Source organism: Brevundimonas sp., from assembly GCF_013912065.1.
In the GTDB taxonomy this organism is placed as follows: Bacteria; Pseudomonadota; Alphaproteobacteria; order Caulobacterales; family Caulobacteraceae; genus Brevundimonas.
In genome coordinates, this window is the sequence record NZ_JACESA010000013.1 from 1 (window position 1) to 96,209 (window position 96,209).

Below are 96,209 nucleotides of genomic sequence, written 5' to 3' on the forward strand. Positions count from 1 at the left end.
CGCCGTCGCGGATGGAGGGGTCGATCCGCATCCCCGCCCCCTCGCCCCTGGCCCGCAGCGCGGCCGGCGGGACTTCTTTGGGTCGGTTCCAGCGCGGCGACCTGATCCACCGCCTGCTGGAACGCCTGCCCGAGATCGTCCCCGCCGACCGCCCCGACGCCGCCCGCCGTCTGCTGGCGCGCGAGACCGATCTGGACGAGACCCAGCGCGTCGAAATGGTCGCCGCCGCCTTCTCGGTCCTGGACGACGCCCGCTTCGCCCCCGTCTTCGGCCCCGGCTCTCGCGCCGAGGTGGCCCTGACCGGGTCCGCCGCCGAACTGCCCTCCGGCGTGGCGATCAACGGCCGTATCGACCGGCTGGTGGTGACGCCCGACCGGGTCCTGGTCGTCGATTACAAGACCAACCGCCCCGCCCCCGACGCGGTCGAGGCGGTCGATCCCGCCTATGTGCTGCAGGCCGCCGTCTATGTCGCCGTGCTGAAACGCCTCTACCCTGACCGCCCGGTCGAGGCCGCCCTGGTCTGGACCGACGGGCCTAAGCTGATGCCCATCCCGGAGACGATGCTGGAGGCGGCGCTGAACGCCTGACGCCCGTCACCCTCGGGTCGAGCCCCAGGGTGACGGAGGGTGGGAAGGAGGAGTTGAATTGCCCGCGATTCGCTCCCACATCTCCACCCGAACCCGGATGAACCGGACAACCCCATTCGCGCTCGCCCCGACGCGGCGCCCAAGGAGCCATTCATGGCGACTGTGAAAGTCACGGACGAAAGCTTCGACGCCGATGTCCTCAAGGCGTCCACCCCTGTGCTGGTGGATTTCTGGGCCGAATGGTGCGGTCCCTGCAAACAGATCGGCCCGGCGCTGGAACAGATCGCCGACGAACTGGGCGGTCAGGTCACCGTGGCCAAGATCAATATTGACGACAGCCCGATGACCCCGTCCAAACTGGGCGTGAAGGGCATCCCGACCCTGATGCTGTTCAAGGACGGCCAGATGACCTCGATGAAGGTCGGCGCCATGCCCAAGGGCAAGATCGTCGAATGGCTGGCCGAGGCCGGCGTCAAGGCCGACGCCTGATCCTTCCGCCACCTTGAAGATCGAACGCCCGCCGGTTCCGACCGGCGGGCGTTTTCGTTTTCGCCTTACGGCCGGACCGTATCGATCTCCACGAGCACCACGTCATAAGTCTTCATCGGGACGTTCAATCGCCCGCGCCCGTCGGCGCCGACGGTGACGGACCGGACCTTCGGCGTGTCGCGCGTCAGGTCGTTCAGTCGCTGCAGCTGGGCGGCGTCCAGTTCGGTCGGCGCCCCCATCTCCAGATAGGCGGTATAGGCGTCGTTCGAGCGGAAACCGACCCGGCGGACCGTGGCCTGATGCACGCCCGGCGTCAGGTTCTCGACGACGATGTCCAGCGGCGCCGCCGTCGATGGTTCCCGGATCTGGCGGAAGAAGGGCCGGTTGCTGACCGGCTGATCCGGCAGTTCATAGCGCCAGGCCAGGACCTGAACCCTATCCTCCTTCAGCGCGGCGATGCTCTGGGCGTCGCCGGTCTCCAGCTCGCGGTCGCCCAGGCTGTTCAGATATTTGTAGGCGAAGAAGGTCGGCTTTCGCACGCCCTGCGGCGTCATCAGGCCGAAGCCGCCGTCGAACGGCTTGGTCTGCGGCCCCGGCTCCTCGAACAGGTCGCTGAAGGCCCAATAGCTCATGCCTTGAACCAGCCCCTCGCTCTCGCGCAGCTTGGTCAGGATGTAGGAGGCCCCGAAATAGTCGTCGTGGATCGGATCGCGCGGATTATAGCTGGTGCTCCATTCGGTGAAGAACAGCGGCAGCCCCGGCCGCGACGAGGCCTCGATCTCGGCCCGCACCTTGCGCACGTCGGAGACCACGGCGTCCGGCGCCCGCGACAGCTTGTTGTCCCCCTCGCCCTTCTCGTCCAGGAAGCCGCCCTCGACCCCATAGGTATGGGTGGCGATGAAATCGACCGGCAGGTCGTGCTGGTCGGCATAGGCCAGGAACTCAGGCACCCAGGCCGCGCCGGCTGTGGCCGGGCCGCCGACCCGCAGCGCTGGATCCACCGCCTTGATGGCCCGCGCCGTGCGGCCGTAATAGTCGAAATAGGCCGCCTGATCCGCCCGCTCCCAGAAGCCGTCCAGGTTCGGCTCGTTCCAGAATTCGAAATACCAGGACCGGACCTCCTCGGCGCCGTAGCGGTCGACCAGATGGCGCACGAAGGCGTCGATCAGGCCGGTCCATTTCTCCGGCTGCGGATGGGAGGTATTGCCCTTCCAGTAGAAGATGGTCTGGTCCGAGGTCTTCATCGCATCCGGCGTGAAGCCCAGTTCGATGAAGGGTTTGATCCCCATGCCCAGCAGCCGGTCGTACAGCTGGTCGATCCGCGTCCAGTCATAGACTGGCCGCCCGTCCACCTCGCGATAGACGCCCATGTCGTCGTGGAAGATGTCGTGGAAGCGGATGTAGCGGAACCCCAGTTCGTCACGCACCGTCTCCAACTGCGCCAGGGCGTCCTCGCGCCCCGTCGTGCCCGGATAGTCGCCGCCGACCGACAGATCGGCCATCCGGTCGCGCGGTCGTCCCGCCGCGGCGGCGTCGATCACCAGGGTCCGGGCGGCCGAAACTTCCGTCTCGCTTGCCTGCGCCCAGACCGGGCTCGCCGAGGTCGCGAGCAGCGCCCCCGTCAACGCCAGCCCCGTCCATCCCGTTCGCATCAGTCCACGCATCGCTTCCACCCATGATATTGTTTTCAGCATTGGTAGCGCTAACACCAATGAAGGGCAATCCGTAGAAGGCGGGCGCGATACCGGCGGGGCGCGGCGACCTGCGATGTGCTATGGTGTCGAGATGAGCCAAGACGACGACGCCACCGCCCCCTCCGTCTCGCCCGACGAGACGGAAGATACGCCTACGGACGAAACCCCGGTCCAACGCGCCCTGCGTCTGAAGAAGGCCGCGCTCGACGCCCGGCCCAAGGCTCCGCGCGGCGGCCGGTTCCAGCGCGAACAGAACGCCCGCATCGCCGCCGGCAAGTCCCGCCCTTGGATGAGCAAGTAGGACCCGTCAGTCCGGCCAGGTCTCGCGACTGGCGCCCAGCACCTCGCCGGCCAGATACAGCGAGCCGCAGATCGCCACCCGCCCGGCGCCGAGCCGCAGCGCCAGGTCCAGCGCCTCGCCCACCGAACCGGCCGGGGTCGCCGCCAGTCCATGCCCGCGCGCCACGGCCGCCAGGGCCGCCGGCTCGGCCGCCGCGCCCTCGAAACCGACGGTGAAGACCGTAGCCCCCGTGTCCTTCAGCGCAGCGAAGAAGCCGCCCGCGTCCTTGTTCGCCAGTATGCCGCAGATCAGGGCCAGCGGACGCGGCGCCCGCGCCTGACGATCTCCCAGAAAGGCGGCCAGCGCTCGCCCGGCATGGGGATTATGCCCCCCGTCCAGCCAAAGCTCCGCCTCCGCCGCCCGCGCCGCCTCGCCATAGGGACCGGCCGCGATCCGCTGCAGCCGCGCGGGCCAGCGTACAGCCTTCAGCCCCTCGGCGATGGCGGCCTCGGGCAGGTCCAGCTCCAGCGCGGCGGCGACCGCGACGCCGGCGTTGTCGATCTGATGCGCGCCCGCCAGCCCCGGCGCCGGCAGATCCAGGAACCGTTCCTGGTTCTGGAACACCATCCCGCCCCGCTCGGCCCAGGCGTCGAAATCCACCCCCATGACCGTCAGGGGCGCATGCATCGCCTGGGCGGCGCGTTCGATGGCGGCCATGGCGGTCTCCTGCTGGCGCGCGATCACGCCGGGCGCCCCGGGCTTCAGCACGCCGGCCTTCTCGCCCGCGATCCCCGCCAGGTTCGTGCCCAGAAACTCGGCATGGTCGTAGTCGATGGGCGCGATCACGCTCAGCAGCGGCCGTTCGATCACATTGGTCGCGTCCAGCACCCCACCCAGCCCGACCTCGATCACGGCCAGGTCGGCGAGCGTCTCGGCCATGGCCAGAAAGGCGGCGGCGGTCGTGCTTTCGAACACGGTGGCCTCGCTGCCCGTCTGAGACATGGCGGCCTCGATCCGGTCGAGGATCGCGTTCAGATGATCGTCCTCGATCAGCCTGCCCGCCAGCCGTATCCGCTCGTTGAACCGCACCAGATGGGGCGAGGTATAGGCATGGACCCTCAGACCCGCCGCCTCGGCGATCGCCCGGATCATGGCGACGGTCGATCCCTTGCCGTTGGTGCCGGCGACATGGACCACCGGCGGCAGCCTGTGTTGCGGATCGCCGAGCGCGGCGCACAGGGCCTTCATCCGGTCCAGCGACAGATCGATCCGCTGCGGATGTCGGGCGCGCAGCCTCTCGGAAATCGGGTCCAAGGCCGTCAGGCCGCCTGACGGGTTCCGCCCATCAGCATGGACAGGATCTGGCCCAGGACGCGCGGCAGATCGGCGCGCACCACGACGCGGTCGACCATGCCCTTTTCCTGCAGATATTCGGCGCGCTGGAAGCCCGGCGGCAGTTTCTCGCGGATGGTGGCCTCGATCACGCGCGGACCGGCGAAGCCGATCAGGGCCCCCGGCTCCGCCAGATGCACATCGCCCAGCATGGCGTAGGAGGCGGTCACGCCCCCCGTCGTCGGGTCGGTCAGGACCACGGCATAGGGCAGTTTGGCGTTCTTCAGCTCTTCGATGGCCAGGGTGGTGCGCGCCATCTGCATCAGCGACAGGGCCCCTTCCTGCATCCGCGCGCCACCGGCGGCGGTGAAACAGATCATCGGGACCTTGCGGGCCACGGCCTCGCGCGCCGCCTTGATGAAGGCCTCACCCGCCGCCATGCCCAGCGACCCGCCCATGAAGGTGAAGTCCTGGACGATCACCACGGCCTCCTGGCCGCCGACGACGCCATAGCCGATGGCCATGGTGTCCTTGCGCCCCGCCGCCTTGCGCGCCGCGTTCAGGCGGTCCTTGTACGGCTTGCCGTCGGAAAATTTCAGCGGGTCTTCCGGCACGTCGGGCGTGTCGACGGCCTCGTATTCGCCGTCGTCGAAGGTGGCCTTCAGCCGCGTCGGGGCGTCGATCCGCATATGGCGGCCCGAGGGCGTCACCCACAGCGAGGCTTCCAGGTCCGAGCGATACAGCATCTCGCCCGTATCGGGGTCCTTGACCCACAGATTGTCGGGGGTGTCGCGGCGCGAAACGATCTTGCGGACGCCGGGCGCGAAACGGCTCAGCCAGCCGCTGCGCTTTTCCTGGGGTTGGGGTTTGTTCTTGTCGACCATGGCGGGCTCTTAGACGGTTTCCGCTGGGGAAGCACTACTGACGACCGATCGAACCGCGTCTCCCAGGGCCTTGACCCTGGCCAGAACACGCGGCGCGGCCGGTTCGTTCGCCTCCAGGGCGGCGGCGACCTCGTCCACCAGGGCGGACCCCACCACGACGGCGTCGGCCACCCGCGCGATCTCGGCGGCGCGTTCCGGCGTCTTGACCCCGAACCCGACCGCGACCGGCAGGCCCGAGGCCTTGCGCACCCGCTCCACCGCCGGCGCCACCGCCTCGGCGTTCGCCTCCTTGACGCCGGTCACGCCGGCCACGGCGACATAATAGACGAAGCCAGATGTCCCCTGGACCACGATCTTCAGCCGGTCGTCGTCCGAGGTCGGGGTCGCCAGCCGGATCAGCGAGATCGAGACCTTGTCCAGCGCCTCGATCAGCGGCCCGGCCTCTTCGGGCGGACAATCGACCACGATCAGACCATCGACGCCGCAGTCGGCGGCATAGGCGGCGAAGGCGTCATAGCCCAGGCTCTCGATCGGGTTCAGATAGCCCATCAGGATGATCGGGGTGGCGTCGTCGCCCCGACGGAATTCGCGCGCCAGATCCATGGTGGACCGCAGGCCGAAGCCGGCCTTAAGACCCCGGATCGCCGCCCGCTGGATCGGCGGCCCCTCGGCCATCGGATCGCTGAAGGGGAAGCCCAGTTCGATGATGTCGGCCCCGGCGTCCGGCAGTCCCTTCAGGATCGCCAACGCCTCGTCCCGCGACGGATCGCCCCCCATCACATAGGGGATGAAGGCCGCGCGGCCCTCGGCCTTCAGCGCGGCGAAACGGGCGTCGATACGGGCGGTGGTCATTGCGGCGTGGTCTCGGCAGGCGGCGTTTCGGGCGTCGGCGTTGTCACAGTCGCGCAGACGTCGCCGGGGATGGTGGTCAGGGCGAAATAGCCGGGCGTCTGGTCCGTGACCGCCTGGGTCTCGTCATAGAAGGCCAGCATCTGCAGCCCGTCGCAGCCGCCGCCGTCCCGCCGGCGCACGAAGACCACCAGATTGTCGCGACCGTCCGCCGACAGCCAGCCCATTTCGCCCAGCCGCGCCATATAGGCTTCGCCCAGGGCGTTCATCGTATTGACCGGCGCGGTGACGCAGAAGGCGATCCGGGCCAGTTCGGGCTTGCCGCCGCAGTCGGGCGCCCGGGCGGCGCCGGGCAGGATCAGTTGCTGGGCGGCCTCGGCCGCCTGGTCCTGCTGGGCCAGGGCGCGAACCGGCGTGACCGGCGTCGGCGCCGCCAGGACGGCCGACAGGGCGACGAGGGCTGCGATCACAGCTCCACTCCCAGATGTTTGGCGACCTGGAAGATGTCCTTGTCGCCCCGGCCCGACATCAGCAGGACGATGTCCCCGCCCTTGCCCACTTCGCGCGCCACTTCGCCGGTCCGCGCCAGGGCGTGGGCCGGCTCCAGCGCCGGGATGATGCCTTCCAGCTTCGAGCACAGCTGGAAGGCCTCCAGCGCCTCATTGTCGGTCGCCGAGCGATATTCGGCCCGGCCGATGTCATGCAGCCAGGCGTGTTCCGGACCGATGCCCGGATAATCCAGACCGGCCGAGATCGAATGGCCCTCGACGATGTTGCCGTCGTCGTCCTGCAGCAGATAGGTCCGGTTGCCGTGCAGCACGCCCGACCGCCCGCCCTTCAGCGACGCCGCGTGATCGGGCGTATCCAGGCCGTGGCCCGCCGCCTCGACCCCGATCAGGCGCACGGGCTCGTCGTCGATGAAGGGGTGGAAGGCGCCGATGGCGTTCGACCCGCCGCCGATACAGGCCACCACCGCCTGGGGCAGATGGCCGATCTGGGCCATCGACTGGGTCTTGATCTCCTTGCCGATCACCGACTGGAAGTCGCGGACCATGGCCGGATAGGGGTGCGGACCCGCCGCCGTGCCGATGATGTAATAGGTGTCCGACACATTGGTGACCCAGTCGCGCATGGCCTCGTTCATCGCGTCCTTCAGGGTCGCGGCGCCGGCCGTGACCGAGAAGACCTCCGAACCCAGCAACCGCATGCGGAACACGTTCGGCTGCTGCCGCTCGACGTCCACCGCCCCCATATAGACGGTGCATGGCAGGCCGAACCGCGCCGAGACGGTGGCCGAGGCCACGCCGTGCTGACCGGCGCCGGTCTCGGCGATGATCCGCGTCTTGCCCATGCGCCGGGCCAGCAGGATCTGGCCCATGCAATTATTGATCTTGTGCGCGCCGGTGTGATTCAGGTCCTCGCGCTTCAGCCAGATCCGGGCCCCGCCGAAATGTTCGGTCAGGCGTTCGGCGAAATACAGCGGGCTCTCGCGCCCCACATAATGGGTCAGGAAACCGTCCAGCTCAGCCTGGAAGCTCGGGTCCGCCTTGGCCGCCTTGTAGGCCGCATCCAGCTCGTGGATCAGCGGCATCAGGGTCTCGGCGACGAACTGCCCGCCGTAAGGTCCGAACCGCCCCTGCGCGTCCGGCCAGGCGTAGGTGTTCGACAACGGCTGACCAGGGATCGGGGCTTGGATGGGAGTTTGAGCGTTCACGAGTCCAACTTTCACGCGGGGTGGCGTCGTAATTACGACCGGCGCGCGTTTTGGATGAAGGCCGCGATCCGGTCGGCGTCCTTAACACCCGGCGCGCTTTCGACGCCAGAGGAGACGTCCAACATCGGCGCCCCGGTGATCCGCAACGCCTCGGCCACATTGTCGGGGTTCAGCCCCCCTGCCAGGAACCAGGGATGGCGAAACGCCCGGTCGGCCAGCAGGGTCCAGTCGAAACTATGCCCCACTCCGCCCGGCAGGACCGAACCCTCCGGCGGCTTGGCGTCGAACATCAGGTGATCGGCGTGATAATCCCATTCGTCGGCCGCGAAGAAGTCGTCGCCATGCCGGATGGGCAGGGCCTTGATCACCCCGGCGCCTGTCCGAGCCCGCACGCCTTCCGCCCGCGCGGGCGTCTCCGATCCGTGCAACTGGATGAAGTCCGGCTTCAGCGTCCGCGCGATCTCGTCCAGCAACGCGTCGTCCGGATCGACCGTCACCGCCACGATCTTCGCCCGCCCCCGCGCCCGCGTGAACAGGGCGGCGGCCGCCTCAGGCGCCAGATGACGCGGGCTCTTGGGAAACACCACCGCCCCCACGAAATCCGCACCGCCGTCCAGGGCGGCGTCCAGCGTGTCGGGGGTGGTCAGGCCGCAGATCTTGATGGCTGTCATGGCACGATCACAGTCAGTCCGATGTCGGTCGCAACCTTGGCCATATCCTCGTCAAGGGTCGCCAGGCTGCAGCCATGCCTCGCCGCCAGCGCGAGATGAAGCCCATCGGGCGCGCGCAGCCTCACGTCATTCCGGACCAGACGCCGGGCTTCCCACATATCGCCGTCCAGAACCGAAAGCACGACCCTTCCCCTTACCCATTGATCGAGTTGCAGTTCGAACTCGCGTCGATCTCTATCCGGCAGATTGCGCATCCGCGTCTTCACCGCCAAGGCGGTGGAAAATTCTGTCAGGGTCCAACTGCTGATGACGAAATCATCGACACCCTCAATCCAGGCCGACGCCCGCTCGGTGTGCTTGTCGGTATGAAACAGAGGGATCAGGACGCTGGTGTCCAGATAGACGGTCAAATCTCTTCGTCCCGTATCTTGCGGACCAATGTGACCGAATCCATCGCCGCCTCGGACTTGATCCGCACGCGTTTCAGCCACTCCATGTCGATCGGCCCCGACGTTGGAACGACGTCCTGCGCCGGCTCCAGCCGCGCGATCGGCACCCCGCGTCGAGTGATAGTTACGGCCTCCCCCGCCAGCATGCGATCCAGCAGCTTGGGCAGGTTGTTCTTGGCCTCGGCGACGGAGTAGCTGGACATGGCCATCAAGATAGCCATCTGAGCGCTATCTGTCTATCAGGACCGGTACAGGTCCCCGTCCGGGTCCGTCTCGCCCCGCACCGCCCGGCCGATGATCTGCGAGGCGATGACCGAATAGGTGATGCCGTTGCCGCCGAAACCCATGACGGCGTGGACATGGTCCATCCCCTCAACCGGCCCGATCTGCGGCAGGCCGGTCGGGCTTTCGCCGAAGGCCCCGGCCCAGGCGTAATCGACCTCGAACTCGATCTCGGGCAGCAGGCGGCGCAGCTTCTGCGCAATCGTTTCGCACTTGCGCTTCAGCTTCGCCTTGTCCGCGTGGGCGGTCGGCGAGGCCTCGTCCTCTCCCCCGACGATCAGCCGCCCGTCCCCGCCCATGCGGAAATAGAGGTACGGATCGGAGCCTTCCCAAACCAGCATGTCGCGCAGCCAGGCCGGGCAACGTTGCCGGGGTTTGGACGCCATGGCCCAGCTGGAGATCACCTTGGCGCCCGGCGTCGACACGCCGCGAGGAAACTCGTAGCCGCAGCAAAAGACCACCTGCTTCGCCCGCACCGCATGGCCGGCGTCGGTCAGCAGGGTCACCCCTTCCGGGTCGCTGATCGCCTCCAGAACCTCGACCGGGGAATAGACGCGCGTGTGGTTTTCCCCCGCCCGCCGCAGCAGGCCGGCCGCCAGCCGGGCGGGATCCGCGCTGGCCGAACCGTCCGAAATCAGGGCCCCGGTGCGATCCATGCCAAAGGCGTCGCGCAGTTCGGCCGGGCCGAGATAGCGGCTCCCCAACCCAATCTCCGCCCGCGCCTCGGCCTCGGCCTCCAGCGCGCGATGGCCGTACTCGTCGCCGGCCAGATAGAGCGACTGTTTGGCCTTCAGCCCGCAACGGATGCCTTCCTTGACCACGATCCGCTTCAGATCGTCCACCGCCGCGCGGGAACGCAGATAGGCGCGCCGCGCCTTGTCCGCCCCGATCCGGCCGCCCAGGGCCGTCAGGGTCAGGTCGATCTCCCACTGCAGCATGGCGGTCGAGGCCAGGGTCGATCCCATCAAAGGCGGCCGACGATCCAGCACGGCCACCGAATGATCGCGCGCCAGTTCATGGGCCATGAAGGCGCCGCTGATCCCGGCGCCCACCACAGCGACATCGACGGCGATCGCCTTGGTCAGCGCCTGTGTCTTGACCCCCAGGCCGGGACTGTCCGCCCACAGCGACCGCCCTGTCCTCAGATCCCGTTTTATGGTCGCGCCGATCATTATAGCTCCGCTCCAGCGTAGCCATAGATCGTCAGCTGCCGGTCGGTTCCGAGAAGATCGTCGCGATCTCGTCCGGGCTGAGCAGCCGCCACTGCCCCGGCGCCAGATCGGCCGGCAGGACCAGCCCCCCCATCCGCTCGCGATGCAGGGTCTCGACGTGGTTGCCGACGGCGGCGAACATGCGCCGCACCTGATGATAGCGGCCCTCCGTCACCGTCAGCAGGGCCTCGGTCGGCGACACCACCTCCAGAATGGCCGGCGCCAGCGGCTTGTCCTCGCCCTCCAGCACCAGTTCGCCCGAGGCGAACAACGCCCCCTCCGTCCCCGCCAGCGGCCGCGCCAGCCCGGCGCGATAGACCTTGGCCACATGGCGTTTGGGACTGATCACCCGATGCAGCAGGTCGCCGTCGTCGGTCAGCAGCAGCAGGCCCGTGGTCTGCTTGTCCAGTCGCCCGATGGTCGAGATGGCCGGATCGCGCGACCGCCACCGTCCCGGCAGGATGTCATAGACCAGCGCCCCTTCTTCCTTGTGCGAACAGGTCATGCCCAGCGGCTTGTTCAGCACGATGACCAGGCCCTGGACCGGGTCCAAGGGTTCGCCGTCGATCTCCATCCGCGTCGGCAGGTCCGGCGTCACCGGAATCCGCTTCGACACGTCCGTCAGATCGGCTCCGTCCAGCACGATCCCGCCCGCCTTGGCCATCCGCGCCATCTCGGCCCGCGAGCCGTAACCCATCGAACCCAGCAGGCGATCGACGCGAGAGGTGGGGGTCTTCACTTCACCGCCTCGAACAGCTTGTACCCGCCCGCATCCGCGACCAGCCGCACCCGATTGAACGCCGCATTCAGTTCGGCCTCATACGGCAGGTGCCGGTTCGCCACGATCCAGGCGACTCCGCCCTTCTTCAGCAGTTCGGCGGCTTTCCGAATGAAGGCCTGCCCCAGCCGACGATCCTCGGCCCCGCCGTCATGGAAGGGCGGATTGCTGACGACGAAGTTCAGTTCGGCGTCTGAGGTCAGCGTCCGCACATCGCCCCATTCGACGGTCGCGCGCGGGTCCTCTACATTCTTCCGCGCCGCCTCGACCGCCCGGCGATCCAGGTCGATCAGCCGCAGCGACGTCACCGCCGCCGACCGCAGGGCCACCGTCGCCAGAGCCCCATAGCCGCAGCCCAGATCCGCGCCTGCCCCCTTCAGCGCCGGCATATGCTGGGCCAGCAGGGCCGAGCCCGGATCAATCCGGTCCCAGGCGAAAATCCCCGGCTGCGACCAGGCCTCCAGCCCCGGCACAATCCGGGGCGCGCCGTCGGCGACGGCCTCGTCGATCCCGGTCAGGGTCTGCGGCTTGATGACGATGCAGCGGCGATGGTGCGCCTTGGCCGTCTCCCCGACTTCGACGCCGAAGCCCGTCAGCTCCTTCTTCAGCCGCGACCCGCCCTTGTCCTTCAGGGCCATGACGTCCAGTCGCCCCCCGACCTTCAACGCCTTCAGCGCCAGGGCCAGAGTGTAGCGCCGCTCCAGCACGCCGGGCGGGGCATAGATCATGATGTCGTCGACCGACCCCTCGGGCACGGTCTCCAGCGCGGTGGATCCGGGGATCAGGGGCGAGGTCTGGATCGCGGCGCCCGGTCCAGTGCTTGGCGGATCGAAGACGACCGGCGGTCGGCCGTAAAGAAGCGTGGTCATGCCCGCCCCTTAGAGGCTAGGGACGAAAATCGCCAGCCGGAGGGCGTTCCGCACGCCTCCCCATCCCCATGCACCGTCATCCTAGGCCTTGCGCCTGGGATGACGGCGAGATATCGGCCGCGCCGCCTCAGAACAAACGAACCTCAGAACCCCGCCTGCAGCAGCGCCAACCCGACGACCCCGACCACGATCCGCCACCAGGCGAATGGGCCGAACCCGTGCTTGGACACGAAATCCAGCAGGAACCGCACCACCACCAGGGCCGTCAGGAAGGCCACGACGAAGCCGACGACGATCAGGCCGACATCGCTGAAATCCAGCGTCTTGTGGTTCTTCAGCAGGTCATAGGCGACCGCCGCCCCCATGGTGGGCAGGGCCAGGAAGAAGCTGAACTCGGCCGCCGACCGCTTGTCGGTCTTCAGCAGCAGGCCGCCGGCGATGGTCGCGCCGGACCGCGACACGCCGGGGATCATGGCCAGGCACTGGAACAGGCCGATCAGGAAATAGATCCGCATCGGATAGGCGTTGGCGTCCAGCCATTGCGGCCGCTTGTCCATCCGGTCCAGCGCCAGCAGAATGACCCCGCCGACGATCAGGGCGACGCACACCACCTGCGGCGTCTCGAACAGCACGTCCTTGATGAAGCCATAGGCCAGGAAGCCGATCACCACGGCCGGCGCAAACGCAACCAGCAGGCCGATCAGGAACCGCCGCGCCTCCGGATCGAAGGGCCAGCGCGTCGCCAGGGTCCACAGCCGCTTGAAATAGACGCTGACGATGGCCAGCAGAGCGCCCAGCTGGATGACGATCTCGAACGTCTTGCCCGAGCTCTGGAAGCCCATGAAATGCCCCAGCAGGAGCATATGCCCGGTGGAGGACACCGGAATGAACTCGGTCAGTCCTTCGACCAGACCAAGAATGATCGCCGCGAGCCAGTCAGACATGTGATCCCCGTGGAGCCGGTGGTGTCAGTGGGAGCCCGGCTCCGGACCCACATAGCGCAATCTGGCCCGGATAGGCGAGCCGTCCGTCGCCTGATCCACCGCATGGGCCAGAAGACCGACCAGGCGTCCCAGGATCAGCAGGTCCCCCGCGCCGGTCGGGCCCAGGTCCAGCCGCCGCGCCGTCAGGGCCAGGGCCAGGGCGAAGGCGGGGGGCTGGCCCCCGATCGTCTCGCCCTCGGTCCAGACCGATTTCAGATCGGCCGCCAGGTCCGCCGCCTCCAGCAGGGCCGGCGCCCGCGGATCGACCCGCCCGAACTCCGTATCGCCCGAAAAGCCGGGCGCGCAGCCCCTCAGCCCGATCCAGCGCCGCGCCGCGCCAGAGGGGTCGCGGCGCGCCTCGCCTACATAGGCGGCCGCCTCCTCCATCTCGGCCAGGGGCCGTCCCGTCAGGGTGGTCACGCCCGCCATCACGGCCCCGGCGAGGGGCGCCCCCCCGCAGGCCGCCGCCCGCGTCGCCAGCACCGCGTCGTCCAGCACCGCATCTGCGCCGAGCACCATGGCCCGGCGGATCAGATGGCTGTCGCGTTCGGCCGACTTGAACCCGCGCGCCAGCCTCTGGTGCAGATAGAGGCGCGGCCCTGGTCCCGAGACGCTGTCCACCACCTCGCTCAGCACCGAGGCGGCCTCGTGTTTCAGGCTGGCGGGATCATGCGCCCGCAGCGAACGATCCTCTATGGCGCGCCGCCCCAGCACGGCCAGGATCCGCCTCTGGGTCGATCCGCCCACGATAGGATCGATCCGGGGTTTCAGCCCCGCGAATGGATCGGCCTCACGCGCGTCCCACAGGGTGCGGGCCGTCGCCTCGACCGTGGCGGCTTCGGCCAACTGCACGGCGTCCAGACCGCGATAGAACAACCGTCCGTCGGCGATCAGCGCCACCGAGGACTGGATATCGGCCTCTCCCCGTGCGGCCGCCCCGACGATGGGCGCGCGCACCTCGGCGCCCTCGGCGGCGGCCGGGTCCACGTCGCCGCACAGTCGGGCCACGTCGGACACGGCGTAGAGACTGCGTCGCGGGTCGGTCGGATCGGGCCTCGCCGCGATCCGACCTCGGCTGACATAGGCGTACAAGGTCTGGGCCTTGACCCCCAGCCGGGTCAGGGCCTCGCTTCTCGCGATCCACCGTTCGTCAGCGCTCATGTCGTCCCCACGACCGATGCCCATCATAATGAACCCCAACAGACATAGCGCTGCTTTGTGTCCTTAACCCTAACGTTCCCACCAATCTATTCGGGGCGGTCGAATTAGGGAGACGCGGTTGGAATTCCTCCCCGATTGCGCGACAAGGGGCCTGAATGACGCCGTCGCCCGCACCCACGCCGCCCGCACCGCCGCCGATCGAGGACGCCAACCTCGCCACCCGGCGGATCACCCGCCTGTCGGTCGGGGTGGCCCTGGTGCTGATCACGTTGAAGGCCTTCGCCCTGGGCGCGTCCGGCTCGGTCTCGATCCTGGCCACCCTGACGGATTCTGTGCTGGATCTGGTCGCCTCGCTGGCGACCTTCTACGCCGTGCGCTGGGCCGCCGCGCCGCCGGACGAGGATCATCGCTACGGCCACGGCAAGGGCGAGGCCTTGGCCGCCCTGGTCCAGGCCGGTCTGGTCTTCGCCTCCGCCGTCTTCATCGGCTGGGAGGGCGTCCAGCGCATCTTCGACCCCCGCCCCGTCACCGCCGGCGCCTGGGCCGTGGGGGTGGTGATCGCCTCCATCGCCATCACCGCCTGGCTGGTATGGATGCAGACCCGCGCCCTGAAGAAGACCGGCTCCCTCGCCGTCGCCGGCGACCGCGCCCACTACGCCGCCGATTTGGCCGCCAATCTGGTGGTGTTGATCGGGGTCGTCTCGGGGGCCTTCCTCGGCGCGCCGGGCCTGGACGCCGCCGCCGGACTGGTGGTCGCCGTCTGGCTGTTCTGGGGCGCGATCGGCATGCTGAAGGCCGCCGCCGATCATCTGCTGGACCAGGCGGCGCCCGAGGCGGACCGCGCCGCCATCGCCCAGGCCGTCCTGTCCGACCCCCGCGTCTCGGGCGTCCACCAGCTTCGCACCCGCATGGCGGGCCCGAGCATGATGGTCCAGATGCACATCGACCTGGACCCCGACCTGACCCTGGACGCCGCCCACGCCATCGTCGTCGAGGCCGAAAACCGGATCCTCAGCCATTATCCGACCGCCGACATCCTGATCCACGCCGACCCGCGCGGTCGCGCCCCCCGCGTCTCGCCGCCCGCCGACACGCCGACGCCGGACGCGCCCTCTCCGCCCTCGACTCCGTCCGAGATCGACGCGACGCCGCGTCCGGCTTCCGGCTCCGCGACCCCGCGCAAAGGCCCCTGGTCCTGATCCGGTAAATGGACATTAACGGGTGCCCGCGCATTAAGCGGTGATGTCCGGTTCCTGCGTCCTGTTCCACTTCCCCTTCCAGCCGGCTTCGCGCGCGGCCCGTCTGGGGCTGGGCGAGGCGCGGATCGAATGGACCGATACGCCGGTTCGTCCGTGGGAGGACGACTGCCCCGTCAACGCCCTCAATCCCTCGGGCCTGCCGCCGGTGATCCAGACCACGGACCGGGGCCGACCCCTGACCCTGTGCGAACTGCCCGCCGTCCTGGGCTGGATCGAGGATCAGCAGAAAGCGCCCCTGCTGTTGCCCGCCGACCCGGCCGAACGGGCCGAGGCGCGCCGCCTGACCGGCTGGTTCGAACGCCGCTTCACCGACGAGGTCGACGCCGTCCTGCTGCACGAGCGGATGGAGAAACCCCTGCTCAAGCTGGGCCCGCCCGAGGCCCGCGCCCTGCGCCACGGCCGCGACGCTCTGAAATCCCACCTCGCCATGCTCGAGGATCTGGTCGTCGCCCGCGACTGGCTGGCCGGCCGCCGTCTCAGCCAGGCCGACCTGATCGCCGCCGCCCACCTGTCGGTCCTCGACTATTTCGGCGAAATCCAGTGGGCCAACTGGCCGGCGCTGAAGACCTGGTACTCCAAGCTCAAGTCCCGCCCCTGCTTCCGCCCCCTGCTTGCCGACCGCTTCGTCGGCGTGCCGCCGTCGGCCTGGTACGCGGATCTGGATTTCTAGCGGCCGCTCAAGCCCCCGCCGCCAGCTCCGCCATCAGCGCCGCGACCAGTTCCCCCGCCGGAAGCGCCCGCGCGAGCGGCGCGCCCTGGCCTGCCCACTGGGCGCCGTAGCCGGTTTCCCCGGTCGTCTTCGCCGCCGCGTTCAGCGCCTTTCCGGCGTCATAGGCGATCGGATAGGCGGGCGCGGCGGCCTCGCGCCCCCTCCCCCATTCGGTGAACCGATTACGCAGGCCCCGCGCCGGTCGGCCCGAGATCGCCCGCGTCATCGTCGTGTAATTCGCCGCCTCGCTCATCAGGGCTGCGCGATAGGCGGCGTCTGCAATACTCTCGGGACAGGCGATGAAGGCTGTGCCCAGCTGGGCGGCGACGGCGCCCAGGTCCAGGGCGGCCCGCACGCCCGCACCGTCCATGATCCCGCCCGCCGCGATGATCGGAAGGCCGGCCTCGCGCACCAGCAGTCGCGTCAGGGCGAAGGTTCCCAGCCGGCTGTCGTCCCCGTCGGGATCGAAGATCCCGCGATGGCCGCCCGCCTCCCAGCCCTGGGCCACGACCGCATCCATGCCCACGTCCCGGCAGGCCAGGGCCTCGTCCAGACTGGTCGCGGTCGCGATCAGAACGCAGCCGGCCTGTTTCAGCGCCCGCACCTTGGCCGCGTCGGGAAGGCCGAAATGGAAACTGACCACCGATGGCGCATCCGAGATCAGGGTGGCCAGCATGGCGTCATCGTCGGCGAAGCTCTGGTAGATGGTCCGCAGGGTTTCCGGCGGCCGGGCGCCGAACGCCTCGAACCTCGGCGCCAGCGCGGCGAGCCAGGCCGCCTCGACCGCCGCGTCGGGACGCGGCGCGGCATGGACGAACAGATTGACGTTGAAGGCCCGGCCCGTCAGCGCCCGCGTCTCGGCGATCATCCGGGCCGCGCCAGCCGCATCCGTCGCGCCCACCGCGATCGACCCCAGCGCTCCGGCGTTGGAAACCTCGGCCGCCATCAGGGGTGTCGACACCCCCGCCATCGGCGCCTGGATGATGGGCTTATCGACGCCGAGCCGTTCGAGGAAGGTCATCCGTGTGAGTTAGGGTCGACGGTCGAAGGCGGCAACCGCCCGCGGTCAGGCCGCGGCCTGCTCCGCCTTCCTCACGGCGCTCGCCCGCACCTTTTCGCTTTCGGACTTCAGCTGGCCGCAAGCGGCCAGGATGTCGCGGCCGCGGGGGGTGCGGATGGGCGAGGCGTAGCCGGCCTTGTTCAGAATGGCGGCGAACCGCTCGATGGTCTTCCAGTCCGAGCATTCGTATTCGACGCCCGGCCAGGGGTTGAACGGGATCAGGTTGATCTTGGCCGGAATGCCCTCGATCAGCTTCAGCAGGGCCCGCGCCTCTTCGGGGCTGTCGTTGACGCCCTTCAGCATGACGTATTCGAATGTCACCCGGCGCGCGTTGGACAGGCCCGGATAGGCGCGGATGCCCGCCATCAGCTGGTCCAGCGGATATTTCTTGTTCAGCGGCACCAGGACGTCGCGCAGGGCGTCGTTGGTGGCGTGCAGGCTGATGGCCAGCATGGCCGCCGTGCGTGTGCCCAGGGCGTCCAGCTGCGGCACGACGCCCGAGGTCGAGACAGTAATCCGGCGCCGCGAAAGGGCGATGCCCTCATTGTCCGAGATGATGTCGATCGCGTCGGCGACGTGGTCCAGATTATAGAGCGGCTCGCCCATGCCCATGAAGACGATGTTGGACAGGCGGCGATCTTCCTTCGGCGACGGCCATTCCTCCAGGTCGTCGCGGGCAACCTGGACCTGGGCCACGATCTCGGCGGCGGTCAGGTTCCTGACCAGCTTCTGGGTGCCGGTGTGGCAGAAGGTGCAGTTCAGGGTGCAGCCGACCTGGCTGGACACGCAAAGCGCCCCGGCCCGGCCCACGTCGGGGATGTAGACGGTCTCGATCTCGATGCCCGGCGCCGTGCGGATCAGCCATTTGCGCGTGCCGTCCTTCGACACCTGACGTTCGACGATCTCGGGCCGGGCCAGGGTGAAATGCTCGGCCAGCTTGACCTGCATGTCCTTGGCCACATTGCTCATGGCCGAAAACTCGGTGACGCCGTAGTGGTGGATCCAGCCCCACACTTGGCTGGCGCGCATCTTGGCCTTTTCGGGCGGGCAGACGTCGGCGTCGATCAGGGCCTGGCGCAGGCCCGCGCGCGTCAGACCGGACAGGTTGACGGGAGCCTTGGCGGCGGTGCTGGAGACACGAGAAAGGTCGAGCGTGATGCTCAAGGCGGCGATCCTGCTTGGGGTTTAGCCGGCCTATATAGCACGAACCCCGGCAATTGCATGACCGGGTGGGTCCGGAACGATCAGAGACCCACGTCCCAGACGCCCGCGTCGCGCATCCGGCTCAGTTTCGCCTCCTCGGCCCGACCGCCCATGTCATGCGCCATGGCGCGGACGGCGGTGGAGACGGTGGTCTTGTGCAGGCCCGGAACCAGAGCGTGGATGAAAGCCGCGCCGGCCAGTCTCAGCAGGCTGAAACCAAAGGCGGCCGATGCGGCCATGTGCTGGAGATAGGTCTCCTCGACATCGCGCGGATGGTCGAGGAACAGGCGATCGAAAGCCGTCGAGTTGCGGCGCGCGCGGTCGATCGTCGTCTGGCTCATACGGGGTCCCCAAAACCGTCAAGGCTGCGATGGTCACGCGGGAGCCGCCGGGACGCAAGCCCTCTTTCACGTCGCCGCCCATATCGCGGCCCCATCGTCACGCGCCCCAACTCGGGCTAGGGTCGCGATCTGATCAAGGAAATACCCGATGCCGCTCCGCTCACAGGCCGTCTCCTCTGCGGCCGTCGCCCTGGCCCTGCTGGTCTGTTCCGGCCCGGCCCTGGCCCAGCCGGCCCTGCTGCAGCCGGCCCTGATGCAGGTCGGCCCGAGCGCCCTGCCCTATGACGCCCGGCGCGGCGTCTTCACCTTCGCGCCTGGGCTCGAGGCCTCCCTGCCCGCCGTGGTCCAGGTCACGACCCTGGGCCAGTCGAGCGGGCCCAGTTCCGACGCCGACGATCCCAAACCCTATGCCTCGGGCTCCGGCGTCATCGTCGACGCGGCCCAGGGCATTCTCATCACCAACAACCACGTGGTCGAGAACGGACGGAAATTCACCGTCGACCTGACCGACGGCCGCCTGTTCGACGCGGTCCTGGTCGGGGCGGACAAGGCCACCGACATCGCCGTGCTGCGGATCGTGCCCGACGGCCGGCCGCTGAACCTGAAACAGGTCCAGACGGTCGATTCCGACACCCTGCGCACCGGCGACCTGGCTTTCGCGGTGGGATACCCGCTGGGCCTGGACCAGACCCTGACCATGGGCGTCGTCTCGGGCCTGAACCGCTCGGGCCTGGGCGATGCGGTCGAGGACTATATCCAGACCGACGCGGCGGTGAACTCGGGCAACTCCGGCGGGCCGCTGCTGGACAGCCGCGGTCGGCTGATCGGCATCAACACCTCAATCCTGTCGGGCGGGATGGGCGGCGGCAACGACGGCATCGCCTTCGCCGTGCCGACGCGGATCATGCTGTATGTCGCCGACCAGCTGCGGACTCACGGCGAGGTCAAGCGCGGCGAGACCGGCGCCATCTTCGCCTCGCTGACCGCCGAGCGCGCCCGCCAGATGCGGCTGGGCATCGTGCGCGGCGCCATCGTCGCCGACGTGGCCCCCGGATCGCCGGCCGAACGGGCCGGCCTGCGAGACGAGGACGTCGTCACCCGGATCCAGGGCCGGCCGGTGGTCAACGCCGGCTCGGTCAACGCCACGGTGGGGATCGCCGCGCCGGGCTCGACCTTGAGCGTCGTCTATCTGCGCGGCGGACACGAGGCGACCGCCGCCCTGTCGGTCGAGACCCCGGTCGACAGCCCGATTCACATCGGCGTGGATCGGGTCCTGGCCTATGGGGCGACCCTGCGCGATCTGGACGGCGAGGTTCAGGTCGCCGCGGTCGAGGGCGGGACGCCGGCGGCCCAGGGCGAACTGGTCGCCGGGGATCTCATCACGGCGGTGGACGGCCTGCCGGTCGCCGACGCCCGCGCGGCGGCGGAGGCCCTGCGTGGCGCGACGGGCGCGGTCGCGATCGAGGCGACCCGGAATGGAGAGACGGTGACGATGAGCCTGGATATTCCGCCGACGGCCTGAAACCTGCCTGAGGCTGAAAGGCCTCGGGTCGGGCGTCGACCGTGACGCATCCGACCCGAGCCAGGCTCCAGACAGCGAAACACCCGCCTTGCCTGGGAGGGGGAGGGGATCGGCAAGGCGGGCGCTCGCTTGGAGGAAGCATCGGCCGCCGGAGCCCTTTGTGGAAACATCCAGGGGGGCTGGGGGGCTGTTCAGGATCCGGACGCTTCCGAACTCCGACGAGCCGATGATCGATATTTCGCCGTCCAAACAGGCGGGCGAAGGACCGAAACGAGGCCATTTGGTGTCGCATGAATTTTCTTTGGCCGCCCCGTGCCGCAGGGCGTCGACGTCGCCTCGGCGCCCCCTCTGGCGTCTCGCGCGCGGACGACTAAGTTCAAAGCCATGAGCACGACCCCGCACGAGGCCCAGCCCCAGCCCCAACCCCTGCCCCTGGTCGGCCCGGTCTTCTTCGACCGGCGCGAACTGGACCTGATTCTGCGGGTCTACGGCCGCATGGTCGCCCAGGGGGAATGGCGCGACTACGCCGTGGTCGGCCACAAGGACTTCGCCGAGTTCGCCGTCTTCCGCCGCTCCGGCGACGCCCCCGCCTACCGGATCGAAAAACGCCCCGCCCTCCAGGCCCGACAGGGCCAGTGGGCCGTCATCGGCGAAGGCGGCCAGATCCTGAAGCGCGGCCGCGATCTGGTCGCCGCTCTGCGGGTGTTCGACTCCCGGAAATTTCAGGTGATCGACTGACCTCAAAAAGAAAGGGCCCCGCCAGGGGCCCTTTCCAGATCCGTCTTTTGACCGACCTCAGTTCCGGTTGCCGCCCATGAAGGCGAGCAGGAATTGGAACAGGTTCACGAAGTTGATGAACAGGCTCAGGGCGCCGAAGCCGGTGGCCACGCCCATCGCGTTCTGGTCGCCGCCCAGGGCGTAGTAGGTCATCTTCAGGCGCTGGGTGTCATAGGCGATCAGGCCCGCGAAGATCAGCACGCCCAGACCCGAGATGATCAGATAGAAGGTCCCGGATTGCATGAACATGTTGACGATCGAGGCGATGATCAGGCCGATCACGCCGAAGATCAGGAAGGTGCCCATGCCGCTCAGGTCCTTCTTGGTGGTGTAACCCACCAGGCTCAGACCGCCGAAGGCCGCCGCCGTGACCAGGAAGGTCGAGGCCAGCGAGGCGCCGGTGTAGCGCAGGAACAGGATGCCCAGGCCGGCGCCGATCGAGGCGACCACCGCCCAGTACAGCAGGTTCACGCCCTTGGCCGTCGGGTTCTTCATGAAGAACATCGAGCCGAACAGCAGCACCAGCGGCGAGAACTGGACGATCATGCCCAGCATGGTCAGGCCGACGCGGCCCTCGGCCGTGACGCCGAACAGCAGTTGCTGAACCGCCGGCACATTGCCGGTCACATAGGCCAGGGCGGCGGCGACCACGAGACCCAGGGCCAGCTTGTTATAGACGCCCAGCATGAAGCCGCGCAGGCCGGCGTCGACCGACATGTCGGCGGTCTGGGGCAGCGGACGGGCGTAGCCGTTGTTGAAATCGCTCATGGCGACGAACTTTCTCCGATTGGCCGAAGAGACTTCTCCGGTCACAGGCTCTGAATATCGGGAGCCTTGGCCCCCACTGCAAGGAAAACCGGACTTGGACGGGCCTGTTCCGGCCGCTACCTTCGGTCGCATGTTGCGCCTGTTCACCGCCCTGACCCTGCCGCCGGATGTCGGCGAGACACTGAAACGGCGCCAGTCGGGCCTGCCCGGGGCGCGCTGGCGGCCGCTGGACGCCCTGCATGTCACCCTGGCCTTCTACGGCGAGACTGACGAACGCCGTGCCGACGACCTGGCGTCCGAACTGGCCCGCGTCGCCGGCGGCCCGTTCAAGATCGTGCTGAAAGGCGTCGGGGCCTTCGGCGACGACCACCGCAGCCACACCCTCTGGGCCGGGGTGGAGACGCCGAACGAACGGCTGTCGGTTCTGGCCGGGCGGTGCCGCAAGGCGGGCGAGCGCGCGGGGATCGCGATGGAGGCGCGCGACTATCGCCCCCATGCGACCCTGGCCTATCTGAAGCCACAGACCAATCCCGACCGGATCGGCGCCTGGATGGCGGGTCACAATCTGCTGCATTCGCCGCCGATCCGCATCGACCGGTTCGGTCTCTATTCCAGCGTCCTGACGGGCGACGGCAGCCAATATGCGCTGGAGCGGGAGTATCTGCTGTGACCGAGATCCGCATCGAGACCGCACGACTGATCCTGCGCCCGCCCACGCTGGAGGACTTCCCGCGCTGGTCCGAGTTCCAGGCCGACGTCGAGACGACCCGCTTCATCGGCGGAGCCAAGACCCCGGCCGAGAGCTGGCGCATCCTGGCGACCGTCGTCGGCGCCTGGACCCTGACGGGCGAGAGCTTCTTCTCGGTGCTGGAGAAGACGACCGGGCGCTGGGTCGGGCGGATCGGCCCCTGGCGGCCGCACGGCTGGCCCGGCCCTGAGGTCGGCTGGTCGCTCCATCCCGACGCCACGGGCCAGGGCTATGCGCTGGAGGCCGCCGTCGCCAGTCTGGATTACGCCTTCGACGTCCTGGGCTGGGACGAAGTGATCCACACCATAGAACCCGAGAACACCGCCTCGATCCGTCTGGCCGAACGGCTGGGATCGCGGCATCGCGGACCGGGCCAACTGCCCCCGCCCTTCGCCCAGATGCCCGTGCATCTATGGGGCCAGACGCGGGCGGACTGGGCCGCCAATCGCCGGGCCCTGGCCGGCTGAAGGCAACCGAACCCCGGCTTGCGTCGTATCCTCTTCAAAGACAGAGAGGAAACGCCCGATGATCCGCGCCGCCCTGATCGCCGCCGCCGTATTGTCCCTGCCCCTGGCGCCCGCCGCCGCCGCCCAGTCGCGGTCGGTCGATCTGGACCGGTTCGACGGCCGCTGGTTCGAGATCGAGCGCAGCCATAACGACGTGCAGAAGGACTGCAGCCGGGCCCAGATCGACTTCACCCCCCAGGACCGGGCCGACCGCTACCGCCTGACCGTCACCTGCACCCGCCGCGCCGACGGCCGCAACGAAGTGCTGCGCGCCAACGCCCGCATCGCCGACACCGCGACCAACGCCAAATTCCGCTTCACCCTGCCGGGCCTGCTCAGCTTCGGGGGCCTGGCGGGTCAGAACTATTGGGTCTGGGACCATGATCCCGCCTACGAATGGGCGATCCTGGCCCTGCCGAACAAGTCCGACTGGTGGATCTGGCATCGCGACCAGACCCCTTCGCCGGCCGAGCGCACGCGCCTTCTGGCCCGCGCCCGCGCCCTTGGTCTGGATATGAGCCGGGTCGTCAGCACCGGACAATAGACCGCGCGGGCGCGTTGAATCGCGCGCAGCCAGGCCGTGCAAAGCCGCTTGGCAAAATAAACGAACACCGGTAGCTCAAGAGTCACTTCAACGCGGAGCGATCATCGTGACCGACTGCTGTGCTCAAAACGCCCTTTCCCCAAATCCCCCCTCGTTGTCGCGCCGGGGGGTGTTCGGCCTGATCGCCCTGGGCGGGGGCGTCAGCCTCCTGTCCACCCTGGCGCCCGGCATAGCCAGGGCGCGCGGCCATACCGACATCCTGCTGCTGACCTGCATGGACTATCGTCTGACCGACGACACCATCTCCTACATGGAGGGACGAGGCTTGCACGACAAATATGATCACGTCGTTCTGGCCGGCGCTTCCCTGGGCGCCCTGACCGACCAATTCCCCAGCTGGGGCGAGACCTTCTGGAGCCATCTGGACGTCGCCATCAACCTCCACTCCATTCACAAGGTCATGGTGATCGATCACCGCGACTGCGGCGCCTACAAGGTCATTCTGGGCGCGGACGCCGTCGATACGCCCGAGAAGGAACTGGCGATCCACACCCAGGAGCTTCACGCCCTGCGCGACGCGATCAAACGGCGTCACGATCATCTCGAGGTCGAACTGGCCCTGATGGCTCTGGACGGCAAGGTCGAGGACATCGCCTGAGACGACGCGCGTCCTTGCCCACGATCCGTCCAATTCACCGAGTCCTTTCCAGGCGTGCTGAAACCCACGCCTGGGAATGATGGACGACAGGCGCTTGCAGCCGGAACGTAGGCGGAACATAAAGACGGCATGGCCGCCGCCGCCCTCCATCTCGAACTCGTCTTCAGCCGGCCGGAGACCACCCTCTCCGTCACGCGCGGGGCGGCGCGGCTGATGCTGGACATGGGCTATGCGCCGCTGCTGGAGGTCTGCCTGCCCAATGGGCGGCGCGCCGACGTCATGGCCCTGGGCCCAAAGGGCGATATCATCATCTGCGAGGTCAAGTCGGGGATCGATGACTATCGCGTCGACCGCAAATGGGGGGAATACGGCCCCTATTGCGACGCCTTCTATTTCGCCGTGGCGCCGGAGTTTCCTCAGGACATCCTGCCGGACGAGCCGGGTCTGATCGTCGCCGACGGGTTCGGCGGGGCGGTGGTGCGCGAGGCGACGACCACGCCCTTGGCGCCCGCCCGGCGAAAAGCCCTGACCTTGGCCTTCGCCCGGCTGGGGGCGATGCGGACCATGCGGGACTGACGGGGCGAACCCTCCTAATTCTGAAGACAAATGTCTGTCAATTCAGCAGCTTGAATTTTATCAGGCCCGTCGAACCCCCGTTCTCTTGGGCGCCCTTATAATGCCGGCTCGGTCTTTGACATCGCCAGCCACAAGGGACGCCAGGACGCCTCATCCAATTGCACTCTATTGGACAGTGCAAGTTGAGATGGAAATTTTCTTCAGCAAAAACAATAACTGATTGCCGAAATTAGACTCAATTAGACTGTTTTTCGAGAGTCCAATTTCGTCGGCCGTCCAAGCTCAGAGACGGCGGAAGACGGCGGTGGCGAAGCCTTCGGCGACGCAGCGGACCTCGACCTCGACCAGGGTCTCGATGACCACGCCCCTGGATCCGGTCGAATGGATGATCCGCCCGGCGTCGATCATCAGGGCCGAATGGCCGGTCCAGTCGCGATCGCCGCCCGAGGCCAGCCAGACGACGATGTCGCCCCGCTTCAGCCCATCCGCCGAAACCGCGCGGCCCAGTTCGGCCTGGGCGTCCGAACGCCGGGGACCGGGCAGACCGCAGGCCAGCAGGGCCTGCTGCACCAGACCCGAACAGTCGGTCGAGATCGACGACCGGGCGCCCGGTTCATGCGGCCGACCCAGCAGGCGCTCGGCCACGGCGACCGGATCGCGCTCGAAATCCCCGACCGGCTGCAGATCGGCTTCACCAAGCTCCCCGGCCAGGCCTTCGGCCGTATCCACGACCAGGGCGTTCAAAGGCAGGACGGCGTCGACGGCGGCCACGCGCCGCGTGGCCAGGGGCGCCCCGGCCGACAGGCTGTCCAGCACCACCCAGCCGACCACCCCGTCGCGACGCGCCCGGCCCCATACCCGGCCGTTCGCCCGGTCCAGGACATCGAAGGCCTCGCCGTGCAGCAGTTGGTCGATCCGCGCGTCGCCGTCCGAGACGATGTCGGCGACGGCCACGCGGCAATGCATGGGCTCGGTCTTCCGATAGGCCGAGGCATGCACCAGCCCTTCCAGCGCCTGTTCGGCGAGGTCGGGTCGGGCGAGGCGGTCGCCGGGCGGAAGAAGATCGAGGACGTCGGACAAACGTGGGCTCGCGTTATTGAGCCGCCAGTCTTATCCCCCGAAGCCGAATCGGCCGTTAATAGGCGTCGTTTTTGTGAATAATTTCAGAGATAGCGGGTCTTTAGGCATTGGAAACAAGCCCTTAGCGCCTGCGCCTCGCCGCCTTCGGGGAAGCCTGGCCGGGCGCGAGGGTTCCAGGCGAAGATGTCCATATGGGCCCAAGCGCCGGTCGTGGGGGCGAACTTCTGAAGGAACAGGGCGGCGGTGACGGACCCCGCCTGGGCCCAGGCCGAAGAGTCGTTCTTCATGTCGGCGATCTCGGTGTCCAGCGCCGACCGATAGCCTGCCCACAGCGGCATCCGCCACAGGGGATCGCCCACCGCCGCCGAGGCCGCCAGCAACTGGGCCGCCAGCATCTCGTCGTCGGTATAGAGGGGCGGCAGGTCCGGTCCCAGGGCGACACGGGCCGCGCCGGTCAGGGTGGCGAAGTCCAGCGTCAGATCCGGTTCGTGCTCGCCGGCCCGCGTCAGGGCGTCGGCCAGGATCAGCCGGCCCTCCGCGTCGGTGTTGCCGATCTCTATGGTCAGGCCCTTGCGGCTGTTCAGGACGTCGCCGGGGCGGAAGGCGTCGGCCGAGACCGCATTCTCCACCGCCGCCACGATCACCACCAGCCGCACCGGCAGGTCGGCCTGCATGACCAGCCGTCCCAGAGCCAGGGCGTGGGCCGATCCGCCCATGTCCTTCTTCATGTTGCGCATGCCGGCGGCGGGCTTCAGGTCCAGGCCGCCGGTGTCGAACACCACCCCCTTGCCGACCAGGGCCACCAGCGGCAGGTCAGTCCGGTCCAGCTTCCAGCCGATCTCGATCAGGCGCGGCGCCCGGTGCGGGGCGGCGGCGCGGCCGACGGCGTGGACGGCCGGATAGTTTTCTTCCAGCAGGGCGTCGCCCTCGATCACGGTGATCGCGGCGCCGGCGCTCTGGGCGATCTCGCGGGCGATGGTCTCGATCTGCAGCGGCCCCATGTCGGCGGCGGGGGTGTCGACCATCTCGCGCGCCAGGGCGCAGGCGGCGACGATGCGCGAGGTCTCCTCCAGATCCAGCCCCTCGGGCGCGACCAGCCTGACCGGCGTCCGGTCCGGCCGGGCCTTGTAGCGGTCGAAGACATAGGCCCCCAGCAGGAAGGCCAGGGCCGCCGTATGGGCCGCGGTCCTCGCCGCTTCGGGCTCGGCCTCCAGCCGATACAGACCGCCGGGCAGGCGGGCCGACAGGCCCCGCGCCGACATCGGATCGAACACGGGGCCTGTCCCGACGACGACTTGGCCGATCCCGTCGTCCTGCGGCGCGATCAGCAGCTGACCGGGCTTGGCCTCGAAGCCGTGGATCGCGGCCCAGCGGCGCGCGGCCCCGTCCAGCCCGTCCAGCGTCCCCGCAAACCGGATCGGCACGGCGCCCGCCCCTTCTTCGGCGGCGACCAGCAGGGGATGGATTGCGGACATGACGAGCCTTCTTAACCAACAGTTGACGCGAACCGGCCAGTCTGGGGGCGACCGAGGACCGTCAGGACCCCACCCATGTCGCCCATGCCCGCCCTTCTCGCAACCGCCGCCCTGCTGGGCCTGTCGGCCGCCCCGGCGCTCGCGGCCGATCCGGCGCCCACCCGCGCCGCCCAAGTCCGGGCGCCGGCCCCGGCCGAAACCCGCGCCGCCTATGAGCGGATGGACGCCCTGTCGCGCTCGGTCTTCTGGGCTTCGGAACAGGAGGTCAATCCCGCCGATCCCGTCGCCGGGGTCAAGCTGGCCCAGGCCCTGCGCGAACTGGGTCGCTACGACCAGGCGGCCGAGGCGGTCCAGGCGACCCTCACCGTCCAGCCCGACAATCTCGACGCCCTGCTGGAGCTGGGCCGCGCCCATATCGCGCGCGGCCAGGCCTTCTATGGCGTCGCCCCGCTGGAGAAGGCGCGCGATCAGGCGCCGCGCGACTGGCGGGCTTATTCGCTGCTGGGCGTGGCCTACGAGCAGGTCCGCCGCTTCGACGACGCCCGCGCCGCCTGGAACCAGGCCCTGGTCCTGTCGCCCGACAATCCCGACGTCCTGACCAATGCGGCCATGGCCGCCATGACCCAGGGCGACGCCCCGGCCGCCGAGACCCTGTTGCGCCGCGCCGCCGCCCAGCCCGCCGCCTCGGGCAAGGTGCGCCAGAACCTGGCCATGGTGCTGGGGCTGCAGGGCAAGATGGGCGAGGCCGAACAGATCCTGCGCCGCGAACTGCCGCCGGAGCTGGCCGAACGGAACCTGCGCTGGCTTCAGGCCCGCAACGCCGCCGGCGCGTCGGCTTCGACCGACACCGCCCGCACCTGGAGTTCGCTACAGGGCGGATGATGAAGACGGCGAAGGCTTTGCGTCGCGGCCGCCCGCGTGCTGGATAGGGCCATGACCGCCTCCCCCCGCGCGCCCTCCAAGACCTATCAGGCCTTCCTGTTCGACATGGACGGGACCCTGATCACATCCACCGCCGCCGCCGAGCGCGTCTGGACCCGCTGGGCCCAGCGTCACGGCCTGGACGTCGCGACCTTCGTCCCCACCGTCCACGGCGTCCGCGCCGCCGACACCATCCGTCGCCAGAACCTGTCAGGGATCGATCTGGCGGCCGAGGTGGCCTGGGTCGAGCGCGGCGAGATCGAGGATGTGGACGGGGTCGTCCCCATCGCCGGCGCCATCGACTTCGTCCGCCGCCTGCCGCCCGATCGCTGGGCCGTCGTCACCTCGGCCACCGTCCCCCTGGCCCGCGCCCGTCTCGCCGCCGCCGGCGTGACCCCGCCCACCGTCATGATCACCGCCGAACAGGTCGAAAAGGGCAAGCCCGATCCGGCCGGCTACCTGCTGGCGGCCCAAACCCTGGGCTTCGCCGCCGCCGACTGTCTGGTGTTCGAGGACGCCGAGGCCGGGATCAAGGCCGGAGAGGCGGCCGGCGCCGACGTCGTGGTGATCACCGCCGCCCAGACCCACCGTCTGGACACGCCCCACCCGGAACTGACCGACTATGCCGACGCCCGGCTGGAGGTGACGGCGGACGGACAGCTGGTCTTCGCCGTCTAGATCGCCTTGATCGCCCCGCCGTCCAGCCGGATCAGCGAGCCGGTGACATAGGCCGCCAGCGGACTGGCCAGGAAGGCGGCGACTGCGCCGAATTCCTCGGGCGCGCCGAGCCGGCCCACGGGGATGGATTTGACGGACTCGGCCCGCGCCGCCTCGGGCGTCACGCCGGTCCGTTCGGCCGTGGCCCGGTCCAGCCGTTCGATGCGCGGCGTGTCGATCCGGCCCGGCAACAGGGTGTTGACCGTCACACCGTCCGGCCCGACCTCGTTGGCCAGGGTCTTGGCCCAGGCCGCGATCGAGGCCCGCAAGGTGTTGGAGACTCCCAGGGCCGCCGACGGTTCGACCACCGTCATCGAGGCGACGTTCAGTATCCGCCCCCAACCCGCCTCCCGCATGGCCGGCAGCACCCGGTCGGTCAGGCGAAACACCGACAGGACCATGGACTCGAAATGATCGCGCCAGATCGCGGGGTCCAGACCGGACACGCCCGACGGCGGCGGCCCGCCGGTGTTGTTCAGCAATATCTCTATCGAACCGCCCAACAGGGTCTCGGCCCGATCGACGGCCTCCAGCAGGGCCGCGTGATCCGCCAGGTCCGCCGCCGCCACGACGGCCCGTCCCGGCCCCGCGGCGTTCAGCGCGTCAGCCGCGGCCTGGAGCCTGGCCGCGTCCCGAGACAGCAGGGCCACATGGGCGCCCTCGGCCACCAGCGCCGCCGCCACGGCGCGGCCCAGGCCGGACGAACCGCCGCAGACCAGGGCGCGTCGGCCTTCGAGTTTCAAGTCCATAGGGGGCTCCGTGCGTCAGATGGGACGATGAAGCCGATATCGGGCGTCGGCCGCGCCGGCGCAACGCGGCGTTAACTCCGTTCCTCTAATCTTGACGTCAGGTGGCCTTCCACCGACGTCCGGAAAGGCCATGGAGGTTCGGCCATGTCGACCAAAATGACCTCGAGCGTGCGTCGCCATAGCGACCATTTCGAGCCTCAGGACACCGATCCGCACGAGCAGCGGCGCCTGCGCGGCCAGCTGGAACAGATCGACTACGCCGCCTATGTCGCCAACAAGGAGGTGATCGGCCACACCCTGACGGGGCTGGACGCCGCTTCCCTGCAGAAACTGGCGGTCCTGACCGCCGGCGCCCGCGCCAAATGGGGCGCCGAGGCCCTGCGCCTAGCCCACTCCGGCTCGCCCGTCACCGCCGACCAGGTCGCCCGCCTGACCGCCGCCCGCGCCGCCTTCGACGAACTCGCCGAAGTCTACGAAGCCCTGCGCCGCATGGTCGAGCGCGGCTATGTGATGTTGAAATAGGATTTCGAGAGCCGCCTGGTGGAGCCGAGGGGAGTCGAACCCCTGACCTCGTCATTGCGAACGACGCGCTCTACCAACTGAGCTACGGCCCCGTTTCCAATGCTGGATCGGGCCTCCAGGCGAGCGCGGGACATAGAAGGCGGGCGGGCTTGGTGTCAACGGGCTTGTGCGCGCAATCGAAGCAGGGGCGCGGAGATCATTGTGAGATGGTCGCGTCGCAGCTAGAAGCCGAAGTTCGCGACTTCGAGGAGAGTAATATATGGGCACCGCCCTGGTCTGGCTTGTGAACGCCGTCATCGGCCTGATGGTCTGGTTCATCATCATCCAGGCGATCCTGAGCTGGCTGTTCGCCTTCGACGTCATCAACCACCGCAACCGCTTCGTCAGCCAGATCGCCGACTTCCTGGACCGGATCACCGCGCCGATCCTCGAGCCGTTCCGTCGCATCATTCCCCCGCTGGGCGGCATCGACATCTCGCCGATCATCGTGCTGCTGCTGCTGCAGTTCGTCCGCATCCTGTTCAACGCCTCGGCCGCCCCGGTCCTGGTCGGCATGCTGGGCTGATGTGACACGGCGGTCAGGATTCTGACATCAAGGGGCGATTCCGCCCTTGCGCCGATCCGCTGTGTTCCTAAAGGTGCCGGCCCCGACCATTTTCGACCACGGTTCATGAGCACGATCACCACAGTCGCCGTCCTGGGCGCCGGACAGATGGGCGCAGGCATCGCCCATGCGGTGGCCCTGGGCGGCTATTCGGTCCGGCTGTATGACGTCACCGTCGGCCGCCTGCCGCTGGCCCAGGGCGAAATCGCCGCCAGCCTGTCGCGTCAGGCCGGGCGCGGACTGGTGGATCAGGCCGACGCCGACGCGGCCCTGGCCCGGATCACCACCACCGACCAGATCGCCGAGGCCGTAACCGGCGCCGATCTGGTTATCGAGGCCGCGCTGGAGGACGAGGCGGTCAAGAAGGCCGTCTACGCCCAGGTCGCCCCCTATCTGGGGCCGCGGACCCTGCTGGCCTCCAACACCTCCTCCATTTCGATCACCCGCCTGGCCTCGGCCTCGGACCGGCCGGACCGGTTCATCGGCCTGCATTTCATGAAGCCGGCCCCGGTGATGAAACTGGTCGAGATCGTGCGCGGCATCGCCACCTCGGCCGAGACCCATTCGGCGGCGGTCGTCTTCGCCGAAAGCCTGGGCAAGACCACCACCGACGCCGAGGACTTCCCCGCCTTCATCGTCAACCGGATCCTGGTGCCGATGATGAACGAGGCGATCTTCGCCCTGTACGAGGGGGTCGGAAACGTCGCCTCGATCGACAAGGCGCTGCGTCTGGGCGCCAATCATCCGATGGGGCCGCTGGAGCTGGCGGACTTCATGGGGCTGGACGTGGTCCTGGCCATCATGAACGTGCTGTACGACGGCCTGGCCGACAGCAAATACCGCCCCTGCCCCCTGCTGGTGAAATATGTCGAGGCCGGGTGGCTGGGCCGCAAGAGCGGGCGCGGCTTCTACGACTATTCCGGCGACGTTCCGGCGCCGACGCGATGAACCGGTTCGAAACCTATGCCGACCTGCCCGGTCAGGCGACCATCCATTCGAGGCCCGCGCCCCTGTATCCGATCCTGGCCACGTTGGCCGGGGCGGCCTGGCCGCCGCTGCTGCTGACCCTGCCGCTGTGGCCGCCCAATCCGATCGGGCCGGGGCGGGAGACGGACTGGCGGCTGATGGTGCTGCTGATCGGCCTGGTCGTCGTGCCACTGGCCCTGTGGCGGGTCATCGAGGAGCGTCGCCGCAGCGGACGGCCGGGATCGCGCCTGGGCGTGGTGTGGCGGTTCATGCTGTTCGGCGGTCTGGCCGCGGCGGCCGTGCAGGTCGTCAGGGTCCTGGCGATGGCGATCTTCGGCTGGTTCGAGGCGGGCGACGTCATGCAGGCCCTGGGCGCGACCGAGACCACCCTTCTGATCTTCGGCGTCGGCGGCCTGCCCATCGCCATGATCGTCGGCGTCAGCTACGCCCTGTGGGCCGGCCTATGCGCGGCCTTCATCGCCTTCGAGGCCAAGCCCGCGGTCAAGGATCGCCTGGGACTGATGCCGAAACCCTGATCCTGGGCCGGAACTTCGAGCCGGGGAGAGCCGGATGTCGATCGAGGATACGCGCACGACGAACCGCCTGGCGCCGATCGAGGCGGGGGCCCGCATTCCGACGCTGGACGTCATGCGGGGCCTGGCCGTGCTGGGGATATTGGCGGTCAATGTCGTCTCTTTCGGCCTGCCCTTCATCGTCTATGGCGACGCGGACCTGAGCCCGTTTCCCGTGACCGGCGCCAACGCCGTGGCCCGCTGGACGGTGGACGTCTTCTTCCACCAGAAGTTCATCACCCTGTTCTCGATGCTGTTCGGCGCCTCGATCTTCCTGGTCGGGGGCGAGCGCGAGGATGAGGCGCGAGGGCGGCTGTTGCGCCGGCGCCTTTTCTGGCTGGCGGTCATCGCCCTGATCCACGGTCTGGGCTTCTGGTACGGCGACGTCCTGCTGCTCTACGCCTGGTCCGGCCTGTTCGTGATGCTGATGCGGTCGATGCCGGCCGGCGCCCTGATCGGGATCGGCCTGGGAGTCACGCTGCTGTTGGGGGCGATGCAGGCCGGGACGGCCTGGCTGATGGTCGCCGGTCCGCCGGAGGTGGTGGAGGCGATGAACGAGGGCCAGCCCCAGCATACGATGGAGGCGGTCAAGGCCGCCATCGCCGCCTATCGCAGCGGCTGGGCCGGCGCCATGGGCCAGAACCTGACGTCCTGGGCCTTCCTGCAGGGCGCCAGCCTGAGCATGTTCGTCTTCTCGACCGTCGCCCTGATGATGACCGGGATGGGGCTGTTCAAGTCGGGCTTCCTCAGCGGACGGGCGCCGACCTGGGTCTATCTGGTCCTGATCGGCCTGGGCGGGACCGTGCTGGCCCTGTTGGGCGTTCTGGAATGGTCCGAAGCGACGGCGGCGCGCGGCGCCCATCCCACGCGGGGCCTGGCGGAGGCGGTCGCCTCCTTCCCGATCCTCGTCACCCTGGCCTATGTCAGCCTGATCGTTCTGGTCGTGAGCCGAGGCCCGGCCTGGCTGGTCTCGCCCCTGCGTCCGGTGGGCCAGATGGCCTTCACCAACTATCTGACCCAGACCCTGATCATGACCACCGTCTTCTACATGCCTTGGGGACCGCGCCTGTTCGGACAGGTCGATTATGTCGGCATGTGGGGCCTGGTCTTGGGCGTCTGGGCTTTGCAGCTGATCTGGTCGCCGCTGTGGCTGTCGCGGTTCAGCATGGGGCCGCTGGAGTGGGTCTGGCGCTGTCTGAGCTACGGCCGATGGGTGCCGATCAGAAAAGCCGCGTAAAGGCCGCTTTTATCGCAGGCGCGAAGGGATTAACTGGAGACCATGGCCGCCCCGGATACTCCCGCCGAAACCTTCAAGCGCGCGCTGGGTCACGCCGCCCGCGCCCTGGCCGAACAGTCCGAGCTGGAAGTGGTCTTCGGTTCGGATGGTCCCAAACTGGTCGGCGGCGTCCTGACCCTGCCGCATCCGCCGCGCGATCCGTCGGGGCCCGAGAGCGCTTCGCTGCGGGGCCAGGCCGACCGGCTGGCCCTGCGCCTGGCCAATCACGACACGGCGGTCAACGCGCGCATGCGGCCCGCCGACAGCAAGGCGGCCGAGGTGTTCGACGCGGTCGAACAGGCGCGGGTCGAGGCCGTGGGCTCCGAGTACCTGGCGGGCGTGCGCGACAATCTGGGCGCGGCCCTGCTCACCCGTCTGGAAAAGACGGGCGCCCTGCGGATCGCTGAGGCCGAGCGGGTGCCGGTGTCGGAGGCCGTGGCCCTGTTGGTGCGCGAGCGGCTGACCGGCCGACCGTCGCCCGACGGCGCCAAGACCATGCTGGACCTGGTCCGCGCTGGTATCGAGACCCGGGCCGGGCTGAAGCTGGACGCCTTGGCGGCGGTGGCGGGCGACCAGACGGCTTTCGCCGAAAAGATGCGCGACGTCCTGCGCGCCCTCGATCTCGATCCGGGCGACGGACGCGGCGAGGACTCGTCCGAGGATCCGGGCGACGAAGAGCCCGATCCCCAGGAGCCCGAGGCCAAGGACCAACCCGACGAGGATGAAGACGAGGAGGGCGGCGAGGGCTCCCAGTCGATGGAGGGCGACGCCGACGATCAGTCTTCCGAGGAGGAACGAGAGAGCCGCCCCGAAGGCGCGCCCGCCGATCCCGACGGCGACGGGGCCGAGGACGGGCCCGAACTGAACGAGGGCCAGCAGCCCAATCGCCAGCAGACCGCCGACGACGGCCGGGCGACCGACTTCTACCGCGTCTTCACCACCGCCTATGACGAGGTGGTCGACGCCGCCGACCTGTGCGACCCGATGGAGCTGGAGCGGCTGCGCAATCTGCTGGACCAGCAACTGACCATCCTGTCCAGCGTGGTGTCGCGTCTGGCCAACAAGCTGCAGCGCCGCCTGCTGGCCCAGCAGAACCGATCCTGGATGTTCGATCTGGAAGAGGGGATGCTGGACACGGCCCGCCTGACCCGGATCGTCACCGACCCCACGGCGCCCCTGTCGTTCAAGGCCGAGAGCGAAAGCCCGTTCCGCGACACGGTCGTCACCCTGCTGCTGGACAATTCCGGCTCGATGCGGGGGCGGCCGATCATGGTGGCGGCGGTCTGCGCCGACATCCTGGCGCGGACCCTGGAACGGTGCGGCGTCAAGGTCGAGATCCTGGGCTTCACCACCCGCGCCTGGAAGGGTGGCCAGAGCCGCGAGGCCTGGATCACGGCCGGCAAACCCGCCAACCCCGGCCGTCTGAACGACCTGCGCCACATCATCTACAAGGCCGCCGACGCCCCATGGCGCCGGGCCAAGAAGAACCTGGGCCTGATGATGCGCGAGGGCCTGCTGAAGGAAAACATCGACGGCGAGGCGCTGCAGTGGGCGCACAACCGGCTGCTGGCCCGGACCGAGCAACGCCGCATCCTGATGGTCATCTCGGACGGTTCGCCTGTCGACGACTCCACCCAGTCGGCCAACGCCGCCCTCTATCTGGACAAGCATCTGCGTCAGGTGATCGCCGAGATCGAGGATCGGTCGCCGGTCGAGCTTCTGGCCATCGGAATCGGCCACGACGTGACCCGCTGGTACCGCAAGGCCCTGACCATCGTCGATGTCGAACAGCTTGCCGGGGCCATGACCGAGAAACTGGCGGAGCTGTTCGAGGCCGAAAGCGCCGCCGTTCCGGCCCGCCGGGTGCGAAAGAAGCTGGCGGCATGAGCCGGTTACGCCGTCTCGCCGCCGCCTGGGTCGCCCTGTCCCTGACGGCCTGCGCCGCCACCCTGGGTCCGCCCCAACCCGACCTGGCCGCCGCCGCCGGCTGGACCTTTGCTCCGGCCGAACTGAAGCCGGTCGGCCTGGGCCTGCCGGGCGCGGTGCTGGCCCCCGGCGTTCGCTTCGCCGGCGGGGTGGAGATCGTAGCAGGCCTGGGATCGCCGCTGCACGGCCTGTCGGACCTTAAGCTGACCGGCGACGGCGGGTTCGTCGCCGTATCTGACGGCGGTGACCTGGTGCGTGGGGCGCTGCGGCTCGATCCCCAGGGGCGGCTGGTCGGCGTCGATCGCCTGACCACCCGTCGACTGACGCTGGAGAACGGCCGACCGATCACCGACAAGTTCGACGGCGACGCCGAGGGCCTGGCCCTGACCCGTTCGGGCGACCTGCTGATCAGTTTCGAGCGCCGCCACCGCATCTGGAACTATGGCCCCTTGTCGGCCCCGCGCGCGCCGACGCCCGTGGCCATGCCGGACGCGGCCTTTGCCGACAACGAAGGCATGGAGGGGCTGGCCGCCGCCCTGCCCCGCCAAGGCGGGGGCTGGCGCGTCCTTGGAGAAGGCGGCGGCGTCTGGGACTGCACGCCCGCCCGCTGCCAGGTCGTCGTCCCGCCGCCGGCCCAAGCGCCCAGGGACGCCGACTATCGCAGCACGGGCCTGGATCGCGACCCCTCGGGCGAGGGCTGGTTCATGGTCGAGCGCCGCTACAGTCCGCCGTTCGACATGCGCGGCCGCGTGCGTCGGCTGGCGCCGGACGGAACGCCCGGACCGGTCCTGATCGAACTGAAGCTGCCCGGCACGACCGACAATTTCGAAGGCGTCGCGGCCGAACGGCGCGGACAGACGACGCGGCTGTATCTGCTGTCCGACGACAACGCCAACCCGGCCCAGCGCACCCTGCTGCTGGCGTTCGACCTCGACTAGATCAGGCCGCGCCCGCCCACTGAGCCGTTTCCGGCTCGCCCTCGACCGCCAACAGGCATTTGACGAAGGCGTCGCGCCAGACGCCGACGTCGGTGTCGCGCACCACCTGCATCAGGGCCTCCCATTTGCGGATTCGCTCGGACAGGGGCATGGTCAGGGCTTTCTGGATGGCGTCCGACAGCTCCTCGCGGCTGTAGGGATTGACCAGCAGGGCCTCGCCCATCTGTTCGGCGGCGCCGGCGAAGCGCGATAGGATCAGGACGCCCGGATCGTCCGGGTTCTGGGCGCAGACATATTCCTTCGCCACCAGGTTCATGCCGTCGCGCAAAGGCGTCACCAGACCGACCTTGGCCGCCCGATAGATGCCGGCCAGTTGATCGCGCCGATAGGTGCGGTTCAGGTAGCGGATCGGCTGCCAGTCCATGTCGGCGAAGGCGCCGTTGACCCGGCCGGCCAACGAATCCAGCCGCGCGCGCAGATCCTGGTAGGAATCGACGTCGTCGCGCGAGATCGGCGTCACCTGCAGCAGGAAGACCTCGCCCCGCATCGAGGGGTTGTCGTGCAGGAACTGCTCATAGCCCAGCAGCCGCTCTTCCAGCCCCTTGGAATAGTCGAGCCGGTCCACGCCCACGATCATGGCGCGGAAGGCCGCCGAGGCCGCCATCCGGTCATAGGTCCGGGCCCCCAGGGTCGAGTTGCGCGCCGCCAGGAAGCCGTCGACGTCGATGCCGATGGGGAAGACGCCGGTCTGGACCCGGCGACCGAAACATTCGAGCCCGCCGTGGCCGAACAGCTCGCCCTGCGCCTCGCTGACCACATAGTCGGTGAACAGGTCGCACCATTCCCGCGTGTGGAAACCGATCAGGTCGAAGTCGAACATGGATTCCACCAGCCGCCGGTGATGCGGCAGGGTGACCAGTAGCTGGCGCGCCGGCCAGGGGGTGTGCAGGAAGAAGCCGATCCGGTTGCGTATGCCCAGGCGGCGCAGGTCCCGCGCCATCGGGATCATGTGATAATCGTGGATCCAGATGATGTCCTCCGGCTGGATCACCGGAGCCAGGACCTCGGCGAAACGGCGGTTCACCCGTTCATAGCCCTCGCCGTACGACCGTTCGTACTGGGCCAGGTCGATCCGGTGGTGGAACAGGGGCCAAAGGGTCTTGTTGGCGTAGCCGTTGTAATATTCGTCGACGTCCTGGGGCTCCAGATCGACCAGGCCGACGGTGACGCCGGCGCGGTCCTCGACCTTCATCTCGCCGGTGAACTCCTCGACCGTCTCGCCGGACCAGCCGAACCACAGGCCGTCGTATTTTCTCAACGCGGCGGACAGGGCCATGGCCAGACCGCCGGCCGAGCCCGCGGCGGGGTCCGTCGGGGCGGAAACCCGGTTGGATACGACGATTAGACGACTCATGACTTCACTTCGGCGGCGATCCCAGCCCCGGGATCAGACAGGCGTTCGACGCATCAACGCACGTCGGTCCAGGAACGGCTCAACATCACGGCGCAATTGATGATGCCGACCAGGGAATAGGTCTGGGGGTAGTTGCCCCACAGCTCGCCATCCTCGACCGAAATGTCCTCGCTCAGCAACCCCGCATGGGTGCGCCGGGCCAGCATCTCCTCGAAAATGGCCCGCGCCTCCTCGACCCGGCCGTTCTGATGCAGGGCCTCGATGAACCAGAAGGTGCAGAAGTTGAAGGCCGTTTCCGGCTCTCCGAAGTCGTCCGGCTCGACATAGCGGAACAGGAAGGGACCCTTCTTCAGGTCGCGTTCGATGGCGTCGAAGGTCGCCACCTGGCGAGGATCGTGAGCGTCGAGGAAGCCCAGGTCGGTCAGTTGCAGCAGGGAGGCGTCCAGTTCGCGCCCGCCGAAACTGGCGGCGAACCGGCCCTCGTCCGGCAGGAAGGTCTCGGCCTCGATCCGCTCGCGGATCAGGGTCGCCCGATCGCGCCAGACGTCGACGCGCGCCGTCAGGCCAAGATGTTCGGCCGCCTTGGCCAGACGATCGCAGGCCGCCCAGCACATGACCGAGGAATAGGTGTGGACGCGGGCGATGGTGCGGAACTCCCACAGGCCCGCATCGGTCTGGTCATGCATGGCGAAGGCCCGCTCGCCGACCCGCTCCAGCGCATAGAAGTCGTCCACCGTGCCGGGACGCAGCAGCCGCTGGTCGTAGAAGGCCTGGACCAGCGGCAGAACGATCTGTCCGTAGACATCGTGTTGCAGATGCTCGTGCGCCTGATTGCCGATTCGCACCGGCTTCATGCCGCGATAGCCCTCGACCGTATCGACGATGCTCTCGCCAATGCCGGGCTCCAGGCCGACGCCATAGACCGGCTGGACATGGCCCCCGGCCGAATCATCGACCAGGTTGCGCAGATAGACGAGATAGTTCTCAAGGATATCGACCGCCCCCAGCCGGTTCAGCGCCCGCACCGTATAATAGGCGTCGCGGATCCAGCAGTAGCGATAGTCCCAGTTGCGCCCGCTCTCCTTGAACTCGGGCACCGAGGTGGTCATGGCGGCGACGATGGCCCCCGTCTCCTCATAGGCGCAGAGCTTCAGGGTTATGGCGGCGCGGATCACCGCCTCCTGATAGTCCAGCGGCAGATAGAGTTTGCGCACCCAGTCCTGCCAATAGGCGACGGTGCGATCCAGCGCCGCCTGAACGCCCGGGCCGACGTCCTGGTCATAGCCTTCGTCGGGCCCGAAGAAGAAGGCGTGCTGACGTTCCAGCCGGAACACCCGTTCTTCCAGAACATGCGAAACCGGGCAGTCGGTCGTCAGGCGGAAGGTCACATCCGGACACTGGAAGCGGATATGGTTCGAGCCCGAGGTATGGGGGGCCGGTTTCGCGCCCCAGTCGGCGGACGGACGAAGCCGGATGCGGATGCGCGGCGTCCCCTCGAGCGGGCGCACGATCCGCCCGAAGGCCAGAGGCCGATAGGTGCGTGAATGTTTCGGATGGCGGGGGGCGAAGTCGATCACCTCCACCGTCGCTCCGTCCTCGGCCGTCAGGACGGTGCGCAGCACGGGGGTGTTGCGGACATAGGCCTGGCTGACGTGTTTCAGCCCCTCCAGCTCCACGGCCCAGAAGCCGTGTTCCGGATCCTCGCCGTCCATCAGGGCCGAGAAGACCGGGTCGCCGTCCACGCGCGGGGCGCAGGCCCAGACGAATCGGCCCTGGCGGTCGATCAGGGCGCTGATGGCGCAATTGCCGATGGGAAACAGATCGAGATTGGGCTTCATCGGTTCAGGCCTCCGCCACGGCTTCGAGCCAGGTCAGGACGGCGTCGACATCGTCCAGCCGATAGCGGGCGGCGGTCTCGCGTTCCGGCCCGACCAGAACGCCGTAGCCGCCCAGCGCGGCCGCGGCTTCGAAACCGTGCTCGTCGGTCAGGTCGTCGCCCAGCATCACCGGGACGGCGCCTTTGAACGGTTCGTCCTGCATGAAGGCGGTCACGGCCGTGCCCTTGTCGGCGCCGGGCGTCTTGAGCTCCAGCACCATATGACCGGGCTGCAGGCTCAGGCCCGTTTCAGCCTGAATACGCTGCGCCAGCTGCTCGGCGGCGGACGCCTGATCCGGCGCCTGGCGATAGTGCAGACCGGCGGAGACGCCCTTGTCCTCGACGATCGTGCCCGGCCGTTCGGCGGCGAAAGCGTGGAAGGCGGCCAGGGCCTCGGCCACGCCGGCGTCCGGTTCGCCGCGCTCGATCGAACCGTCCTTCAGCCGACGCTCCAGGCCGTGAACGCCGGAGGCGGACGTCAGGGCGCGACCGGAAATTCGATCGATCTCGACGATGGTCCGACCACTGATGATGGCCACCCGCCCTTCCAGCCGCGCCTCGACGGCCTTCAGCGCGGCCGTGCGGCGGGCGACCGGGACGACCGCATCCGGGGTCGGCGCCATCGGGGCCAGAACCCCGTCCATATCGAGAAACAACGCGACGCCCTCGGCGAGGACAGGCGGCGTAGGCAACAGCAGCGCGGCGGCTCCGGCGTGAGACGGCATATGAGTCCAAACTCTTTTTGACTTCCCCAGCGTCGTTTAACGCACCAGTGCGGCAAAGGTTGACCCGAAAGCGACAAAGTCGTCTGAAAGGTCGTGTTGCGTGCGGCCTTGGGATGGGGCAGATCGCGCGCCTCGAACCAAGGAGAGCCCGGAAGCGGGCCTGTCAGACCATGACCGAGATCGTCCATTCGTCCTCAGAAGACATCGCCGTGATGACCGACCGCGCCCGCGAGGTCATGCGGCTGAATATCGAGGCGCTGGAGGCGTTGGAGCGGACGATCGACGTTTCCCTGGCCCGCGCGGTCGATGTGATCATGAGCCGCCCCGGCTATGTGATCGTCACCGGCATGGGCAAGTCGGGCCATATCGGCGGCAAGATCGCCGCGACCCTGGCCTCGACCGGGACCAACGCCTTCTTCGTCCATCCGGCCGAGATGAGCCACGGCGACCTGGGCATGCTGCGGCCCGACGTGACCGTGCTGGCCATTTCCAACTCGGGCGAGAGCCGCGAACTTCGCGATCCCCTGATCTATTGCCAGCGCAACGGCATCCCGGTCATCGCCATCACCCAGCGTCCCGCCAGCTTCCTGGGCCGCAACGCCGCCGTGTGTCTGACCATGCCCAGCGTGGCCGAGGCCTGTCCCAATGGCCTGGCCCCCACGACCTCGACCCTGATGACCCTGGCCCTGGGCGACGCCCTGGCCATGGTGCTGATGGACCGACGCGAGTTCAGCGCCCTGGATTTCGGCCTGCACCATCCCGGCGGCGCCCTGGGCATGAGCCTGCAGAGCGTGCGCGAATGGATGGGGGACAATGCCGCGGCCCCGGCCAGCGTTCCGCTGAACGCCACCTTCAGCGAAGTGGTCTCGGCTATCACCGAGGGTCGCAAGGGCGCGGTCGCGGTCTTGAGGGCGGACGGCGCCCTGGCCGGGATCGTCACCGACGGCGACCTTCGCCGCGCCTTCCAGCGCGACATCACCAATTTGACGGCGGCCGACATCATGGGCCCCAATCCGATCACCGTCGAACCCGACGCCCGGATGAGCGACGTCGTGGATCTTCTGACGGCCAACAAGATCGCCAATCTGTTCGTGGTCGAAGAGGGACGCCCGACCGCCATCGTCCATATCGCCGAACTGATGCAGGCCGGCTACGTCGCCTGAGCACCCGGTCATGCGTATCCTCTATGACGCCAGCCGGCTGATGAGCCGGGCCGACCGCTCCGCCCCGACGGGGGTCGATCGGGTCTGTCTGGCCTATGCCGAATGGCTGCTGTCGCGCCCCGACGTCGTCACCATACCGGTGCGGGGCCGCAAGAACCGGCTGGTCGCGGTCGAGACCGACTGGTTCCGCCGGTTCGTCGCCGACCTGCGGGCGCGGTGGAACGGCGCGGGCGAGGCGCCGGGCGATCCGGCGCATGAGGCGCGGCTGCTGGCCGCCCTGGCCTCCGCGATCCGTCCCGCCGATTCCGTGATCAGCCCGCCCCCCGCCCCCGCAGGGGAAAAGTCCGTCGACAAGGGCCGGGTGATGAAGCAGTTCTTCCGCTCGCGTCATGTCGCCGCCCTGCCCGACGCCGACCTCTATCTGAACGTGGGCCACACCACCCTGCACGATCCGACGGCCCTGCGGGACCTGGAGGCGGCGGGGATCGAGCGGGTCGTCCTGATCCACGACCTGATCCCGGTCACCCACCCGGAATTCTGCCGACCCGGCGACGGCGACAAACATCACGCTCGCGTCGCCAACACCCTGCGTCACGCCAGTCGGGTCATCGTCAACTCCACCTATACCGGCGACGAGCTGCGCGCCTTCGCGTCACGAGAGGGCCTGCCCCAGCCTCCGGTCCATATCGCCCATCTGGGTCTGGAGCCCGCCTTCGTCGCCGGAGCGGCCTTGGAGGCGACGCGTCCCTATTTCGTCCATGTGGGCACCATCGAGGCGCGCAAGAATCTGGCGCTTCTGCTGACCTTGTGGCGACGACTGGAAGAGCGTCTGGGCGACCGGACGCCCTCGCTGGTCCTGGTGGGCCGCTATGGCTGGGAGAACGAGGCGGTGCTGGACCATCTGCAACGGTCGCCGAACCTGCGCGGCGTGGTGCATCAGGCGTCCAATCTGTCCGACGCCCTGCTGGCCCGGTTGATGCGGGGCGCGCGAGCGGTTCTGGCCCCTTCTTCGGTGGAAGGCTTCGATCTGCCGGCGGTTGAGGCCGTCGCCATGGGGGTTTCGCTGATCGCCTCGGACATTCCGCCGCATCGCGAACTGACTCCGGACGCGGAGCTGATCGATCCGCTCGACGGTCTGGGCTGGCTGGCGGCGATCGAGCGCGCCACATCAACCCCGCCAGCGCCGGCCGCGCCTCGGAACCCGCCGGTCTGGTCCACGCATTTCGACATCGTCGCGGAGGCGATCGGCCTGAGGTCGGTCTCGCCTCTGGCGGGCGCTTCCAAAGACTTGTAATCAAGCCGCGAACAAGGGCCGACCTGCTTCATGACTCGCACCATCCTGCCCCTCGCCATCGTCGCCATCCTGGGCGGCTGCTCAACCCTGCCGCGCGACGGACCTTCCGGCGCATCGGTCGATGCGGGCGCGACCACGGCTGAAGCCCTGGGCAGCTATGCGCTGGTGCCCCTGACCTATGAGGTGACCGAGCGGATGAAGGCGGTGCCGCCTCAGTTCTTCGGCACGCTCGCCGCCGCCTCCAGCGAACAGCCCGCCGACATCATCGGCGAGGGCGACACCCTGGCCGTCTCGATCTTCGATCCTTCGGGCGCCCTGTTCGGCGGCACGCTGGGCGGCTCGGCCGCCGCCCGCACCCCGACACTGTCGGGCGGTTCCCAATCCCTGCCCGGCGTTACCGTGGACCGCAGCGGCTCGGTCGCCGTGCCCTTCGCCGGCCAGGTCCGCGTTTCCGGCCTGACCGCGCCCCAGGCGGCGGCGGCGATCCGCCGCGCCCTGGCCGGCAAGGTCGCCAATCCTCAGGTTCTGGTCACGATCGCCGACAACGCCTCGAACACGGTCAATGTCTTCGGCGACGTCCGTCAGCCGGGCCGAGCGCCTCTTGGCGTAAACAGCGACCGTATCCTTGACGTCATCGCGGCGGCGGGCGGCTCGGCGCGCGAAACCGACGATCTGACCATCAGCATCCAGCGCGGCGGCCGGACCTATACGGCCCCGATGACCGCCGTGACGACCGAGTTCGGCGAGAACGTCCGCCTGCAACGCGGCGACGTGATCAACGTCCAGTACAAGCCCCGCCGCTTCTCGACCTTCGGCGCCCTGAACGCGGTCGCCCAGGTGGACATGCCTGCCGGGCCGATGACCCTGACCGGCGCCATGTCCAAGGTCGGCGGACTGAACACCAATACCGCCAACGCCCGGCGCGTGATGGTCTTCCGCTTCGAACGGCCCGAGGTCGCCCAGGCTCTGGGGATCGCCCAGCCTGCAACGCCGAAGGGGGTGCCGGTGGTCTATCAGCTGGACTTCAACGAGGCCGCCAACGTCTTCGCCGCCACCAACATGCAGATCATGCCGGAAGACGTGATCTATGTGCCGCTGGCCGGCGCGGCCGAGGCGCGGAAATTCTTCGAGTTCGTCCAGACCGTGACTCGCGTCGTCTACGACGTGTCGGTGACCAGCGCCATCAACGTCGACTGACGACGGTGGAGCGCTGGCGCGCCCTGCTGTCGCGTCTGGTCGGACGCGCCAGCGCCCGATCCGGGCACGCCGAGAGCGACACAGGGGCGGCGACGCCGTTTGACCGTCCGCCGGATGTCGATATCGCCGAGCCCGGTCCGCTCGATCGGGCGCTCGCCGAAATCGAGGCGGGGGCGCTTGAGGTCTACGCCAAGGCCGGGCTTCCGACGGAGGCGGGCCATTACCGAAAACCGCCGGACGCGGACCAATGGAGTTTCATCTCCGACCGGATCACGCCCGAGGCGCGCTTCGCCCTCGCGCTGGAGCATCCCGTGGAGAGGGGCTGGCGGTTCGCGCGGCTTCAGGATCTGGGCGCGCGCTCGGATCGTCCCGACCTGCGCGCGGCCTCGCGATTGCTGAACGACATCGCCGCGCTCCGCGCCGCCCGGCGCGGGGTCATGACCGAGGATCATCTGTTGGCGGCGATGGAACTGGGCGGCGCCTGGCGCGCGCTGAGGGATTCGAAGGCGGTCAAGGCGTCGCGCCTCACCTTGACGCCGCCTTCGCCCCCCATCCCACCGGCGGCGACGTCCAAAAAGCCCCGTGCGAAACGCGACAAGACGAACGCGCCACGCTAGGAACACCCCTCCCCGGAACGCCAGAGCTTCTCATGACCGACGCCCCCCAGCACCCGCCCGAGACACCTCCGGTCGGGCGCATCATCGCCATGCCGGCGGACACCAATCCAGAGGGCGACATCTTCGGCGGCTGGCTGCTGGCCCAGATGGACGTGGCCGGCGCGACCCCGGCCTTCGAACTGGCCCAGGGACGGTGCGCCACCGTGGCCCTGGACGGCATGGTCTTCCACCAGCCGGTCGCCGTCGGCGACGAGGTCAGCATCTACGCCGAAGTCATCGGCACCGGCCGCACCTCGATCCGCGTCCATGTCGAAGCCTGGAAGCGCGCGCGGGGCCAGCCGCTGACCACCTCGGTCCGCGTGACCCAGGGGGTCTTCACCTATGTGGCCATCGACCAGAACCGCAAGCCGCGCCCACTGCCCGGCAAGGCCTGACCGACCCGTTCAAGTCCGAGTGCGACGGTGGGAAATCTTGACCTTCCGGCGGGGCGCGACTACGTCCCGCCCATGGCCCTACGTCGCATCCTCACAATCGATATCCCCGCCGACCTGGCGATCCTGAAACAGGTCTCCAAGCCTGTCGCGGCCGTGGACGACGCCGTCCGCACCCTGATGGACGACATGCTGGAGACCATGTACGCCGCGCCGGGCATCGGCCTGGCCGCCGTGCAGGTCGGGGCGCTGGACCGCGTCATCGTCATGGACCTGGGCGATCGCGACGGCACGGTCTGCGAAACCGAGGAAGAAGACACCCCCGAGGCCGCCGAGGCGCGCAAGAACCCGCGCTTCTTCGCCAACCCCGAAATCCTGTGGACCTCGGACGAGCTCTACACCTACGAAGAGGGCTGCCTGTCGATCCCCGAGTATTTCGACAAGGTGGAACGCCCGGCCCGCGTCCGCATTCGCTATCTTAACCGTGACGGTCAGTCGGTGGAGGAAGAGGCCGAAGGCCTCTACGCCGTCTGCATCCAGCACGAGATGGACCACCTTAACGGCGTGCTCTTCATCGACCATCTGTCGCGGCTGAAGCGGGATCGCGCCGTGACCAAGGTCAAGAAGGCCGCCCGCGACAGGATCGCCGCCTGATGACCCAACGCTCCACCCGCCTGCCCCGCCGGGGCCAGTCCCTGGTCATCGACACCAACGGCCGTCGTCGCCTGACCCGCAGCCAGAAGATCGGCGTCGCCGGGGTCGCGACCCTGGCCGGCGTCGCCCTGCTGGGCGTGGTGGCGGGCCTGTTGCTGGACCGGCTGCTCGATTTCGACGACGCCCTGGACGCCGGCGGCGAATGGGACGAGGGCGGCGGCGTCTTCACCCGCTGGCAGTAACGGCCGCAAGCCTCTAAAGGCGTGCCCATGCGCCTTGCCTTCATGGGAACTCCCGACTTCGCCGTACCGTCCCTGGCCGAGCTGATCGCCTCGGGCCACGAGATCGTCGCCGTCTATTCGCAGCCGCCGCGCCCCAGGGGCCGGGGCCAGAAGCTGACGCCGTCGCCGGTTCACGCCTTCGCCGAGACCATGGGCCTGCCCGTCTTCACGCCCGACAGCATGAAGGCGCCGGACGCCGTCGCCGCCTTCCAGAGCCTGGATCTCGACGCCGCCTGCGTCGTCGCCTACGGCCAGATCCTGAAAGCCGAAGTGCTGGCGGCGCCCCGGCTGGGCTGTCTGAACCTGCACGGCTCGCTGCTGCCCCGCTGGCGGGGCGCGGCGCCGATCCAGCGCGCCATCATGGCCGGCGACGCCCAGACCGGGGTCCAGATCATGCAGATGAGCCTGGGGCTGGACGAAGGCCCCGTCCTGCTGGGCGAACTGATGGACATCCGCCCCGACGACACGGCGGCCAGCCTGTCCGAACGCATGGCCCATGTCGGCGCCGGCCTGTGGCCCCGCGCGCTGGCGGCCATCGAGCGCGGCGGCGTGACGCCTACCGAACAGGTGGGCGAACCGACCTATGCGAAGAAGATCAGCCCCGCCGAGGCGCGCATCGACTGGACCCGTCCGGCGGCCGAGGTGGACGCCCATATTCGCGGCCTGTCCCCCTTCCCCGGCGCCTGGTTCGAAGCCCCTTCAGACGCCGGCCCGGTGCGGATCAAGGCCCTGCTGTCGGCCCTCGCCGACGGGTCGGGCGCACCCGGCCAGACCCTGGACGACGCCCTGACCGTGGCCTGCGGAACCGGCGCCGTGCGCCTGATCCGCGTCCAACGCGAAGGCAGGGCGGCGCAGTCGGCCGAGGAGATGCTGCGCGGCTTTCCCCTGCCGGCCGGGACCGTCCTAGGCTGATGCCGCGCTACAAGCTGACCCTCGAATACGACGGCACGGCCTACAACGGCTTCCAGGCCCAGGAGGACCAGCCGACGGTCCAGGGCGCGGTCGAGGCCGCCATCCTGGCCTTCTCGGGCGAGCCGATCCGCATCGCCGCCGCCGGCCGCACCGACACCGGCGTCCATGCGACGGCCCAGGTGATCCATGTCGATCTGGAGCGGGACTGGCCGGTCGAGACGGTGCTGAACGCCCTCAACGCCCATCTGGTGAAACAAGACGTCTGCGTCCTGGCGGCCGAATACGCGCCCGATCCCGACTGGCATGCGCGCTTCTCCGCCACTGGCCGGGGCTATCTGTACCGGATCCTGAACCGCCGCCCCCAGCCGGTGCTGGAGCGAGACCGGGTCTGGCACGTCAAGAAGACCCTGGACGCCGAGGCCATGCATCACGCGGCCCAGGTTCTGGTCGGCCATCACGACTTCACCACCTTCCGCGACGTCGGCTGCCAGTCCAAGTCGCCGGTCAAGACCCTGGACGTGGCCCGCGTCAGCCGGCTGGGCGAGGAGGTGCATCTGGTCTTCCAGGCGCGCAGCTTCCTGCACCGTCAGGTCCGGTCGATGGCCGGCACCCTGGTCGAGGTGGGTCTGGGCCGCTGGACCGCCCATGACGTCAAGGCGGCGCTGGAGGCGAAGGACCGCGCCCGGTGCGGCCCCGTCGCCCCCTCGGTGGGGCTCTATCTCAGCGGCGTGCGCTACGACTGAACCCGCCTGCGGTCCGGTCAGCCGCGCTGCTGAACCAGGACCTCGGCGATCTGGACCGCATTCAGGGCCGCGCCCTTCCGCAGATTGTCGTTGGAGACGAACAGGGCCAGGCCGTGCTCGACCGTCGGATCGGGGCGCACCCGGCCGACGAAGACGGGATCCTGGCCCGCCGCCTGCAGCGGGTTCGGCACGGCGGTGACGACCACGCCCGGCGCCCGGCCCAGGATCTCCAGCGCCTGGGCTGCGGACAGAGCCCGTTCGAACTCGACATTGATCGACAGGGAGTGACCGGTGAAGACCGGCACCCGCACGCAGGTGCCCGACACCGGCAGGCCGGGGATTTCCAGGATCTTGCGGCTCTCGTCGCGCAGCTTCAGCTCCTCGTCGGTATAGCCGTCCTCGCCCAGCGTATAGTTCAGGGCCACGACATTGGCGGCGATCGGCACGACCCACTTTTCCGGCGCGCCGAAGTCCACCGCCGCCCCGTCGCGGGCCAGGGCCGCACCCTGCCCCACGGCCGCGCGCGACTGCTCCTCCAGCACGCGAATGCCCTCGACGCCGCCGCCCGAAACGGCCTGATAGGTCGAGACGGTCAGTCGCTTCAGCCCCGCCGCGTCGTGCAGGGGCTTCAGCACCGGCATGGCGGCCATGGTTGTGCAGTTGGGGTTGGCGATGATCCCCTTGGGCAGGTGGGCCAGGGCGTGGGGGTTCACCTCGGCGACCACCAGCGGCACCTGCGGATCGCTGCGCCAGGCGGACGAGTTGTCGATCACCACCGCCCCGGCGGCCGCCACCTTGGGTGCCAGGGCCTTGGACGTATCCCCGCCGGCCGAGAAGAAGACGATGTCCAGACCGGCGTAGTCCGCCGTCGCCGCATCCTCGACCACGATCTCGGTCTCGCCGAAGCGGATCGTCTTGCCCGCCGACCGGGCCGAGGCGAACAGGCGCAGCGAGGCCAGCGGGAAGTTCCGCTCGGCCAGCAGGCCGCGCATCATCTCGCCGACAAGGCCGGTGGCGCCGACGATACCGACGTGGGGGGGATTGGACGGGGAAAAGGACATTCAGGCGTCTCCTGGAAGGATGGAGGCGCGGGGTTCAGCCGGATCGACCGCCCCGCGCATCGGCGGGGCTCGGGATCGGGGGTCGGCGCTTCAGACCTTGCGCACACCCGAAACCGCCCCGCCGAAGCCGGTGGTTTTCGAGGTAATCGCTTTGGTCAGGGCGCGGGTCACGGCGACGCTCTCTAAGGGCAAGGATCGGTCGTGTAAACAGGCTTTTGGAGACAAGACCGGCGCGACCCTCGGTTTTGGCGGCTCGACACGCAACAATCCGTCGCCCCCGCTCCTGACGCCATAAGGCGGCGGCTGTCCGGCCGGACGGTCGGTTGACAAGCCTTGTCAAGTGACGCGGTGCGGCGGGAGATTTCAGACGGCGCCGCGAAAAAACAGCGTCTGAATAGTCTGAATTGTCTGAAATCGGGGCGGGGCGAAATTGAACTGCACCCTCGAAAACAGTGCAGTGTGCAATATAGTGCATCGAACGGACCTCCCTTCGAGTTCGAGGGGCGGGATTATAATCCCGCTGGAAACCGTGGGTGGTTAGAGGCCGAATCTTTCAGTCAGGCGGTTGTTTTGCCGACGGAATATTTTCGGAATTAGGATGGCTGGCTGCCCAAGCAGACCTACCCAACGTCCGCAACGGGTGGGAAGCGGTCCTATCGCGGGTTACGATGCGAGATGGTAGAAGATCAGATTTCGGTTCAGCGATTAATGGATCGCTTCCGCGATGCGTCGAAGGACATCTTCGACCGCCACTTCGATGACGAGTTCGTCGCGGACCGCTTTGGATGGGTTCAGGACGCCATGTTCCTGGTCATGGTACTCAACTACTTCGATTTATCTGCGAAGAAGGAAGTCTACCCGGAGCTTGCCATCGCGCCAGAGGACGGTGCGAAGGTGGCCGTCCAGGCTGACAGTAGGCTTGCAGCACTCACGGAGGGTGATGTCCTTCACTACCGCTACTGTTTCGACGAGAAGCAAGACAGCTACGATATGGCCTTCGTCGTCGCGACGGTCGTGCAGGCATCTGACACTGAGCTTATCGGTCACGACGTAGCATTGAGCTATTCAGACTGCCGATTTGTCGGGTCTGTCGATCTCACGGACTAATGTCCGCGACGGGTCGAAGCATGACTTGAACCTCGGGCCGGAAAGCAGACGTTCAGATCGACTCCGCCGGCCGCCGTCGTTCTCGACCTGTGGCGAAGATCCAACCCCGCGCGTCCACGGGACAGCCCTTACAAATCCAGATGCAGGAACTGGCTGAATTCGTTCGCCTCGTACCCGGCGAAGGGTCCGCCGTCGATGAAGCCGCGCCGGCGGTACAGGACCAGGGCCGGTTCGAAGGCGTCGCCGCGGCCGGTTTCAAGGCTCAGGCGTTTGGCGCCCGCCGTCCGTGCGCTGTCGATGATCTGTTCCAGCAGCACCACCGCCACGCCGCGCCGCAGGTGGTCGGGGTGGGTCCGCATCGACTTCACCTCGGCCTGATCGGCGTCGATCAGTTTCAGCGCCCCTATGCCGGCCAGGGCTTCGCCGTCCCAGGCGCTCCACACCGTCACGTTCGGCTGAAGCAGGCCGGTCAGGTTCAGGGCGTTGACGTGGCAGGCCGGGGAGTTGGCGTGCATGCCCTGCAGATGGAAGGCCAGCAGGGCGCGAACCGCCTCCCCGCTGAGGTCATCCACCCGCAGGGCGAACAGGGGCTCAGACCTTGGACAGGATCAGCGTGCCGTTGGTGCCGCCGAAGCCGAAGCTGTTGGACATGACATGGGTCAGTTCGCCCTCGTGGCGCGCCCGCAGGATGGGCATGCCCTCGAAGGCCGGATCCAGGGTCTCGATATGGGCGCTCTCGGCCGCGAAGCCGTTTTGCATCATCAAGAGGCAGTAGATGGCCTCCTGCGCGCCGGCCGCCCCAAGGCTGTGGCCCGTCAGCGACTTGGTCGAGGAGATCATCGGCATCTGGTCGCCGAAGACGGCGCGAACCGCCTCCATCTCCTTGGAATCGCCGACCGGGGTCGAGGTGCCGTGCGGGTTCAGATAGTCGATCCGGGGATTGCCGGCCTGTTCAAGCGCGATCTTCATGCAGCGCTGGGCGCCCTCGCCCGAGGGGGCGACCATGTCATAGCCGTCGGCGTTGGCGCCATAGCCGGTGACTTCGGCATAGATGGTCGCGCCGCGCGCCTTGGCCCGCTCATATTCCTCAAGCACCACGATGCCGGCGCCGCCGGCGATGACGAAGCCGTCGCGGGCCACGTCATAGGCGCGCGAGGCGACCGAGGGCGTTTCGTTGAAGTCCGACGACATGGCGCCCATGGCGTCGAACATGTTCGACATGGACCAGTCGATGTCCTCGCAACCGCCGGCGAAGACCACGTCCTGCTTGCCCCACTGGATCTGTTCGACCCCGGCGCCGATGCAATGGGCGCTGGTGGCGCAGGCCGAGCTGATCGAATAGTTGACGCCGCGCATCTGGAACCAGGTCGACAGCACGGCCGAGGGGCCGGAGGCCATGGCCTTGGGCACGGCGAACGGGCCGATGCGCTTGGGCGAATTCTTCTCGATGGTGGTGGCGGCGGCGCCCAGGATCACCTGGGTCGAGGGGCCGCCCTCGCCGACGATCAGGCCGATGCGGTCGTCCTTGATCTCGTCCGCGCTCATGCCCGACGACTTCAGCGCCTCTTCGAAGGCGATATGCGCCCAGGCCGTGCCGTTGGCCAGGAAGCGGGCGGCGCGACGGTCGACCAGTTCCTCCCACGGGCCGATCTTGGGCGGGGCCCAGACCTGGCTGCGGAAGCCGTATTTGGCGTGATCCGGCGCATGGACGACGCCCGAACGGGCTTCGCGCAGGGACTGGGTCACCTCTTCGGCGCCGTGGCCGATGGAAGAGACGATGCCCAGGCCGGTGACGACGACACGACGCATGGTGTTTCCTTCTACTGCTTCCTGGCCCGGAGGCCTTCCGCGCTGTCCGCGGTTATATAGGGGTTTAGCCGCCCGCCTGCTCGTCCTTGGCGGCGCCAAAGAGTCCCACCCGCATATCATTGCAGGTGTAGATGACCTCGCCGTCGGCCTCCAGCACGCCGTCGGCTATGCCCATGACCAGTTTGCGGTTGATGACGCGCTTCAGGTTGATCTTGTAGACCACCTTCTTGATGTCCGGCGTGACCTGGCCGGTGAACTTGACCTCGCCGACGCCCAGGGCGCGGCCGCGACCGGGTCCGCCGATCCAGCCCAGATAGAAGCCGACCAGCTGCCACATGGCGTCCAGGCCCAGGCAGCCCGGCATGACGGGGTCGCCGATGAAGTGGCACTGGAAGAACCAGAGCTCGGGATTGATGTCCAGTTCCGCCTCGACATAGCCCTTGCCGTGCGCGCCGCCGTCCGAGTTGATCGTGGTGATCCGGTCGAACATCAGCATCGGCGGGGCGGGCAGTTGGGCGTTGCCGGGACCGAACAGTTCGCCGCGCCCGGAGGCGAGAAGGGCCTCGTGGTCGAACGACGCGGGGTATTGGGACTGGGTCAAGGCGGTTCCGTTGCGACTGCTGTTGCGTGCGGGGTACACGACCGCGCCGTTTCGCTCAACACCAGGGCTTGGGCTGCGTCAGCCGCGTCCTGTTCCAGCGGGACGATCGGCGTTGCAAAGGGCGCGGCGCTGGACGCCGAACACCGCCCGTTCCTGGACCCAGCCGTGGAGGCGGCGCGCCCGCACCTGGCACCAGCCGTCCTCGCATTCGTCCAGCGACACCAGGGAACGCGGCGACAGGCGGGCCCGCACGGCCGAGGCCTGGGACTTTCCGGCGTGGATCATCACCTCCTCGGCCGAGGTGTTGAAGACATAGCGGCGGCCCGAGGAGACCGTGCGATGGATCCAGGCCACGGCCCCGTCCGGATCGCAGATTTTCCGCCATTCGGTCGTCTCGGCGATCACCTGAACCGGCAAGCCGGCGGCGCGGTATTCCCACAGGATCGGATAGTCCAGCCCCGGTCCCTGGCGGGCGCGGACATGCGAGGATTTCAGCGAGATCCAGCGCGGAACCTCCAGACCGGTCGGGGTCGGGCGGCCGTCGGGCATGGTCGCGCCCGCCGCGCACATGAGGCCAAGGCCCAGAACGGCGACAGAGACCGCGATGCGGCGTCGCAGGCTTTGGAAGATGGCGGCGGCTTTGCTAGACACTTATGGAACGACCCGTCGCGCGGGCTTCGATCCTGAACCGTCGCCCGCAAACCAAGGCCTGCAATGTCCGCCCCCAAGCTTAAGGTCGTATTAACCAGACGCCTGCCTGACGCCGTCGAGACGCGGATGCGCGAGCTTTTCGACGCCGAGCTGAATCTGAAGGACCAGCCGATGGACCGGGCCGCCCTGCACGCCGCCGTCCAGCGCGCCGAGGTCCTGGTCCCCACCATCACCGACGTGATCGACGCCGATCTGATAAACGGCGCGGGCGAACAGCTGAAGATGATCGCCAACTTCGGCGCCGGGGTCGATCATATCGACATCGACGCGGCCGTGGCGCGCGGCATAATCGTCACCAACACCCCCGGCGTCCTGACCGAGGACACGGCCGACCTGGCCATGAGCCTGATCCTGGCCGTCAGCCGCCGCATCGTCGAGGGCGCCCAGGTGGTGGCCGAGGGCCGGTTCGAGGGCTGGACCCCCACCTGGATGTGCGGCCGCAAACTGTGGGGCAAGCGGCTGGGGATCGTTGGCATGGGCCGGATCGGCCAGGCCCTGGCCCGCCGCGCCAAGGCCTTCGGCCTTCAGGTCCATTATCACAACCGCAAGCCTGTCTCGGCCCTGATCGAGGAAGAACTGGGCGCCACCTACTGGGACGACCTGGACCAGATGCTGGCGCGGATGGACGTGGTCTCGCTGAACTGCCCGGCGACCAAGGACACCCACCATCTGCTGTCGGCCGAGCGTCTGGCCCGGCTCCAGCCCCACGCCATTCTGATCAACACCGCGCGCGGCGAACTGATCGACGAGGCGGCCCTGGCCCAGGCGGTGGCGACGCGGGCCCTGTCCGGCGTCGGCCTGGACGTGTTCGAGAACGAGCCGGCCATCCACCCCGGCCTGCTGGGCCAGCCCAATGTCGTGCTCCTGCCCCACCTGGGATCGGCGACGCTGGAGGCGCGCCAGGACATGGGCGACCGCGTCATCGCCAATGTCATGACCTATCAAAACGGCCACCGCCCGCCAGACCGGGTCATTCCCGCGATGCTTTAGGGCGGTGATGCTTTAGGGGGCGGCCAGCAGGCGGTCCGCCGCCTCGGGATATTTCTGGGCCAGCCGCGCCGCCCAGTCGGCCTTCATCGGCAGAGGTGTGCGCACCTCATGGATGCGACGTTCGATCAGGGCGGCGGCCTCGCGGTGGGCGGGCCAGTCTATCAGGAAGCCCAGGGCGGTCTCGAAGTCGGCATGGGTCGCGGCATGGGCCAGGGCGCGGTCCAGGGCCTCGACGTCGTCGAAATCGGGCAGGCGGGACAGATAGGTTCTCAGCGCGGGCGCCGACAGGTCGCGTTCGAACATGACCCAGCGCAGATCCTGGGCCTCGGCCTTGCGCCCCTCGGCCTCCAGCAGGTCGATGGAGGCCGTCTCCCACGCCGGGGTCAGGGGCGGCGGCCCCGCCGCCGGCGACCGGCCGAAGGTGAAGCGCCGGTTCGCCGCCGACGGCTTCAGCGCCGCCTCCAGGGCCTGACGCGCCTCCCCGACCCGGCCGACCGCCAGAAGCCGTCGCGCCGCCGCCGCAGCGAAGTCAGGCGCGCCCCGCTCTTCAGGCGTGGCCAGCGACAGCCACAGATCCAGATCTCCGGCGCGATCCGCCAGTCTGCGGATCGCCGTCCGCGTGCCGCGGGCGCCTACGGCCAGGCTGACAATCGGGTCCATCCGGTCCAGCAGGGCCCGCGCCAGGTCCAGGGTCAGGGCCTCGTCCGCCGCTCCGATCCAGCGGGCGTATTCCAGCGGCTGGGCCTCGATGGCCGCCGTCAGCCGGTCGGCCGCCGCCGCCTCGACCCGGACCGCCGCATCGGCCAGGGCCCAGAGATCGGGCGAAGCCGCCTCGAAGGCGGCGGCTAAATCGCCCCGCTGATCCTTGACCCGGACAGCCAGCCCCCTGAACAGGTCGAACCAGGCGATCATCCGCTCCAGGGCCATGACCGGCGCGGCCGGCGCCAGATCCTCGATCACGGCCCGGCGCAGACTGTCCAGGTCGCGCAGCAGGTCCGGCCGTTTGCGCCACGACACCCGCGCCCGGCTGGCCGCCACGGTCGCGATCCGCTTGTCCAGCTCCAGCGCCAGCAGATCGGGCCCGGCCTCGGCCGCCAGCACCAGCCGCAGGCGACGCTTCAGCAACGGATCGGCGTCCGCCGCCTCCATCAGCAGCGCCCCGAGACGATCCGCGCCCAGCCCGGTCAGACCGGCGGCGTTCAGACGTTTGGGCGCGACGCGACGGGCCATGGGCATCCTTTTCATATCACTGTCGGAATCGACTCATACGCCTGTCGAAATCGGCGCGCATGGGCGGAACCGCCGCGAGCAAGGATCGTTTCCGGCGTCCTGTATGGGGAAGTGCGTTGGATTCCTACTATTGCATCGTCAATCTGCCGGGCGTGCCGGTGCGCGACATCTGCGTTCTGGATGCGGCCGACGACCGCGCGGCCGATCAGGCCCTGGCCGGGATCGCCAAGACCTGGGTCGGGTTCGAGACCCTGTATCTCTATTGCGGCGAACGGTTGCTGACGGTGCTCAGCAACCCGGCCCTGGGCTTCGCCGAGCCCCTGTCGGACCTGATGGCGACCGACGTCCGGTTCGCCACGGCGGCCTGAGGCAGCTTAGCCTCCGCAGACGGGACAGCCGGGATCGGCGGCGATGCGCGCCGTACGGGCGGTCCCGGCCAGACCGTCATAGATCATCAGCCGCCCCGTCAGGGCCTCTCCGGCGCCGACGATCCGCTTGATGGTCTCCAGCGCCGCCATCGATCCGACCACGCCCGCCAGGGCGCCGACCACTCCGACCCGAGCGCAGGTCTCGGCGTCCGGAGGCGTCTCCGGGACCAAGCATTGATAGCAGGGCCGCCCGTCGAAGACCGCGACCTGGCCGCTCCAGCGCCCCAGGGCGCCCGACACCAGGGTTTTCCCAGCCGCCACGCAGGCGCCGTTGACGATGCGGCGGGTCTCGAAGTCGTCGGTCCCGTCCAGCACGATGTCGAAGGCGGCGATCCTGTCCGCCGCATTGTCCGGCGTCAGCCGTTCGGCGAAGGTCTCGATCGCGATCTGGGGATTCAGGTCGTTCAGGCGAGCCGAGGCCGCCTCCACCTTCAGCCGGCCGACCTCGGGCGTCGAGAAGACGATCTGGCGCTGCAGGTTCGACAGGCCGACTATGTCGTCGTCGATCAGACCCAAGGTCCCCACCCCGGCCGCCGCCAGATAGAGGGCGGCGGGCGCGCCGACGCCGCCGGCGCCGACGATCAGCACACGCGCCCGCTTCAGCGCCTGCTGACCCGGCCCGCCGATTTCGGACAGGACCAGATGACGGGCGTAGCGTTCGACTTCGTCTTCGGAGAAAATCATATCGCTGACTTAGCGATGCAGCGCTCGCTGCGCGAGGCCTCAGCAGGCGGCGGCGAGGGCCTGACTGGTGTCGAACAGGATTCGCTCGGCGTCGCCCATAAAGGCGGCGTTGTACAGGCCGTGATCCGACCGACGTTCAAGCAGTCGTTCCAGCGCAGGCGGCGCGTCGGCCTGAGCCATGGCCCAGTCGGCGAACAGACGATGATCGATGCGGCTGTCGGCCAGAACTTGAATATTGGTGTGGCGACAGTCCGCGCGCAGCCGCCCCATCAGGCGATCCAGATCGACGCGGGCGCCCTCGACGGCCTGAAAGAATTGGCCGTCGTGGCGCATCAGTACGCCGGTCAGATGGTCCCTGCGATTGTTCCGGTCCGAGGCGCCGATGATGTCGATCAGGGGCATAAGGCCTTCGCGAGCGTCGCCCACGGCGTCGCTGACATAGACAATACGGAACAAACTCATTGATTACTCATACGCTTTTACGGGTAGCTCTCAGCTTAACCGCAATAGTGGCATAGAGTTAACGAAACGCGCAAAGGCCTCAGGCAGCCGTCGTCGCGACCCGCAGTTTGTTGCACGACAGCAGTCGTTCCAATCCGTCCGCAGCGACCTCGTCGAGTTGACGGCCGCGTAGATATTCGGCGGCCTGGGAGACCGAGAGGGCGCTGAGGCGAACCGGCTCGTTGACGCGACGCTGGACGATGGGACGATCCGCTATGATCCGCAGATTGCGGTGGCGGCTGTCGGCCGACAGCCGCGCGATCAGCCGATCCACATCGGCCCTCATGCCTTCCAGCATAAGGGCGGCCCGGCCTTCGTGAAACATCATGGCGCTGCTGATCGCGTCGCGGCGATTGTTCCGTTCGGACGCACCGAGAATATCGACGACGGTCATGGCCGACCGCCCGATCATCCCGACCGTTTCGCTCACAAGAAGGACGCGATAGAGCAAACCTCTATCTCCATTAGCCGATGTTCATAGTTTATAATTGTCCTTTATAACGCTAACTAGGGTCAAAGTATGACGGCGTTATCCGACGCGCGGCGATCTTGATCCAGATCGGCGTTGAGGCCATGTGCGCTCCATGACCCAAGCGAATTTTCCTGACTGGCACGGCACCACCATCCTGGCGGTCCGTCGCAACGGCCGCACCGTCATCGCCGGCGACGGCCAGGTCTCGATGGGACCGACCATCGTCAAGGGCGCGGCGCGCAAGGTCCGCACCCTGGCCGGTGGCAAGGTTCTGGCCGGTTTCGCCGGCGCCACCGCCGACGCCTTCACCCTGATCGAACGGCTGGAGGCCAAGCTGGAGCAGTATCCGGACCAGCTGGCGCGGGCCTGCGTCGACCTGGCCAAGGATTGGCGCACCGACCGTTATCTGCGTCGGCTGGAGGCCATGCTGCTGGTCGCCGACAAGTCGTCGATCTTCACGGTCACCGGCGTCGGCGACGTGCTGGAGCCGGAACACGGGGTCGCGGCCGTTGGCTCGGGCGGCAACTACGCCCTGTCCGCCGCCCGCGCCCTGATCGAGGAGACCGACCTGGACGCCGAAGCCGTCGCCCGCAAGGCCATGAAGATCGCCGCCGAGATCTGCGTCTATACGAACGGCAATCTGACGGTGGAGACGCTGGAGGGGTGAGACGCCCAGGCTGCGTTGCGAGCGGCGCCCCTTTGGCTTAAGGCCCCGCCATGACATCCGACGCTCCTATCCGCCCCCTCGCCCGCAATCCGCGCGGCTTCGCCGACAAGCGCGGCCGCGACCTGACCGCCGAACGCCGCATCGTGGCGCGCGTGTCCGAGGTCTATGAGCGCTGGGGCTTCGAGCCGCTGGAGACGCCGGCCTTCGAATACGCCGACGCCCTGGGCAAGTTCCTGCCCGACGCCGACAGACCCAATGAAGGGGTGTTCGCGCTTCAGGACGACGCCGGTTCGGACGAGCCCGGCGAGTGGATGGCGCTGCGCTATGACCACACCGCGCCCCTGGCCCGGTTCGCGGCCCAGACCTGGGAGACCCTGCCCAAACCGTTCCGGCGCTACGCCTACGGCCCGGTGTGGCGCAACGAGAAGCCGGGTCCCGGCCGGTTCCGCGAGTTCTGGCAGTGCGACGCCGACACGGTCGGCTCCGACCGGCCCGAGGCCGACGCCGAGATCATCGCCATGGCCTGCGAGGGCCTGGGTGCCGCCGGGCTGGACGCGGGCCAGGCCCAGATCCGGGTCTCGAACCGCAAACTGTTCGACGGCCTGTTCGACGCCGGCGGCGTGACCGAGGCGGGACAACGACTGACCGCCCTGCGCGCCATAGACAAGTTCGATCGGCTGGGCTGGGACGGCGTGGTCCAGTTGCTGGGCGAGGGACGGCTGGACGAGTCCGGCGACTATACCAAGGGGGCGAACCTGCCCGCCAAGGTCACGGCGGCCATCGAGGCCTTCCTGGCCTCGGCCAATACGCCGGGCCTGTCGCGGGCCGAGACCCTGGAGGCCGTGGCGCGCTCGGGCGACCTCGGCGCGGCGGGCGAGGCGGCGCTGAACGAGCTGGCGGCCATTGATCGGGCGCTGGGCGCGATGAAGGTCGGCCAGGAGGCCGTTAAGTTCGACCCGACCATCGTACGCGGCCTGGAATATTACACCGGCGCCGTGTTCGAGGCCGAACTGCTGCTCGACACCGTCGACGACAAGGGCCGGCCGGTGCGGTTCGGCTCGATCGGGGGCGGCGGCCGCTATGACGACCTGGTCGCCCGCTTCACCGGCCAGAGCGTGCCGGCCACCGGCTTCTCGTTCGGGGTCTCGCGCCTGGCCTCGGCCCTGCGCGCGGCCGGACGGGGCGCCGAGGACGCGGTGCGCGGGCCGGTGGTGGTGATCGTCTTCTCAGAGGACGACATGGGCCACTATCTGGCCGCTGTCGCCGAGCTGCGCGCCGCCGGGATTGCGGCCGAACTGTATCTGGGACGCGCGGGCATGAAGGCGCAGATGAAATACGCCGACCGTCGGGGTTCGCCGGTCGTCGTCATCCTGGGCGGCGACGAGATCGCCGCCGGCGAAGTCACGATCAAGGATCTGGACGCCGGACGGGCCGCGGCGGCCGCCATAACCGACAATGACGCCTGGAAGGCCGAGCGTCCGGGACAGATGAAGATCGCCCGCGGCGACATGGTTTCCGCCCTTCGCGCCATTATCGAATAAGTTTCGATAAATAAGGCTCTCCGGTAACAGTTATCGCCGATAAGTCGAAGAAAGTTCGATTCCCGGCAACAAGCCCGTTGACGACCACCAAGCCCTGGCGCCAAATGAACTCACTCGAGGGCAAGCGTTGCTCAAGCGCGCAGCACTCGAAGGCGTTTCGGGGAGGAAACGTCCGCTCTTTAAAGAGCGCGAAAGCCCGCTGCGATGTATCCCCCGCAGCGGGCTTTTTCGCGTCTGGAGCCCAGGCCGACATCGAAATGATGTAGAATATCTCGATGCGGTTTCCTGCTTCCGGCCCGATTTGTAGAGGCGTCTCCATATGAAAAAGGCCGGGGCGGACCCCGGCCTTTTCCACTTCGAAGAGATGCGTCCTACCAGATGCGGACGCGGTCTTCCGGGGTCAGATAGTATTTCGTTCCCGGTTCGACGTCGAAGGCGTCGTACCAGGCGTCGACGTTGCGCAGCGGGCCAATGACCCGGAACTGGGCGGCCGAGTGCGGGTCGGTGGCGACCTGCTGCTTCAGGGCCTCGTCGCGATACTTCGACTGCCAGACCTGGGCCCAGCCGTAGAAGAAGCGCTGGTCGCCGGTGGTCCCGTCCAGCACCGGGGCGGGCTTGCCGGCCAGCGACAGGCGATAGGCCTCAAGCCCCACCGCCACGCCCGAGGCGTCGCCGATGTTCTCGCCCATCGTCAGGCCGGGGTTGATGGTATAGCCGGCGATCGGCTCATAGGTGGCGTATTGCGCCCCCAGGCGGGCGGTCAGGGCCTCGAAATTGGCCTTGTCCGTCGGGGTCCACCAGTTGCGCAGCACGCCGTCGCCGTCGGACTTGGAGCCCTGGTCGTCGAAGCCGTGGCCGATCTCGTGGCCGATCACGCCGCCGATGCCGCCGTAGTTGACCGCCGGGTCGCCATTCGGATCGAAGAAGGGCGGCTGGAGGATGGCGGCCGGGAAGACGATCTCGTTATTGGCCGAGTTGTAATAGGCGTTCACGGTCTGGGGCGTCATGCCCCACTCGGACTTATCGACCGGGTCGTTCAGGCGCGACAGGTCGTAGTTCCATTCGAACAGGCCCCGCCGCTCGGCGTTGCCGACCAGGTCGTCGGCGCGGATCTGCAGGCCCGAATAGTCGCGCCACTTGTCCGGATAGCCGATCTTGACGGTGAATTTGCGCAGCTTCTCCTGTGCGGCGGCCTTGGTCTCGTCGCCCATCCAGGTCAGGTTATTGATCCGGTGCGACAGGGCGGTGCGCAGATTGGCGACCAGTTCTTCCATCTTGGCCTTGGATTCGGCCGGGAAATATTCGGCGACATAGAGCCGGCCGGTGGCCTCGCCCAGCGAACCTTCGGCGAAGGAGATGGCGCGCTTCTCGCGGGTGCGCTGCTCGGGCTGGCCCGACAGGTCGCGCGAGCGGAAGCCCCACTGGGCGTCCGAGAAACGCTGCGACAGCAGGGGAGCCATGTCGTCGGCGGTGTGGAAGGCTTCCCACGCCTGCAGCAGTTCGACCGGGGTCTCGGCGTAGATGGCCGCGATCTTGGGCAGGGCCGTGTCCTGGCGCACGATCAGGCGCGGCACGTCGCCCAGCTTGGCCGCGTCGTAATAGGCCTGCCAGGCGAAGCCCGGGGCGTCCTCGGCCAGTTTGGCGATGGTGTATTCGTTGTAGGTGCGGTCGCGGTTGCGGTTCTCGACCGGCGACCAGTGGGCCTCGGCGATCCTGGTCTCCATGGCCACGATCTGGGCGGCGGTCTCGGTCGGGTTCGCCCAGCCGATCATGCCCAGCATGTCGGCGACATAGGCCTGGTACTTCTCTTTCTTGTCCGCGTAGCGGGCGTCCAGATAATAGTCGCGGTTCGGCAGGCCGATGCCCGACTGGCCCGAGGAGACGACGTAACGGGTCGGCTGTTTGGCGTCGATGGTGATGCCAGTGCCGAAGAAGGAGCCGCCGAAGCGGCCGACCGTCTGGCCCATATGGACGGCCATCTTGTCATGGGTGTCGGCGGCGCGGATCGCGGCCAGATAGGGTTGCAGCGGCTGGGCGTCCAGCTGGTCGATGCGGGCCTGGTCGATATAGGACCGATAGGCGTCGGCCACCTTGGCCTCGTCCGAGCCGGGGGCCAGGTCGGTGCGGGCGGCGAGGCCGGTCACCAGTTCCTTCATCCGGTTGTCCGACAGTTCGCGCAGCAGGGCGAAGGAGCCGTAGCTGGTACGGTCCGACGGGATGACCAGCTTGTCGAAGGCCGCGCCGTTGGCGTAGCGGAAGAAGTCGTCGCCCGGCTTCACCGAGGTGTCGCGGCCGGTCAGGTCGAAGCCCCAGGTTCCGTATTTCGGCGCATCCACGCCCCGCCAGCCGCCGGCGCTCTCTTCGCCCGAGAACAGGGAGACGATGGAGCAGGTCTCGTCGAGGCAGGCGTGATCGTGGTCGACGTCCTGAGCTAGGGCGGCGGCGGGCAGCAGGAGAGCGCCGACGGCGGCGCCTATAAGCAGTCTTTTCATCACTGTATCCTAGGTTCCGCCACTGAAACGGACGGCTCGGGGTCGGACCCTAGACCCGAGGCGGAGGCTGTCGCCTTAAAAAAAATTCATGAAAGGCCCGCGACCTCTCGCCACGGGGGGCGGTTCGAGGTCAGATGCCGCCGATTGGAGGGCCGATGCACGGACACGGCGGGGACTACAAGGATCTGGTCGTCTTCCTGGCCGCGGCCGGGGTGATGGTGCCCCTTGTCAACCGGATGAAGATCAGCCCGGTGCTGGGGTTCCTGGCCGCCGGCGTGGTGCTGGGGCCGGGCGGGCTGGCGCGGTTTTCCGACGTGGCGCCCTGGCTGTCCTTCTTCACCATCAGCGACCCGGCCCAGCTGGCGCAACTGTCCGAACTGGGCGTCGCCTTCCTGCTGTTCATGATCGGGCTGGAGCTGTCGTGGGAGCGGTTGCGCGCCATGCGGCGGCTGGTCTTCGGCCTGGGGCTGATGCAGGTGGTGGTCAGCACCCTGGTGCTGGCGGGCCTGTTCCTTCTGATGGGCCAGACCCTGGTCAGCGCGGCCGTCCTGGGCATGGGGCTGGCCCTGTCGTCGACAGCCATCGTCATGCCGGTCCTGGCCGAGAGCGGGCGGCTGAAGGGGACCGTCGGCCGCTCGACCTTCGCCATTCTGCTGGCCCAGGACCTGTCGGTGGCGCCGATCCTGATCACCGTCAGCGTCATGGCCGCCGTCGCCCAGGGGGGCGGGACGCTGGATCCGGCGGTGCTGGGACGCTCGCTGTTCACCCTCGTGCCCGCCGCCGTCGGCCTGGGCCTTCTGGTCCTGCTGGGCCGGGTCGTGCTGCGGCCGATGTTCCGTTCGGTGGCCCGGGCGCGCAAGGCCGATCAGGGCGGAGAGATGTTCGTCGCCGCCAGCCTGCTGGTCGTGATAACCGCCGGCCTGGCGGCCCAGGCCAGCGGCCTGTCGATGAGCATCGGCGCCCTGGTCGCCGGGGTGCTTCTGGCCGAGACCGAGTTCCGCCGCGAGGTCGAGGTGTCGATCGAGCCGTTCAAGGGACTGCTGCTGGGGGTCTTCTTCGTCGGGGTCGGCCTGGGGCTGGATCTGGGGGCGATCGCCGCCCACCCCTTCCTGCTGTTCGGACTGGCCCTGGCCATCACCGTGATCAAGACCGGCGTCATCTTCGGCCTGGCCCGACTGTGGGGCCTCGAATCCCGCCCCGCCCTGGAGACCGCTCTGGTCCTGGCGCCGGCGGGCGAGTTCGCCTTCGTCGTCTTCGCCACCGGCATGGTGGAGGGGATCGCCCCGCCGGGCCTGACCAGCACCGTGGCTTTGTCGGCGACCCTGAGCATCTTCTCCATCCCCATGCTGGCCGCGCTGGGCCAGAGGCTGTCGCGCGTCAAGGCGACGGACCTGCCGACGACGCCCGAGGGCGCGGCCCCGCCGGAACAGGCCGATGGCGCGGTCATCATCGTCGGCTTCGGCCGGGTCGGACGGCTGATCGGCGAACTGCTGAAAGAGCATGACCAGGCCTTCATCGCCCTGGACACCGACGCCGCCGCCGTCGCCGCCGGCCGGCGCGACGGGTTCGACGTCTTCTACGGCGACGCCGGTCGCAGCGAGATGCTGGTTCATTGCGGCGTCCGTTCGACGCGGGCTCTGGTCGTCACGATGGACGCCCCGACCAAGGTCGACGAGGTGGTCACAACGGCCCGCGCCCTGCGCGAGGATCTGATCCTGATCGCCCGCGCCCGCGACGACCAGCATGCGGCGCGGCTCTATGGACTGGGCGTCACCGAGGCGGTGCCCGAGACGACCGAGGCCAGTCTGCAGCTGGCCGAAAACACCCTGGTCGATCTGGGCGTCCCCATGGGCCTGGTCCTGGCCTCGATCCATGAAAAGCGGGATCAGTTCCGCAAGACGTTCCAGGCGGCCATACCCGCTGGAGGACACAGCAGAGCCACCCGAGCGTTGAGAATGTCCCAGATCAATACAGGTAACTAATACTGTTAAGCTTAGATCTTGCGCCTATGTTCCAAGGACTTTGAGTACGACCCATTTTCGTCATGGTTTGGTGGTGGAAGCCCTTCTTCAACATCGCCCGGTGGCGCTGCACGATCGACCCGTCCCCCCCTCCGACAATGCGACTCACCTTTCGTCACCTTCGGGCTCCGTCGAGGTTTCCGATATTGCGTAGAGTAAAAGCCTGATTTTATGACCGATTCCGTTCTACCGACCGAAGCCGCTCCCCGCCTGAACCGTCGTCAGGCCGCCAAGGTCAGGACCCGCCAAAAGGTTCTCGACGCCGCCCGCTCGCTGTTCGCCGAGCGCGGCTACGAGCCCGCCACGATCCGCGACATCGCCAAGGGGGCGGGAATGTCGACCGGGGCGGTCTTCGCCAACTTCCAGGACAAGGCCGAACTGTTCGAGGCCGTCCTGACCGAGGACATGTCGCGCCTCGCCGAAGTGGTCGAGGCCGGAGCGCCCCAGGGCGAGCCGGTTCGCCAGCGTCTGCTGGGCGCCCTCAGCGCCGGCTATCATTCGTCGCTCGATCAGCTGCCCCTGTTCCAGGCCATTGTCGCCCGGTCGTGGTTCCAGCCCCTGGCGGCCGAGATGCGGGCCCGCGCGGCGACCAAGAACCTGCTGCTGGCCATCGGCGGCATTCTGCAGGAAGCGGTCGCCAAGGGCGAACTGCGTCAGGACGCCGATACCCGCCTGTTGGTCGAGCTGATCTGGGACTCCTATCTGTCGAACTATCGCCGCGCGGCCTATGACGAATGGGACGCCGATGCCCTGTCCGATCACATGGGCAAGCAGATCGACGTGATCCTGGCCGGCGCCCTGTCCGCCAAATAATCCGTCGGCCTTCTCCAGGTCGCTCCATCGAAGGCCCGCCCGCGCTCCGTCGCCGGCGGGCCTTTGCCTATGCGCCGTAGGCTGAATTGCACCGGGAGAAAAAACCAGTGCAATCTGTGCAATTGTCGCTCAACACATTGTTTTAATTAATGATAATATCCGCCTGAAATTGCACTGTGCAACAGAGTGCAATTCCGGAGGAAGTTGGACGGCGAAAAAACAGTTCAACGAGTCCAAGTCCGTCCGATCACGATGTCAAAGACCAATGGCGGATCCTAACACCGGCCCGAGGGGCGCCGGGTTGATCGACGAACTATTTTCCAAGCCCTTGAAAGACCTGAGGTTCGCGTTCGAAATTAGGAGCGCAGCCGCTAGGCGCGACGCTTCAGGGTTACGTAGAAGGCGCCGTTTCCGCCGTGACGCTGGTGGGCGACGGTGAAGCCGGAGACGACGCCGCGCAGCGCCGGCGACTGCATCCATTCGGCGAATGAGGCGCGGATGACGCCGCCGCCCAGCCGCCCCTGGCCGGTGATGACCAGGACCGCCCGCATCCCGCGCGCCTGGCACGAGGTCAGAAAGCCGCGCAACTGATCCTCGGCTTCGAACCGGCCGAAACCGTGCAGGTCGATGCGGGCCTCGATCGGGTCCCGCTCACGCGACAGCCGCTGTTTGCGACGCGGCTCCAGATCCTCGGGCGCGGACTTGGGGCGGGTTCCGACGGGGCGAGGTTCGGCGGACTTGGCGACCGTGATCCGGCCGGGCGAGGGTTTGGCCAGGGGCCGCAGATCGACCGGCTGGGCGACCGCCACATGGGCCGGGGCCTCGGCGCCGGGGGTGACGCGGGCCGGCTTGCGGGTGCGGGGGGCGGCCACCGTGCCGGTGACCCGGGTCCAGATGCGACGGTCCTCGGGCGTCAGCCCGTTCTCGTCGCGGCTGGGCCCCTTCCGCTTCATCCCTCCGCGTCGTCCTCGAAGCTCTCGCCGGGACCGGGCTCGTGGATCAAGAGGTCGCCGGGCTGGCAGTCCAGTTCGCGGCACAGGGCGTCCAGGGTCGAGAACCGCACCGCACGCGCCTTGCCCGTCTTCAGGATGGACAGATTGGCCACCGTCACCCCGACCCGGTCGGCGAGTTCGGTCAACGACATGCGGCGTTCGACGAGAACGCGATCGAGCTGGACGCGGATGGCCATGCGGAAGTCCTACTGGAAACAGCTCAGATCGTCAGTTCGGATTCGCGGCGCAGGCGCGCGCCCTCGCGGAACACCTCCGCCAGGACGAAGACGATCAGGACGGAAAAGATCGGGGTCAGCAGTTCGCCGATCCCCTGGGGGTCCATCACCCCCGGCGCCAGGCGCGCGGCGACGAAGCCCTGGGCCAGCCAGACGCCGCCGGTCACCACCGCCAGGGTCAGGCCGATCTGGCGCAGGCGGCGGACATTGTCGGGATGGAAGGGGTCGCCCATGGTCAGGGTGCGGAAAATCCGCCGCAGGCTGCGCAGGATCAGCATGAAGCCGCCGAAATAGGCCGTCGCGGCGCCGAGGCCGAACAGCAGCAGCATCCGCGTCAACGGCAGCTGGCGTCCGCCGGAATCGCCGCTCACCGTGATGTCCACATTGTCGAGGGGGATGAAGATCGCGGCGATCAGCAGCAACAGAAGCACGCCGGTGATCAGCCAGAGCAGGATATAGGCGACGTCCAGCGCCACCTTCAGCACGCTGGCGACCGAGCCCGGCCCCAGGGCGTTCAACCGCAGTCGGACCGAACTGAGCCAGGCCGGGGTGCGCGCTTCGCCTCGCTTCAGCGGATTTCGCGGAGGGAGCAGGCGCATGATCGGTCGGGTCTCAGGTCGGATAAAAGGGCGCGACGGCCACGCGGGGTCCGACAAACCCGCGCGCGGCTCTATACATCGCGGTCTTCTTCAAGGTCGTCAAAGCTCTCGTGATCGATACAAGGGACGTCTGGTGATCGATCAGAAGGCCTGGACCAGGATGGCGACCAGGGCGGTCGGCAGGGCGGCGATGAGGACGGTGTTGACGAAAGCGGCGCAGACCTTGTCGAGCCACAGCGAGATGTTCATCGTATGCATGGGAATGTCTCCGTTTTTCCTGATTGGACGATAATCGCCCGGTTTGTTTTTTAACCGCATGATCATTCCGGTTTTGCCGGAAGTCCTGAACGGTGCGGCCCCGTTCCTGACGATCAATAGATAGGCCGTGCAGCGTGCAAAATCACGTTACATATCGTTTAACGATATTAAACTTTGGCAATAGACTGTTTCTGGGGCGTGATCGTCGATGACTCTCAAGCTTATCAAGGGGATGCGGATCGTCGCCGCGACCCATAATCCCGGCAAGGTTCCGGAGATCGCCGCCCTTCTCGGCGAAGATTACGAGATTCTCACTGCGGGCCAGCTGAACCTGCCCGAACCGGACGAGACCGAGACCACATTCGCCGGCAACGCCCTGCTGAAGGCGCGGCATGCGGCCCAGAGGTCGGGCGAGGTGTCGCTGGCCGATGATTCGGGGATGTCGGTCGCGGCCCTGGACGGGGCGCCGGGCATATTCTCCGCCCGCTGGGCCGGGCCGACCAAGGACTTCGCCCTGGCCATGAGGAAGGTGGAGGAACGGCTGGAGGAGATCGGCTCGACCGACCGGCGGGCCTGGTTCACCTCTGCCCTGGCCGTGGCCTGGCCGGACGGGCCGTGTGTCGTGGTGGAGGGCGAGGTCCATGGCGAACTGACCTTCCCGCCGCGCGGCGACCGGGGCTTCGGCTACGACCCCATCTTCGTTCCGGCGGGCGGGAGCCTGACCTTCGGTGAGATGGAGCCGGCGGCCAAGGAGGCGATCAGCCACCGCACCCGCGCCTTCGCCAAGCTGCGGGCCGCCCTGATTGCCTGAGCCCCTGGATACCGGCCCCCTGGATACTGATCCCCTCGATCCGGGCTCGGACGTCGGCCTGTACGTCCACTGGCCCTATTGCGCGCGCATCTGCCCCTATTGCGACTTCAACGTCGTGCGCGACCGGGGGCGGGGCGAGGAACAGGCGGGACTGGTCGAGGCCATACTGGCCGACATGCGGGCGCAGCGCGCGCTGACCGGGCCGCGACGGCTGGCCTCGATCTTCTTCGGCGGGGGTACGCCGTCGCTGATGGCGCCCGAGGCCGTCGACCGGATCATCGACCAGGCGCGGGCGCTGTTTGCGCCGACAGGCGACATCGAGGTGTCGCTGGAGGCCAATCCGACCGACGCCGAGGCGGCGCGGTTCGACGCGCTGGCGGGGGCCGGGGTCAACCGGCTGTCGATGGGGGTGCAGGCGCTGGAGGACGCCTCCCTGCGGTTTTTGGGCCGGGACCATTCGGCGGCCGAGGCCCGGCGGGCGGTCGATCTGGCGGCGCGGGCCTTCTCGCGCCTGTCCATCGACCTGATCTACGCCCGGCCGGACCAGACGCCCGACGACTGGGCGGCGGAGCTGGGCGCGGCGCTGGACATGGGGTTCGAGCACGTCTCGCCCTATCAGCTGACCATAGAGCCGACGACCGCCTTCGGCCGGGCCCTGGCGCGCGGCACCCTGACGCCGCCCGACGAGGAGACCGCAGCCGCCCTGTACGAGACCACCCAGGCCGTGCTGGAGACGGCCGGGTTCGACGCCTATGAGGTGTCGAACCATGCGCGGGGCGTGGGCGCACGGTCGAGCCACAATCTGCATGTCTGGCGCGGCGGCGACTATCTGGGCCTGGGACCGGGCGCGCACGGGCGGCTGACGCTGGACGGCGCCCGCACCGCCACCGTCGCTCATCGCCGCATCGGCGACTATGTCGCCGGGGTCGGGGCGGGGACGCCGTGGGCGGAGCAGGATCGGCTAGATGCGGCGGGCGCGGCCGAGGAGCGGCTGCTGCTGGGCCTGCGCACCGTCGAGGGGGCGCCGGTCGGCCTGCTGGCGGACCTGGGCCTGTCGCCGCAGGCGGCGCCGACGGCGGATCTGATCGCCGACGGTTTCCTGGAGATCAGGAAGGGCCGACTGGTCGCCACGCCGCGCGGGCGACCAGTGCTGGACGGGGTGCTGAAGGCGCTGCTGACCTAGAGGATCAGACCAGCGCCCCGTGGCAGTGTTTGAACTTGCGGCCCGAGCCGCAGGGGCAGGGCGAGTTGCGGCCGGTCATCTCCCAACCGTGCGGCAGGGCCTCGACCGGCAGCTTGGAGCGGTCGTCGCCGATCAGCTGGCCTTCCGGGTTCTGCGCCGCCGGATTGGCCATCTCGTTCTCGCCGGTGCCGGGGTTCAGGTGGATTTCCTGGAACTCGGGCATTTCGGGCGGCGGCTGGAAGCGGAACTCGACCGTCATCAGCCAGCGGGTGACGTTGTGGCGCAGGTCGTACAGCAGGTTCTCGAACAGCGAGAAGGCCTCGGTCTTGTACTCGTTCAGCGGATCGCGCTGGCCGTAGCCGCGCAGGCCGATGACGCCGCGCAGATGGTCCAGATGGACCAGGTGCTCGCGCCACTGCATGTCGATCATCTGCAGCATGAACTGTTTTTCGAGACCGCGGGTCTGGGCGGCGCCGATCTGTTCCAGACGTTCGGCGGCGCGGGCGTCGGCGGCGGCCAGCAGCCGCTCCTCGATCTCCTCGTTCGACACGCCTTCCTCCGCCGCCCAGTCGTGCAGCGGCAGTTCGAGGCCCAGGGTGGTGCGGACCTTCTCGTCCAGGCTGTCGATGTCCCACTGTTCGGCATAGGCCTTGGGCGGCATATAGCGTTCGACCAGGTCGGAGACGACGTCGCGGCGGAAGTCGCCGACCAGTTCGGACAGGTCCTCGGAGTCCATGAACTCCTGACGCTGCTCGAACACGGCCTTGCGCTGGTCGTTCACGACGTCGTCGTATTTCAGCAGGTTCTTGCGGATGTCGTAGTTGCGGGTCTCGACCCGCTTCTGGGCGGTCTCGATGGCGCGGTTCAGCCAGGGGTGGGTGATGGCCTCGCCCTCGGCCACGCCGAAGGTCTTCATGATCGAGTCCAGACGGTCGCCGGCGAAGATGCGCAGCAGGTCGTCCTCGCAGGACAGGTAGAATTTCGAGGTGCCGGGGTCGCCCTGACGGCCGGTGCGGCCGCGCAGCTGATTGTCGATCCGGCGGCTCTCGTGGCGTTCGGTGCCCAGGACGAACAGGCCGCCGGCGTCCAGGGCGATTTTCTTCTGCACGGCGATGTCGGCCTTGAACTGGGCCTCCTGCGCCTGCTCCATCTCGGGCGTGACCTCGACGGCCATGTTGCGCTGTTCCAGCAGCCACTTCTGCATCTTCATCTCGAGGTTGCCCCCGAGCTGGATGTCGGTGCCGCGACCGGCCATGTTGGTGGCGATGGTCACCACGCCAGGCAGACCGGCATCGGCGACGATATAGGCCTCCTGCTCGTGCTGGCGGGCGTTCAGGACGGAGTGCGGGATGCCGCGCAGCCGGGTCTCGTAGGTGATGTCATAGGCGGCGTCGCCGATCTTCTCGGCCTCTTTCGCCTTGCCGACATATTCCTTCTTGAGCTCGCGCGAGACCTCGACCTTGTATTCGTAGCTGTTCAGCAGGTCCGACAGCTGTTCCGAACGTTCGATGGACACGGTGCCGACCAGGATCGGCTGGCCCGCCAGATGGCATTCGGCGATCTGACGGGCGATGGCCTGGTTCTTCTCGGCGTGGGTCCGATAGACCTCGTCGTCATAGTCCTTGCGCTGGATCGGCCGGTTGGTCGGCACCTCCAGCACCTCCATCTTGTAGATGTCGCCGAACTCCTGCGCCTCGGTCGCGGCCGTGCCGGTCATGCCGGACAGTTTCTCGTACAGGCGGAAGTAATTCTGGATCGTGACCGAGGCCAGGGTCTGGTTCTCGGGCTGGATCTTGACGTCTTCCTTGGCCTCGATGGCCTGGTGGAGGCCCTCGGAAAGGCGGCGGCCGGTCATCATGCGGCCAGTGAATTCGTCGATCAGGACGATCTCGCCGCCCTTGATGATATAGTCCTTATCACGCTGATACAGGGTGTTGGCGCGCAGAGCCTGGTTGGTGTGGTGGACCAGGCTGATGTTGGCGGCGTCGTACAGGCCGGTGGTGTCGGGGGCGAAATGGCCGCCGGATTCCAGCGCCTCTTCCATCCGCTCCGAGCCCAGTTCGGTCAGCAGGACCTGTTTCTGCTTCTCGTCGAGCTCGAACGTCTCCTTGTCCTTGATCAGCTCCTTCACCAGGCCGTCCAGGACCTTGTAGAGGTCTGAGCGGTCCTCGGTCGGGCCCGAGATGATCAGGGGCGTGCGGGCCTCGTCGATCAGGATGGAGTCGACTTCGTCGACGATGGCGAAATTATGCGGGCGCTGCACCATCTCGCGCCGGTCATAGACCAGATTGTCGCGCAGATAGTCGAAGCCGAATTCATTGTTGGTGCCGTAGGTGACGTCGGCGGCGTAGGCGGCCTGGCGCTGGCCCTGGGACAGGCCGTTGACGATGACCCCGACCTCCAGACCCAGGAAGCGATAGACCCGACCCATGGTCTCGGCGTCGCGGCGGGCCAGATAGTCGTTGACGGTGATGACGTGGACGCCCTTGCCGGCCAGGGCGTTCAGATAGACGGGGGCCACGGCGACCAGGGTCTTGCCCTCGCCGGTCCGCATCTCGGCGATGCCGCCTTCGTGCAGGATCATGCCGCCGGCCAGCTGGACGTCGTACTGACGCTGGCCCAGCACCCGTTTGGACGCCTCGCGCACCACGGCGAAGGCCTCGGGCAGGATCTTGTCCAGGGCCTCGCCGTTCGCCACCCGGTCACGGAAGGCGTCGGTCATCATACGCAGCTCGTCGTCGGACAAGGCGGCGAACTTGGGCTCCAGCGCATTGATGCGCTGGGCGTGGTCCTGGAAGGCCTTGACCTTGCGGTCGTTGGAGGAGCCGAAAAATTTCTTGGCGAAGCCGAGCATGTCAGATCCGGTAAAGGTCGAGCGTCATTAAGGAGCGGCTCTGAAATCCCGTGAGGGGCGGCGATAGGCGCGCCCCACGCGAGGCCCGGAACGATGGCGGCCCCGGCGCGCCCGTGCAGGCGCGCGCGAAGGGCCGCGCAGACGATCAAAACCCCTCGACTTGGGCGCAGGCGGGACTTAAGCACCGGCCTAACCCCTGTCAACGCGAGGGGCATTCGGCCGCCTTCGACGGAGCGCCCTCTTGACCCCATATCGGCGACCTCTCGGCTTGATCACCCTGGCGCTCATGGCGACCCTGACGCTCGGCGCCTGTTCGCGCGGGGACGGGGACGACCGCGCGCCCCAGCCCGGCGACCGGCCGGTAGCCGAGGTCCAGAACGAGACGGTCTGGGCCTCGGACGTCAAGCGCGAGGCGGTGGCCCAGGGTCTGGTGGGCGAGGGCGAGCCGCTGGACGTGACCTCGGACCTGTTCCGCCGCGTGCTGGACGAGGTGATCGACCAGAAGCTGCTGGCCCGAGAGGCCGAGCGGCGGCGGCTGGACGCCTCGCCCCTGGCCCAGCGCCGCCTGGAGGCGACGCGCGAACGGATACTGGGCGACATGCTGGTCGAGAGCGTCGTCAACGGTGCGATTTCGGACCAGGCGGTCCAGACCCTGTACAACGAGCAGCTGCGACTGGCGAAGACGTCGGAGGAGATCCGCGTCCGCCTGATCCTGTCGCGCACCAAGCCCGAGGCGGACGCCGTCATCGGCATGCTGGGCCAGGGCGCCGGGTTCGAAGCCGTGGCCATGGAACGGTCGATCGACGAGGCGACGCGCTTCTCGGGCGGGGATCTGGGCTATTCGACCCTGGACGTCATGCCCCAGGCCTATGCCGGCGCCCTGCGCGACAAACCGGCGGGATCGACCGTGGGTCCGTTCCAGACCGAGGGCGGCTGGGCCGTGCTGCGGGTCGAGGACCGGCGCAAGGAAAGCCCGCCCACCCTGGAACAGGCCCGGCCCCAGATCGTCCGCTATCTGACCTATGAAGGGGTCCGGCGTCTGCTGGAGCAGTTGCGCGACAAGGCCAAGGTCAATGTCCTGCTATCGGGCGAAAGCACCGGGCAGAACGAGGAGCCCGCCTCCGCGCCCGCCGAAACCGCGTCCGACGCTCCACCCCCGACTTCCGCACCCGTACCGGCCGCCTGACATGACCAAGCCCCCCTCGACCACCGGCCAGAAGATCGAACAGGCTTTCGAGAAGGCGCTGGACCCCTTCGCCACGGCTCTGAAACGCGCCACCCGCCCGGCCGAACCTGCAGCGCCGGCCGTGCCCGCCGCGGGCAAGCCGGGCCTGGCCATTTCGCCGCTGGCCGTCCCCTTTCCGACCATTCCCCCCATCGGCGGGGTCGAGATCGCCGCCGCCCGCGCCGGCTTCTACAAGCATGAGCGCGATGATCTGGTGGTGTTCCGCTTCGCGCGGGGGACCAGTTGCGCCGGGGTCTTCACCCGTCACAAGATCGGCTCGGCGCCGGTCGACTGGTGCAAGCGGCATCTGTCGGGCGCCGAGGGGGGCAAGGACGTGCGCGCCCTGGTGGTCAACGCCGGCTGCGCCAACGCCTTCACCGGCAAGGCCGGCGCCGACGCCGCCCGCCGCGCCGCCTCCGAGGTCGCCAAACGGTTCGGCTGCCGCCAGCGCGACGTCATGCTGGCGTCGACCGGGGTGATCGGGGTGGTGCTGGACGACAAGAAGATCGTCTCCAGACTGGCCGAGATCGAGGCCGGACTGGACGCCGACATCCACCCGACCGAACAATGGGCGCGGGCGGGTCGGGGCATCATGACCACCGACACCTTCCCCAAGGGTTCCTACGCCGAGGCCGAGATCGAAGGCTACAAGGTTCGGATCGCCGGGATCGCCAAGGGGTCGGGCATGATCGCGCCGGACATGGCGACCATGCTGGCCTTCATCGTCACCGACGCCGACATCCATCCGAACGTGCTTCAGGCCCTGCTGAGCCTGCATGTCCGCACCACCTTCAACAGCGTCACGGTGGACGGCGACACCTCGACCAATGACACGGCCCTGCTGTTCGCCACCGGCGCATCCGGCGCGCCGCGCATCGGCCGGGTCGGCGACCGGCGGCTGAAGAGCTTCTCGGCCGCCCTGGACAAGGTGATGCTGGACCTGGCGCACCAGTTGGTGCGCGACGGCGAGGGGGCGACCAAGTTCGTCAAGGTGACGGTGGACGGCGCCGCCAGCCCCGCCTCGGCCCGCAAGCTGGCCAAGTCCATCGCCGACAGCCCCCTGGTCAAGACCGCCATCGCCGGTCAGGACGCCAACTGGGGCCGGGTGGTGATGGCCGTCGGCAAGACCGAGGAGCCGGTCGACCGCGACCATCTGGCGATCCGGTTCGGCCCGCACCAGGCCGCGATCGACGGCGCGCCGTCCCCGACCTACGACGAGGTCAAGATGACGGCCTATATGAAGAATTCCGAGATCGACATCACCGTCGACGTCGGTTCCGGCCGGGCCTCGGCCACGGTTTGGACCTGCGACCTGACCAAGGGCTATATCGAGATCAACGGCGATTATCGTAGCTGATTTCGTGCTAAGATGAGGCCATGAGCGCCAAGCCCAAGCCCGTCGATCCCTATGCCGAAGAAGCTGGCCCTTTCGTCAGCCGGGCTCTGTGGGATGATCTCGATAGCGAAACGCCCTCGCCCGAAGCTGTCGCCTGGGCGCGGCGCCAGCATGATCAGGCCCTGGCCGATCCGCGACCGCCGCTGACCTCTGAGGATCTACGGCTGAACCTTCTGGCGCGACATGAAGCCCGCCTGAAACGGGACGCGGGTTGAGCCGCAAGTTGGTCTTTCTGCCTTCGGCAGAGTTCGACTTCGCGGCGGCCTACGACCTGATCGCCGCAGACTCGCCCAACGCAGCCCTGCGATTCATCAACGACATCCGTCGGCGTTGCGAGACCTTGACAGAATTCCCGCGCATCGGTCGGCCGCTGGACGATCTGGTGCATCGCATCACCTTTGATCGCCGCGTCGTGGTGCTCTATTCGTTTGACGATGAGACCGTCCGGGTGTCGGCCTTGCGTTATCTTGGACAGGCCTTCTGATGTCGCTTCCCACCGTCCTCGTCGTCGCCGTGGCCCTGATCGACGTCGACGGACGCGTCCTGATCGCCAAACGCCCCGAGGGCAAGAAACTGGCCGGTCTGTGGGAGTTTCCGGGCGGCAAGGTCGAACCCGGCGAACGGCCCGAACAGGCGTTGATCCGCGAACTGCGCGAGGAACTGGGCATAGAGGTCAGCGAGAGCTGTCTGGCGCCCTTCGTCTTCGCCAGCCATGCTTACGATTCATTTCATCTGTTGATGCCACTGTATCTGTGCCGACGCTGGGACGGCGTGGTCACGGCGCGTGAGCACGAAGGCCTGGCCTGGGTGAAGCCGAACCAGCTTTCGGACTATCCCATGCCGCCGGCTGACGAACCCCTGGTCGCCTGGTTGCGCGACCTGCTCTGATCACCGCCGACCAGGGAGGCCGGCCATGAGAGGTTTAATCGCCCGGTTCCTGCGCGACGACAGGGGCGCCACCGCGCTCGAATACGGCCTGATCTGCGCCCTGATCGTCCTGGTCATCATAAGCGGTCTGGCCGCCATCGGCGGGTCCAACGAGGGCAGTTTCAACCAGATGATGCAGAAAATTTCCGACGCCCTGAAAGCCTGAGGTCGCTGAGAACCGGCCTCAGTCGGTCTCGTCGCCCGTCATCTCCTTGACCCCCAGAGCGTCCGCCAGACGGGTCTTGGCGGAGCCGCGCGCCAGCGGCTTCTGCTGGCTTTCGTGCGGCTTCCAGCCGGCCAGATGGATGATCTCGAAGGTCGCCGGAATACGGCCGTCGGCGTCGCCGTGGCGTTCGGCGTAGAGGGCCGCGGCGCGGGCGAGGACGGCGCGGCTGAGCGGGCGGATCGGGCCGTGCAGCACATTGGTCTCGCCCATGGCGCGCAGATCGCGGACCAGGGCGAACAGGTCCGGGTAGCGAACCGTGAACCGGTCCACGTCGGACACCGGCAGGGCGAAACCGGCCCGCTGCAACAGGGCGGCGCCGTCATAGCCGTCGGCGAAGGGCGAGATCCGCGCCTGGGCGCCGCCGCGCTCGGCCAGTTCGGCGTCAGTCAGGACGGCTCGCAGCTCCTTCAGGGTGCCCGCCCCAAACAGGGTGCCGATGAACAGGCCGTCCGGCTTCAGGGCCCGCCGGATCTGGGCCAGGGCGCCGGGCAGGTCGTTGGCCCAGTGCAGGCTGAGCAGGGAGACGATCAGATCGGTCGATCCGTCCTCCAGCGGCAGGGCGGCGGCGCCCGGCGCGGCGCGTTCGGCGCGCGAGGTCGGCGTGACGACCGCGCCCACCCGGCCGGCGGCGTCGCTGGCGGCCAGGGCCTGGGCGAAGGGGCCGGGATGGGCCGAGAGGTCGACCGCAACGGGAAAGTCGCGCAGGATGGCCTCCAGGCTGCCCGCCGCGTTCTCGGCCGCCCGGACGTGCAGGAAGTCAGCCTCGCCCAATCGATCGGCGGCGCGCGCCAGCCTGGCCTCGCGTCTGCGGGCGTCGAAGATGCGGGGCGGGCCGTCTGAGGGCGCGGGGGAGGCGGTCATGACGGTGCAGGATGGGGTCTGGCGTCGCGCCTGGGAAGGGGCGAGCCGTCAGTTTGGGCGGATGTCAGTCCAGGCAGGCCTTGGCCTGGGCAGGAATCTGGCCGATCTGATCCTGCCGCCGCTGGCCTTCGACAGCCGCGAGGCGACGGCCGCCGCAGGCCTGACTCCGGACGCCTGGAGCCGGATCAAGTTCCTCGAGGCGCCGGTCTGCGACGGCTGCGGCGCGGCGTTCGAGTTCGACGGCGGCGTCTTCGCCGAGACCCGCTGCGCCGCCTGTCTGGCCCAGCCCTACGGTTTCGAACGGGCGCGGGCGGCCTGTGTGTACGATGAGCATTCGCGGGGGCTGATCCTGGCCTACAAACATGGCGACCAGCAGCAGTTCGCGCCTCTGTTCGCGCGCTGGATCGGCCGGGGGGCCGCAGATCTGATCCAGGAGGCGGACGCGGTGGTCCCGGTCCCGCTGCACCCGTTCCGCCTGCTGTCGCGCCGTTTCAACCAGGCGGCGGAGATCGCCCGGCCTCTGGCCCGCGACGCCCGGCTCGACTATCTGCCAGACGCCCTGACCCGCACGACCCACAGCGACAGCCAGGGCGGCAAGAGCCGGCGCGGTCGGCGTCTGAACGTCAGGAAGGTCTTCGCCGTGACCGAGGCCGGGCGTCGGCGCATCAGAGGGCGGCGTATTCTCCTGATCGACGACGTCCTGACCACGGGTGCGACCGGCGAGGCCTGCGCCCGCGCCCTGATCGCGGCCGGGGCGCGGGCGGTGGACCTGGCGGTGATCGCGAGGGTGCGAAACGCCCGTGAACTTATTATGTAGGGCGCTGGTTCATCATGCGGCGGCTCGCCGCTGAAGATGTTTTCTTTCCTGGAGTTCTGATTTGGCCGACGTCGTCATCTACACCAAGCCCGGCTGCCCCTACTGCTACAGCGCCATGGCCCTGCTGAAGAAGAAGGGCGTCGACTATACCGAGATCGTCGCCTCCAACGACCCCGACAAGAAGGCCGAGATGGTCGATAAGTCCGGCGGCCGCATGACCTTCCCGCAGATCTTCATCGACGGCGACCATGTCGGCGGGTCCGACGACATCCACGCCCTGGACCGCGACGGCAAGCTCGACCCGCTGCTGGCGGCCTGACCATGAGCGGCGGGCTCGACATCGCCCTGATCCAGACCCGCACGCCGGCGACGGCTGAGGCGGCCCTGGCGCATGTCGAGCCCCTGATCCGCGAGGCGGCGGCGGGCGGCGCCCGGTTCATCCTGACGCCCGAGGGGACCAATCTGCTCGAACAGCGGCGCGACCGCCGCGACGGGGTCGTCTCGGACGAGGACGCCGACCTCGCCGTGCTGGGCCTGCGTCGTCTGGCGGCGGAACTGGGCGTCTGGCTGCTGATCGGCTCGGCCATCGTCCGATCGGGTCGCGAGGGCGACGACCGGGCGGCTAACCGGTCGCTGCTGATCGACGCTTCGGGCGGGATCGTGGCCCGCTATGACAAGCTGCACGTCTTCGACGTCGATCTGCCGAACGGCGAGAAATATCGCGAAAGCGCGACGGTTCGGCCCGGCGACGGGGCGGCGGTCGCCGACACCCCCTGGGGTCGGCTGGGCCTGAGCGTCTGCTACGACGTGCGCTTTCCCCACCTGTATCGCCAACTGGCCAAGGCGGGAGCCGGAATGATCGCCGTGCCCTCCGCCTTCACCGTCCCGACCGGCGAGGCCCATTGGGAGACCCTGTTGCGGGCGAGGGCCATCGAGACCGGGGCCTTCGTCCTGGCCCCGGCCCAGGGCGGCCTGCACGAGGACGGGCGGCGCACCTGGGGCCGGTCGACCATCGTCGGGCCCTGGGGCGAGATTCTGGCCAGGGCGGACCACGACGATCCTTGCATTCTGACGGCCAAGCTGGACATGGAGGCGGTGGTCAAGGCCCGTGCGGCCGTGCCCGCCCTGACCCACGACCGCGATTTTCTGCCCGTCTGATGCGCCCATGATCCGTTACGCCCTTCGTTGCGACCAGGCCCATGGCTTCGAGGCCTGGTTCGGCTCGTCGTCCGACTATGACGACCAGGCGGCGCGCGGCCTGGTCGAATGCCCCTTCTGCGGCTCCCATTCCGTCGAGAAGGCGATCATGGCCCCTTCGGTCAGCGGCGCGAAAAAATCCGATCCGGCCCCGGACGCGGCGGCCAGAATGCAGACGATGATGATGGAGGCGGCCCGCGAGGTCCGCGCCCATGTCGAGGCGAACTTCGACTATGTCGGCGACACCTTCGCCCGCGAGGCCCGCGACATCCACGAGGGCCGATCCGAGAAACGCGAAATCTACGGCGAGGCCACGCCGGTCGAGGTCAGGAAGCTGAAGGAAGACGGCGTGCCGGTCGCCGCCCTGCCCGCCCCGCCGCCGGACCGGTCCAAGGTCAACTGAGGTGGCCTCGGGGGAGGAGCGCTATCAGGAGTTTGCGCCGCCGCCGACGCTTCGCCCCTTTGTCCGCGTCATCTGGACCTATGCCGCGCCTGAGCCCTCGCCGACGATCCAGCGCATCGCCCCGGACGGCTGTCCCGAACTGGTCTTCGACATCGGCGCCCCCTATGCCGAACAGGGCGAGGACGGGCGGTTCCGCCTGCAGCCCCAGGCCCTGTTCGCCGGCCAGATGACGCGACCGCTGGCCCTGCGGCCGACCGGTCCGACCGAACTGGTCGCCGTCCGTTTCGAGCCAGACGGCGCGCGCGACTTCCTGGGGCGACCGCTCAGGGAGGCGACCGACCGGCGGCTGGACATGGTCGCAAGACTGGCCGGGTTCGCCCCGCCGCCCGGCGCCCCCGCAGACCAGGCGGCGACCTTCGCCGACTGGCTGGACGACCAGAGACGCGGCGCGGACTGGCGTATCGACCCCATCATACGGGCGGAGGTCGGGGCGGCGGGGTCGGAAACCCCGGCGCCGGCCCGGTCCGCGACCGAGCAGCGGGCGCTACAACGCCGGTTCGCCGACCGGGTCGGGGTCTCGCCCCGGCTGTTGCGCTCGATCTTCCGTTTCCGCCGGGTGTTCGATCATGCGGCCCATCCCGGCGAAGACGTGGAGGGCTGGCTGGGAGCGGGTCTGGAGGCCGGCTATTTCGACCAGCCGCAGATGGCGCGCGACTTCCGCCGCTTCCTCGGCTGCACCGCCACCGACTGGGCGCGAGAGCAGCGTGAGCTGGCCCGGGCCATAGCGTCGCAATCCTACAAGCCGTCGGGACCGCATACGAATAGCGTCTTCGTCGGAGAGAGGGAGATCGACCATGCTGACCGTCCTGATGATGACCGCCGCGCTTCAGGCGCCTGACCTGCGTCCAGACCTGGGGTGGATGTCCGGCTACTGGCTGTCCTGCGAAGGGGGCCGTGAAGCGTCCGAGACCTGGACCGATCCACGCCTGAACCTGATGCTGGGCGCCGCGCTGACCGTGCGCGGCGGGCGGGCGGGGTGGGAGCTGTCGCGCATCGGCCCGGTCGATCCGACCCCGCCCGCGTCCCCGGACACGCCACCAAACACGCCGCTGGCCTATTTCGCCCAGCCGGAAGGCCAGGCGCCGGCCGTGTTTCCCGTGATCGAGTCCGGCCCGACCCGCGTGGTGTTCGAACGGGCGGCCGACGACGACTTTCCCAAGCGCGTCGTCTATGAACGCGACGGCGATGTCCTGAACGCCCGGATCGAAGGCGTGCTGGACGGTCAGGAGAGGATCATCCGATGGCGCTTCCAGAAGGCGGAACTGAACAGCCGCTGTCCTCGCTGAGCTGGCGGCCGATGCGGCCGGACGACATCGACGCCGTGGTCGAGGTCGCACGTCTGTCCTTTCCCGACCATTTCGAAGATCGGGCCTGTTTTCAGAACCGGCTGGCGCTTTATCCGCGCGGCTGTTTCGTCCTGGCGGACGGCGATGAACCGGCGAAGGGTTATCTGATCGCCTATCCGTGGCGGGCCGAGGCCGCGCCGCCGCTGAACACGGTGATCGAGGGCCTGCCCGCCGAGCCGGCCCTGATCTATCTGCACGACCTGGCCCTGCACCCCGACGCGCGCGGCGGCGGGGTCACGCGCGCCGTCGTCGAGCGGCTGGCCGAACAGGCTGAGGCGGACGGCTGGCCCGCCATCGCCCTGGTCGCGGTCAATGACGCTGTCGGTTTCTGGACCCGCCATGGGTTCCAGGCCCGCGATATCGCGGGCCTGGAGGAGAAGCTGGCCAGCTATGGCGCCGACGCCCGCTATATGATCCGCGCCCTCTAGTCTCGGTCAGAGGTTCAGGGCGCGCTGACCGCCGGCCCTGACGAACAGGAGCCGCTCCGCCCAAGGCACCTGATGGATGGCGCGCCGTTTCATTTCGCGCTCGCAGACCCGCGGGTCGCCGACATGGTCCGGCGTCAGCACCGCCCGATGGGTCGCGCACCAGGCCCCGCTCGCGCTTCGAATACGCTCGGCCAGAACCAGGGCGTCGCCGGGGCGCGCCATCGAAAGGCCGCGGGCGTCCACATACATGTCGGGCGCGCCGCCCGTCGCCAGAAGCCCCGCCATCATGAGTCCCGTGATCGTCGCCATCGTCGTCTCCATTCCCGTTCGGTTTCACCGTCACGGGAATAGAGGAGGCCGCCGCACCCCACGGATGCGGCCGCCGGGATGAAATATCGGTAAGGCCGCAGCGGGCTTCGAAACGCCTGCTCTGGTCTTTCGGTCCACATGCCTGTAAGAGGCGCGCGCTCCCTGCATGCCTTTTCATGACCAGCGGCCGCCTGCATCCCGGCCGCGCCTTTTCGCGATTATCAAATGAACCTGCGCAACGTCGCCATCATCGCCCACGTCGACCATGGCAAGACCACCCTGGTGGACCAACTGCTCGCCCAGTCCGGCGTCTTCCGAGCCAATGAGGCGACGACCGAGCGCGCCATGGACTCCAACGACCAGGAAAAAGAGCGCGGCATCACCATCCTGGCCAAGTGCACCTCGGTGCTCTGGAACGGCAAGGCCGGCGAAACCCGCATCAACATCATCGACACCCCCGGCCACGCCGACTTCGGCGGCGAAGTCGAGCGCATCCTGGGCATGGTGGACGGCTGCGTCATCCTGGTGGACGCCGAAGAGGGCGTCATGCCCCAGACCAAGTTCGTCCTGACCAAGGCGCTGAAGATGGGCCTGCGCCCGATCCTGTGCATCAACAAGGTCGACCGCGCCCACGCCGATCCGGACCGCGTCCACAACGAAACCTTCGACCTGTTCGCCGCCATCGGCGCGACGGACGAGCAGCTGGACTTCCCCCACATCTACGCCTCGGGCCGCAACGGCTGGGCGACGATGGATCTGAACCAGCCCAACGACAATCTGGCCCCGCTGTTCGACCTGATCGTCGACCACGTCCCGCCGCCGAAGGTGCAGGACAACAAGGACAAGCCGTTCCAGATGCTGAACGTGCTGATCGAATCCGACCCGTTCCTGGGGCGTATCCTGACCGGCCGTATCGAGAGCGGCAAGGCGGTCCCCGGCATGGCGATCCACGCCCTGGACCGTGAAGGCAAGGAAATCGAGCGCGGCCGCATCACCAAGGTGCTGGCCTTCCGCGGCCTGAAGCGTCAGGCCCTGGACGAGGGTTCGGAAGCGGGCGACATCGTCGCCATCGCCGGCATGTCCAAGGCCACCGTGGCCGACACCCTGTGCGCCATGGAAGTCGTCGACGCCCTGCCGGCCCAGCCGATCGATCCGCCGACCATCTCGATGACCGTCTCGGTCAACGACAGCCCCCTGGCCGGTCGCGAAGGCGACAAGGTCCAGTCGCGCGTCATCCGCGACCGCCTGCTGAAGGAGGCCGAAGCCAACGTCGCCATCCGCGTCACGACCACTGAAGGCGGCGACGCCTATGAAGTGGCCGGCCGTGGCGAACTGCAGCTGGGCGTTCTGATCGAGAACATGCGCCGCGAAGGCTTCGAGGTCTCGATCTCGCGTCCGCGCGTGGTCTTCCAGGAAGGCCCCAACGGCGAGAAGATGGAGCCGATCGAAGACGTCATGATCGACGTCGACGACGAGTTCTCGGGCATCGTCATCGAGAAGCTGTCGGCGCGTAAGGCCGAAATGACCGACATGGGCCCGTCGGGCGCCGGCAAGACCCGCATCAGCCTGAAATGCCCGTCGCGTTCGCTGATCGGCTATCAGGGCGAGTTCCTGACCGACACGCGCGGTTCGGGCGTGCTGAACCGGGTGTTCAGCCACTATGAAGCCTACAAGGGCGCGATCGCCGGCCGTCTGAAGGGCGTGCTGATCTCGAACTCGGACGGCGACACGGCGGCTTTCGCCCTGTGGAACCTGGAAGATCGCGGCGTCATGTTCGTCGGCGCCGGCGAGAAGACCTATCAGGGCATGATCATCGGCGAGAACGCGCGCTGGGACGACCTGGACGTCAACCCGATCAAGGGCAAGCAGCTGACCAACGTCCGCGCCTCCGGCAAGGACGAGGCCGTTCGCCTGACCCCGCCGCGCCAGATGTCGCTGGAACAGGCCATCGCCTATATCGACGACGATGAGCTGGTCGAGGTGACGCCGAAGTCCATCCGCCTGCGCAAGCAGACCCTGAACCCGTCGTTCCGCAAGAAGCGCGTTCGCCCGGAGTAATCCGTCACTGACGCGAAGGGGGTTGGGGCCTATAGGTGGCTGACATGACCCTCGTTTCGCCCAGTCTGGATGACCGTCTTGACGAGGCCGCCCGCGCGGAAGATCCGCGCGAGGCGGTCGCGTCCGTTCTGAGGGACAGTTTCGCCGCCGCCCGCGCCCGCGCCGAGCGCAAGCTGGACGGGGGCATGAAGGGGCGCGAGGTCGCCCGCCTGTACGCCACGGCTGCGGACGACATGCTGGCCGCCCTGTGGCGGGTCGCGACCCAGGTCCTGTTCCCCGTCTCGGCCGTCGAGAGCGAACGCCTTTCGCTGGTGGCGGTCGGGGGCTATGGCCGGGGCGTTCTGGCGCCCTATTCCGACCTGGACCTGCTGTTCCTGCGCCCGGCCAAGACGACGCTGCGCGGCGGGACGGTGGTCGAGTTCGTCCTCTATGTGCTGTGGGACCTGGGAATCAAGGTCGGGCCGGCCGTGCGGTCGGTCGAGGAATGCCTGACCCTGGCGCGCACCGACATGACCGTGCGGACCACCCTGCTGGAGGCCCGGCATCTGGCGGGCGACGACCGGCTGTCGGATCTGATGATCAGCCGGTTCCGCGACATGGTGGCCAAGGCCGATCCCCGCCCCTTCATCGCCGCTAAGCTGGAGGAGCGCGCCGCCCGCCACCAGAAGGCGGGCGTGACCCGCTACAAGGTCGAGCCCAACGTCAAGGACGGCAAGGGCGGCTTGCGCGACCTCAACACCCTGTACTGGATCGCCCGGTCCCTGGCGCCCGACAGTCGACTGGGCGCGACGGTGATGGACGAACTGTTCACCCCGCGCGAACGCCGCGCCTCCGACGACGCATTCGACTTCCTGTGGCGGGTGCGCATCCATCTGCACCTGGTCGCCGGGCGGGCGGAGGAGAAGCTGACCTTCGACATGCAGCCCGAGGTGGCGCGGCGCATGGGTTGGCAGGGCCGGGGCGACGAGCCGGCGGTGGAGCGGTTCATGCGCCGCTATTTCCTGATCGCGCGCGACGTCGGCGCCCTGACGCGGGCCATGTCGGCCAAACTGGAGGCCCGGCATCAGAAGACGGCCCGAGGCTTGTCGCGCCTGATGATCCCGTTTCGGCCCAGCCGCCGAAGACTGGGGGTCGAGGGGTTCTGGGTGGACCAGGGGCGGCTGTCGGTCGAAGGGGCCGAGGTCTTCGCCGAGGATCCGATCAGACTGCTGACATTGTTCGTCACCGCCGATCGCCACGACCTGGACCTGCACCCCGACGCCTTTTCGGCCGTGACCCGGTCGCTGTCGCTGGTGACGCCGAAACTGCGTCGTGACCCGGAGGCGAGCCGCGCCTTGCTGAACGTCCTGGCCCATGGGCAGCGGCCGTATCGCACCCTGACCCTCATGAACGAGACCGGGCTGCTGGGTCGGTTCCTGCCCGAATGGGGGCGGATCGTCGGCCAGACCCAGTTCAACATGTACCACGCCTATACGGTGGACGAGCATACGCTCCAGGCCATCGGCGTGATCAATGACATCGCGCGCGGCAAGCTGAAGACCGACCACCCGCTGGCCAGCGAGATCGTGCATCTGATCTCGGACATGGAAGCCCTGATGCTGGGCATGCTGTTGCACGACGTCGGCAAGGGGGGCGAGCGGGGCCAGCTGGAGGACGGGGCCATCGCCGCGCGCCGGGCCTGCGAACGGCTGGGGGTCGATCCGCGCCGGATCGAACTGGTGGTCTGGCTGGTGCGCAGCCACCTGGCCCTGTCCGACTATGCCCAGAAGCGCGACCTGTCCGATCCGGCCACCATCCGCGCCTTCGCCGAACTGGTCGGCGACCCGGAGCGATTGCGGATGCTGCTGGTCCTGACCGTGGCCGATATCCGCGCCGTGGGGCCGGGCGTGTGGAACGGCTGGAAGGGCCAGTTGATGCGCACCCTGTACGACCAGGTCGCCGGCCTGTTCCGGGGCGAGGACATGGCGCGCGAGGATCCGCTGACGGCGCATCCCGAACTGGTGGAGCGGGCGCGTCAGACCGGAGCGGCCGCAGAGGCCGCGCCTCTGGCGCCGGTCGAGGGGCTGCCGGTCCAGGCCACCGAGATCTCGATCGCCGCCGCCGACCGCCCCGGCCTGTTCGCCGACCTGGCCCAGACCATGGCCGCCCTGGGCGCCGACGTCACCGACGCCCGCGTGGCGACGACCAGCGAGGGCGTGGTGCTGGACGTCTTCCGGGTTCAGGACGGGGCGGGCCTGCCCTATGGCCAGGCCGAGCCGCGCCGGCTGAAAGCCCTGGTCGAGGCGCTGGAGAAGGCCGCGCGCGGCGAGGGCCGGATCGGCAAGGCCCCCGCCCCCGTCGGCAACGCCAGAAAGGCCGCCTTCGAGGTTCGGCCCGTGGTCATGGTCGATCACCACGCCTCTGAACTGGCCACTGTGGTCGAGGTCTCGGGCGCCGACCGGCCGGGCCTGCTGGCGGCCCTGTCCCGTGTCTTCAACGACGAGGGGCTGAACATCCGCTCCGCCCATGTGGCGTCTTATGGCGAACGGGCGGTCGACAGCTTCTATGTGGTCGACCGCAAGGGACGGAAGATCACGTCCGAACAGCGGATCGCCGAGCTGCGCACAGCCCTGGAGGCGGTGCTGGACAGCCGCGCCCCGGCCCCAGAGGGGCGCAAAGTCGCCTCGGCCCGCGCCAGCGCCCGCGACGTCTCGGACCTGGGCCGCCGAACCCGCGCCAAGCCCGTATCGCCGCCGCCGGAAGCACGCTAAGCCTCGGTCTTCTCCAGCCTTCCTCCCCCGGTCCGCATGAGCCTCGCCCGCAACACCCTGGTTCAGTCGAGCCTGACCCTGGGCAGCCGTTTGCTCGGTTTCGGACGTGATCTGGCCCTGTCGGCCAATTTCGGCCAGGGGGCGCTGATGGACGTCTGGTCCACGGCCCTGATGCTGCCCAACATGTTCCGCCGCCTGTTCGCCGAGGGCGCCTTCGCCCAGGCCTTCGTGCCCGTCTATGGCGGGGTCAGGACGCGCGACGGCGAGGCGGCCGCGACGGTGACGGCGTCGGAGGTCATGTCCTTCATGTTCGCCGTGGTCGCGGCCTTCTGCATCCTGTTGCAGGCGGTCATGCCGTGGATCGTGCCCTGGCTGCTGTCGGCGTGGAAGGACGACGCCGAGGTCATGCGCGTGGCGGTGATCGCTACCCAGCTGGCCATGCCCTATCTGGCCTGCATGACCATCGCCTCCCTGTTGTCGGGGGTGCTGAACACCGGCGGAAGGTTCGCCCTGTCGGCGGCGGTGCCGGTATTCCTGAACCTGTGCACCCTGGCCCCATTGATCAGCGGCTTCGTCCTGCCCGTCTCGCCGGCGACCGTGCTCTTGGCCACCAGCGCCGCCGTGACGGTGTCGGGCGTGATCCAGGCCGGCCTGTTGTGGTGGGGCGTGCGCCGTCTGGGCGTAAGGCTGAAGCTGGGCCTGCCGCGCCTGACGCCGACGGTGAAACGCGCCCTGGCTCTGGCCGTGCCCGGCGCGATGGCCGGCGGGGCCATGCAGGTCAACTCGGTCGTGTCCCAGGTTCTGGCCGGTTCGGACGCGGGCGCCCGGTCGGTCCTCTACAACGCCGACCGCCTGTATCAGCTGCCGCTGGGTCTGGTCGGGGTCGCCATCGGCCTGGCCCTGGTGCCGCGCCTGACCAAGGCCTTCGTCTCGGGCGATCACGAGGGCGGGCAGAAGACGCTGGACGACGGGATCAACCTGGCCATGGCCTTCACCCTGCCCGCCGCCGTGGCCCTGTTCGTCATTCCCTTTTTCATCATAGACGCCACGGTGACGCGCGGCGCCTTCACCAGCGCCGACGCCGCCCGCACCGCCGACGTGCTGCGCCAGTTCGCCTGGGGCGTGCCGGCCTTCGTCCTGGCCAAGGTCCTGACCCCGCCTTTCTTCGCCCGCGAGGACACGCGCCGGCCGATGTATTTCGCGATCACGGCGGTGGTCATCACCGTGGTCCTGGGTTCGGCCCTGTTCTTCTGGTTCGGCGCCCTGGGCTGGGACGGGGTCCTGGGTCTGGCCATCGCCACCAGCGTCTCGGCCTGGGTCAATGTCGGCCTGCTGGGCGGGGTGCTGATCCGCGAGAACAGCTGGCGGCCGTCGCCGGCCTTCGTCTCGCGCATCGCGCGCGTTCTGGCGGCCAGCGCGGTCATGGCCGGCCTGCTGCTGCTGGCCGGGATCAACTATGGACTGCTCAGCCGGCTGCTGCTGGCCAAGGAAATTGCGGTTCTGGTCGTCTGCGGCCTGGGCGCCGGGGTTTACGGCGCCTGTCTGCTGGCCTTCCGCGCCGTCACCCTGTCCGAGCTGAAGGCGACGTTGCGCCGCGAGCCGGGCGGTTCGGCCGTGTCCGGTCTGGACTGAATGAAGCCGAGGCGATAAGCGCGAGCCATGATCCTTTCGGGCCCGATCTTCGACCGGCGATGGCGCGGCTGAACCGCCGCCGCCTCGTCCCGCCTGACCACGACTTTCCGAGACCCGACTGACTATGACCGATCAATCTCCGCCGACCGCTGCTCCGGCCTATGACGGCCCGCGCCGCATCCTGTCCGGCATCCAGGCCTCCGGCGCGCTGCATCTGGGCAATTATCTCGGCGCCCTGAAGCGGTTCGTCGAACTGCAGGACCAGGGGGCACCGGTCTTCGTCTTCGTCGCCGACATGCACGCCATCACCGTCTGGCAGGAGCCCGAGAAGCTGGCCGCCCAGACGCGCGAGATCGCCGCCGCCTATCTGGCCTCGGGCCTGGACCCGGCCAAGTCGATCATCTTCCCGCAATCGGCCGTGCGCGCCCATGCCGAACTGGCCTGGATCTTCAACTGCGTCGCCCGCCTGGGCTGGCTGGACCGGATGACCCAGTTCAAGGAGAAGTCGGGCAAGCACAAGGAACGGGCCTCGGTCGGCCTCTATACCTATCCCGTGCTCCAGGCCGCCGACATCCTGCTGTACAAGGCGACCGAGGTGCCGGTCGGCGAGGACCAGAAACAGCATCTTGAACTGACCCGCGATATCGCCGCCAAGTTCAACAACGACTTCGGCGTCCCCGGCTATTTCCCCGTGCCCGAGCCCATCATCCAGGGGCCGGCGACGCGCGTCATGAGCCTGCGCGACGGGGCGGCCAAGATGTCCAAGTCGGATCCGTCCGACAACAGCCGCATCAATCTGACCGACGACGCCGACACGATCGCGTCCAAGATCCGCAAGGCCAAGACCGATCCCGAGCCCCTGCCCGAAACCCTGGACGACCTGAACGACCGGCCCGAGGCCAAGAACCTGGTCGCCATCTACGCCGCCCTGGCCGGACTGACGCGCGAACAGGTGATCGAACAGTTCGGCGGCCAGGGGTTCGGCGCCTTCAAGCCAGCCCTGGCCGATCTGGCGGTGGCGTCGCTGGCGCCCGTCACGGCCGAGATGCGCCGCCTGATGGACGATCCGGCCGAGATCGACCGGGTGCTGAAGGACGGGGCCGAACGCGCCGCCGCCGTCGCCGATCCGGTGGTGGACGAGGTGAAGAAGATCGTGGGGTTCTGGCGGGCGTAAGCCCCCACCCGACGTCACCCTCGGGCTCGACCGAAGGTGACGAGGAAGATGAGATCGCGGTTTCCGGCTGCGGCGTCCTCGCGGCCGGTTCCTTCGCCTCCTCGCCGAGTCTAGAAGCCCGGCCATGAACCATCCGCTCGACCGCGCCGTCTGGAACGCGCTGAACACACGGCTGTCGGCCTTCGCGACGACGACCTCCGACGCGCGCGCCGTGCGGATCGATCCCGAAGTGGGGGTCTTCCTGTCGGCCGCCGACGCCTCGCCCGAAAGCCGGGCGCGCCTGACCGAACTGGCGCGTCTTCATCCCGGCGCCGGCATGGTCGAGCGCGCCGACGGCCCGATGGCCGACGTCCTGCCCGAAGGCGTGGCCGTCGTCAGCCGCATCGGCCTGATGCAGATGACCTCCACGGCCCTGAAGCCGGCCCTGACTCCGGCCGGCCCGTCGGATGTCGCCATCGAAGCCCTGACCGAGGCCGACGCCCCCGCCATGCTGGCCCTGGCGTTGCTGACCCGGCCCGGCCCCTTTCGGTCGAAGACGCGCGAACTCGGCCCCTTCGTCGGGATCAAGCAGGACGGCGAACTGATCGCCATGGCGGGGCGGCGGCTGCGGGTGGACGGTTTCATCGAACTGAGCGGCGTCTGCACCCATCCCGACCATCGCGGGCGGGGCTATGCGGCGGCCCTGTCGCGGGCGGTGGTCGGCGAGATCCACGCCTCGGGCGAGGCCGCCTTCCTGCACGCCTTCGCCGATCACGAGGCGACCATCGCCTTTTACCGCGCGTTGGGCTTCGAGGTTCGGGCGCCCATGGTCTATACGATCCTGGCCGACTGACAGGGAGACGGGCAATGAGCGCGCACGGGGCGACCATCGAATGGATGCGGGGCGACCAGCCCTTCACCGACAAGCGCTACAGCCGCGCCCACAACTGGACCTTCGACGGCGGGGCCGTGGTGCCCGGATCGTCGTCGCCCGCCGGGGTGCCGGTGCCCCTGTCGGACGCCTCGGCGGTCGATCCCGAGGAGGCGATGGTCGCCTCCCTGTCCAGCTGCCACATGCTGTGGTTCCTGGCCTTCGCCGCCAACGCCGGCCTGGTGGTCGATTCCTACCGTGACGCGGCCTCCGGCGAACTGGACAAGGATGAGGCGGGCCATCGCTACCTGGCCCGCGTCACGCTGCGCCCCGTGACCATCTTCTCCGGCCGCCAGCCGGACCAGGCGGAGCTGGACGCCCTGCATCACTCCGCCCACGAACACTGCGAAATGGCCCATTCGGTGCGCGCGACCATCTCCATCGAGGCGACGGTCGGCTAGGTCCGATCAGGCGCCCCCGATCAGGCGGGGGCCGTCTCCTCCTCGATCAGGGAGCGGAACAGGGCGTGGGCGGCGATCATGCCGTCCGAGGTCGCCAGGGTGATGTTGGACGCCGCCCGGGCCAGGTCTCCGGCGGCGAAGACACCCGGCTGGCTGGTCGCCTGCATCCCGTCCACCTTGATCACCCGGCCCATCGGCGTGTCGGTCATCTCGCAGCCCAGCCGCTCGGCGAAGGGACTGGCGACCCGGACGTTGGCGCCGACGAAGATGGCCTTCAGTTCGATGAACCGCCCGTCCGTCAGCCGCGCCCCGGTCAGGGTCGGCGCCTCGCCCTCCAGCCGCTCGATGGGCGTGGCCTCGATGGTCACGCCGCGACGGTAAAGCAGATGGGCGTCCTCGGGCGACAGGCCGACGTCGAGGCCCATGAACAGGGTGACCTGGCCCCATTCGGCGACGGTCGCCGCATACTGGACCGCATGGTCGCCGCGTCCCAGCACGCCGATGGGGCCGCCGCCGATCTCATAGCCGTGGCACCAGGGACAATGCAGCGCCGTGCGGCCCCAGCGCTCCTTCACGCCGGGAATGTCAGCCAGCACGTCCTCGACCCCGTGCGACAGCAGCAGCCGACGGCCCTGGGTCCGCGTGCCGTCGGCGAAGGCGATGGAGAAACCGCCGTCGATCCGTTCGACCTGCACGGCCTCGGCCATGCGGAAGGCGGCGGTGGGATAGGCGGCGATCTGGGCGCGGGCGGCGGCGGCGATCTCGGCCCCCGGTCGGCCGTCATTGGCCAGGACGCCGTGGGCGCGGGCGGCGAAACGGTTGCGGGGCCGGCCGTCGTCGATGATCAGCACACGGCGACGGGCGCGCACCAGCTGCTGGGCGGCGGACAGGCCGGCGTAGGATCCGCCGAGGATCAGGGCGTCGTGCGGCATGGGTTCACTCGGGACGATGGGCGTTGAGACGGGCATTCAGCAGATCCCTTTTCGGATGGTTGGCCATCCGGCGCGCGAAGTCCGCCGCCAGATCGGCCAGGGTGATGTCGTTCAGGCGGGCCAGCAGCAGGGCGTGGGCGGCCGCATAGGTTTCGGCCAGGGCGTCGTTGACCGCCGCCTCGACCAGACAGCCGTCGGCCTCGACCGGCGGGGTTTCAGGAAACAGGCCGGGGCCACCCAGGGCGGCGTTCACCTGGCCCAGGCTGACCTGGTCCAGCGGCCGGGCCAGCCGCCAGCCGCCGCCGTGGCCTTTTTCAGAGGCGACCAACCCCTGTTCGCGCAGGCCGGCCATGGTCCGACGCACCACCACCGGGTTGGTCGACAGGCAGATCGCCAGCTGGTCCGAGGTCATCGGCGCGCCGGTCCGCGCCTCGTGATCGGCCATGTGCAGCAAGGCGTGGAGGATGTTGGAGAGGCGGGAATCCCTTTTCATGTAACTTCAATTGTTACGTGATGGGTCGAGCGTCAAGGCGGGCGGCCGAGATTCTTTTTTCAGACGTGGGGCGCGGCGTCGGTCAGGAAGGCGCGAAAACGGCGCAGGGCCTCTTCGGTCAGGTCCGGGTCGTGGCGCATCGGGCCGTTGTTGGTCGGTTCGTCGAAGGCGTGGGTGCCGACGGCGACCCAGCTCTCGACCTCGGCGCCGCAGTTGCGGATCATGGCGTTGACCAGTTCGGCGTTGCGGACCGTGGTCAGGTGGTCGCGCTTGCAGGTGACGGCCAGCACCTTGGGGCAATGCCGCCAGGGCTTCATCCGGTTGAAGGCGAACGGGCCGATATAGGGATAGGCCAGCCAGACGGCCTTGACCCCCTCCAGGTCCGCCGAGGCCGGATCGGCCACGCCCAGGGCGTTCGGCTGGGGATCGGCGCTCATCATCTCCATGATCGACCAGCCGCCGTGGCTCCAGCCCGCCAAGGACAGCCGGGTTTCGTCCACGTCCGGCCGCGCGGAAATCCCCTGGATCGCCGCCAGGACGTCGCCGGCCCGTTCATACCCGCGGAAGGCCAGGCCGGTGCAGACCGCCGTCAGGGTGAAGGCCCGGCCCCAGCCGCGCGGCCCGTAGGAATCGACGATGAAGGCCCGCCAGCCGGCGGCCTTCGCCGCCTCGGCGTAGCGGGGCAGGTGGTCGCGCAGGCCGCCGCAGCCGTGGAACAGCAGCACCGCCGGCCGGGGCCGGTCGTCGTCGGGGCCGACGACGGTCAGGTGGGGTTCAAGGCGGGCCCAGCGGCGGTTCAGGTCGTCCATCCTCGATTTACGCCGCAGCTTGCCGAAGAAGGCCAGCCCCCTTGCGCATTTCGTCATTCAGATATATCTAACCGCTCGTGAATAGATATATCGAAAGGAATCGATCATGAGGTCCAACGGGATCTTTCAAGGCCGCCGCGACGGATGCGGCGAAAAACACGGTGGCCACGGCGGCTTCGGACATTTCGGCCCCTTCGGTCGAGGCATGCGTGGCGGGCGCGGCGCGGACTTCGGTCCGGGCTGGGACGGCGGCGAGGGCCGAGGACGCGGCCACGGCCATGGGCGACGCGGCGGGGGGCGGCTGTTCGACCACGGCACCCTGCGGTGGGTGCTGCTGTCGCTGATCGCCGAAAAGCCCAGCCACGGCTATGAACTGATCAAGGCGGTCGAGACCCGGCTGGGCGGCGCCTATTCGCCCAGCCCCGGCGTCATCTATCCCAGCCTGACCCTGCTGGAAGAAATGGGCGCGCTGGAATCCCAAGCCGAGGGCGGCAAGAAACTGTATGCGATTACCGAGGCCGGACGGGCGATGCTGGCCGAGAACGCCGAGGTCCTGCGCGCCGCCGAGGCGACGATGGACAAGTTCGCGGCCCGGTCGATGCGCCCGGCGGCCATCCATGACGCCATCGTTCGTCTGCGGGCCAGCATCCACGGCCGGCTGACCGGCGAGACCGCCCTGACCGAAGCCCAGGTCCAGGCCATCGCCGCCGCCCTGGCCGAGGCCGCAGACAAGGTCGAACAGGCGTGACGGACGCCCTGCGAATTCCGCGTCGGGTGCGGCACGACCTGAAGTTTCGCGCCCTGACCGTCGCCTCGGTCCAGGACCTGACGCCGGCCTATCGCCGTATCGTGCTGGAGGGGCCGGATCTGGACGGCTTCGTCTCCCTGGGTTTCGACGACCATGTGAAGATTTTCCCGGTCGCCGAGGGCCGTCCGGTCCTGCCGAGCCTCGGCCCCGACGGTCCGGTCTTTCCCGAGCCGCGTCCCACGGCGCGTGACTACACCCCCCGCGCCTATGACGCCGCCGCGGGGCGGCTGACGCTGGACTTCGTCACCGGCCACGGCGGTCCGGCGACCGATTGGGCCATGGCGGCGCAGCCGGGCTCCATCCTGGGCGTCGGCGGGCCGCGCGGGTCCTTCATCGTCCCTACAGCCTTCGCCGACCATGTGCTGATCGGCGACGAGACGGCCCTGCCGGCCATCGCCCGTCGTCTGGAGGAGCTGCCCGCCGGCGTCCGCGCCCATGTGGTGGTCGAGGTCGCGGACGCAGACTCGATCTGGACCTTTGACAGCGCCGCCGAGGTCTCCGTGACCTGGGCTGTCCGCGACGGCGCCCCGCGCGGTCGGGCCGAGACCCTGCTGACCTCGGTCGATACGGCCCTGAGCGGGGTGGATCCCAAGGACGCCTATGTCTGGATCGCCGCCGAATCCGCCGTGGCCAAGGCCCTGCGGACGCGGGTGCTGGCGCTGGGCTTCTCGGCCAAGTCCATGAAGGCCGCCGGCTATTGGCGCCTGGGCGACGCGGGCGCCCACGAGGTCATCGAGGGCTGATATCCCCTTTCGTCATTCCGAGCGAAGGGCCGCTTGGCCCGCAGACCCGGAACCCAGCGGCGCGCGTGAGCGCGAACCTGTCGCGGACTGGGTGTCCAACAAGGGTGTGGCGGATGGATTTCGCCTTCGGCGCAGCTAGGTTCCGGGTCTCCGCTACGCTTCGCCCGGAATGACAAAAGAAGAAGGGCTAACCCGCCACGCGCAGCGTCAGGTTCAGGCGTCCGCCGCCGGGGATCAGGCGGGAGGAGCCCTCCAGCACCCGGTCGATCCCGTGCCGGGCCAGGCGCGCCGGGCCGGTCAGGGCGCAGAGGTCGCCGCTCTCCAGTTTCAGGGTCGTGGTGCGCCCGCCCTGGGCCGGGCCGATGCGGAACATCGCCGTATCGCCTAGCGAGACTGACAGGACCGGGGCGCCCAGGTCGGCCTCGTCCCGATCCTGATGCAAGCCCATCTTGGCCCCCTCGCGATACAGATTGACCAGACAGGCGTCCGGCGGCCGGGGTCCGCCCACGGCGTCGTTCCACAGGTCCAGCAGCACGGCCGGGATCGCGGGCCAGGCACGCCCAGTTTGTGGATGGGTCGGCTGATAGCGATAGCCGCCCCGGTCCGACACCCAGCCCAGAGGGCCGAAATTGCTCATCTGGACCGAGAACGGCCGCCCGCCCGGCGTCTGGGGCCGATAGAGCGGGGCCTCCTCCAGCCGGGCGAACACCTCGGCGACCAGGTCCGCCTGGGCGGCGGCGTCCAGGGCGGCGGGCCACAGCCGGAACCCCTCGACGGCGGTCTTGACCTCTGAAATCGCGGACATCGGCCTATCCTGCGTGAAATCCGGCCCTGGCGCACCGCTGAATCGCAGAACGCCCTTGCAGGCCTAGGGGTGTTTCCCATATCGGGGCCAGCTTCGGAGAAACCCTGAGAAACTTGGGGCTATCCGGCCTATACAACGCCAACCCACTGGGGGCGGTCACGCGCGGCGCTTCGTCGAAGGCCGCCGCATCGCCCGCCAATACGGAGAAGACAGTACGCCCATGGCCAAGATTATCGGCATCGACCTCGGCACCACCAACTCGTGCGTGGCCGTCATGGACGGCAAGAACCCCAAGGTCATCGAAAACGCGGAAGGCGCCCGTACCACCCCGTCGGTGGTCGCCCTTCAGGACGGCGGCGAGACCCTGGTGGGTCAGCCTGCCAAGCGTCAGGCCGTCACCAACCCCGCCAACACCTTCTTCGCCATCAAGCGCCTGATCGGCCGCAACTTCGACGATCCCGTCGTGGCGAAGGACAAGGGGATGGTCCCCTATGAGATCGTCAAGGGTCCGAACGGCGACGCCTGGGTTCGCGCCCACGGCAAGGACTATTCGCCCCAGCAGATCTCGGCCTTCACCCTGACCAAGATGAAGGAGGCCGCAGAGGCCTATCTGGGCGAGAAGGTGACCCAGGCGGTCATCACCGTCCCGGCCTATTTCAACGACAGCCAGCGTCAGGCCACCAAGGACGCCGGCAAGATCGCCGGGCTGGAAGTCCTGCGCATCATCAACGAGCCGACCGCGGCCGCCCTGGCCTATGGCCTGGAAAAGAACGAAGGCCAGAAGATCGCCGTCTACGACCTGGGCGGCGGCACCTTCGACGTCTCGATCCTGGAGATCGGCGACGGCGTCTTCGAGGTGAAGTCGACCAACGGCGACACCTTCCTGGGCGGCGAGGACTTCGACGTGCGTCTGGCTGATTACCTGGCCGACGAGTTCAAGAAGGAACAGGGCGTCGACCTGCGCCAGGACAAGCTGGCCCTGCAGCGCCTGCGCGAGGAAGCCGAGAAGGCCAAGAAGGAGCTGAGCTCCACGACCCAGTACGAGGTCAATCTGCCGTTCATCACCATGAACGCCTCGGGCCCGCTGCACCTGAACATCAAACTGTCGCGCGCCAAGCTGGAAGCCCTGGTCGACGACCTGGTCCAGCGCACCATCGAGCCGTGCAAGAAGGCCCTGGCCGACGCCGGCCTGAAGGCCTCGGACATCGACGAAGTCGTCCTGGTCGGCGGCATGACCCGCATGCCCAAGGTGCAGGAGGCCGTGAAGGCCTTCTTCGGCAAGGAGCCGCACAAGGGCGTCAACCCGGATGAAGTCGTGGCCCTGGGCGCTGCGGTTCAGGCCGGCGTGCTGCAAGGCGACGTCAAGGACGTGCTGCTGCTGGACGTGACCCCCCTGACCCTGGGCATCGAGACCCTGGGCGGCGTCTTCACGCCCCTGATCGAGCGCAACACCACCATCCCGACCAAGAAGAGCCAGACCT

The 96,209-nt window shown here is 68.4% G+C and carries 105 protein-coding genes and 1 tRNA gene; 61 read left to right on the forward strand and 45 right to left on the reverse strand.

The annotated features are described in order from the left end of the window. The coding region (locus H2037_RS11890; protein WP_292122096.1) for a PD-(D/E)XK nuclease family protein at positions 1-587 on the forward strand (587 nt) is incomplete at its 5' end. 153 nt (positions 588-740) lie between these two features. Then, positions 741-1,076, forward strand: a complete 336-nt coding sequence (gene trxA, locus H2037_RS11895) for a thioredoxin (RefSeq protein ID WP_292087954.1) — start codon at positions 741-743, stop codon at positions 1,074-1,076. Between the two features lie 65 nt (positions 1,077-1,141). Here the strand turns inward: trxA and H2037_RS11900 are convergent, their stop codons facing one another. Further along, positions 1,142-2,740, reverse strand: a complete 1,599-nt coding sequence (locus tag H2037_RS11900) for a cellulase family glycosylhydrolase (protein WP_292122098.1) — start codon at positions 2,738-2,740, stop codon at positions 1,142-1,144. Positions 2,741-2,861: 121 nt separating this feature from the next. On the opposite strand from H2037_RS11900, the gene H2037_RS11905 reads away from it, so the two are divergent. Continuing rightward, positions 2,862-3,071, forward strand: coding sequence for a hypothetical protein (locus tag H2037_RS11905; RefSeq protein WP_292122102.1), 210 nt, complete (start codon positions 2,862-2,864; stop codon positions 3,069-3,071). Positions 3,072-3,077: 6 nt separating this feature from the next. Here H2037_RS11905 and H2037_RS11910 read toward each other — a convergent pair whose 3' ends face one another. From H2037_RS11910 to H2037_RS11970, 13 genes are all read right to left on the reverse strand, one after another. Then, positions 3,078-4,364, reverse strand: coding sequence for a folylpolyglutamate synthase/dihydrofolate synthase family protein (locus H2037_RS11910; protein WP_292122105.1), 1,287 nt, complete (start codon positions 4,362-4,364; stop codon positions 3,078-3,080). 5 nt (positions 4,365-4,369) lie between these two features. After that, positions 4,370-5,266, reverse strand: coding sequence for an acetyl-CoA carboxylase carboxyltransferase subunit beta (locus H2037_RS11915; protein ID WP_292122109.1), 897 nt, complete (start codon positions 5,264-5,266; stop codon positions 4,370-4,372). Between the two features lie 9 nt (positions 5,267-5,275). After that, entirely contained in the window at positions 5,276-6,118 is an 843-nt protein-coding gene (gene trpA, locus H2037_RS11920) for a tryptophan synthase subunit alpha (protein WP_292122112.1), read from the reverse strand. Next, complete coding sequence (locus tag H2037_RS11925) at positions 6,115-6,585, reverse strand: hypothetical protein (protein WP_292122114.1); 471 nt, start codon at positions 6,583-6,585, stop codon at positions 6,115-6,117. Before H2037_RS11925 ends, trpA begins: the two co-directional genes overlap by 4 nt. Beyond that, positions 6,582-7,799 (reverse strand): tryptophan synthase subunit beta, encoded by a 1,218-nt coding sequence (gene trpB / locus H2037_RS11930; protein WP_292122393.1) that lies wholly within the window; start codon positions 7,797-7,799, stop codon positions 6,582-6,584. The genes H2037_RS11925 and trpB overlap by 4 nt, the downstream gene beginning before the upstream one ends. Positions 7,800-7,861: 62 nt before the next feature. Further along, positions 7,862-8,500 (reverse strand): phosphoribosylanthranilate isomerase, encoded by a 639-nt coding sequence (locus tag H2037_RS11935; RefSeq protein ID WP_292122117.1) that lies wholly within the window; start codon positions 8,498-8,500, stop codon positions 7,862-7,864. After that, positions 8,497-8,910, reverse strand: a complete 414-nt coding sequence (locus tag H2037_RS11940; protein WP_292122119.1) for a type II toxin-antitoxin system VapC family toxin — start codon at positions 8,908-8,910, stop codon at positions 8,497-8,499. The genes H2037_RS11935 and H2037_RS11940 overlap by 4 nt, the downstream gene beginning before the upstream one ends. Then, on the reverse strand, positions 8,907-9,170 hold the full coding sequence (locus H2037_RS11945; protein WP_292122121.1) for a type II toxin-antitoxin system prevent-host-death family antitoxin: 264 nt from the start codon (positions 9,168-9,170) through the stop codon (positions 8,907-8,909). Before H2037_RS11945 ends, H2037_RS11940 begins: the two co-directional genes overlap by 4 nt. An 18-nt stretch (positions 9,171-9,188) precedes the next feature. Then, the gene (locus tag H2037_RS11950; RefSeq protein WP_292122123.1) at positions 9,189-10,403 is read right to left on the reverse strand and encodes an FAD-binding oxidoreductase; all 1,215 of its coding nucleotides are present in this window, start codon (positions 10,401-10,403) and stop codon (positions 9,189-9,191) included. Positions 10,404-10,434: 31 nt separating this feature from the next. Continuing rightward, the gene (locus H2037_RS11955) at positions 10,435-11,139 is read right to left on the reverse strand and encodes a pseudouridine synthase (RefSeq protein WP_292122398.1); all 705 of its coding nucleotides are present in this window, start codon (positions 11,137-11,139) and stop codon (positions 10,435-10,437) included. Between the two features lie 38 nt (positions 11,140-11,177). After that, complete coding sequence (locus tag H2037_RS11960) at positions 11,178-12,089, reverse strand: class I SAM-dependent methyltransferase (RefSeq protein WP_292122125.1); 912 nt, start codon at positions 12,087-12,089, stop codon at positions 11,178-11,180. Between the two features lie 143 nt (positions 12,090-12,232). Next, entirely contained in the window at positions 12,233-13,033 is an 801-nt protein-coding gene (locus tag H2037_RS11965; protein ID WP_292122128.1) for an undecaprenyl-diphosphate phosphatase, read from the reverse strand. A gap of 24 nt (positions 13,034-13,057) precedes the next feature. Beyond that, entirely contained in the window at positions 13,058-14,233 is a 1,176-nt protein-coding gene (locus tag H2037_RS11970) for a citrate/2-methylcitrate synthase (protein ID WP_292122130.1), read from the reverse strand. Positions 14,234-14,388: 155 nt separating this feature from the next. Between H2037_RS11970 and H2037_RS11975 the strand changes: the two genes are divergently transcribed. Then, positions 14,389-15,432, forward strand: coding sequence for a cation diffusion facilitator family transporter (locus H2037_RS11975; RefSeq protein ID WP_292122132.1), 1,044 nt, complete (start codon positions 14,389-14,391; stop codon positions 15,430-15,432). 43 nt (positions 15,433-15,475) lie between these two features. Further along, a complete protein-coding gene (locus tag H2037_RS11980) occupies positions 15,476-16,162 on the forward strand; it encodes a glutathione S-transferase family protein (RefSeq protein ID WP_292122134.1) in 687 nt (228 codons plus the stop codon). 7 nt (positions 16,163-16,169) lie between these two features. Here the strand turns inward: H2037_RS11980 and H2037_RS11985 are convergent, their stop codons facing one another. The 3 genes from H2037_RS11985 to H2037_RS11995 all read right to left on the reverse strand — a co-directional run bounded on the left by H2037_RS11985 (position 16,170) and on the right by H2037_RS11995 (position 18,805). Then, positions 16,170-17,222 carry a nitronate monooxygenase gene (locus tag H2037_RS11985; RefSeq protein WP_292122136.1) on the reverse strand — a complete coding sequence of 351 codons (1,053 nt, stop codon included), beginning with the start codon at positions 17,220-17,222 and terminating at the stop codon, positions 16,170-16,172. 45 nt (positions 17,223-17,267) lie between these two features. Next, positions 17,268-18,425 (reverse strand): 23S rRNA (adenine(2503)-C(2))-methyltransferase RlmN, encoded by a 1,158-nt coding sequence (gene rlmN, locus H2037_RS11990; RefSeq protein ID WP_292122138.1) that lies wholly within the window; start codon positions 18,423-18,425, stop codon positions 17,268-17,270. A gap of 80 nt (positions 18,426-18,505) precedes the next feature. Further along, positions 18,506-18,805, reverse strand: a complete 300-nt coding sequence (locus H2037_RS11995; protein WP_292122140.1) for a DUF6356 family protein — start codon at positions 18,803-18,805, stop codon at positions 18,506-18,508. 148 nt (positions 18,806-18,953) lie between these two features. Between H2037_RS11995 and H2037_RS12000 the strand changes: the two genes are divergently transcribed. Then, positions 18,954-20,327 (forward strand): trypsin-like peptidase domain-containing protein, encoded by a 1,374-nt coding sequence (locus tag H2037_RS12000; RefSeq protein ID WP_292122142.1) that lies wholly within the window; start codon positions 18,954-18,956, stop codon positions 20,325-20,327. Between the two features lie 384 nt (positions 20,328-20,711). Next, positions 20,712-21,065, forward strand: a complete 354-nt coding sequence (locus H2037_RS12005) for a DUF2794 domain-containing protein (RefSeq protein WP_292122145.1) — start codon at positions 20,712-20,714, stop codon at positions 21,063-21,065. A gap of 57 nt (positions 21,066-21,122) precedes the next feature. Here H2037_RS12005 and H2037_RS12010 read toward each other — a convergent pair whose 3' ends face one another. Beyond that, a complete protein-coding gene (locus H2037_RS12010; RefSeq protein ID WP_292122148.1) occupies positions 21,123-21,872 on the reverse strand; it encodes a Bax inhibitor-1/YccA family protein in 750 nt (249 codons plus the stop codon). A gap of 130 nt (positions 21,873-22,002) precedes the next feature. On the opposite strand from H2037_RS12010, the gene thpR reads away from it, so the two are divergent. The 5 genes from thpR to mmcB all read left to right on the forward strand — a co-directional run bounded on the left by thpR (position 22,003) and on the right by mmcB (position 24,904). Continuing rightward, a complete protein-coding gene (thpR, locus tag H2037_RS12015) occupies positions 22,003-22,542 on the forward strand; it encodes an RNA 2',3'-cyclic phosphodiesterase (RefSeq protein WP_292122400.1) in 540 nt (179 codons plus the stop codon). Then, positions 22,539-23,087, forward strand: a complete 549-nt coding sequence (locus tag H2037_RS12020) for a GNAT family N-acetyltransferase (protein WP_292122151.1) — start codon at positions 22,539-22,541, stop codon at positions 23,085-23,087. Before thpR ends, H2037_RS12020 begins: the two co-directional genes overlap by 4 nt. 58 nt (positions 23,088-23,145) lie before the next feature. Beyond that, complete coding sequence (locus H2037_RS12025) at positions 23,146-23,670, forward strand: lipocalin family protein (protein WP_292122154.1); 525 nt, start codon at positions 23,146-23,148, stop codon at positions 23,668-23,670. 169 nt (positions 23,671-23,839) lie between these two features. Continuing rightward, positions 23,840-24,328, forward strand: coding sequence for a carbonic anhydrase (locus H2037_RS12030; RefSeq protein ID WP_292122156.1), 489 nt, complete (start codon positions 23,840-23,842; stop codon positions 24,326-24,328). A 129-nt stretch (positions 24,329-24,457) separates the two neighbouring features. Continuing rightward, positions 24,458-24,904 (forward strand): DNA repair putative endonuclease MmcB, encoded by a 447-nt coding sequence (gene mmcB, locus H2037_RS12035; protein WP_292122160.1) that lies wholly within the window; start codon positions 24,458-24,460, stop codon positions 24,902-24,904. Positions 24,905-25,186: 282 nt separating this feature from the next. Here mmcB and H2037_RS12040 read toward each other — a convergent pair whose 3' ends face one another. Continuing rightward, a complete protein-coding gene (locus H2037_RS12040) occupies positions 25,187-25,984 on the reverse strand; it encodes an NlpC/P60 family protein (RefSeq protein WP_292122163.1) in 798 nt (265 codons plus the stop codon). Between the two features lie 83 nt (positions 25,985-26,067). Further along, positions 26,068-27,459: a leucyl aminopeptidase family protein gene (locus H2037_RS12045; RefSeq protein ID WP_292122166.1), complete on the reverse strand. Its 1,392-nt coding sequence runs from the start codon at positions 27,457-27,459 to the stop codon at positions 26,068-26,070. Between the two features lie 75 nt (positions 27,460-27,534). Here H2037_RS12045 and H2037_RS12050 point away from each other — a divergent pair, with 75 nt between their 5' ends. Continuing rightward, a complete protein-coding gene (locus tag H2037_RS12050; RefSeq protein ID WP_292122169.1) occupies positions 27,535-28,341 on the forward strand; it encodes a tetratricopeptide repeat protein in 807 nt (268 codons plus the stop codon). 51 nt (positions 28,342-28,392) lie between these two features. Next, positions 28,393-29,058 carry an HAD-IA family hydrolase gene (locus tag H2037_RS12055; RefSeq protein ID WP_292122171.1) on the forward strand — a complete coding sequence of 222 codons (666 nt, stop codon included), beginning with the start codon at positions 28,393-28,395 and terminating at the stop codon, positions 29,056-29,058. Here the strand turns inward: H2037_RS12055 and H2037_RS12060 are convergent. Beyond that, on the reverse strand, positions 29,055-29,846 hold the full coding sequence (locus H2037_RS12060) for an SDR family oxidoreductase (protein ID WP_292122175.1): 792 nt from the start codon (positions 29,844-29,846) through the stop codon (positions 29,055-29,057). The genes H2037_RS12055 and H2037_RS12060 overlap by 4 nt on opposite strands. A 144-nt stretch (positions 29,847-29,990) precedes the next feature. Here H2037_RS12060 and H2037_RS12065 point away from each other — a divergent pair, with 144 nt between their 5' ends. Further along, positions 29,991-30,368 (forward strand): hypothetical protein, encoded by a 378-nt coding sequence (locus H2037_RS12065; protein ID WP_292122178.1) that lies wholly within the window; start codon positions 29,991-29,993, stop codon positions 30,366-30,368. Positions 30,369-30,384: 16 nt separating this feature from the next. Here H2037_RS12065 and H2037_RS12070 read toward each other — a convergent pair. After that, positions 30,385-30,460 (reverse strand) — tRNA-Ala (locus H2037_RS12070). 167 nt (positions 30,461-30,627) lie between these two features. Between H2037_RS12070 and H2037_RS12075 the strand changes: the two genes are divergently transcribed. The 6 genes from H2037_RS12075 (at position 30,628) to H2037_RS12100 (ending at position 36,650) form a co-directional block, all read left to right on the forward strand. Further along, positions 30,628-30,933 (forward strand): YggT family protein, encoded by a 306-nt coding sequence (locus tag H2037_RS12075; protein WP_292122180.1) that lies wholly within the window; start codon positions 30,628-30,630, stop codon positions 30,931-30,933. A 105-nt stretch (positions 30,934-31,038) separates the two neighbouring features. Beyond that, on the forward strand, positions 31,039-31,920 hold the full coding sequence (locus tag H2037_RS12080; protein ID WP_292122184.1) for a 3-hydroxybutyryl-CoA dehydrogenase: 882 nt from the start codon (positions 31,039-31,041) through the stop codon (positions 31,918-31,920). Then, positions 31,917-32,474: a phthalate transporter gene (locus H2037_RS12085; RefSeq protein WP_292122186.1), complete on the forward strand. Its 558-nt coding sequence runs from the start codon at positions 31,917-31,919 to the stop codon at positions 32,472-32,474. Before H2037_RS12080 ends, H2037_RS12085 begins: the two co-directional genes overlap by 4 nt. Positions 32,475-32,508: 34 nt before the next feature. Continuing rightward, positions 32,509-33,747 (forward strand): DUF418 domain-containing protein, encoded by a 1,239-nt coding sequence (locus tag H2037_RS12090; protein ID WP_292122189.1) that lies wholly within the window; start codon positions 32,509-32,511, stop codon positions 33,745-33,747. Positions 33,748-33,789: 42 nt separating this feature from the next. After that, on the forward strand, positions 33,790-35,673 hold the full coding sequence (cobT, locus tag H2037_RS12095; RefSeq protein WP_292122192.1) for a cobaltochelatase subunit CobT: 1,884 nt from the start codon (positions 33,790-33,792) through the stop codon (positions 35,671-35,673). After that, complete coding sequence (locus H2037_RS12100) at positions 35,670-36,650, forward strand: esterase-like activity of phytase family protein (RefSeq protein WP_292122195.1); 981 nt, start codon at positions 35,670-35,672, stop codon at positions 36,648-36,650. The genes cobT and H2037_RS12100 overlap by 4 nt, the downstream gene beginning before the upstream one ends. Before the next feature lies 1 nt (position 36,651). Here the strand turns inward: H2037_RS12100 and H2037_RS12105 are convergent, their stop codons facing one another. Genes H2037_RS12105 through otsB form a run of 3 tightly spaced genes read right to left on the reverse strand, consistent with a single transcriptional unit; the run spans position 36,652 to position 40,665 of the window. After that, positions 36,652-38,064 (reverse strand): trehalose-6-phosphate synthase, encoded by a 1,413-nt coding sequence (locus H2037_RS12105; RefSeq protein WP_292122197.1) that lies wholly within the window; start codon positions 38,062-38,064, stop codon positions 36,652-36,654. Between the two features lie 53 nt (positions 38,065-38,117). Then, positions 38,118-39,902 (reverse strand): glycoside hydrolase family 15 protein, encoded by a 1,785-nt coding sequence (locus H2037_RS12110; protein WP_292122200.1) that lies wholly within the window; start codon positions 39,900-39,902, stop codon positions 38,118-38,120. Between the two features lie 4 nt (positions 39,903-39,906). Further along, a complete protein-coding gene (gene otsB / locus H2037_RS12115) occupies positions 39,907-40,665 on the reverse strand; it encodes a trehalose-phosphatase (protein WP_292122203.1) in 759 nt (252 codons plus the stop codon). A gap of 170 nt (positions 40,666-40,835) precedes the next feature. Here otsB and H2037_RS12120 point away from each other — a divergent pair, with 170 nt between their 5' ends. The 9 genes from H2037_RS12120 to truA all read left to right on the forward strand — a co-directional run bounded on the left by H2037_RS12120 (position 40,836) and on the right by truA (position 47,957). Next, positions 40,836-41,828, forward strand: coding sequence for a KpsF/GutQ family sugar-phosphate isomerase (locus H2037_RS12120; protein ID WP_292122207.1), 993 nt, complete (start codon positions 40,836-40,838; stop codon positions 41,826-41,828). A 10-nt stretch (positions 41,829-41,838) separates the two neighbouring features. After that, positions 41,839-43,122 (forward strand): glycosyltransferase family 1 protein, encoded by a 1,284-nt coding sequence (locus H2037_RS12125; RefSeq protein WP_292122209.1) that lies wholly within the window; start codon positions 41,839-41,841, stop codon positions 43,120-43,122. Positions 43,123-43,152: 30 nt separating this feature from the next. Then, positions 43,153-44,319 carry a polysaccharide biosynthesis/export family protein gene (locus H2037_RS12130; protein WP_292122213.1) on the forward strand — a complete coding sequence of 389 codons (1,167 nt, stop codon included), beginning with the start codon at positions 43,153-43,155 and terminating at the stop codon, positions 44,317-44,319. A 5-nt stretch (positions 44,320-44,324) separates the two neighbouring features. Next, positions 44,325-44,936, forward strand: a complete 612-nt coding sequence (locus H2037_RS12135; RefSeq protein ID WP_292122215.1) for a hypothetical protein — start codon at positions 44,325-44,327, stop codon at positions 44,934-44,936. A 32-nt stretch (positions 44,937-44,968) separates the two neighbouring features. Beyond that, positions 44,969-45,370, forward strand: a complete 402-nt coding sequence (locus tag H2037_RS12140) for an acyl-CoA thioesterase (RefSeq protein WP_292122218.1) — start codon at positions 44,969-44,971, stop codon at positions 45,368-45,370. Positions 45,371-45,442: 72 nt separating this feature from the next. Next, complete coding sequence (gene def, locus H2037_RS12145; RefSeq protein ID WP_292122221.1) at positions 45,443-46,021, forward strand: peptide deformylase; 579 nt, start codon at positions 45,443-45,445, stop codon at positions 46,019-46,021. Further along, positions 46,021-46,263: a hypothetical protein gene (locus tag H2037_RS12150; RefSeq protein ID WP_292122223.1), complete on the forward strand. Its 243-nt coding sequence runs from the start codon at positions 46,021-46,023 to the stop codon at positions 46,261-46,263. The genes def and H2037_RS12150 overlap by 1 nt, the downstream gene beginning before the upstream one ends. Before the next feature lie 27 nt (positions 46,264-46,290). After that, a complete protein-coding gene (fmt, locus tag H2037_RS12155; protein WP_292122226.1) occupies positions 46,291-47,214 on the forward strand; it encodes a methionyl-tRNA formyltransferase in 924 nt (307 codons plus the stop codon). Continuing rightward, on the forward strand, positions 47,214-47,957 hold the full coding sequence (truA, locus tag H2037_RS12160; RefSeq protein WP_292122229.1) for a tRNA pseudouridine(38-40) synthase TruA: 744 nt from the start codon (positions 47,214-47,216) through the stop codon (positions 47,955-47,957). The genes fmt and truA overlap by 1 nt, the downstream gene beginning before the upstream one ends. 17 nt (positions 47,958-47,974) lie before the next feature. Here truA and H2037_RS12165 read toward each other — a convergent pair whose 3' ends face one another. Further along, positions 47,975-49,018, reverse strand: a complete 1,044-nt coding sequence (locus H2037_RS12165; protein WP_292122232.1) for an aspartate-semialdehyde dehydrogenase — start codon at positions 49,016-49,018, stop codon at positions 47,975-47,977. A gap of 675 nt (positions 49,019-49,693) precedes the next feature. On the opposite strand from H2037_RS12165, the gene H2037_RS12170 reads away from it, so the two are divergent. Further along, positions 49,694-50,125: a hypothetical protein gene (locus H2037_RS12170; protein WP_292122235.1), complete on the forward strand. Its 432-nt coding sequence runs from the start codon at positions 49,694-49,696 to the stop codon at positions 50,123-50,125. Positions 50,126-50,253: 128 nt separating this feature from the next. Here the strand turns inward: H2037_RS12170 and H2037_RS12175 are convergent, their stop codons facing one another. The 4 genes from H2037_RS12175 to H2037_RS12190 all read right to left on the reverse strand — a co-directional run bounded on the left by H2037_RS12175 (position 50,254) and on the right by H2037_RS12190 (position 53,186). Next, positions 50,254-50,697: a GNAT family N-acetyltransferase gene (locus H2037_RS12175; RefSeq protein ID WP_292122236.1), complete on the reverse strand. Its 444-nt coding sequence runs from the start codon at positions 50,695-50,697 to the stop codon at positions 50,254-50,256. 19 nt (positions 50,698-50,716) lie between these two features. Further along, the gene (gene fabB, locus H2037_RS12180) at positions 50,717-51,934 is read right to left on the reverse strand and encodes a beta-ketoacyl-ACP synthase I (protein WP_292122240.1); all 1,218 of its coding nucleotides are present in this window, start codon (positions 51,932-51,934) and stop codon (positions 50,717-50,719) included. 64 nt (positions 51,935-51,998) lie between these two features. Then, positions 51,999-52,535, reverse strand: coding sequence for a 3-hydroxyacyl-[acyl-carrier-protein] dehydratase FabA (gene fabA / locus H2037_RS12185; protein WP_292122243.1), 537 nt, complete (start codon positions 52,533-52,535; stop codon positions 51,999-52,001). Between the two features lie 78 nt (positions 52,536-52,613). Beyond that, the gene (locus tag H2037_RS12190; RefSeq protein ID WP_292122246.1) at positions 52,614-53,186 is read right to left on the reverse strand and encodes an SH3 domain-containing protein; all 573 of its coding nucleotides are present in this window, start codon (positions 53,184-53,186) and stop codon (positions 52,614-52,616) included. 63 nt (positions 53,187-53,249) lie between these two features. On the opposite strand from H2037_RS12190, the gene H2037_RS12195 reads away from it, so the two are divergent. Beyond that, the gene (locus tag H2037_RS12195; protein ID WP_292122250.1) at positions 53,250-54,236 is read left to right on the forward strand and encodes a D-glycerate dehydrogenase; all 987 of its coding nucleotides are present in this window, start codon (positions 53,250-53,252) and stop codon (positions 54,234-54,236) included. 12 nt (positions 54,237-54,248) lie between these two features. Here the strand turns inward: H2037_RS12195 and H2037_RS12200 are convergent, their stop codons facing one another. Then, positions 54,249-55,466, reverse strand: coding sequence for a DUF6880 family protein (locus H2037_RS12200; RefSeq protein ID WP_292122253.1), 1,218 nt, complete (start codon positions 55,464-55,466; stop codon positions 54,249-54,251). Positions 55,467-55,582: 116 nt separating this feature from the next. On the opposite strand from H2037_RS12200, the gene H2037_RS12205 reads away from it, so the two are divergent. Further along, a complete protein-coding gene (locus H2037_RS12205) occupies positions 55,583-55,834 on the forward strand; it encodes a hypothetical protein (protein WP_292122280.1) in 252 nt (83 codons plus the stop codon). A 6-nt stretch (positions 55,835-55,840) separates the two neighbouring features. On the opposite strand, the gene moeB is transcribed toward H2037_RS12205, so the two are convergent. The 3 genes from moeB to H2037_RS12220 form a co-directional block, all read right to left on the reverse strand. Beyond that, a complete protein-coding gene (gene moeB, locus H2037_RS12210) occupies positions 55,841-56,578 on the reverse strand; it encodes a molybdopterin-synthase adenylyltransferase MoeB (protein WP_292122283.1) in 738 nt (245 codons plus the stop codon). Positions 56,579-56,617: 39 nt separating this feature from the next. Beyond that, positions 56,618-57,040 carry a BLUF domain-containing protein gene (locus tag H2037_RS12215; RefSeq protein ID WP_292122285.1) on the reverse strand — a complete coding sequence of 141 codons (423 nt, stop codon included), beginning with the start codon at positions 57,038-57,040 and terminating at the stop codon, positions 56,618-56,620. Positions 57,041-57,119: 79 nt separating this feature from the next. Continuing rightward, entirely contained in the window at positions 57,120-57,530 is a 411-nt protein-coding gene (locus H2037_RS12220; RefSeq protein WP_292122287.1) for a BLUF domain-containing protein, read from the reverse strand. Between the two features lie 133 nt (positions 57,531-57,663). Here H2037_RS12220 and hslV point away from each other — a divergent pair, with 133 nt between their 5' ends. Both hslV and hisS read left to right on the forward strand, forming a co-directional pair. Next, on the forward strand, positions 57,664-58,218 hold the full coding sequence (gene hslV, locus H2037_RS12225) for an ATP-dependent protease subunit HslV (RefSeq protein ID WP_292122290.1): 555 nt from the start codon (positions 57,664-57,666) through the stop codon (positions 58,216-58,218). A 50-nt stretch (positions 58,219-58,268) separates the two neighbouring features. Next, a complete protein-coding gene (gene hisS / locus H2037_RS12230; RefSeq protein WP_292122293.1) occupies positions 58,269-59,759 on the forward strand; it encodes a histidine--tRNA ligase in 1,491 nt (496 codons plus the stop codon). 371 nt (positions 59,760-60,130) lie between these two features. Here the strand turns inward: hisS and H2037_RS12235 are convergent, their stop codons facing one another. Further along, on the reverse strand, positions 60,131-62,251 hold the full coding sequence (locus H2037_RS12235; protein WP_292122296.1) for a M13-type metalloendopeptidase: 2,121 nt from the start codon (positions 62,249-62,251) through the stop codon (positions 60,131-60,133). A 155-nt stretch (positions 62,252-62,406) separates the two neighbouring features. On the opposite strand from H2037_RS12235, the gene H2037_RS12240 reads away from it, so the two are divergent. Together H2037_RS12240 and H2037_RS12245 are read left to right on the forward strand one after the other, a co-directional pair. Further along, positions 62,407-64,233, forward strand: a complete 1,827-nt coding sequence (locus tag H2037_RS12240; RefSeq protein ID WP_292122298.1) for a cation:proton antiporter — start codon at positions 62,407-62,409, stop codon at positions 64,231-64,233. A gap of 210 nt (positions 64,234-64,443) precedes the next feature. Further along, positions 64,444-65,085, forward strand: coding sequence for a TetR/AcrR family transcriptional regulator (locus tag H2037_RS12245; RefSeq protein ID WP_292122301.1), 642 nt, complete (start codon positions 64,444-64,446; stop codon positions 65,083-65,085). Positions 65,086-65,456: 371 nt separating this feature from the next. Here the strand turns inward: H2037_RS12245 and H2037_RS12250 are convergent, their stop codons facing one another. From H2037_RS12250 to H2037_RS12260, 3 genes are read right to left on the reverse strand one after another with little or no spacing between them, the layout of a single operon-like run. Further along, entirely contained in the window at positions 65,457-66,038 is a 582-nt protein-coding gene (locus tag H2037_RS12250) for a Smr/MutS family protein (RefSeq protein ID WP_292122305.1), read from the reverse strand. Continuing rightward, the gene (locus tag H2037_RS12255; RefSeq protein ID WP_292122308.1) at positions 66,035-66,274 is read right to left on the reverse strand and encodes a helix-turn-helix transcriptional regulator; all 240 of its coding nucleotides are present in this window, start codon (positions 66,272-66,274) and stop codon (positions 66,035-66,037) included. The genes H2037_RS12250 and H2037_RS12255 overlap by 4 nt, the downstream gene beginning before the upstream one ends. 23 nt (positions 66,275-66,297) lie before the next feature. Beyond that, complete coding sequence (locus H2037_RS12260) at positions 66,298-66,912, reverse strand: DUF2975 domain-containing protein (RefSeq protein ID WP_292122311.1); 615 nt, start codon at positions 66,910-66,912, stop codon at positions 66,298-66,300. Between the two features lie 466 nt (positions 66,913-67,378). Here H2037_RS12260 and rdgB point away from each other — a divergent pair, with 466 nt between their 5' ends. Together rdgB and hemW are read left to right on the forward strand one after the other, a co-directional pair. Further along, complete coding sequence (gene rdgB, locus H2037_RS12265; RefSeq protein ID WP_292122314.1) at positions 67,379-67,981, forward strand: RdgB/HAM1 family non-canonical purine NTP pyrophosphatase; 603 nt, start codon at positions 67,379-67,381, stop codon at positions 67,979-67,981. After that, the gene (gene hemW / locus H2037_RS12270) at positions 67,974-69,164 is read left to right on the forward strand and encodes a radical SAM family heme chaperone HemW (RefSeq protein ID WP_292122317.1); all 1,191 of its coding nucleotides are present in this window, start codon (positions 67,974-67,976) and stop codon (positions 69,162-69,164) included. The genes rdgB and hemW overlap by 8 nt, the downstream gene beginning before the upstream one ends. A 4-nt stretch (positions 69,165-69,168) precedes the next feature. On the opposite strand, the gene secA is transcribed toward hemW, so the two are convergent. After that, complete coding sequence (gene secA, locus H2037_RS12275; RefSeq protein WP_292122320.1) at positions 69,169-72,018, reverse strand: preprotein translocase subunit SecA; 2,850 nt, start codon at positions 72,016-72,018, stop codon at positions 69,169-69,171. A 286-nt stretch (positions 72,019-72,304) separates the two neighbouring features. Here secA and H2037_RS12280 point away from each other — a divergent pair, with 286 nt between their 5' ends. The 6 genes from H2037_RS12280 to H2037_RS12305 are packed head-to-tail and all read left to right on the forward strand — an operon-like array spanning position 72,305 to position 75,732. Next, positions 72,305-73,204 (forward strand): peptidylprolyl isomerase, encoded by a 900-nt coding sequence (locus H2037_RS12280; protein WP_292122403.1) that lies wholly within the window; start codon positions 72,305-72,307, stop codon positions 73,202-73,204. Between the two features lies 1 nt (position 73,205). Continuing rightward, positions 73,206-74,600 (forward strand): bifunctional glutamate N-acetyltransferase/amino-acid acetyltransferase ArgJ, encoded by a 1,395-nt coding sequence (gene argJ, locus H2037_RS12285; RefSeq protein WP_292122323.1) that lies wholly within the window; start codon positions 73,206-73,208, stop codon positions 74,598-74,600. A 20-nt stretch (positions 74,601-74,620) separates the two neighbouring features. Then, positions 74,621-74,854, forward strand: a complete 234-nt coding sequence (locus tag H2037_RS12290; protein WP_292122325.1) for a hypothetical protein — start codon at positions 74,621-74,623, stop codon at positions 74,852-74,854. Further along, complete coding sequence (locus tag H2037_RS12295) at positions 74,851-75,123, forward strand: type II toxin-antitoxin system RelE/ParE family toxin (protein WP_292122328.1); 273 nt, start codon at positions 74,851-74,853, stop codon at positions 75,121-75,123. The genes H2037_RS12290 and H2037_RS12295 overlap by 4 nt, the downstream gene beginning before the upstream one ends. After that, positions 75,123-75,527 (forward strand): (deoxy)nucleoside triphosphate pyrophosphohydrolase, encoded by a 405-nt coding sequence (locus tag H2037_RS12300; protein WP_292122329.1) that lies wholly within the window; start codon positions 75,123-75,125, stop codon positions 75,525-75,527. Before H2037_RS12295 ends, H2037_RS12300 begins: the two co-directional genes overlap by 1 nt. 25 nt (positions 75,528-75,552) lie before the next feature. Further along, the gene (locus H2037_RS12305; RefSeq protein ID WP_292122332.1) at positions 75,553-75,732 is read left to right on the forward strand and encodes a Flp family type IVb pilin; all 180 of its coding nucleotides are present in this window, start codon (positions 75,553-75,555) and stop codon (positions 75,730-75,732) included. Between the two features lie 18 nt (positions 75,733-75,750). Here H2037_RS12305 and H2037_RS12310 read toward each other — a convergent pair whose 3' ends face one another. Continuing rightward, positions 75,751-76,653, reverse strand: a complete 903-nt coding sequence (locus tag H2037_RS12310) for a methyltransferase domain-containing protein (protein ID WP_292122335.1) — start codon at positions 76,651-76,653, stop codon at positions 75,751-75,753. A 61-nt stretch (positions 76,654-76,714) separates the two neighbouring features. Here H2037_RS12310 and H2037_RS12315 point away from each other — a divergent pair, with 61 nt between their 5' ends. The 7 genes from H2037_RS12315 to H2037_RS12345 all read left to right on the forward strand — a co-directional run bounded on the left by H2037_RS12315 (position 76,715) and on the right by H2037_RS12345 (position 80,904). Then, the gene (locus H2037_RS12315) at positions 76,715-77,470 is read left to right on the forward strand and encodes a ComF family protein (RefSeq protein WP_292122406.1); all 756 of its coding nucleotides are present in this window, start codon (positions 76,715-76,717) and stop codon (positions 77,468-77,470) included. Between the two features lie 61 nt (positions 77,471-77,531). Further along, complete coding sequence (gene grxC, locus H2037_RS12320) at positions 77,532-77,789, forward strand: glutaredoxin 3 (RefSeq protein WP_292122338.1); 258 nt, start codon at positions 77,532-77,534, stop codon at positions 77,787-77,789. A 2-nt stretch (positions 77,790-77,791) separates the two neighbouring features. Then, on the forward strand, positions 77,792-78,628 hold the full coding sequence (locus tag H2037_RS12325; RefSeq protein ID WP_292122341.1) for a carbon-nitrogen hydrolase family protein: 837 nt from the start codon (positions 77,792-77,794) through the stop codon (positions 78,626-78,628). A 7-nt stretch (positions 78,629-78,635) separates the two neighbouring features. Then, positions 78,636-79,070: a DUF1178 family protein gene (locus tag H2037_RS12330; protein ID WP_292122344.1), complete on the forward strand. Its 435-nt coding sequence runs from the start codon at positions 78,636-78,638 to the stop codon at positions 79,068-79,070. A 1-nt stretch (position 79,071) separates the two neighbouring features. Then, complete coding sequence (locus H2037_RS12335; RefSeq protein ID WP_292122346.1) at positions 79,072-79,968, forward strand: helix-turn-helix domain-containing protein; 897 nt, start codon at positions 79,072-79,074, stop codon at positions 79,966-79,968. Beyond that, entirely contained in the window at positions 79,925-80,416 is a 492-nt protein-coding gene (locus H2037_RS12340; RefSeq protein WP_292122349.1) for a DUF6265 family protein, read from the forward strand. The genes H2037_RS12335 and H2037_RS12340 overlap by 44 nt, the downstream gene beginning before the upstream one ends. Continuing rightward, positions 80,371-80,904, forward strand: coding sequence for a GNAT family N-acetyltransferase (locus tag H2037_RS12345; RefSeq protein WP_292122352.1), 534 nt, complete (start codon positions 80,371-80,373; stop codon positions 80,902-80,904). Before H2037_RS12340 ends, H2037_RS12345 begins: the two co-directional genes overlap by 46 nt. 6 nt (positions 80,905-80,910) lie before the next feature. Here H2037_RS12345 and H2037_RS12350 read toward each other — a convergent pair whose 3' ends face one another. Further along, complete coding sequence (locus tag H2037_RS12350; protein WP_292122353.1) at positions 80,911-81,213, reverse strand: hypothetical protein; 303 nt, start codon at positions 81,211-81,213, stop codon at positions 80,911-80,913. A gap of 225 nt (positions 81,214-81,438) precedes the next feature. Here H2037_RS12350 and typA point away from each other — a divergent pair, with 225 nt between their 5' ends. The 6 genes from typA (at position 81,439) to H2037_RS12380 (ending at position 90,138) form a co-directional block, all read left to right on the forward strand. Beyond that, entirely contained in the window at positions 81,439-83,271 is a 1,833-nt protein-coding gene (typA, locus tag H2037_RS12355; RefSeq protein ID WP_292122356.1) for a translational GTPase TypA, read from the forward strand. A gap of 44 nt (positions 83,272-83,315) precedes the next feature. Then, positions 83,316-86,021, forward strand: a complete 2,706-nt coding sequence (glnD, locus tag H2037_RS12360) for a [protein-PII] uridylyltransferase (RefSeq protein ID WP_292122359.1) — start codon at positions 83,316-83,318, stop codon at positions 86,019-86,021. A gap of 36 nt (positions 86,022-86,057) precedes the next feature. Then, positions 86,058-87,653: a murein biosynthesis integral membrane protein MurJ gene (murJ, locus tag H2037_RS12365; protein ID WP_292122361.1), complete on the forward strand. Its 1,596-nt coding sequence runs from the start codon at positions 86,058-86,060 to the stop codon at positions 87,651-87,653. A gap of 124 nt (positions 87,654-87,777) precedes the next feature. Further along, positions 87,778-88,827, forward strand: a complete 1,050-nt coding sequence (gene trpS, locus H2037_RS12370; RefSeq protein WP_292122364.1) for a tryptophan--tRNA ligase — start codon at positions 87,778-87,780, stop codon at positions 88,825-88,827. A 124-nt stretch (positions 88,828-88,951) separates the two neighbouring features. Continuing rightward, entirely contained in the window at positions 88,952-89,659 is a 708-nt protein-coding gene (locus tag H2037_RS12375; RefSeq protein WP_292122367.1) for a GNAT family N-acetyltransferase, read from the forward strand. Positions 89,660-89,673: 14 nt separating this feature from the next. Next, positions 89,674-90,138 (forward strand): OsmC family protein, encoded by a 465-nt coding sequence (locus H2037_RS12380; protein ID WP_292122370.1) that lies wholly within the window; start codon positions 89,674-89,676, stop codon positions 90,136-90,138. Positions 90,139-90,158: 20 nt separating this feature from the next. Here H2037_RS12380 and H2037_RS12385 read toward each other — a convergent pair whose 3' ends face one another. From H2037_RS12385 to H2037_RS12395, 3 genes are read right to left on the reverse strand one after another with little or no spacing between them, the layout of a single operon-like run. Then, complete coding sequence (locus tag H2037_RS12385; protein WP_292122373.1) at positions 90,159-91,070, reverse strand: NAD(P)/FAD-dependent oxidoreductase; 912 nt, start codon at positions 91,068-91,070, stop codon at positions 90,159-90,161. A gap of 4 nt (positions 91,071-91,074) precedes the next feature. Next, a complete protein-coding gene (locus H2037_RS12390) occupies positions 91,075-91,563 on the reverse strand; it encodes an Rrf2 family transcriptional regulator (RefSeq protein WP_292122376.1) in 489 nt (162 codons plus the stop codon). A gap of 59 nt (positions 91,564-91,622) precedes the next feature. After that, complete coding sequence (locus H2037_RS12395) at positions 91,623-92,429, reverse strand: dienelactone hydrolase family protein (RefSeq protein ID WP_292122378.1); 807 nt, start codon at positions 92,427-92,429, stop codon at positions 91,623-91,625. A 49-nt stretch (positions 92,430-92,478) separates the two neighbouring features. On the opposite strand from H2037_RS12395, the gene H2037_RS12400 reads away from it, so the two are divergent. Further along, complete coding sequence (locus H2037_RS12400) at positions 92,479-93,120, forward strand: PadR family transcriptional regulator (protein WP_292122382.1); 642 nt, start codon at positions 92,479-92,481, stop codon at positions 93,118-93,120. Next, positions 93,117-93,923, forward strand: coding sequence for a siderophore-interacting protein (locus tag H2037_RS12405; protein WP_292122385.1), 807 nt, complete (start codon positions 93,117-93,119; stop codon positions 93,921-93,923). The genes H2037_RS12400 and H2037_RS12405 overlap by 4 nt, the downstream gene beginning before the upstream one ends. Before the next feature lie 187 nt (positions 93,924-94,110). Here the strand turns inward: H2037_RS12405 and H2037_RS12410 are convergent, their stop codons facing one another. Beyond that, positions 94,111-94,728, reverse strand: a complete 618-nt coding sequence (locus H2037_RS12410) for an alpha-ketoglutarate-dependent dioxygenase AlkB (protein ID WP_292122388.1) — start codon at positions 94,726-94,728, stop codon at positions 94,111-94,113. Positions 94,729-94,948: 220 nt separating this feature from the next. Here H2037_RS12410 and dnaK point away from each other — a divergent pair. Beyond that, a partial coding sequence (gene dnaK / locus H2037_RS12415) for a molecular chaperone DnaK (RefSeq protein WP_292122390.1) occupies positions 94,949-96,209 on the forward strand: 1,261 nt, incomplete at its 3' end.

Coding starts and splice junctions, on each gene's coding strand:
- trxA (WP_292087954.1), top strand. CDS start 741: ATGGCGACTGTGAAAGTCACGGACGAAAGCTTCGACGCCGATGTCCTC.
- H2037_RS11900 (WP_292122098.1), bottom strand. CDS start 2,740: ATGCGTGGACTGATGCGAACGGGATGGACGGGGCTGGCGTTGACGGGG.
- H2037_RS11905 (WP_292122102.1), top strand. CDS start 2,862: ATGAGCCAAGACGACGACGCCACCGCCCCCTCCGTCTCGCCCGACGAG.
- H2037_RS11915 (WP_292122109.1), bottom strand. CDS start 5,266: ATGGTCGACAAGAACAAACCCCAACCCCAGGAAAAGCGCAGCGGCTGG.
- trpA (WP_292122112.1), bottom strand. CDS start 6,118: ATGACCACCGCCCGTATCGACGCCCGTTTCGCCGCGCTGAAGGCCGAG.
- H2037_RS11935 (WP_292122117.1), bottom strand. CDS start 8,500: ATGACAGCCATCAAGATCTGCGGCCTGACCACCCCCGACACGCTGGAC.
- H2037_RS11945 (WP_292122121.1), bottom strand. CDS start 9,170: ATGGCTATCTTGATGGCCATGTCCAGCTACTCCGTCGCCGAGGCCAAG.
- H2037_RS11950 (WP_292122123.1), bottom strand. CDS start 10,403: ATGATCGGCGCGACCATAAAACGGGATCTGAGGACAGGGCGGTCGCTG.
- H2037_RS11955 (WP_292122398.1), bottom strand. CDS start 11,139: ATGGGTTACGGCTCGCGGGCCGAGATGGCGCGGATGGCCAAGGCGGGC.
- H2037_RS11960 (WP_292122125.1), bottom strand. CDS start 12,089: ATGACCACGCTTCTTTACGGCCGACCGCCGGTCGTCTTCGATCCGCCA.
- H2037_RS11965 (WP_292122128.1), bottom strand. CDS start 13,033: ATGTCTGACTGGCTCGCGGCGATCATTCTTGGTCTGGTCGAAGGACTG.
- H2037_RS11970 (WP_292122130.1), bottom strand. CDS start 14,233: ATGAGCGCTGACGAACGGTGGATCGCGAGAAGCGAGGCCCTGACCCGG.
- H2037_RS11975 (WP_292122132.1), top strand. CDS start 14,389: ATGACGCCGTCGCCCGCACCCACGCCGCCCGCACCGCCGCCGATCGAG.
- H2037_RS11980 (WP_292122134.1), top strand. CDS start 15,476: ATGTCCGGTTCCTGCGTCCTGTTCCACTTCCCCTTCCAGCCGGCTTCG.
- H2037_RS11985 (WP_292122136.1), bottom strand. CDS start 17,222: ATGACCTTCCTCGAACGGCTCGGCGTCGATAAGCCCATCATCCAGGCG.
- H2037_RS11995 (WP_292122140.1), bottom strand. CDS start 18,805: ATGAGCCAGACGACGATCGACCGCGCGCGCCGCAACTCGACGGCTTTC.
- H2037_RS12000 (WP_292122142.1), top strand. CDS start 18,954: ATGCCGCTCCGCTCACAGGCCGTCTCCTCTGCGGCCGTCGCCCTGGCC.
- H2037_RS12005 (WP_292122145.1), top strand. CDS start 20,712: ATGAGCACGACCCCGCACGAGGCCCAGCCCCAGCCCCAACCCCTGCCC.
- H2037_RS12010 (WP_292122148.1), bottom strand. CDS start 21,872: ATGAGCGATTTCAACAACGGCTACGCCCGTCCGCTGCCCCAGACCGCC.
- thpR (WP_292122400.1), top strand. CDS start 22,003: ATGTTGCGCCTGTTCACCGCCCTGACCCTGCCGCCGGATGTCGGCGAG.
- H2037_RS12025 (WP_292122154.1), top strand. CDS start 23,146: ATGATCCGCGCCGCCCTGATCGCCGCCGCCGTATTGTCCCTGCCCCTG.
- mmcB (WP_292122160.1), top strand. CDS start 24,458: ATGGCCGCCGCCGCCCTCCATCTCGAACTCGTCTTCAGCCGGCCGGAG.
- H2037_RS12045 (WP_292122166.1), bottom strand. CDS start 27,459: ATGTCCGCAATCCATCCCCTGCTGGTCGCCGCCGAAGAAGGGGCGGGC.
- H2037_RS12050 (WP_292122169.1), top strand. CDS start 27,535: ATGTCGCCCATGCCCGCCCTTCTCGCAACCGCCGCCCTGCTGGGCCTG.
- H2037_RS12055 (WP_292122171.1), top strand. CDS start 28,393: ATGACCGCCTCCCCCCGCGCGCCCTCCAAGACCTATCAGGCCTTCCTG.
- H2037_RS12060 (WP_292122175.1), bottom strand. CDS start 29,846: ATGGACTTGAAACTCGAAGGCCGACGCGCCCTGGTCTGCGGCGGTTCG.
- H2037_RS12065 (WP_292122178.1), top strand. CDS start 29,991: ATGTCGACCAAAATGACCTCGAGCGTGCGTCGCCATAGCGACCATTTC.
- H2037_RS12075 (WP_292122180.1), top strand. CDS start 30,628: ATGGGCACCGCCCTGGTCTGGCTTGTGAACGCCGTCATCGGCCTGATG.
- H2037_RS12080 (WP_292122184.1), top strand. CDS start 31,039: ATGAGCACGATCACCACAGTCGCCGTCCTGGGCGCCGGACAGATGGGC.
- H2037_RS12085 (WP_292122186.1), top strand. CDS start 31,917: ATGAACCGGTTCGAAACCTATGCCGACCTGCCCGGTCAGGCGACCATC.
- H2037_RS12090 (WP_292122189.1), top strand. CDS start 32,509: ATGTCGATCGAGGATACGCGCACGACGAACCGCCTGGCGCCGATCGAG.
- cobT (WP_292122192.1), top strand. CDS start 33,790: ATGGCCGCCCCGGATACTCCCGCCGAAACCTTCAAGCGCGCGCTGGGT.
- H2037_RS12100 (WP_292122195.1), top strand. CDS start 35,670: ATGAGCCGGTTACGCCGTCTCGCCGCCGCCTGGGTCGCCCTGTCCCTG.
- H2037_RS12105 (WP_292122197.1), bottom strand. CDS start 38,064: ATGAGTCGTCTAATCGTCGTATCCAACCGGGTTTCCGCCCCGACGGAC.
- H2037_RS12110 (WP_292122200.1), bottom strand. CDS start 39,902: ATGAAGCCCAATCTCGATCTGTTTCCCATCGGCAATTGCGCCATCAGC.
- otsB (WP_292122203.1), bottom strand. CDS start 40,665: ATGCCGTCTCACGCCGGAGCCGCCGCGCTGCTGTTGCCTACGCCGCCT.
- H2037_RS12120 (WP_292122207.1), top strand. CDS start 40,836: ATGACCGAGATCGTCCATTCGTCCTCAGAAGACATCGCCGTGATGACC.
- H2037_RS12125 (WP_292122209.1), top strand. CDS start 41,839: ATGCGTATCCTCTATGACGCCAGCCGGCTGATGAGCCGGGCCGACCGC.
- H2037_RS12130 (WP_292122213.1), top strand. CDS start 43,153: ATGACTCGCACCATCCTGCCCCTCGCCATCGTCGCCATCCTGGGCGGC.
- H2037_RS12140 (WP_292122218.1), top strand. CDS start 44,969: ATGACCGACGCCCCCCAGCACCCGCCCGAGACACCTCCGGTCGGGCGC.
- def (WP_292122221.1), top strand. CDS start 45,443: ATGGCCCTACGTCGCATCCTCACAATCGATATCCCCGCCGACCTGGCG.
- H2037_RS12150 (WP_292122223.1), top strand. CDS start 46,021: ATGACCCAACGCTCCACCCGCCTGCCCCGCCGGGGCCAGTCCCTGGTC.
- fmt (WP_292122226.1), top strand. CDS start 46,291: ATGCGCCTTGCCTTCATGGGAACTCCCGACTTCGCCGTACCGTCCCTG.
- truA (WP_292122229.1), top strand. CDS start 47,214: ATGCCGCGCTACAAGCTGACCCTCGAATACGACGGCACGGCCTACAAC.
- H2037_RS12165 (WP_292122232.1), bottom strand. CDS start 49,018: ATGTCCTTTTCCCCGTCCAATCCCCCCCACGTCGGTATCGTCGGCGCC.
- H2037_RS12170 (WP_292122235.1), top strand. CDS start 49,694: ATGGTAGAAGATCAGATTTCGGTTCAGCGATTAATGGATCGCTTCCGC.
- fabB (WP_292122240.1), bottom strand. CDS start 51,934: ATGCGTCGTGTCGTCGTCACCGGCCTGGGCATCGTCTCTTCCATCGGC.
- H2037_RS12195 (WP_292122250.1), top strand. CDS start 53,250: ATGTCCGCCCCCAAGCTTAAGGTCGTATTAACCAGACGCCTGCCTGAC.
- H2037_RS12200 (WP_292122253.1), bottom strand. CDS start 55,466: ATGGCCCGTCGCGTCGCGCCCAAACGTCTGAACGCCGCCGGTCTGACC.
- moeB (WP_292122283.1), bottom strand. CDS start 56,578: ATGATTTTCTCCGAAGACGAAGTCGAACGCTACGCCCGTCATCTGGTC.
- H2037_RS12215 (WP_292122285.1), bottom strand. CDS start 57,040: ATGAGTTTGTTCCGTATTGTCTATGTCAGCGACGCCGTGGGCGACGCT.
- hslV (WP_292122290.1), top strand. CDS start 57,664: ATGACCCAAGCGAATTTTCCTGACTGGCACGGCACCACCATCCTGGCG.
- hisS (WP_292122293.1), top strand. CDS start 58,269: ATGACATCCGACGCTCCTATCCGCCCCCTCGCCCGCAATCCGCGCGGC.
- H2037_RS12235 (WP_292122296.1), bottom strand. CDS start 62,251: ATGAAAAGACTGCTTATAGGCGCCGCCGTCGGCGCTCTCCTGCTGCCC.
- H2037_RS12240 (WP_292122298.1), top strand. CDS start 62,407: ATGCACGGACACGGCGGGGACTACAAGGATCTGGTCGTCTTCCTGGCC.
- H2037_RS12245 (WP_292122301.1), top strand. CDS start 64,444: ATGACCGATTCCGTTCTACCGACCGAAGCCGCTCCCCGCCTGAACCGT.
- H2037_RS12250 (WP_292122305.1), bottom strand. CDS start 66,038: ATGAAGCGGAAGGGGCCCAGCCGCGACGAGAACGGGCTGACGCCCGAG.
- H2037_RS12255 (WP_292122308.1), bottom strand. CDS start 66,274: ATGGCCATCCGCGTCCAGCTCGATCGCGTTCTCGTCGAACGCCGCATG.
- H2037_RS12260 (WP_292122311.1), bottom strand. CDS start 66,912: ATGCGCCTGCTCCCTCCGCGAAATCCGCTGAAGCGAGGCGAAGCGCGC.
- rdgB (WP_292122314.1), top strand. CDS start 67,379: ATGACTCTCAAGCTTATCAAGGGGATGCGGATCGTCGCCGCGACCCAT.
- secA (WP_292122320.1), bottom strand. CDS start 72,018: ATGCTCGGCTTCGCCAAGAAATTTTTCGGCTCCTCCAACGACCGCAAG.
- H2037_RS12280 (WP_292122403.1), top strand. CDS start 72,305: ATGGCGACCCTGACGCTCGGCGCCTGTTCGCGCGGGGACGGGGACGAC.
- argJ (WP_292122323.1), top strand. CDS start 73,206: ATGACCAAGCCCCCCTCGACCACCGGCCAGAAGATCGAACAGGCTTTC.
- H2037_RS12290 (WP_292122325.1), top strand. CDS start 74,621: ATGAGCGCCAAGCCCAAGCCCGTCGATCCCTATGCCGAAGAAGCTGGC.
- H2037_RS12300 (WP_292122329.1), top strand. CDS start 75,123: ATGTCGCTTCCCACCGTCCTCGTCGTCGCCGTGGCCCTGATCGACGTC.
- H2037_RS12305 (WP_292122332.1), top strand. CDS start 75,553: ATGAGAGGTTTAATCGCCCGGTTCCTGCGCGACGACAGGGGCGCCACC.
- H2037_RS12310 (WP_292122335.1), bottom strand. CDS start 76,653: ATGACCGCCTCCCCCGCGCCCTCAGACGGCCCGCCCCGCATCTTCGAC.
- H2037_RS12315 (WP_292122406.1), top strand. CDS start 76,715: ATGTCAGTCCAGGCAGGCCTTGGCCTGGGCAGGAATCTGGCCGATCTG.
- H2037_RS12325 (WP_292122341.1), top strand. CDS start 77,792: ATGAGCGGCGGGCTCGACATCGCCCTGATCCAGACCCGCACGCCGGCG.
- H2037_RS12330 (WP_292122344.1), top strand. CDS start 78,636: ATGATCCGTTACGCCCTTCGTTGCGACCAGGCCCATGGCTTCGAGGCC.
- H2037_RS12340 (WP_292122349.1), top strand. CDS start 79,925: ATGCTGACCGTCCTGATGATGACCGCCGCGCTTCAGGCGCCTGACCTG.
- H2037_RS12345 (WP_292122352.1), top strand. CDS start 80,371: ATGGCGCTTCCAGAAGGCGGAACTGAACAGCCGCTGTCCTCGCTGAGC.
- H2037_RS12350 (WP_292122353.1), bottom strand. CDS start 81,213: ATGGCGACGATCACGGGACTCATGATGGCGGGGCTTCTGGCGACGGGC.
- typA (WP_292122356.1), top strand. CDS start 81,439: ATGAACCTGCGCAACGTCGCCATCATCGCCCACGTCGACCATGGCAAG.
- glnD (WP_292122359.1), top strand. CDS start 83,316: ATGACCCTCGTTTCGCCCAGTCTGGATGACCGTCTTGACGAGGCCGCC.
- murJ (WP_292122361.1), top strand. CDS start 86,058: ATGAGCCTCGCCCGCAACACCCTGGTTCAGTCGAGCCTGACCCTGGGC.
- trpS (WP_292122364.1), top strand. CDS start 87,778: ATGACCGATCAATCTCCGCCGACCGCTGCTCCGGCCTATGACGGCCCG.
- H2037_RS12375 (WP_292122367.1), top strand. CDS start 88,952: ATGAACCATCCGCTCGACCGCGCCGTCTGGAACGCGCTGAACACACGG.
- H2037_RS12380 (WP_292122370.1), top strand. CDS start 89,674: ATGAGCGCGCACGGGGCGACCATCGAATGGATGCGGGGCGACCAGCCC.
- H2037_RS12385 (WP_292122373.1), bottom strand. CDS start 91,070: ATGCCGCACGACGCCCTGATCCTCGGCGGATCCTACGCCGGCCTGTCC.
- H2037_RS12390 (WP_292122376.1), bottom strand. CDS start 91,563: ATGAAAAGGGATTCCCGCCTCTCCAACATCCTCCACGCCTTGCTGCAC.
- H2037_RS12395 (WP_292122378.1), bottom strand. CDS start 92,429: ATGACGAAATGCGCAAGGGGGCTGGCCTTCTTCGGCAAGCTGCGGCGT.
- H2037_RS12400 (WP_292122382.1), top strand. CDS start 92,479: ATGAGGTCCAACGGGATCTTTCAAGGCCGCCGCGACGGATGCGGCGAA.
- H2037_RS12410 (WP_292122388.1), bottom strand. CDS start 94,728: ATGTCCGCGATTTCAGAGGTCAAGACCGCCGTCGAGGGGTTCCGGCTG.